Raw genomic sequence first — 115,343 nt, 5'->3', positions numbered from 1 at the left:
TTGTCAGCGCCATCCGCCAGTTGCCGGCTTGAGTGGCGGCCGTCTGCCTGGCTGATAGCGGCGCTCCCGGTGCTGGGAGTGCTGGCGGCCCTGTCGCTGCTGCTGTCGGGCTTTCCCCGCGAGGTGACCTGGTCTGGCGCCGTCCTCGCGCTCTTGTGGGGCGTTCGGGAATCACGCCGAGAGGCGGCCAAGCCGGCGCTTGAATTGGAATTGGACGGCGAAGTGGTGAAGGTCGACGGGCAGGCCGTCGCGGACTTCCGGGTGTTCTGGCGCGGGCCACTGAGTTTTGCGCGCTGGCGCGACCGGGAGCATCGTTTGCGCAGTCTGGCATGGTGGCCCGACACGCTGGATGCGGCCAGCCGGCGCGAACTGCGACTGGCATTGCCGGCACAAACTCCTGCTCGCAGACGCCGTTCGGTGGCACCATAGCGGGCTATGTTCAAACCCATTCCAGTCGCCATCGGCTTGCGCTACCTTCGCGCCAAACGCCGCAATGGTTTCATCTCGTTTATTTCCCTGGCATCCATCCTTGGCATCGCCCTGGGCGTGGCGGCGTTGATCACCACCCTGGCGGTGATGAGCGGTTTCCAGCAGGAGATCCGTGACCGCATGTTGCAGATGGCGGCGCACGCCACCGTCAGCGCTTTCGGCGAACCGCTGGACAATTGGCAGCAGGCGGTGGATCTGGCGCTGACCGATCCGCGTGTCGCCGGTGCTGCCCCGTATGTGGAAAAGGAAGCGTTGCTCAATGGTCCGCGCCAGCAGCCGGCGATGGTCCGCGGCGTCGTCCCCGCTGACGAACGCACTGTGTCGGTGCTGGGCGATAAGATGGTGGCCGGTACGTTGGAGTCGCTGGTGCCGGGCGAATTCAACATCGTGCTGGGACGCGAGCTGGCCGCATGGCTCGGCGTCGGGGTCGGCGACAAGGTGGTCATGACGATCGCCGAGTTCAACAGCACGCCCGTCGGTGCGATGCCGCGGGTCAAACGATTCAACGTCAGCGGCATCTTCGAGGTCGGCTACAACGAATACGACCGGAGCATGGCGTTCACCAGCATGTCGGACATGCAACGGCTGATGCGGCTGGGTGATGGCGTCACCGGGGTACGCCTGCGGCTGGTCGACATGAACCAGGCCTGGGACGTCGCCCGCGACCTGGCCACCAAGCTGGGTGGTCTGCAGGTCAGCGACTGGACCACCGACAACGCGAACATGTTCCGCGCGTTGAAGATGGAGAAGACACTGATGGCGATCCTGCTATCGCTGATCATCGCCATGGGCGCCTTCAACCTTGTCTCGTCGCAAGTGATGCTGGTGACCGACAAGCAGGCGGATATCGCGATCATGCGCACCTTCGGGCTCTCCCCCAAAGGGGTGATGCAGGTGTTCATGGTGCAGGGCAGCCTGATCGGTGTGATCGGAACCGTCCTCGGTGTGGTCGGCGGGATCGTGCTGACCCTCAACCTGGAGAACATCCTGTTTGCCATCGAGCGGGTGTTTGGAGTCAGCCTGTTGCCGGAGGACGTCTACTACATCACCGGCCTGCCCACCGACCTCAAGCCCGAGGACGTGCTTTCCATTACCGCCGTGGCGCTGGTGATGGCGTTCCTGGCTACGATCTACCCGGCATGGCGTGCCGCGCGTACGCCTCCGGCGGAGGCGCTGCGCTATGAATGAGCCTGTCTGGCAACCCGGGGACGACGTGGTACTCGGGTGCACCGGCCTGGGCATGGTCTATGCCGAGGGCAAGATGCGCACGCCCGTATTCGATGGTCTGGAGCTGGAAGTCCGCAAGGGCGAGACCGTCGCCATCGTCGGTGCGTCCGGCGCAGGCAAGAGCACCCTGTTGCACCTGCTTGGCGGGCTGGACACGCCGACCGCCGGCGATGTCTACGTTGACGGGCACTGGATGAGCGCGCTGTCGGATACGGCGCGTGGGCAATTGCGCAACCGGGCGCTCGGGTTTGTCTACCAGTTCCATCACCTGCTGCCGGAGTTCACCGCGCTGGAAAACGTGATGTTGCCGGTGCTGCTGGGCGGCGACAAAGTGGCCACGGCGCGTGACCGGGCGCGTGAGCTGCTGGAATCGGTTGGGCTGGGGCATCGCCTGGAGCACAAGCCGGGCGAGCTTTCCGGTGGTGAGCGCCAGCGCGCGGCGGTCGCGCGCGCACTGGTCAATCGGCCCGCGTGCGTCCTGGGTGATGAGCCGACCGGCAACCTGGACGAGAAAACCGCGGCACATGTCTTCGACCAGATGCTTGAGCTCAACCGCGAGCACCGCACGAGCCTTGTCCTGGTGACCCATGACCGGCGTTTGGCAAGCCGGCTGGACCGCGTGCTGGAACTGCACGAGGGCCGGCTGCGCGAACTCGCGGTAAGCGACATGTAGGCACTCCGGGCCGGCGCGTCTAAGTGCCGCCCCAGCGACAATCCCACGACATGGAAGTAGGCCATGAGCAATGCGGCAAGGACGCCGCCGTCCATCCCCAAGATCGACCGTGCCCCTCGCGTGGCTATTGGCGCCCATGCGGATGGACGCGCTTGCGTGGCCACGCCGCCAGTCGGGTCGCGCCCCCTCGGTGTTCCGGTGGCGGGAGGTCTGCTGACCGGTGTCTCCTTGGCCCTGTGGCTACCTGGGTTGGCACCGCTCTGGCTGCTGCTCTCGAGCTTGGCGATTGGAGCGCCTGCGTGGTGGCGAGCGTGGCGGGGACGCTGGACGGGTGCATGCCTGGTCGGTTTCGCGCTTGCAGGCCTGCACGCCACACACGCGCTGTCCGTCCAGCTTCCGGCAGACTGGGAAAAACGCGACGTCGAGGTTCGTGGGCGGATTGTCGAGTTGCCGCTGCATCAACCGCGGCGCACCGCCTTTGCACTCAGGGTGGATCGCGCGAGCGACCAGCCCGAGGCTTTGCGCGGCCGGTTGCTGCGGGTGTCGTGGTACGACGAGCGCGACGGTACAGGGACGGGCCGTGAGCAGGTCCAGGCAGGTCAGCGCTGGCAGATGACGTTACGGTTGCGAGCGCCGCGAGGGCTGCGCAATCCCGGCGGATTCGACAGTGAAAAGCATGCGTTTGCCGGTCGTGTGAGCGCCATCGGTTATGTCCGCGAGCCCGGGAAGGCGCATCTTGAGCGGTCGGGCAGCGGCATAAACGCCTGGCGCGGCGCAATGTCGCAACGCATAGCGGACTCCGTCGCCCCCGAATCCGCGCGCTTCCTCTCCGCCTTTGCGCTGGGCGATACGCGCGGTCTGGAGGATGACGACTGGCACGTCCTGCGTTCCAACGGTCTCAGTCATCTGGTGGCCATTTCCGGAATGCACGTGGGGATCGTTGCGGGATTCTTTGCGCTGGCAGTCGCTGGGTTCTGGTGGCTGATTCCCGGTCTGGGGCGACGCGTGCCGCGTCCCATCGCAGCGGCCATGGGTGGTTTGGTCGGAGCGATGCTGTACGCCGCCGTGGCCGGTTTCGCGCTGCCGACGGTGCGGACTGTCCTGATGGTGGCGGTGGTGGCAGGGATGCGCATCCAGCGGCGGCGATCGACCACGCTGGAAGTGCTCGCTCTGGCGATGATCGCGGTGCTGGTCGTGGACCCGTTGTCGGCGCTGACCGCGGGATTCTGGTTGAGTTTCTTCGGCGTCGCCTGGCTGGTCTGGTGCCTGCCCGAGGTGGGCCGCCGACCGCTCCACGATCTGGTCTCCGCCCAGGGCGTGGCCACCATAGGCCTGTTGCCGCTCACGGCCGTCCTGTTCGATCAGGCCTCGCTCGCGGGGCCGTTGGCAAACCTGGTGGCCGTGCCGTGGTGGACACTCGTGGTCGTGCCGCTGTCGCTCATGGGTACCGCACTGGAGTTGATGCATGCGGGATGGGGGCTGTGGGCATGGAATGCGGCGGCGTGGTGCTTCCAGCTCAGCTGGCCGCTGTTCGAGGCGATGGCGGGGAGCGATCTGGCGCTTTGGTGGCTCAGGGAGTCGCGCTGGTACGCCTTGCCACTGGCGCCTTCTGGCTGCTGCTGCCGCGCGGCCTGCCCGGACGTCCGCTCGCGTTGTTGCTGTGGCTGCCCCTTTTGTGGCCGGCGCGCGACCTGCCGGCGCCCGGCGAGGTGGATGTCCAGGTACTCGATGTGGGGCAGGGGTCGTCGGTTCTGGTCCTAACGGCAGCGCACACCCTGTTGTACGACATGGGGCCTTCCACACCCGACGGCTTCGACAGTGGCGAGCGTGTGGTGATTCCCGCCCTGCGGGCGCTCGGGGTGGCGCGGCTGGACCGCGCGGTCGTCAGCCATGCCGACAACGACCACAGCGGAGGATTCGCGGCGGTTCGCAGCCGAACCGTTATCGATTCCGCCAACGCGCCGGAGGACTCGGGCATCGCCGATACGCTGCCCTGTGTCGCGGGCGAGCAGTGGGAGTGGGACGGGGTCACCTTCCGCTTCATGCACCCACCGCCGTACTTCCCGTATCTCGGCAACGACGCCAGTTGCGTTCTGCGCGTCGCGGGAAAATACGGAGCCGCGCTCCTGCTGGGCGATGTGGGCAAGGTCATCGAGCGCGATCTGGTCCGCCGCAGTCGGTTGGGAGCGGCGTCGGCGATCAACGCCGAGGTTGTGCTGGTGTCCCACCACGGCGCCGCCAACGCATCCGATCCGGCGCTGGTCGAGGCGACCGGAGCGCGACTGGCGATCATGTCCACCGGGCATGGCAACCGGTTTGGCCATCCGCGTGTCGATGTGACCCGGCGTTGGCAGGACGCCGGCGCCGCGACGCCGGACACGGCGCGGGATGGGGCGATCCGGGTACGCATCGGGGAAGCCGGGATCACCGTGGAAACGCGACGCGCCGCACGTCCACGGCTGTGGGATGCGGCCCGGCGCGAGAATAAGCCCTTGGTGGACGCTGCGGCTGGGCTATCCTATCGACCGGATTGAATCGGCCCCAGGCCGGAGGTTGGCGCGTGCTGGAACTGGTCAAGGCGGGTGGGTGGCCGATGATTCCTATCCTGATGCTGTCGGCGCTGGCCGTGGCGCTGATCGTGGAGCGTGCCTGGACGCTGCGACGCGCCCATGTGCTGCCGCCGGGACTGGGCAACGAGGTCCGTACCTGGGCCAGCGGCGGGGCCCTCGACCCGGCCCATATCGACTCGCTGCGGGCGACTTCGCCCCTGGGCGAGTTGCTGGCTGCGGCGCTGGACGTGCGTGATCGCCCGCGCGAGCAGATCCGCGAGCGCATCGAGGATGTCGGCCGCCATCTGGTGCACAAGATGGAGCGCTACCTGAACACACTGGGCTCGGTAGCTTCCGCCGGACCCCTGCTTGGGCTGTTCGGCACTGTGGTGGGCATGATCCAGCTCTTCCTGGGGATACTGGACCATGGCATCGGCGACGTGAACCAGCTGGCCGGCGGCATCGGCAAGGCGCTGGTCTGCACCGCGGCCGGGATGGTGGTCGCCATTCCCGCGCTGATGGCACATCGCTGGTACCGCGGCCGCATCGCCGGATACATCGTCGAGATGGAACACGAGGCGATCCAGCTTCTGGACACCCTGGAAAAGACGCGCCCGGCCGCGCCGGTGGTGAAAGCGCAGATGCGCACTCCCGCCCTGGTGGACTGACCGCCCATGCGCATCCGCGACCATCGGGCCGACGACGAACCGGAGATCAGCCTCGTTCCGTTGATCGACGTGATCCTGGTGATGATCATCTTTTTCGTGGTCACCGCCACGTTCGACGCGCGCTCGGTAATCCAGCTGGAACTGCCGCGTGCGACCGGCGAGCAGGTCGAGGCGACCCGACCGCTCGTGGTGCTGGTGAACGCGGACGGGCGCTACTTCGTCGATGACCGCGAGGTGCTGCGCAACGATGTCGATTCCTTGAAAGCGACGATTGCGGAAGTCGCCGGTATGGAGCGGGAACGCCCGGTGATGCTGCGGGCCGATGCGCGCACTCCCTACCAGGCTGTGGTGACGGTGTACGACGCGCTGGGCCAGCTGGGCTTCCGCCGGATCATGACCGCCACTGCATCGCCGGAAGCCAATGCCGCGGGCGAGGACGTTCGTCGGTGACAGAAACCACCTCACCCGGACAGATCTACCGGCGGCTGCTGAGCCTGTCCAAGCCGTACCGCGCCCTGCTCGTGGTCGGTCTGGTGGGAATGGTGATCGAGGCGCTGGCGGGGGGCGGTTTCACCTGGCTGATGCGTCCGATCATCAACCAGACCTTTATCGCCAAGGATGTGGCGGCCAGTCTGCTGCTGCCTCTGGCGATCGTGGGCCTGTTCGTGGCCCGCGGCGTGGCCGGCTACCTGACCGACGTCAGCATGGCCCGGGCGGGTCGCAGCATCGCCCGCGACCTGCGCGTGCAGGTACTGGGCAAATACCTGCGGCTGCCCGGCCAGCGCTTCGATGCCGAGCCGGTCCCCTCGATGCTGATCAAGCTCAGTTCCGACAGTGACCAGGTGGCGCAGGCGGCCATCGATGCGATGAAGGTCATGCTGCAGCAGTCCCTGCAGGCCATCGTGATGGTCGGGGTGATGCTGTGGACCAGTTGGCAGGTCACGATTCTGATCCTGATCCTTGCGCCGCCGCTGGGGTGGGTGATGGACAAGGTGGGCCGGCGCTACCGCCGGGTCAGCCACCGCATCCAGGAAAGCGGCGCGCAGCTGCTCCAGTCTGCCGACCAGGCGCTGGCGAACCAGCAGGAGGTCAAGGTCTATGGCGCGCAGGGAGTCGAGCTGGACCGTTACACCGAGCAGGCCAACCACCATCTGAAGCTCAGCATGAAGGTCGAGTCCACCCGCAGTATCTCGTCGGCGCTGGTACAGCTGATGGGTGCCGTGGGCCTGGCGATGCTGCTGTTCTTTGCCGGCCGCGAAGCGCAGGCGGGCCGGATGGATGCGGGCAGCTTCGTGGTCCTGATGACCTCGATGATGGCGATCATCCCGGCCCTGAAGCAGCTCACCAACGTGCAGGGCATGCTCCAGCGCGGGGTGGCATCTGCGCAGCGCCTGTTTGATGTCATCGACGCCGACGATGAGCCCGACACCGGCACTCAGCCCCTCCAGCGCGCCCGCGGCAAAATCGAATTCCGCGACGTCTGTGCGCGCTATCCCGGGCAACCCAGCAACGCACTTACCGATGTCAGTTTCGTCGCCACGCCTGGCACCGTCACGGCGATCGTCGGCCGGTCCGGCAGTGGCAAATCGACCCTGATCAAGCTGATCCCGCGCTTCTATGAAGTCGAGTCGGGCCAGATTCTGGTGGATGATCTGCCTCTGGATGCCTACCGGCTCGCGGACCTGCGACGGCAGATCGCACTGGTCGGCCAGCATGTGATGCTGTTTGACGGGACCATCGCGGCGAATGTGGCCTACGGCGAACTCGAGCAGCCGCCTGCGGATCGTCTGGAAGCCGCGATACGCGGTGCGAATGCGGCGGAGTTCGTCGAGCGCCTTCCCGACGGTGTCGACAGTCCCATTGGTGCCAAGGGCAGCAGCCTATCGGGTGGCCAGCGGCAGCGGCTGGCGATCGCCAGGGCGATGCTCAAGGACGCGCCGATCCTGATTCTTGACGAGGCAACCGCGGCCCTGGATACCGAGTCGGAACGACTGGTCCAGGACGCCTTGGAGCGACTGATGCCCGATCGCACAACACTGGTGATCGCCCACCGCCTGTCGACCATCGAGCACGCCGACCAGGTGCTGGTGCTCGATGAAGGCCGGATTGTCGAACGCGGCACCCACAACGAGCTGCTGGCGCGCGACGGACTGTATGCCCATCTGCACCGCATGCAGTTCCGGGAGCCGCAATGAGTACCGGCCCCGCACGTCGGCGCGAACATCAGCCGGCGTACTGGTACAGCGACCTGCCGGTGCCCCTGTTCGCGCAGGCCCTCGCGTGGCTGTATGGAATCCTGACCGGCCTGCGGCGCTGGTTCTACCGCGTCGGCCTGTTGCGGCGTCGCCATCCGGGCGTACCGGTGCTGGTGGTGGGCAACATCACCGCCGGTGGCGCCGGCAAGACCCCGTTGACCATCGCGTTGGCACAGCGGCTGCAGCAGGAGGGGTGGACGCCGGGTATCGCCAGCCGCGGCTACGGCCGCACCGACGCCGGCTCACCGGTGTGGGTGGAGGCGACCACCGCGCCGACCGTCGGCGGCGACGAGCCGGTTCTGATGGCGCGCCGCACCGGCGTCAAGTTGCGCGCCGACCGGGACCGCGCCGCCGCCGCCGCCGCGCTGGCAAAAGCCGGCTGCGACATCATCCTGTGTGATGACGGCCTGCAGCACTACCGGCTCGAGCGTGATATCGAGATCGAGGTGGTCGACGGGGCGCGCCGTTATGGCAATGGCCGCCTTCTTCCCGCCGGACCGCTGCGCGAGTTGCCGCCACGCGGCGATGCCTGCGACTTCCGCGTCATCAACGTCGCCAACGCACCTGCCAGCGATGTCAACGGCACGGGCTTTGGCGAGTGGCCGATGCGCCTGGTCAGCCACGACGCCGTGCCCGTGCTGGGAGGCAGGGCGCGTCCGCTGGCGGCGTTTGCCGGACACCGCGTGCACGCTGTCGCCGGGATCGGCAACCCCGAGCGCTTCTTCGCGATGCTACGGGCGCTGGACATCGCCGTGGTGCCGCATGCGTTTGCCGACCACCACCGCTATCGCGCCGAGGACTTCCAGTTCGGCAGTCCGCTGCCGGTGCTGATGACCGAGAAGGATGCGGTCAAGTGCGCCGGATTCGCAACCGAGGCGTTCTTCAGCGTGCCGGTCAGCGCCGAGCTGCCCGAAGGGTTCTGGGTGTCGCTGCTGGACCGGATCGGGCAGGTGGGTAAAGCATGATGGCGAACACGGGCGCGGGGACGGGTGACGGACTCGACTTCGTCGTCGCGATCCCGGCGCGCCATGACGCCACCCGTCTGCCCGGCAAACCGCTGCGCTTGATCGCTGGCGAGCCGATGGTTTTGCACGTCGCCCGCCGCGCGATGGCGGCGGGAGCTCGCGAGGTCTGGGTGGCGGCCGATGATGTGCGCATCGCCGATGCCTTGCAGGGCGCAGGCGTACAGGTGGCCATGACGTCCACCGCGCATGCGTCCGGGACCGACCGCCTCGCCGAGTGCGCCCACATCGCCGGCTGGAGCGACGACACCATCGTGGTGAACCTGCAGGGCGACGAGCCTTTTGCGCCCGCTGCGGGCATTGGCGCGGTAGCCCGGCTGCTCGCCGCCAGCAGCGCGGAAATGGCGACGCTCGCGGCGCCCATCGATGACGTCGAGACGCTGCTGGATCCAAACGCGGTCAAGCTGGTGCGCGCGACAAGTGGCGACGCGCTCTACTTCAGCCGTGCGCCGGTACCGTGGCCGCGACAGGCCTTTGCCGCCGATCGCACGCGGATGCCCGATGGCGGCCCGTGGCTGCGGCACATCGGTATTTACGCGTACCGGGCCGGGTTCCTGCAGCGATTTGCGGCCATGCGGCCGGGTCGCCTGGAGCAGATCGAACTGCTGGAGCAGTTGCGGGTACTCGAGGCTGGTCACCGCATTGCGGTGGCGTTGACGCCCGAGCCATTTCCGCCCGGTGTGGATACTGCCGCAGACCTTGCCCGGGTGGAAGCACTAATGCGCGGTCAGCGCGCGATCTAGCTCAGGGCGCGGCACGTTGCGCCCGGCGGAGCCTCCGGGGCTGACAGTCCAGCAGCCATCCGCCGGGGTCGCACCAACGCATGCGAAGCCGGATCAATCCGGACTCACCCGGTTGGCCCGGCATCCTCGTCCTTGCGCTGGAATACGTGCTTCATCACGAAGTCGGGGGTCACTTCCTCGCCGCTCAACAGCATCGCGGTCAGTTCGCCGCCCAGCACCTGCGGAGAGATCACCACGTCGGGCTGGGCCAGCTTGACCCGGCTCAGGTGCTTGGCATCGTTGACGGCGGCCACGGTGCGCGCGTTGCCTCCCAGCTCCTTCACCGCAAGGATCACGAAGGCGTTTTCCGAGTCGTCCACCAGCATCGCCAGCACCGCCTCGGCGCGGTCCGCGCCCGCCTCGCGCAGCACCTCGGTGCTGCTGGGATCACCCACCACGATGTCCATCTCGCGGCTGTCGCTGTCCTCGGGTGCCGTGCGCAGCAGGCGGGTGACCTTGTTGCCCCGGCGTGCGAGTTCCCGCGCGGTATTGATCGCCAGCGAGCCGCTGCCAATGACGACGAAATGATCTTCCCGCTTCATGCGTGTCCCCTTTTGCGTAACGATGCGTTTCAGGCTGTTGCTGACCATTGGCGCGATGACGGCGGTCAGGGAGGTCGCGAATACTGCAACGCCCAGAACGATTACCGAAATGGTGAACAGTTTGGTTTCCGACGTCTGCGGCGTGATGTCGCCGAATCCGACGGTGCTCATGGTGACCATGGCGTAGTAGAGCGCGCTGACCAGGTCGGTGATCGGCGGATCGAAATCCCCGCCCAGGTAGTAGGCGCCAAAGGTCGCGTACATCAGCAGCATCACCACTGAGGTGACGGCGAACAGGGTGCTGGCAGCGACGCTGCTGCGGTCGAATTGGCGCCAGGCGAGGAACAACGCCAGCAGCATCACCACGAAGTAGACCAGCAGCAGGTGCGACTGGACCTGGCCGAGCAACAGGCTGGTGACGCCGGTGAGCGCGAACAGCAGCGCCATGCTCCAGGCAAGCCGGGAGCGCGACAGCAGGCCTCCGGCCATGATCAGCATGCCGCCGCCGATCAACAGTCCCGGCAGCCGCTGCGGTCGGACCGCGAAGTGGCCGTCCAGCATCCCGTACAGATAGGTTCGCCAGTCGTTGCCAAAGTCCAACCGCAGCAGCAACACACCGCCGATGGCGAGGGCGAGGGCCAGCGGAACGTGTGGAAACCAGCTCTCGCCGTGCAGCACCGAGTACCAGCGGCGCATCACGGCCCGGATCCGGGCAATAGGTCGCACCGCGATCTTGCTGGTGGATTCACCCGTGATCATGCGAGCCACTCGATCAAGCGCACCGTTGCGTACAGCAGACCGCCGATCAGCGCGCCGATCGCGGTGCCGTTGTAGCGGATGTACTGCAGGTCACTGCCGACGCTCAATTCAAGTTCGCGGACCAGCTCGCGGGTATCCCAGCGCTCCACGCGCTCGACAATGAAATCCCGGATATTCCCGCGGTACTTGTCGATCAGCGGCCCCAGCGTGTCCAGTACCCACTGGTTCAACCAACCCTGTACCGCGGGATCGCTGGCCAGCTTGTCGCCGATTGCGCGTGAGGCGTCCGCCACCTTGCCGGCAATGGCGGAGTCGTTACGCTGCAGGTCATCGCGCACCCAGTCCAGCACGCGCGTCCATGACTGGCGCAGGTAGCGCGCCAGCGCCGGATCGTCGAGGACGCGGTCGCGAAGGGCCGAGACCTTCTGCTGTAGCGACGGATCGGTACGCAGGCGATCAATGAACGCATCCACGTAGTCGTCAAAGCGCAGGCGCAGCTCGTGGGAAGGATCTTCAGCCATGTCGCTGATCAGGTCGCTGACGCCGGCGATGATCTTGGCCGCGAGTTTCTCTGCCACCGCGTCGTCCAGACGGGTCAGGCGCAGGACCGACCACAACTGGGGCGAGATCTTGCCCGCGATCATGTGCTGGGTGTCTTCGTTGGCGAGCACATCGCCCAGGTCGCGCAGCACACTGTCCAGCAGCGCCTGGTGGCGGCGGTCCTGGGTCATGACCTCCAGCAGCTGGCTGCCCAGGTCGGCGACATCGGCGCGCTGCAACTGCTCGCGCACCAGCCCCAGCAGGAAGCGATGCAGGCGCTCGCTGTCCATCAGCTGCAGCAGGTGGGGGGCGACACTGACCACGAACGCGCCAATCCGGTCGGCGTGGACAGGATTGGCCAATGCGCCCGCCAACCGCTGGCCAGGGTTGAACTCCTCCACCCGCCGCAGCACCTCGCCACTTTCCAGGAAGTGATCGCTGATGAAGTTCGCCAGTGCACGGCCCAGGGCCACCTTCTTGTTGGGGATGATCGCCGTGTGCGGGATCCAGCCCTGGCCCATCGGGTGCCGGAACAGGGCGACCACCGCGAACCAGTCCGCCAGGCCGCCGACCATGGCCGCCTCGGCCATCGCCACCATCAGGTCGAATCCCCAGTGCGGGTGGGTGATCCGCAGCCATGTGCCGATCGCGAACACCGCGGCAGCGACAGCCAACATGCTGACGGCGATGCGTTTACGACGCGCCAGCGCCGCGGCGCGCACATCACCGGCAAGGCTGGTGGGTGGCGCGGCAGGCGATCGGGGCGCGGTCGGGGGCAGGTCGGTTTCTGCTGTCATCGGTTGGCAGGTTGTCCTGGTATCGGCTCGTGGAGGGTCTGCTGAGGCTTGCCCTGACGCATAATCTGCCCCATCCATGGAGTGCATGCTTACCCTTTCATCCTTGTCCGAACGTCATGACCAGTGCGGGCTGCTGGTGCGCGGTCACGCGTGGACGTCGACCGGATCGGGATCTGCCGGAACGGGCCCGGGTGCATGAATCAGTCAGCTCCCCCATTCGATGGCAAGGCGTTTGCAAGGACATTGAGCACTGCACCGGGTGTGTACCGGATGATCAGTGCCGATGACAAGGCGCTGTACGTCGGCAAGGCCAGCGCCCTGCGCAACCGCGTATCGAGCTACTTCAACGCGACCCCGAAGTCGGCGCGGATCATGTCCATGCTCGCGCAGACCGCGCGGATGGAAGTCACCGTCACCCGTACCGAGACGGAGGCCTTGATCCTCGAGAACGAGCTGATCAAGTCGTTGAAGCCGCGTTACAACGTGCTCCTGCGCGACGACAAAAGCTACCCCTACGTGCTGCTGACGAGCGAGGAGTGGCCACGTATCACGATGCACCGCGGGCCGCGCTCGGTGCCCGGTCGCTACTTTGGTCCGTACGCCAGCGTCGGCGCGGTGCGCGACACGCTCAACCTGATCCACAAGCTCTTCAAGCTGCGCAGCTGCGACGCCAGCGTATTCGCCAACCGCACCCGTCCATGCCTGCAATACCAGATCGGCCGCTGCAGTGGTCCGTGTGTCGGGCTGGTCGACGCGGAGGTCTACGCCGAAAGCGTGCGCCGCGCGGTGCTGATGCTGGAAGGCCGCAGCGACGAGCTGACCGACGAGATCGGCCGCGCGATGGAGGCCGCCAGTGAGCGGCTGGCCTTCGAGGAGGCGGCGCGGCTGCGCGACCTGCTGGGCTCGATCCGCACCCTGCAGGCACGCCAATACGTTGACGGGCGCGCGGCCGACCTGGACGCGCTCGCGGTTGCGATGGAAGGCAGCGCGGCTTGCGTGATGCTGCTGGCGTTCCGCGACGGCCGCAACCTGGGCACACGCTCGTTCTTTCCGCGCACCAACGGCAGTGAGAGCGCCGAGGAAGTGCTGGCGGCATTCGTCTCCCAGTACTACGGCGAGCACATGCCGCCGGGCGAAATCGTTCTGGACCGGGACATTCCCGATCGGCAGCTGATCGAGGATGCATTGTCGAGCACGGGTGGCCGAAGGGTGCAGTTGCGCTGGAACGTGCGCGGTGACCGCGCGGGCTATCTGGACTTGGCGCGACGCAACGCCCAAATCACGCTGGCCAGCGAGCGCACCAGCCACGCCGCCCAACTGGCGCGCGCCCGGGACCTGCAGAAGATGCTGGGGATGGACGACTTGCCCGAACGCATCGAATGTTTCGACATCAGCCACACCATGGGCGAGGCGACCGTGGCATCGTGCGTGGTGTTCGATGCGGAAGGCCCGGTGCGCGGCCAGTACCGTCGCTTCAATATCGCCGGCATCGAGCCGGGTGATGATTACGCCGCCATGCACCAGGCGCTGAGCCGGCGGTTCAAGCGCGCAATCGCCGCCCCGGGCAAGCCTGCGGGGGTGTTGCCCGACATACTGTTGATTGATGGTGGAGCGGGGCAGGTGGGCCAGGCCCGCGCGGTCCTCGAGGAGCTCGACATCCGCAGCGTCGTGCTGGTGGGCGTGGCCAAGGGTCCCGCCCGACGTCCGGGCGATGAAGACCTGCTGCTGCCTGACGGGCGTACGCTGCATCCCGGTGCCGACTCGCCGGCATTGCAACTGGTCCAGCAGGTGCGCGACGAGGCCCACCGCTTCGCGATCACCGGTCACCGCGGTCGCCGCCAGAAAGCACGCAATTCGAGCCGGCTGGAGGATATTCCCGGTATTGGCCCGCGTCGACGCGGTAACCTGTTGCGACACTTCGGCGGCCTGGGTGGACTCAAGGGGGCCGGGGTGGAAGAAATCTCACGGGTCGAGGGCATCAATGCCGCTTTGGCCGAACGCATCTACGCGACCTTGCACGGACTGGAAGATGCGGGCGGCGGGCCGGATGACGGCACACGGAGTAACGGATGAAGTTGACGGTACCCACCATGCTGACCCTGCTGCGGATCGCGCTGATCCCGGTGCTGGTGGTCGTGTTCTACCTGCCGTTCAAGTGGACGAGCCTGGCGGCCGCCTCCATTTTCGCGTTTGCATCGTTCACCGACTGGGCCGATGGCTGGATTGCGCGCCGCTACAACCAGTTCTCCGCGTTTGGCGCCTTCCTGGATCCGGTCGCCGACAAGTTGATGGTCGCGGTGGCGCTGATGCTGACGGTGCAGAAGCACCCGACGGTCTGGATGACCCTGTGGGCGGCGGTGATCATCGGGCGCGAGATCGCGGTCTCCGCGCTGCGCGAGTGGATGGCCGAGCTGGGACAGCGCGCCAAGGTGCAGGTCGCCACCCTGGGCAAGATCAAGACGGTCGTGCAGATGCTGGCTTTGGTGTTCCTGCTCTACCAGAAGCCGCTGTTCGGACTGCCCATTTTCACCATCGGTGAATGGTTGCTCGCAGCCGCGGCATTGCTTACTCTCTGGTCCGGCTTTGCGTATCTGCGGGCCGCGTGGCCGTCGATGAAAGAAGATTCACGAGGCAGTTGACAGTTCTGTCTGCATGCCTACAATAGTCGGCTCAGTCAGCGGGAATAGCTCAGTTGGTAGAGCACGACCTTGCCAAGGTCGGGGTCGCGAGTTCGAGTCTCGTTTCCCGCTCCAGACATGGCACCACGGTTCGCCGGGGTGGCACCGAACAAGGCCCCGGTTTCGGGGTTTTGTTTTTTCAGGAGATTGCCCAGTGCAACTCCAGCCGCAAGGGTTATCCTTGTGGCGCACGTCATCCGGCCGGGTGGCAGAGTGGTCATGCAGCGGACTGCAAATCCGCGTACGCCGGTTCGATTCCGACCTCGGCCTCCATATATATCAAAGGGTTACGTGCAAACGTAGCCCTTTTTTATTGCTTTTTTGGAGTGGTTTCGGAGTGGTAAATGGCGTGGCTTCGGTAGTTTGCCTTGTTCATCTATGCCATTCACGCATCTGAGACTAGCTGTTGAAGGAAGATAAAGGTAACAAAAGCAAATACTTAGAGTGCTTCGTGTGATGGTTTTCGCTAGTCTCTACGAACCGACGTACACGGAGTTCTTAGTCGTGTACGTGAGTTTCATGGCTAGGCAGGTTGACGCGAGCTACGCCCCTTGCCGTGAGGTGATCCACCGCGACGCGCCCCGCTGGGGATGGCGGTGCTGCTGGTTCACTCAGGCAGCACAGCCCGGCACTATTCTTTCGGCATGTGCGGAAGAGACTCCCAGTTCTACACGTGGCGCGAGGTGCATGCCTTCTCCGGCGGGCTGCCTCTGGTTACGCCTGATGCCGACCCGGTGCCCAACTACAACCGTGCCCCCACGCAGGAAGGGTGGGCGATAGTTGCAGCTGACCAAGATGGTGGTGCCGCGTTGCCAATGCGTTGGGGTCTGCTGCCGGCATGGGCAAAGGACACGCGGCTGGCGTACAAGACCATCAATGCCCGCTTGGAAACCGTGGCCGAAAAGCCGGCATTCAGGAGTGCGTGGGTTCGTCGTCGGTGTCTGATCCCGAGCTCGGGCTATTACGAGTGGATCCAGCTCGACCCGAAAACGAAGCAGCCATATTTCATCCACCTGGCCGATGCGCCGGTCATGTTCTATGCGGGGCTGTGGGATGCGCGGACGGGTGCCGATGGCGGCGAACTGCTGACCTACAGCGTGATCACCCGAGACGCCGACCAGACCGTGGCCACCATCCACGATCGCATGCCATTGATCCTGCCCACGGATGTGTTCCCCGCTTGGCTTCATGGCACCAGCGACGACGCGATGTCGATCGCGCTGAGCGTCCCGTCCGCGAATCTGGTGTATCACCCGGTGAGCCGGGCCGTCGGCAATGTGCGCAATACGGGTCCGCAGTTAGTGGAGCCGCTGGTGGGCTCATCGCACTAAAATCCCGTGGCCTGTTCTGGCATCGTCACGACTCGGTCGCCACTACCCGCTGGCTGCATATGCGTGGCTGAAGTTGGTCAACGGTTGGATGTTGCCTCGCGTTGCACAATCAATCGGCGTCCTGAGCCCTCGCACTCCAGTCGAGACATGAGAAAGACGCTTCCTTAGATAGGCGGCGGCTGTCTGCGCCGGCGCCCTCCGTTGCGACGCTGGGGTTCATCCACCTCGTGAACTGTGTCTGTGGGATCGTTTGCAGCACACCTTACATGGCGATCCTTCCGTTCCCGTTGCTGACGCTTTGCGGCTTCACGGACGAAGTTGATTACATCGTCGCGAAGGATCACTAGATGTTTCCGGTTGAGTGATAGAGCAGGAAGTTCACCGGTTGTGATGAGGTCGCGCGTCGCGTCTACGCCCATCCTCAAGAGTTCTGCTGTTTCACTGAGGCTAAGGCACTCGGAGGCACACCCGGGCGTTCCGTTGATCGTTCCCACATCACGGGCAGTTCGATCCACAACAATGTCTCCCTTACCTAAGAAGCTACGTTAAACGTAGCTTACATCTTTCAAAAAGCAAGGCATGGTCGCTACTCGTTCAAGTAGTGATGCTCGACTTGCCCCAGTTCCCTGCCAGATCCATTTTCGCCGCCCGTCTCAAAGAAGCGCGGACGGCAGCCGGTCTGACGCAGAAGGAATTAGGCAGGCTTGCGGGCATTGCCGAAGACGTCGCAAGCACGAGGATCAATCGCTATGAGCGCGGCGTGCATGACTGCGACTCGCAGACTGCGCAAAGGTTGGCCTCAGCTCTCGGCATTCCGCTCGCAAGTCTCTACGCAGAGGACGAGTCTGTTGCAGACGCCATCCACAGTTTTTCACGACTATCACTCGTCGATCGACTCGACGTACTAGCCCATATGAGACAACGCCTAGCGGTTCGAGATGAATAGAGCCCTGCGCATTCCTTCCGGCAGTCATCCTCTTGACGGGGACACTGGCCGCATTTGGAAGAGAAGCAATTACGGCAGCTGGATCGAAGAAGACGTGGATGCTCTGGGAAGGAAAAGGACCGAACTTCTGACTCAGGGATTTTCGCTCAGCCGAGTCGACAGCCAGGTCCATCCGTTAGGCTATGGCCGCTCCGGCGAGGAGCTCGACCGTCCCAGAGAGAGGAATTGCTTAGGATCTCCGTTTGGGCCCACATAAAAGGAGGTGAGAATGGACGGCTTGGACGTCGCGTTTGTCGAAGGGAATGTCTACTCCAGATCTAAGGAAATCACCGGCCGATTCGGGGGAAGCCCACAGGGGGGCATTGCCCATTCGCGCCAAACGCCGGCGGTATTCATCTTCACTGGAGAGGGGGGCGAAAAGTTCGGGTACGTCGATAAGTGGGATGATGCGGAACAGGTCTTTACCTACACCGGTGAAGGGCAAGTCGGTGATATGACCTTTGTCCGAGGAAACGCGGCCGTTCGAGACCATGGCGTTGAAGGCCGTGCCCTTCATCTTTTTAAGAAGGTCAGTCGCAATGGCCGCTACCGCTACATGGGCGAAATGCAGTGCGCCAGCACAAGCATGGTTCGCGGGCCTGACAAGTACGGAGATGAGCGAGAAATCATCCAGTTCCAGTTGGTGCGGGTTCGCGCGATTCCTGAAGTAATGCCTGCCACGGATGTCAATGACCTGCCCGCCGGTAGTCAGTTTCCTTCGCCGCCGACCTCGTTGGCCAGCCTGCGTGCAGCAGCCTATAAGGCGGTCAAGCCGCCCGGGACCAAGATCACGACCAATACGCCCCGTTCTATCTACCAACGGTCACGATCAGTGGTCGAATACGTGTTTGCGCGGGCCCAAGGTTCCTGCGAATGCTGTGACTCGATTGCGCCGTTTCGGCGACCAGACGGAACCTTCTATCTTGAGGCGCACCACACAGAGCGCCTTTCTGACAACGGCTTAGATTCGCCGGTCTTTGTTGCGGCCATTTGCCCAACCTGCCATCGGCGAATTCACCACGGCTCCGACGGGAAGGCGACAAACGCGGCGCTCCGGCGGGCGATCGCTGCGAAGGAATCGTTGGTCATATGAGTCGTTGCGAAACCCCGACGACCCTCTGGTACTGGTCGCAGGTCGGAGGCTTGCTGATAGAGGAGTCCAGGATTGCCACCAAGACCTCCCTAAGAGGTGATCGTGCTCGGCGGCCCACAGAGCGGGTGCGTACAGCGGCTAAGCCCGATCTCCAGGGCAAGGATTTGATCGTCATCCAGACTAAGAACAAGAGGCTGGGTATGGACCTCATGGGGCAGACCCTGCTTTCCGGCCAGTTGGTGCAGCAGCTCGGACCGCTCAGCGTACAGTCGATCGCCTTGTGCAGCGCGACGGATGAGACCCTACAACCGATGCAGGAAGCTTACGAAGGGTACAAGGTCGTCGTGTGCCCGGCGGAGGTCTGCGTGCTGCGCGGCGAGGCTGTTGATTTCCGACACCCCCATAGCCCGAAAATCGACAGCGACTACTTTGAGGAAGGGACAAAGTGAGCCGGACGCTCGACTGCATCGCTGGTCATGGCCACACGCTCATCGTCGCCACCATCGCCTTTCTCGCCGGCATGGCCATCATGCTGCCCACGGGCGTGACGCTCCCCGACAGCGCGGCGGCACTCATCGGTGCGGTGATTGGCGCGGTCGCCACAATCGGTGGCGCCCTCCTGCTGTGGCGAGTGCAAGAGGCTCAACGAACGCGGCATCTCGCCAAGTCCATCGCCATGCAATTTGGCGAAGTCTTCCACGCATCGTTCGAGCTCATAAGTCAATTGGCCGTAGCCGACCACGCGGCCGGGACTCTGGACGTCCACTATCATGGCGCGGTGGAAGAACAGGTCGATGCGCTGGAAAGGCTTGCCGCCGACTTGCTGCTCGACATCGATCGAACGCGGAAGAAGCTGGATCGGTTCAGTCAGGCGCTTCACTTGCTTACGTCCGATCAGGTTGGCGAATTGATGCTTGCTGAGGCAGCACTAGACGCCATCCAGCCCATTGCCGAGCGGGTTTCCAACTGGTTTGTCCCGGGAGTGCCGTCGGCCACCATGTACCTACCAACCGCGATGGCCGAGGCGAAAGCCGATCTGCGGGGCAGCTACGACTATCTCGGCGAGACTCTCGAACGCTTCGCTCCTGAGTGGAGCAAGGAACTGTAGTTCCCTACCGGCTTTCGTCTTCGCGACCATGCCCACGGCCCAGCCCTCTGCGTCGGCGGTGTGGTCGTCGCGTTGCTCGCCCCGCTGGACAACGGCGTTTGGCACGAGGAGCTGGGCTGTCATGGCAAAACTGCCACCCGAGTTTGGGCTTGCGCGGGTTGAGCATCAACGCCGGGAGGAGACTCGTGTACGGCGCGCGTGGCGCGTAAGGGATTGTCGAGAGCGTCTTCCGACGCTGTGTCGTTCGCGCGTCGAATCTTAAAAGTCAAAGCCTGCAATTCCTTCGCGCCCAGGAGATGCGCCCGACGCGTCGCCCGAGGTACTTGGAAAGCTGGTAGACACGACGTAAACACGTCGCTCTGTTGGATGGGCGGCTGACTCTTCGGCTTCGATATGAAGCGAGGGACCGCGTCGCGTCGCATCGGAAAAGTACGTCTTGGGATGCGTTGGCTGTGCCGTCGTTCTACTGACTATGTTCCGTCGCGAGTTATGAAAGGGCGCGGACGATCGTACAATTGAGTCTGCGTTGGATGGTTTTGGAGTGGTATTCATAGTGGTAAATTCGGTAAGTCGTTGATTTTGCAGGCAGTGATACGGGCTGCAAATCCGCGTACGCCGGTTCGATTCCGACCTCGGCCTCCATTTGAAACCCCTGACTCGTCAGGGGTTTTTTATTGGCGGCAGGAAGCGCTCGCTCAGGCCTTCTTCGCGCCCAGCCGCAGCGCGTTGGCAACGACCGACACCGAGCTCAGACTCATCGCCAGCGCGGCGATCATCGGACTCAGCAGCAGGCCCGTGAACGGGTACAGCACGCCCGCCGCGATCGGCACGCCCATGGCGTTGTAGAGGAACGCAAAGCCCAGGTTCTGCTTCATGTTGGCAACGGTGTCCCTGGAGATCGCGAGCGCACGGGTGATGCCGCGAAGGTCGCCTTTCACCAGGGTGACCTGCGCGCTGGACATCGCCACGTCCGTTCCGGTGCCCATTGCGATGCCGACATCCGCGCCGGCGAGGGCAGGGGCATCGTTGATGCCGTCACCGGCCATCGCCACCTTGCGGCCTTCGGCTTGCAGCTTCTGCACCAGTTCGATCTTGTCCTGCGGGCGGACCTCGCCGTGTACCTCGTCGATGCCGAGCGTCTCCGCCACCGCCTTGGCCGTGGTGACGCCATCTCCGGTAGCCATCACGATTTTCAGGCCCGCCTCGTGCAGCGATTTGATCGCATCGGCAGTGGTCGCCTTGATCGGGTCGGATACCGCCAGCAGGCCGGCCAGGACGCCGTCGACCGCCAGGTACATGACGCTGGCGCCCTCCCGGCGTAATTCTTCGGCCGGTTCGGCGAGAACCGACGCATCCACGCCGACCTCCTCCATCAACGCGGTATTGCCGATCGCCAACGTGGCGCCACCGACCTTGCCGCGCACGCCGATACCGGTGGATGACTCGAACTCCTCCGGCGTTTCCAGCGTCATGTCGCGCCGGCGTGCCTCGGCGACGATGGCATCCGCCAGAGGATGCTCGCTGCCCTGGTCGAGGCTGGCGGCAAGATGCAGCACCTCGTCCCCGGTGAAGCCTTCCGCGGCCAATGTGGAGTGGAACGCCGGGCGCCCCTCGGTCAGGGTTCCGGTCTTGTCGACGATGAGGACATCGATCTTGCGCAGGTTCTCGATGGCTTCCGCATCGCGGAACAGGACGCCTTCGCCGGCCGCGCGGCCGGTCGCCACCATGATCGACATCGGTGTCGCCAGCCCGAGCGCGCAGGGGCAGGCGATGATCAATACCGAAATCGAGTTCACGATCGCAAACGTCCACGACGGTTCGGGACCGAAAAACCCCCAGACAATGAACGTGGCAATGGCCACAGCAATGACGGCCAGCACGAACCAGAACGACACCTTGTCGGCCATGCGCTGCATCGGCGCGCGCGAGCGCTGCGCCTGCGAGACCAGTTGCACGATCTGCGAAAGGACCGTGGCCGAGCCCACTTTTTCTGCCCGGATCACCAGGGCACCGCTGCCGTTGAGCGTGGCGCCGATGACGTTGGAACCGGGGCTCTTCTCGATCGGGATGGGCTCGCCGGTGAGCATCGACTCGTCGATGTTGGAGCTGCCTTCGATAACCTCGCCGTCCACCGGCACCTTCTCGCCCGGGCGAACCCGCAGCCGATCCCCTACATGCACATGGCTGAGCTCGACATCCTCCTCGCTGCCGTCATCATTCAACCGGCGCGCGGTCTTGGGTGCCAGACCCAGCAGTGCCTTCAGCGCAGTGGAGGTCTTGGACCGGGCGCGCAGCTCTAGCATCTGGCCAAGCAGGGTCAGCGAGATGATCATCGATGCGGCTTCGAAATAGACCCCGACCCGGCCGTGCTCATGGAACGATTCCGGGAACAGGTCGGGTGCAAGCGTGGCAACCACGCTGTAGCCGAACGCCGCGCCGACGCCCATGCTGATCAGCGTCCACATGTTGGGGCTGCGGTTGCGGACCGACTGCACGCCGCGCACGAAGAACGGCGCGCCCGCCCACAGCACCACCGGCAGGGTCAATGCGAATTCGATCCAGGTGCGCGTATCCACCGACAGGGCGGGGAAGCGGTGGCCGAACATCGCCAGCAGCATCACGACAACCGAAAGCGGCAGCGTCCACCAGAAGCGTCGGCTGAAATCACGCAGCTCCGGATTTTCCTCATCGTCCAGACCCGGCATCTCCGGCTCCAGCGCCATGCCGCAGATCGGGCAAGTGCCCGGTCCTTCCTGACGGATCTCGGGATGCATGGGGCAGGTGTAGATCGCCCCTTTGGGAGCGGCCGGGGCAACGTCTTCGGCTTGCGGGTCAAGATATCGGGCAGGATCCGCGACGAAGCGCTCGCGGCAGCAGGCTGAGCAGAAGTGGTGGGTCGTTCCTTCGTGCTCGGCGTGGTGCTCGGTCGCCTCCGGGTCGACCTGCATGCCACAAACCGGATCGGTGACGGCGCTCCCTTCCGCAGAGTCCTTGTGGTGATGGGGGTTGTTCATGGGTCCCTCCCGAGGGCTGCAATGGCGATGGCGGGGTGTGTGCGAGTGGCTCACTCGCCGTGACGGGCAAACTCCGACGTAGTGCCGTCGTTGGCGACAAGCTCGACGATGTAGGGCTGCACACGTCCGTCGGGAAGCTCCATGCCGGGCGATCCGGCCGGCATCCCGGGTACTACCAGCCCCTTGGCATCGGGCCGCTCGGCGAGAAGGCGTTTGATGTCAGCAGCGGGCACGTGGCCCTCGACAAAGTAGCCGCCCACTTCTGCGGTGTGGCAAGAGCCCTTGCCGTACGGCACGCCCACGCGCTGCTTGATGGGATCCAATTCTTCGGTATTCACGACTTCGACCTTGAAGCCCGCGCTCTGCATATGTTCCACCCACAGGTGGCAGCAGCCGCAGCTTGCGCTCTTGCTTACCACCATCAGCGGCAGTGCGGACTCGCCCGGCACCGGCGTGTGCACGGGTGTTTGTGGTTGGGCTGCGGGTGTCGCGGCCGTAGTCATGGCCGGATCGTCGTCCGGAGCCGCCGCACACGCCGTGAGGGCATGCGCCGACGCAAGGGCGAGGGTCAGTAAAACGAGGCGATTGCGTTTCATAGGTGGTACTCCGTTCTAGAACCAGATGCGTACGCCCGCCACGAGGCGGGTGTCACGGGTGTCCTCGCCATCGGCGCGGCGGAGGTCGGCGGTGGTGCCCAAAAAGCGTTCGTGGACAACGCCCACATACGGCGCGAACCTACGGTTGATCTCGTAGCGAAGGCGCGCGCCGGCCTCCACTGAACTGAATCCGGAGCCGACGCGGCGTTGCGGATCATCCTTGCCGAACACAGTGATCCCCACCAGCGGCTGCAGGATCAGCCGGTTGGTCAGCAGCAGCTCGTATTCGGCCTCCAGGTTGGCTGCGGTCTGCCCGGAATCACCGACGTAGGCGGTGGCCGAGACGTCAAATTTCATTGGGGCCAGACCCTGCACGCCGAACGCTGCCCAAGTCTGTGAACCACCCGGCTGGAAGTCGTGTTTGATACCGGCCAGGAGATCCCACCACGGGGAGACGCTGCGTCCGTAAAAGACCTCCAGGTCCGCCGCTTCAGTTGTGCCGCCCGTGCGTTCGCCTTCAGTGCGCAGCCAGACACGATTGAGGTCGCTGCCGATCCAGGCATGGCCCTCCCAGGCCTGAGCGGAGCCGGGTTTGGCGGCCCAGGCCTCTAGGCGGTTGACTGCGACGTAGCTGTTGATCTGCTGCCCGTGTTGCATGCCGCGGTGGAGGACCGGGAACGCGGCCGAACGATCGGCGTCCGTGACGACAGGAATCGGCGTGATCGGCTCGCTGCTAGAAGCTGGCGCCCCATGTCCCATGGCTGAGTGATCATCGACCCTTGTCGCCGTTTTCACGGTCGCCTTTTTCGCGGGTTTGCTCGCTAGCGGCGCAGCGTGATGGGCGTGGTCGTGAGTGACAGGCGTAGGCGTCGGCGTCGATGCGGCGTGACCCCGATGGTTCTGGGCAACGGCGGTGCCATGCAGTACCAGACCCAGGGCGAATGTCAACGCGGTGACGGGACCAATCACGCGACTCATTCCTCGACCCTCACTTCGCGCATCATTCCGGCTTCCATGTGGTACAGCAGGTGGCAGTGGAAGGCCCAGCGGCCCAGTGCGTCGGCGCGGACGCGGTAGCTGCGCTTGGTGCCCGGGGGGATATCCACGGTGTGCTTGCGCAGATGGAAGCTGCCGTTCTCGTCTTCCAGATCGCTCCACATGCCATGCAGATGGATCGGGTGGCCCATCATCGTGTCGTTGACCAGCACGATGCGCAGGCGCTCGCCGTAGTTGAGTCGCAGCGGTTCGACGTCCGCGAATTTCAGGCCGTCGAACGACCAGGCGAACTTCTCCATGTGACCGGTCAGGTGCAGCTCGACCTCGCGGCCGGGCTCGCGTCCATCGGGATCGTCGAACAGGCTTTTCATGGCGCCATACGTCAGCACCTTGCGACCGTTGTTGCGCAGGCCCATGCCGGGATCGTCCAACTTGGGCGCGAGTGACATCGCCTGCATATCTACCAGCGGATTGCCGGTCTCGCTCGCCGGGTGCTGCTGCATGCCGTCGGCCGAGTCAGCCATGCCGGCTATCGCGCTCATGTCATGGCCGAAATGATCCATACCGGCGTGGCCGCCATCGGCAGGGCTGGCAGTTCCGTGTCCCATGCTGCTGTGGTCCATTGTCCCGTGATCCATACCACCGTGGCCCATGTCGTCCATGGTCAGCAGGGGGCGGGGATCCAGCGGTGGAACCGGTGGCTGCAGCCCCTCGCGAATCGCCAGCGTGCCGCGTGCGTACCCGGTGCGACCCATGTCCTGGGCGAAGATCGCAAACGCGTCCGCGCCGGCTGGTTCGACCAGCACGTCGAACGTCTCGGCCACGGCAATGCGGAACTCGTCGACGGAAACCGGGTGGATGTACTGGCCGTCGGCGGCGACCACGGTCATCTTCAGGCCGGGGATGCGCACGTCGAAATAGGTCATCGCCGAGCCGTTGATGAAGCGCAGCAAGACCTTCTCGCCCGGTTTGAACAGGCCGGTCCAGTTGCCCGACGGCGCGGTGCCGTTCATCAGGAAAGTGTAGGTGTGGCCGTTGATGTCGGAGATGTCGGACGGCGTCATCCGCATCTGGCCCCACATCCTGCGGTCCTGCAGGGTCGCCGACAGGCCGTCTTCGCGCACGTCGCGGACGAAGTCGCCCACGGTGCGCTGATAGTAGTTGTCGTGGCTGGCGTTCTTTTTCATCCGCCGGAACAGCGCGTTCGGGTCCATGTCGGTCCAGTCCGACAGCAGCACCACGTGCTCGCGATCGTAGTGGTATGGCGCCGGGGATCGTGGTTCCACGATGATCGGTCCGTACAGACCCGCCTGCTCCTGGAACATCGAGTGGCTGTGATACCAGTACGTGCCGGACTGCTGCAGCTGGAACCGGTAGGTGTAGGTCTCGCCGGGGGCGATCCCGTCGAAACTCAGGCCGGGAACGCCGTCCATGTTGGCTGGCAACAGGATGCCGTGCCAGTGGATGGATGAGTGCGCGTTGCGCAGGCGGTTGGCCACGCGCACCGTCACCGTGTCGCCTTCGCGCCAGCGCAGCAGGGGCGCAGGCAGCGTGCCGTTGACGGTGATCGCGGGGCGTGATCGGCCGGTGAAGTTGACCATTGAGCTGCCGATTGATAGGTCGAAGTCGGTGCCGCTCAGGGTTTGATGGGATGAAGGCTTCCCGGTGGCAGCGAGGGCCGGCACCCGCCAGAGACCAGCTCCAGCGGCAAGGCCGCCAGCGACCAGACCCGTGACAAATCGCCGCCGGGAGGGGACCGCCGGAGAGCGGCCTGAAGAATCGGTGGACATGCATCGCTCCGTGAACTCGGATCAAGTCGTCGTCCGCGCGAAGGCGGAATCGCTCAACGTTTGCCGGCGCGGCGTAGCAAGCGCGCCTATTGGCCAGCAAATCGCAACGGTCGCCCTGAGCGGGCGGACCGGACTCAACCGATCGGAGGTCGGTATCGACTCTGCAGCAGGGGTGCCGGATGGTCGGAGAACGTCTGATGCGGCGTCAGGACCTGCGGCGTGATGGACCACCCCTGCGATGGCACCGTCACGGCCCACAGCATTCCTGCCGGGCAGGCCGGATCACACGACGAGCCTTCACAGCACTCTGCCGCCGCGGAATGGGTGTTGCAGGGCGCGGAGGCCGGGTCGGGCGTTGTTGTCCGGGCGTGCTCTAGGCAGCCCATGTGGTCATCCGGAGTGGAGACCGGCACTTCCATCCCCGCGTGCTGCCCATGCATCTGGGTCGTGGCCACGGCGAGGCCCGATCCATTGAGGACCAGCGCCAGGCAGAGCAGGACACGCAGTAGCAGGTGTGGGATGGGCATCGATGACTACTGTAAAGCAAGAAACCACACCCGCGCTGCAGCGTAATCAGGCTGCAACGGCGACGGTTTGGCAGTGCCGCAATGAAGCACCCGACGCGCGGAGTTACGCGGATCACGACCGCGTCCGTACAATGGCCGCGCCGAAGTGCGAATCCTCAGCCCGGATGGCGGAACTGGTAGACGCAACGGACTTAAAATCCGTCAGCCGCAAGGCTATCCGGGTTCGATTCCCGGTCCGGGCACCAACAAGGTCAGTGGGGTCGAGCAATAGTGTTCAATGTTTTCGGTCTAGGGGGCAAGATCCCAGTACCAACAGGAGTGTGTGCCGACTTTCAAAAAGCACGTACTCGGGACCGAAGGAACAAGGTTCGGCGGCTTGGGCGTCGCTGCGAGGCCGATTTACTTGGCTCCTCAATCATGGTGGAGATGCGCGCATGAAGCCTTAGATGCGTGAGAACATCCATGAGCGGCGTGTAGCCTGCCGCACGTAGTTGTCGCCACATAGTCTCGGGAACGCTCGATATTCTGGGTTAGTCACGTCAACTACAAGCGTACTGTTTGATTGCTTCCGGGCGGCGTGTAATAGCATTCGACCTCGGCGGTAATCAGCCAAGAGGGCAGTTACTCTCCCGCTCCACGCTGGAGTCGTACTGGATCGATCACTTTTTCAATTCAGATTATTCACCAAGCGAGAGGGGTTTAATGAGTAAGATTTTCGTTTTTTTGTTTGTTCTATGCGTAGCAACTGGTTGCGGACAAATTTCGGATGTGAAGGCGGAAGCGCGGGCAAAAGAGTTAATTCTTGATGTGTTGAGGGACCCCGATAGCGCAAAGTTTGACGAAACGTTTTTTGTTGGTGGTGAGGATGGAGAGCTGGTGTGTGGAAGGGTCAATGCGAAGACAGGTTTTGGCGGATACTCGGGTATGACCGCGTTCATGGTTTGGCAAGGTAAGCCGTACATCGCGGATCCCATGCACTCAGGGGAAGTTTCAGATTGTTGTCTAATCGTGAACCGCGCAATCGCAGAGCAGAAGGCTGCTTGGGATGTCGACGGCTTTAGCAAAACCTGCAGCGTGGCGTCTACGTCTTCCGCGATGCCATTCAACTTCAGCATCCCGTAGCTGCTAGAGGAGCGGGCCGCCGGTACTGTGTGGGCCGATGTCGGCGCACACCGGATTCTGCGAACTGAACCCTGAGTCTTTATTATCGATAGCTTTCATCGCCCGTCCTTGATCGAGGCTTTGAACTCAAACCCGGTTAACCGCGAAATTATCCGAGCTCGACCCCCGGTCCGGGCACCCCGTGGTGAGTGCCGCTTTCCCTTGCTGAACGGATGCCGGCGCTGTTCCTGCCAGTCGGTGCGACCATGGGCGCCGTCCCCCGACTTTCGCGGTGTTGCCCATGTCAAATTCCCGGCTTCTTCCCTGTGTCCTGGCGGCACTGGGCGCAATCGCGCTTCCGCTGCAGTGCTTTGCCGCGCCGGGCGATGAGTCCTATGGCGCCGCCGCGTTCGATCGCTGCCTTGCCGGTGTGCGCACGCAGGCGCTCGGGGCCGGGATAAGCGCTGCGGTATTCGACCAGCACGTGGGCACCGTGACGCCGGATGTGTCGGTGCTGCCGCTGCTGGACAGCCAGCCCGAGTTCAAAACTCCGATCTGGGACTATCTGGCGGGACTGGTCGATACCGAGCGCGTCGAGGACGGGCAGGCGATGCTGCGCGAGCACGCCGCCACGCTGAAGCGTGTGGAGAGCCAGTACGGTGTGGACCCGGCGACGGTGGTGGCCGTCTGGGGGGTGGAAAGTGACTTCGGCAAGACCTTCGGCAAGCGGCCGTTGCTGACATCCCTGACAACGCTTTCGTGCATGGGCCGCCGGCAGCCGTTCTTCCGCGGTGAGCTGATTGCGACGCTGCAGATTGTCCAGGCCGGCGACGTGGCGGCGGACAAATTGGTCGGCTCCTGGGCGGGCGCCTTTGGCCATACCCAGTTCATGCCGTCCACCTACCGGCGTATCGCAGTGGACTTCGATGGCGACGGCCGCCGCGACCTCGTAGGCAGCGTCCCCGATGCGCTGGCTTCCACGGCCAACTACCTGAAGCGCTCGGGCTGGCGCACCGGTGAGCCCTGGGGTTACGAAGTGCGGCTGCCAGCCAATTTCGATGCGTCGGTTTCCGGTCGCACGTCGCGCAGGCCGCTGTCGTTCTGGACCGGTCGTGGCATCACCCGCGTGGATGGAGCGCCGCTCGCCGGCTCGGACAAGCCCACGGCGCTCATGTTGCCCGTGGGCAAGTCAGGGCCCGCGTTCCTGGTGTTCAAGAATTTCGATGCGATCTACTCCTACAACGCGGCGGAGAGCTATGCGTTCGCGATCGCGCTGCTGGCGGACCGCCTGCGAGGGCAGGGCGGACTGGTCACTGCATGGCCGACCGATGATCCCGGACTCTCGCGCCGCGAACGCCGTGAGCTGCAGATGTTGTTACTGCAGCGCGGTCACGAGATCGGCGAGGTTGACGGCATGATCGGCAGCGCCAGCCGCGCAGCCATCAAGCGCGAGCAAGAGCGGCTGGGGATGAGCGCCGACGGACGGGCGGGGCAGGCGATCCTGCGCGCGCTGCAACACGCTACGCGCGAAGCGGGAGCGGGAACCTCCGGCTAATGGCGCGACAACACGCAGATCAGTTCCACGGGCGGTTATCCTCGTGGCCTGACCTGATCCGGATCCCCACGTATGCTGCGTTACCTGCCGTATTTCCTGAGCATCCTGCTGACCGTGCTGACCGGCCTGCTTGCCTTGCTGGTGGCACCCGGCTGGGGATGGGCGGCTCTGGTGTTTGGCTGCATCGCTGCGTTGGGGACGGCTGACGTACTGCAGCGGACCAGCGCGTTGCGGCAGAACTATCCGGTGATCGCGCACTTCCGCTACGGACTTGAGTCCATCGGCCCGGAGATGCGCCAGTACTTCATCCAGGCCGATACCGCCGAGGTGCCGTTCTCACGCCTGCAGCGTGCGCTGGTGTACCAGCGTGCGAAGTCGGTCAATGACACCCGCCCGTTCGGCACCATGCAGGACGTCTACGCCAACGACTACGAGTGGATCAACCACTCGATGGCGCCGGTGCCCCACGGTGATCCCAACTTCCGCGTGCTGATCGGCCCCAATACCGCGCAACCGTACTCGGCCAGCGTGTTCAACATCTCGGCGATGAGCTTTGGCTCGCTTTCGGCAAACGCCATCCGCGCCCTCAACAAGGGCGCAATGATGGGCGGCTTCTACCATGACACCGGGGAGGGCTCGATATCGCCCTACCATCGCGAACACGGCGGCGATCTGGTCTGGGAAATCGGTTCTGGTTACTTCGGCTGCCGCAATCCCGACGGCACCTTCAATGCCGAGCGCTTTGCCGCCAATGCCACCGAGCCGCAGGTCAAGATGATCGAGATCAAGCTGTCGCAGGGCGCCAAGCCCGGCCACGGCGGGGTGCTGCCGGCGGCGAAGGTTTCTCCGGAGATCGCGGTGACGCGCGGCGTCGAGGTGGGCGTGGAGTGCGTGTCACCCGCGCGCCACAGCGCGTTCTCGACCCCGGTGGAGCTGCTGCAGTTCGTGGCGAAGCTGCGCGACCTGTCTGGCGGCAAGCCGACCGGATTCAAGCTCGCCATCGGCCACCCCTGGGAGTGGTTCGCGATCGCCAAGGCCATGCACGAGACCGGATTGCTGCCCGACTTCATCGTCGTGGATGGTGCGGAGGGCGGCACCGGGGCTGCGCCGGCGGAGTTCATGAACCACGTCGGCGTGCCCATGCACGAGGCGTTGATGCTGGTCCACAACACCCTGGTCGGGCTGAACCTGCGCGATGACATCCGCCTCGGTGGCGCGGGACGGATCATCAGCGCGTTCGACATCGTGCGGACGCTGGCGATGGGCGCGGACTGGTGCAACTCCGGACGGGGTTTCATGTTTGCAGTTGGCTGCATCCAGGCCCAGAGCTGTCACACCGATCGCTGCCCGACCGGCGTGGCGACCCAGGATCCGGCTCGCTGGAAAGGCCTGGACGTGACCAGCAAGGCCATTCGCGTGCAGGGATTCCACCGCAATACCCTCAATGCCCTGCGTGACCTGTTGTGCGCGGCCGGCCTGAGTGATCCCAGCGAGGTCGGCCCTGAACATATCCTGCGGCGGGTCTCGCCAACGGAGGTGCGGTCGCTGGCGGCGCTGTACAACTTCCTTGAGCCGGGCCAGCTGCTATCGGGCATCCCAGACCACGCCGTGTTCCAGTCGTACTGGGCGAGCGCAAGGAGCGATTCGTTCGACGCGCCCGATCAGGTGAAGTCGATGCGCGATAGCAAGTCGCGCTGAGTGCAGTCAGAGAATTTGCAGCACGTTCTCCGGCGGACGTCCGATCACGGCGCGCCCGTTGTGGACGAATATCGGACGCTCGATCAAGCGCGGATGGGTTGCCATGGCCTCGACGATCTGGTCATCGGTCCTGGCCGGATCCGCCAGGCCAAGCTCGGCGTATTCACTCTCGCCGGTGCGAAGTAGCGCGCGTGGCCGCATATCCAGCAACTCCAACAGTGAGCGAAGCTCATCGGCATTGGGCGGGTTATCCAGATAGAGGATGACCTCGGGCTGGATGTCTTTTTCCTGCAGCAAATCGAGGGTGCCGCGCGACTTTGAGCAGCGTGGGTTGTGGTAAAGCCGGGTCTCGGTCATGGCATGGCTCCTGAAAAGGCTCGGCGATCATCCTAGCGTCGCAGAGGGCGGCTCGCGTCTCGGGGGCATTCAGTCCCGATTTTCGCAGGGTGAGGTTTCGGGTCTGCTGTGCGTCACTTCGCCGCACGAAAAAGGCCACCCCGAAAGGTGGCCTAAGTCGTTGATTTATATGGTGGGCGGTAGTGGGATCGAACCACTGACCCTTGCCGTGTGAAGGCAATGCTCTACCGCTGAGCTAACCGCCCGCAATCCGTTGTCCGGATCATCCGGCCGATTATACGGCAGCTCCGAATCTGCGCAACCGTTGCGTTGTTTTTCCCGCGATGCATCCCGCGCACGCGCGCTGCGCCGCCACACGGTGCCGGCAGGAGCGACCGTGACGCGCTCTTGCAAACCGCCCGGCGAACATGGGCCCCCCAGAGTGGAGCGGTCGATGAGTGATGTCCGTGCGCCAACGCCAACATCGTCCGTTCGCATCGGCTGCGCAGGCTGGTCGATCCCCACGCGCGCGGCGCGACTGTTCGGTGCAGGGGAAAGTCATCTCGAGCGTTACGCGACCCGCTTCGACGTGGTCGAGATCAACTCATCATTTTACCGTCCACATCAAGCGAAGACGTATCGCCGGTGGGCGGACACGGTGCCGCCGGGGTTCCGGTTCTCGGTGAAACTGCCGCGACAGATCACCCACGAGGCGCGATTGGCTGACGCCGACAGGTTGCTGGGGGAGTTTCTTGATCAGGTCTCCGGCCTGGGCCCGAAGTTGGGCGGGATCCTGGTACAACTGCCGCCGAGTCTTGTATTCGACGCTCGCGTGGCGGAGGGATTCTTCGGCATGATGCGTCGCAGTGTCGACACCCCGATCGCTTGCGAGCCACGCCATTCGAGCTGGTTCGGCAGCAAGGCCGCGGAGGTGTGGGACGCGTTTTCGATCACCCGCGTCGCCGCAGACCCCGCACGCTTGCCCGAGGCGGGGACGCCTGCTGGTCCGAAGTCAGCGCGCTGGAGTTACTGGCGCCTGCACGGCTCTCCGCGCATGTACTACAGCAGCTATGAGGATGCGGTGCTTCAAAAGTTGGCAACGCAGCTCTTGCAACGGGGCAGGGCGAGATCGCCGGCGTGGTGCATTTTTGACAACACCGCCGGCGGCCACGCGGTGGAGGACGCGGCGCGGCTGCAGGCGCTTGTTGCACGAGACACCAGCCCCTGACAGGCTAAGCAGACGCTTCTGCGGCTACGAATCCACTCCGGCATGCGCGCCGGTCATCCTCGTGGGGCGTACGCGATCAGGGCAATGGCCACGATCGCCAGCGCGATCGCCAAGCGGTTCCAGCGGCTTGTCTTCTCTTGGAAGACCGCCACGCCAACCAGAGTCCCCAGCACCACCACCCCGATGTTCATCGCCGCGAAAACCACGGCCGGGCTCTCGGGCAATGCCTGGTGCGCGCGCACGTAGAAGACGATGTTGCCGAAGTTGAGCAGCCCCAGCAGCAGCCCGGCGGCGAAGCTGGACCCGTCCAGACGCGCCTTTCCGCGGATATGACGGAAGGCCTGCCAGCTTGCCATGAGCACGAACGCCAGTACGAAGGCGACCTGCAGCGAGGCCATCGACGGCGTGCCCGACTGAGCGACGAGTTTCAGCAGCACGTCCACGCACGCGAACCCCACCCACACAGTGAGCAGCGGCATCCACGCAGCCCGCTCGTTGGCGGTTGCAACGGGGCGGGCAGCGATGCCTGCGACGGCGAGCAGTCCCAGCGCGAGACCCACCAGCTTGACGACGCTGGCGGTCTCCCCGAATACGGTGAACGCCGCCACCAGCGAAAGCAGCAGCGAAAGGCGCTGGGCCACGTCGGTCCGCACGATCCCCGCCTGACGCACGGCATTGGCAAGGACCAGGAACAGCGACGGCAACAAAACGCCCAGTCCCAGCAATACCCACCAGTGGCCGCCGGCGCTGCGCAGGCTGCCCAGGTCGGGGCGCAGCAGCAGCGCGCACAGCACGGCGGCGACCAGGTAGTTCCAGGTCACCATCTGGGCCACATCCAGGCGTTTGCGCGGAGCGAGTTTCAGCAGCACGGACACCAGCACGCTACAAAGGATGCTGAGCCCGATCAGGTGCATGCGCGCCGCCGGTCGAGGCGAGGGACAGGAGATTTCATCGCTGACATTGTCCAGTCGAACCGTGTTTTCCGCCACCCGTGGTTCGAGAAGAGCGACGTCCGTCCCATCGCCATCCCGTCGTGTCGCCACTGTGATCCGCGCATCGCGCGACGGCTGCTATTCGCGCCAACCTGCGCGACAATATGCGCTCGAGCCGATGCACGTTGTCCGCGTGCGAACTCGCCATACAGTTTTACCCCGCGCGCCGCGCTGCGGCCGTCAAACCCCCTTCCTCAACAGGAGCTGGACATGTTCAGCCATTTGCCGCTTTACGCGGGCGACCCGATCCTTTCACTTCAGCAGGCGTACCTGGCCGAGACGCGGGCAGACAAGGTCAACCTCGGCATTGGCGCCTACCAGGACGCAAATGGTGCGATCCCGACGCTGCGCTCGGTCGCCGCTGTTCGCCCGCAGATTGCGGCTGACACGGGTCCGTCCCCGTACCTCCCGATTGCTGGCGCCAAGGCCTACCGCGACGCAGTGACCGAATTGGTGCTCGGCGGTGATCGCTACGACAAAGTGGGCGACCGCGCGGTGGCCATCCAGTCGCTGGGTGGCTCGGGTGCTTTGAGGGTCGGTTGCGACATGCTCAAGCGCTACTTTCCCGACTCGGAAGTCTTCATCAGCGCACCGTCGTGGCCGAACCATCAGGCCATCTTCGAGACGGGCGGGTTCAAGGTGGGCACCTACCGCTATTTCGACACGGCGACCAATGGGGTGGATTTCGACGGTATGCTGGCCGATCTGCAGCAGATGCCGGCGCGGAGCATCGTCATCCTGCATCCGGCCTGCCACAACCCGACCGGCGCGGACCTGACCCGTGCGCAGTGGGATGCGGTGGTCAAGGTGGTTGCCGAGCGCGGCTTGCTGCCGTTCCTCGACATGGCTTACCAGGGTTTTGCCGAAGGTATCGACGCCGACGCCTATGCCGTGCACGCGATGGTCGATGCCGGGATTTCGCTGCTGCTGAGCGTTTCCTTCTCCAAGACGTTCTCGCTGTACGGCGAGCGGGTCGGCGCACTGGTGGCGGTGTGTGATGACGCCGACGTGGCACGTCGGGTGCTGAGCCAGATGGAAATGTCCATCCGCGCGAATTACTCCAGCCCGCCGACGTTCGGTGGCCGGATCGTCACCAGCGTGCTGACCGACCCCGCGCTACGCAAGGACTGGAGGAATGAGGTCGAGGAGATGCGCACCCGCATGCTGCAGATGCGCGAGCGGCTGCATGCCGGCATGAAGGCGCGCGCGCCGTCGCTGGACGTTGACTATCTGGTGACCCAGCGCGGCATGTTCAGCTACACCGGCCTCAACCCGGCGCAGGTCGAGCGACTGCGCACCGAGCACGGCATCTACGCGGTTGGCTCCGGGCGAATCTGTGTCGCTGGTCTGCGCGACGGCAACGTCGATCGGGTCGCCGATGCGTTCGCCCAGGTGATGGACGACCCAGGGTCGAGCTGATGGGCAAGCCACGCGGACAACTCAAACTCGACGGGTTCAACCACCTCACCAAGTCGCTGAGCTTCAACATCTACGACATCTCCTATGCGGTGTCGGAGACCCAGCGCCAGCGCTACATCGAATACATCGATGAGGAGTACGACTCCGACCGCCTGACCGAGATCCTGCTCAAGGTCGCCGAGATCATCGGCGGCACGGTGCTGGACGTCGCGCGCCAGGACTACGACCCGCAGGGCGCGTCGGTGACGATCCTGATGTCGGACCGTCCCGCGGCCGTGCCGCCGCCCGCGCGCGGCAGCACGGTGGGACACATGGACAAGAGCCACATCACCGTCCACACGTACCCGGAGATGCACCCGGATAACGGCATCGCGACGTTCCGGGTCGATATCGACGTGGCCACCTGCGGCCTGACCTCGCCGCTGGAGGCGCTGGATTACCTGATCAAGCAGTTCGATTCGGATGTGGTGATCTGCGACTACCGGGTGCGCGGCTTCACCCGCAACGCCAAGGGCAAGAAGCACTTCATCGACCACAAGATCAACTCGATCCAGGAATCGATCCACAAGCGCCTGCTCGACAAGTACGAGTGCCGCGACGTAAACGTCTACCAGGAGAACATCTTCCACACCAAGATGCATCTGAAGAACTTCAACCTGGATGACTACCTTTTCAGCGAGATGGCGCAGCAGTTGTCGTTCCGCGAGCGCATGCGCATCGAACACCTGCTGCGCAAGGAGATCATCGAGCTCTACCAGAGCTCCCCGGTCGACTAGGTGCGGCCGCATACGCAGGCGTAACCGGGCAGCCGGCATCCTGAGCGGGTAATCCCTCCAGAGTCCCGTTGACCATGGACCTTGATGCGCTGCTGCTGTCGCGGATCCAGTTCGGCTTCACGATCTCGTTCCACATCATCTTCCCGGCCATCACCATCGGCCTGGCGAGTTACCTGACGGTCCTGGAAGGCGCTTGGCTGTACACCAAGCGCCGCGTCTATCTGGACCTCTACCAGTTCTGGATCAAGGTGTTCGCTGTCGCCTTCGGCATGGGCGTGGTGTCCGGGGTGGTGATGGCCTACCAGTTCGGCACCAACTGGAGCGAGTTCTCGCGCTTTGCCGGTGGAATCACCGGCCCGCTGCTGGCCTACGAGGTGCTGACCGCGTTCTTCCTGGAGGCGGGTTTCCTGGGCGTGATGCTGTTCGGGATGAAGCGCGTCGGTCCCGGCCTGCACATGTTCTCCACTGCCGCCGTGGCGGTGGGCACGCTGATCTCCTCAACCTGGATCATCGCCTCCAACAGCTGGATGCACACGCCCAAGGGCCACGAAATCATTGACGGTATCGCGGTGCCGGTGGACTGGCTGGCGGTGATCCTCAATCCGTCATTTCCCTACCGCCTGACCCACATGGTGACCGCGGCTTTCCTGGCCACCGCGCTATTCGTCGGTGCCAGTGCGGCCTGGCAGATGCTGCGCAAGCGCGACAATCCGGCCGTGCGCACGATGTGGTCGATGGCCTTGTGGATGGTGCTGGTGACGGCGCCGCTGCAGGCGATCATCGGCGACTTCCACGGTCTGAATACGCTCAAGCACCAGCCGGCGAAAATCGCGGCGATGGAAGGGCATTGGGAGAACACACCCGGCGAAGGCGTGCCGCTGACCCTGTTCGCCATCCCGGACATGGAGCAGGAGCGCAACCTCTACGCGGTGGAGTTACCGAACCTGGGCAGCCTCATCCTCACCCACAGTTGGGACGGGCAGTTTGCCGGGCTCAAGGAATTCGCCCGCGAGGATCGGCCCAACTCGACCGTCGTGTTCTGGACCTTCCGGACCATGGTGGGCTTGGGCCTGCTGATGATCGCGTTGGGCCTGTGGGGCGCATGGGCCCGCGCTCGCGGCAAGCTGCACACTTCGCGCGGCCTGATGCGTTTTGCGCTGGTAATGGGCCCGGCGGGACTGGCCGCCATCCTTGCCGGGTGGTTCACCACCGAGATCGGGCGCCAGCCGTGGATCGTCCAAGGCCTGATGCGCACATCCGATGCGGTTTCGGCGCACGGCGCCGGCCAGGTCGGTCTCTCGCTGGCGATCTTCGTGGTGGTGTACTTCCTCCTGTTCGGGGCAGGCACGGTCTACATTTTGCGCATCATCGCGCGGGGCCCCGAGCCGGGTGACGGTGATGCTCCGCCCGACGGCGGTCCCGGCCGCAGGAACCAGCCTGGCCGGCCGATGTCCGCTGCCGACGGACGCGAGTCGGGGACGTCGGACGACTACGCCGGCGCGACCACCTACGCCAAACCTGCCGGTGCAGGCAACCTGGGAGGGCCTTTGTGATGGGTATCGACCTGCCGCTCGTCTGGGGCGTGATCATCATCTTCTCGATCATGATGTACGTGGTCATGGATGGCTTCGACCTGGGTATCGGCATGCTGTTTCCGTTCTTCCCGGAAAAGGGTGACCGCGACGTCATGATGAATACCGTCGCGCCGGTCTGGGACGGCAACGAGACTTGGCTGGTCATGGGCGGCGCCGGACTTCTGGCGGCGTTTCCGCTGGCGTACGCGGTCGTACTGAGCGCGCTCTACCTGCCGTTGATCTTCATGCTGGTCGCGCTGATCTTTCGCGGGGTGGCGTTCGAGTTCCGGTTCAAGGTCGAGGAGGGCGGGGAGCGCCCGTGGGACTGGGCGTTCATCGCCGGATCGTATGGGGCGACGTTCTTCCAGGGCGTGGTGTTGGGTGCATTCATCAACGGCTTCGCGATGCAGGGTGACCAGTTCGTGGGCGGGGCGTTCGACTGGTTCACCCCGTTCTCGATGTTCACCGGTGTCGGCCTGGTCGTCGCCTACATGTTGCTGGGCAGCACCTGGCTGCTGATCAAGACAGAGGGCGAACTGCACGATGACCTTCGCCTGCGCACGCGTCATTGGGTGTGGGCGCTTCTGGGTGCCATCGTGGTGGTCAGCATCTGGACCGCGATGTCCCAGCCGGCGATTGCGGAGCGCTGGTTCAGCATGCCCAACCTCCTGTTCTTCGCCCCGGTGCCACTGCTGGTCGCGGCCGTCATGTTCTGGCTGCTGCGGTCGTTGCGCGGCGAGTCCCACACCTCGCCGTTCCTGCTGACCCTGGCGCTGGTGTTCTTGGGTTACAGCGGGCTGGGCATCAGCATCTGGCCGAACATCCTGCCGCCCGACATCAGCTTCTGGGAAGCTGCCGGACCGCCGCAGAGCCTTGGCTTCACCCTGGTGGGCGCACTGCTGATCATTCCGATGATCCTGGGTTACACGGGGCTGGCGTACTGGGTCTTCCGCGGCAAGGTGCGTGCGGGAGAGGGTTACCACTGATGCCAGGCCGTAACCCAGTCCACGCGTCACGGCGGCCCCACTGGGGCAAGCGGCTGGCGTGGCTGGCAGTGATCTGGTTGGCGAGCGTCGCCACCTTGGCGCTGGTGGCGCTGGCGATCAAAGTGATCATGCGAGCGGTCGGCATGACCACCTGAGGCGGTCAGTCGGAGATGAGGCTGGAACTCAGCTCCAGTTGCATTGCAGGAACCGCACCGGGGTTTCGCTGCCTGGCGGTGGCTGCAGCTGGACGCGCGAGTATCGCAGGTCCTCGTAGGGCGCCAGTACTTTGCATATGCCATCGATCTGCTGCTCGCTGGCGTCTGCGTTCACCAAGGCGACCAGCGTAGAGCGTGTAGCCCATGAGGCACGCGAGATCCCCGGCAAGCGACCGACGGCGGCAACGATGTCACGTCGTTGCTCGTCCTCGCTTCCGGAAATCGGCGGAGCCTGGATTTGTGCGTCGGATTCGGCTTGGCTTGGACCGTCGGCGCGCTCCGCCGAGGCCGCAGCCGTATCGGCGCTATCGCGCGTCGGATCCACCACGGCGTCGGGGATCAGGAGCGACGCCAAAAATCCCGCCAGCAGCGCGACCACCCAGACGATGCCCGTGGCGCGGACGGTCAGCCGACGCGCGCGGGCCATGATGTCGTTGTGCAGGCTGGGCGGGAGCAACGGGCTGATCAGCGGCCACAACGTGGCGCCGTCGATCAACTCGATTTCCTGCGGATGTTTACGCAGCTCGCCCTGGATGGTGCCCAGGGTCGCGATGATGCCGCCGCTGGCATTGCTGTCGCGCACGGCTGCGGACATCTGGCTGACCATGCCGGGATCGATCCGGTAATCCACGCCCTGCTTGAAGGTCAGCAGCCAGGTCTGCTCGCCCCGGTTGAGCAGCAGGTCGGCGTTCTGGCCGCGGGTGGGGTCGGGTGACAGGCGACTGGCGGAAAAGCCCTGGGCCTCAAGCGCCTCGATGACGAATCGCGACGATTCGCGCCAGCGCATGGCCGCGAGTGCACGCAGGCCCAACGCGACCACCGTGGCCCGGTTGTGAACCAGCCAGAGCCACGCGCTGCCGGCAGTCCCCAGGATCAGCGCAATCAAGAACGCGGTGGTCATTGGTGAAGCAGTGAGCATGGCGGATATCGGGCGGCAGGCGCCTGAGCAGATCGACCGCTCAATATACGCCGCGAGACTTGTTCTCAGCTGAATCGCTTATCCAGAACGCGCCGCAGCTCGGACTCGATTGGACCCTTCATGGCCACAAACAGGAACCCCAACCTGGCGGTGACGTGCAGGCGGGACGGTGCCACTTCGATTTTCCCTTCGATTCCGCTCCGGTCAAAGTGGAGCGTGTCACCTTCCCAGCGGGACACGACCCCGAAACGATCGGTCAGCTTGTCGGCAATTTCCTGAACCGCCGTGCGTGCCTGCTGCGGTTCCATGGTGTGGGGGTGTTGGATATCGATATCGGACATGCGGATCTCCGTGGGCGAACGCCAGTGTTGGGGGCGGAAGTGAAAGGCTCAAGTCGATCCGCATGCCGGTGCCCGCGCGAGTGGCGTGCGTGGTAGATTTCGCCCCAGTGAATAACCTAAGACTGCGATTCGCCGATGGTGCGCGGGACGACCTTGTACTTGGCGTCGGCGTGCATGCCGTGGGCCAGGACAGCGACGGCAACCCGTGTCTGGTCGATGGCTCCCACGACGCGCGCCTGCAGATATCCATCGACCGCCGCGGTATCTGGCTGCAGTTGCGCGAGCAGTCGCAGGTGATGCATGTCAACGGCCGACCGGTGCGGCGGATGGCGATGCTGCGAGCTGGGGACGTGCTGCACCTGGACGGGGTCGACCTGACCCTGGTGGGTGCCCGCCCCGGCCCGGCTCCCGCGGCAGCCGCGAACGATCCACCCAGGGCGCGCGTGGTCCTGCGCGCCGTCGGTGGTCCCCACCACGGCCGCTGTTTCGATCTGGATCATCCGTGCACGGTTGGAAGCCAGCCCGACGCCGAGCTGTGCATTGCCGAAGCCGGCATTTCCGATCAACACGCCCGGCTGGAGCCGCACAGCGACGGCGTGAGGTTCCGTGCGCTTGGCGCATCGGGGGGAGTCGAGGTCAATGGACATCGGCTGGACGAAGGGCTGCTGATGGCCGGCGACCAGGTGGTGTTCAACGCCAGCCATCGATTCGTAGTGGAAGCGCCTCGGGTTCTGGCACCGCCCGAGCCGCCGGTTGCGGATCCCGCCCCTGACTTGCCTGCAGCCGAAGTGGGTCCCCAGCGCTCACCGCTGATGGCCTCCCTGCGGCGGATTCCGTGGTTGTTGCTGGCGGCACTGCTGATGGCCGGCGCGCTGGCGTTGCTGCTGCTTTACGGCGCGCGCTGAGCAACTGTCGGGAGGCGGTCTTTACATCTTGCTGCAGTGCGGCATACCTTGGGGGTCACGCCCCACTGGAACGCCTCCATGTCACGTCCGTACAACTTCAGCGCTGGCCCTGCGGCCCTTCCCGAAGCAGTCCTTGAGCAAGCAGGCGAGGAGTTGCTGGACTGGAACGGCGCCGGCGCCTCGGTCCTGGAGCTGAGCCATCGCGGCCCCGAGTTCATGCGGGCCGCAGAAAAGGCCGAAGCGGACCTGCGCACGCTGCTGTCGGTACCCGATGACTACGCGGTCCTGTTCCTGCAGGGCGGGGCAACCACCCAGCAGGCGTTGATACCCCTGAATTTCGCCGCGCCGCGCCAAGCCGCCGACTACATCCTTACCGGTCACTGGGGCGCCACTGCCATCAAGCAGGCGCAGCCCTACGTCGACGCCCGGGTAGCGGCCGACACGGCGGATGGTGGTTATCGGGACCTGCCGGCGCGCGCGGACTGGGCGTTGTCGGAAGGTGCGGCCTATGTGCACTACACCGCCAACGAGACCATCCACGGCGTCGAGTTCGACGGGATTCCCGATGTCGGAGACGTGCCGCTGATCGGCGATTTCAGTTCCAGCATTGCCTCCGGTCCCCTGGATATCTCCCGCTTCGGGGTGATCTACGCGGGCGCCCAGAAAAACCTCGGGCCGGTCGGTCTGACGGTGGTGATCGTCCGTCGTGACCTGCTGGCGCGCACCGGCCAGGCGCGCGCGCCGATCCTGGATTATTCCGCCCATGAGCGCGCCGGCTCCATGCTCAACACGCCGCCCACCTTCAACTGGTACCTGGCCGGGCTGATGTTCCAGTGGATGCTGGATGAAGGCGGGGTGGAGGAATTTGCCCGACGCAGCGCCGTCAAGTCGCAGTTGCTGTACGCGGCCATCGACGGGTCGGACGGCTTCTATCGCAACACGGTGGAGCGCAGCGCGCGTTCGCGTATGAACGTCGTGTTCTCGCTCCACGATGAGAAGTTGGATGCACGTTTTCTCGAACAGGCCCGCGCGGCGGGGCTGATCTCGCTGAAGGGCCATCGCGTGCTGGGCGGAATGCGCGCATCGATCTACAACGCGATGCCGGTCTCCGGCGCGCAGGCATTGGCCGACTTCATGGCTGACTTCCAGAAGAGGAACGGCTGATGACTGCCAAGGGCAAGCCGCCTGCAAAGGCTTCGCGCCGGGATGTGGTGCCCAAGAAGCCGGCCGCGCCGAAACTGGCCGAACTGCGCGAGCGCGTCGACGGCATCGATCGGAGCATCCAGGAGCTGATCGCCGAACGGGCGCGGTTCGCCAGCCAGATCGGCCAGGCCAAGGGACCGCTCGCGGCGGCAATCGACTATTACCGCCCCGAACGCGAGGCCCAGGTCCTGCGCCGGGTGGTCGATCGCAACGAAGGCCCGCTGGAAAGCGAGGTTCTGGTGCGGGTGTTCCGGGAGATCATGTCGGCCTGCCTGGCCCAGCAGGAGCCGCTCAAGATCGGCTTCCTGGGACCGGAGGGCACGCATTCGGAGCAGGCGGCGTACAAACACTTCGGCCACTCCATCCTCGGCCTGCCGCTGGGCAGCATCGAGGAGGTGTTCGGCGAAGTGGAGTCGGGAGCGGCGGACTTCGGTGTGGTGCCGGTGGAGAATTCCACCCAGGGCACGATCCAGTCGACGTTGGACACGTTCCTGGGCACCGATGTGAAGATCTGCGGCGAGGTGGAACTGCGCGTGCACCAGCACCTGCTCTCGCGCAGCGGTCGCTTGGAGGACATCGAGCGGGTGTACTCGCATCCGCAGTCCTTCGCCCAGTGCAAGGCCTGGTTGCGCCAGCACCTGCCCGACGCCGAGAAGATCCCATTGGCGAGCAATGCCGAAGCTGCACGCCGTGCCCGCAACGCCGATGACGCGGCAGCGATCGCCGGACTCAGTGCCGCGAGCGTTTACGGACTGAAGTCAGTGGCCGGCCCGATCGAGGACCGCCCCGACAACACCACGCGTTTCCTGGTGCTCGGGCGCGAACTGTTCCCGGCCTCCGGCAATGACCGCACCTCCCTGCTGATCTTCATCAAGGACCAGCCGGGTGCACTTTTCCAGGTGCTGGCGCCGTTCGCGCGCCACGGCTTGAGCATGAACCGGATCGAGTCCAGGCCCGGCCATGGCGGGCGCTGGCAATATGCGTTCTTCGTTGACGTCGGCGGGCACATCGAGCAGGAAGCGATGCGGCTGGCGCTGGCGGAGGTCGATGAATTCGCCGAGCAGGTGCGCGTGCTGGGTTCCTACCCGGTGGCGATCGTATGAGCGAGGTGGTACGGCAGGACTGGCGGGCTGGCAGGGGAACCGCGCTACGCGGCAGCCTGCTCGTCCCCGGGGACAAGTCTATTTCCCATCGCGCGGTGATGCTGGGCGCGTTGGCGGAAGGCACCACCGAGATCCATGGTTTTCTGGAGGGCGAGGACACCCGCGCCACGGCACGGATCTTCACCCAGCTTGGCGTTCGGATCGAGACCCCGGCGCCGACGGTCTGCTTGGTGCACGGTGTCGGCCTGCATGGCCTGCGCGGCGCCGACGAGGTGCTCGACTGTGGCAACTCGGGGACCGGCATGCGACTGCTCGCGGGCGTCTTGGCCGGGCAGGCCTTCGACAGCGTCCTGGTCGGCGACGCCTCGCTGACGAAGCGGCCAATGCGCCGCGTCACCGATCCGCTCACGGCGATGGGCGCGCGGATCGACACCGGTGATGGCGGCACACCGCCGCTGCGCCTGCATGCCAGCGCGGGATTGCGCGGCATCGACTACGCGTTGCCGGTGGCGAGTGCGCAGGTGAAGTCGGCGCTACTGCTGGCGGGTCTGTACGCCGACGGCGAGACCGTCGTGCGCGAGCCACACCCGACCCGCGATTACACCGAACGGATGCTGGCCACCTTCGGTTGGCCGGTGGAGAGTGCGCCCGGCGTCGTCCGCCTCAGCGGTGGGCACCGTCTGCACGCAGCCCGCATCGACGTTCCCGCGGATTTTTCCTCGGCGGCCTTCTTCATCGTCGCCGCAACGATCATTCCGGGATCCGAGCTCCGCCTGCAGGCGGTCGGGATCAATCCGCGCCGGACCGGACTGCTGCAGGCATTGCGTCTGATGGGCGCGGACATCCGTGAGGAAAATCCCCGCGATGACGGCGGTGAGCCGGTTGCCGAGCTGCTGGTCCGCTACGCGCCGCTGCACGGCATCGAGGTCCCGCCCGCGCTGGTAGCGGACATGATCGATGAGTTCCCGGTGCTGTTCGTCGCCGCCGCGTGCGCCACCGGCCGCACGGTGGTCCGCGACGCTGCTGAGTTGCGGGTCAAGGAGTCGGACCGCATTGCGACCATGGCGGCGGGTCTGCGCACGCTCGGCATCAGCATCGAGGAGACGCCCGACGGCGCCGTCATCGAGGGCGGAGCGCTCGGCGGCGGCAGCATCGATACCCACGATGACCACCGCATCGCGATGAGCTTCGCGGTCGCCGCGCAACGGGCTTCGGGCGAGGTCCGGATCAAGGACATCGCGACCGTCGCTACCTCTTTCCCCGGATTCGTCGAACTGGCACGGGGCGTGGGAATGTCCATCGACGGGATTACCGGGTCGTCCCGGCAGTAAGGACAACCCGGTCCTGCCCGATCCGGCGACCGCCGGATCTGTGCCGTTGAGCAGGTCCGCAGAATCCGTGCCGCGCGCTATGCTCCGGCGATGCTGAGCTTCACTCCGGTCGCCCTCGCCAGCCTTGCCTGGCTTGGGCTGATGTTCGGTGCCGCGCTGTATGCCGAGCGCCGGCCGGCGCTGTTTGCCGGTCACTGGCGCCACGTCTATGCGCTGTCGCTGGCGGTGCACTGCACCTCGTGGACCTTCTACGGCACGGTCACCCAGGCCGCGCGCTATGGCTGGCCGCTGCCGCCCACCTTCCTGGGCGCGATCCTGCTGTACGTGCTCGCGGTCGGCTTCATGATCAAGCTGGTGCGCCTGGCCCGCGAGACCAATGCGACCTCCATTGCCGACCTGATCGCCACGCGCCTGGGCAAGGATGCGTGGCTGGCCGCCACCGTCACCTTGGTCGCCGCGCTCGGACTGATTCCCTACATCGCGCTGCAGCTGAAAGCGGTGGCGATGAGTTTCGCCATGCTGACCACCCGCGATGCCGGACTGGCTACGCCGCCGTGGCAGGACAGCGCTCTCTACGTAGCATTGGCCATGGCCGTTTTTGCGATGCTGTTCGGCACGCGGCGCGCGAGCGCCACCGAGCACAACCGCGGACTGGTGCTCGCCATGGCATTCGAGTCGGTGTTCAAGCTTGGCGCGATGCTCGCCATCGGTGCGTTTGTCTGGCTCGGGCTGGACACCGGCGCCGGAGCCTCGGTGCCGGTCCCGATCCAGTCGATACCGACGATGCCCGCGGCGCCCGCAGCCGGCTTCCTGCCACTGGTCCTGCTGGGTGCGCTGGCGATGTTCATCATGCCGCACCAGTTCCACATCGGCGTGGTCGAGTGTCGCGACGAGCGCGACGTGCGCACCGCACGCTGGCAGTTTCCGCTGTACCTGATCCTGATCGCCTTGCCGGTCCTGCCGCTGGCGACCGCCGGTGCGGCGTTGCTCGGCGACTCGGTGCCATCCGACATGTACGTGCTGGCGCTGCCGTTGTCGCAGGGCCATGAGGGCCTGGCGCTGTTTGCGTTCCTCGGCGGACTGAGCGCCGCTACCGGCATGGTGGTGGTCAGCACGCTGACGCTGGGTCTGATGATCGGCAACCACTGGTTCGCGCCGGGACTGCTGCGCGGCGCATGGTCGCGCAACGATGGCAGCGACCTGCGCGGCAGCGTGTTGATGCTGCGGCGGATCGGCATCGTCGCGATCATGCTGCTGGCCTGGGCCTATAGCCGGCTGGTGGGCGGCAACGAGGCGCTGGCGGACGTGGGGGCGGTGTCGTTCTCGGCGTTGGCGACGCTCGCGCCAGCGCTGGGCTTCGCGGTGTGGCGGCCGCAAACGCCGCCGCGCGCGGCCGTGATCGGCGTGGTCGTGGGATTCGCGGCCTGGGCCTGGGTGCTGTTGCTGCCGATGGTGTTCGAGGTGGTCGGGCAACGGCCCGCGTGGCTGGATTCGGGCCCGCTGGGCTTGCACATGCTGTCGCCGGACGGTCTGTTTGGGCTGACCGGCTGGAGCCGTCTGGGACGCGCCGTAGGTGTCAGTCTATTCCTTGGCACGCTGGCCACGGTGCTCGGCTGGACCTGGAGCTGGCGTCGCGATACGCCGCGACGCAGCTACCGGGGCATGGATGCGCAGAGTCTGCGTGACGCCGGCATGCGCTTCCTGCCACGCCACCGCGTCCAGCAACTCTTGCAGAAGGCCCCACCCAGCGGCCCCGTGTCAGCGGCGGTGGAGGCGGGGATCGAGCGCGAGCTCGCGGCCGTCCTCGGCTCCGCCTCGGCGCGCGTTCTGCTGGATGCGGCGCGTAGCGAAAGCGCGCGGGGGCTGGACACGGTGGCCGCGATCGTTGGTGAGGCGTCCGCGGACCTGCGCTTCAACCAGCGCGTGCTGGAAGCCGCGCTGCACAACATGAGCCAGGGCATCAGCGTGGTGGATGCACAGCTCCGACTGGTCGCCTGGAACCGGCGCTACGCCGAATTATTCCAATATCCCGCCGAGCTGCTGCAGGTGGGCCGACCCATCGCCGACCTGTCGCGCTGGGCGATGCTGCAGGGCACGCCACCGGCCGGCGGCTTGGAGCGGGCGCTGGAGCGGCGACTGGCGTTCATGCGCGCTGGATCCCCGCACCTCACCGAACGGATCCTCGCCGACGGCAGCATCATCGAGATCCGCGGCAACCCCATGCCCGGAGGCGGCTTCGTCGCGACGTTCACCGACGTCACTGATTTCCGCCGCGCCGAGGCGGCGTTGCTGGAGTCCAACGAAACTCTGGAGCAGCGCGTCATCGAACGGACCGCCGATCTGCAGATCGCCACCCGCGAGGCCGAGCGCGCCAATGACGCGAAGAGCCGGTTCCTGGCCGCGATCGGCCATGACCTGATGCAGCCGCTGCATGCGGCGCAGCTGTTCACCGATGCGATGTCCGTGCAGGCGGGCAATGACGCGCAGCGCGCGATGCTGGCCCAGATCGCTGGCGCGCTGGATTCCACCGGCGACCTGCTGACCGGATTGCTGGAGATGTCGCGCCTGGAGGCGGGCGGCCTTGTGCCGGAACCACGGGCCTTCGCACTGGCCGAAGTGCTCGAGCCACTGGCATCGGAGTTCAGCGCGATCGCCGCCGCGCGCGGCCTCGGATTCCGCTTCGTGCCGACCCGGGCCTGGGTGTACAGCGATCCGCAGCTGCTGCGGCGCGCACTGCAAAACTTCCTTGCCAACGCGGTGCGCTACACCGCCAGCGGTCGCGTGCTGCTGGGCGTACGTCGTTGCGATGAGTTCATGCGGATCGAGGTGCATGACACCGGTCCGGGCATCGAAGCCGGTATGCAGCAGGCGATTTTCGAGGAGTTCCGGCGCGGCATCGATGCGCCCGGACAGGGGCTGGGCCTTGGGCTGTCGATTGCCGACCGCATCGCCCAGCTGCTCGATGCACCCCTCACGCTGCACAGTGTTCCGGGCCAAGGCACGGTGTTCGCGATGCAGGTTGCGCGCGTCGAGTCGCGCATGCCGGTTGTCGCCAGCGCGCCGCGGGGGCTTTCCGGCCTGCGTGTGTTGCTGGTCGACAACGACGCGCAGGCGCTGGCGGCCCTGTCGGCGATCCTTCGTGCGTGGGGCTGCGAGGTGTTGACTGCGGCGGACCGCGATGGCGCGCGCCGGCATCTCGCTCGCGAACCCGCCGCGCTTTGGCTGTTTGATTACCACCTCGACAACGGCGACACCGGAGTGGCGCTGGCCGAATCCCTGGCCGCCGAACACGGTGCCCGTCCAACCCTGATCCTCAGCGCCGACACCGGCCACGTGGTCCGGCGCGCGGTGCTCGATGCGGGCCAGTCGTTGCTGTCCAAACCGCTCAAGCCGCTCGCGCTGAAATCCGTGCTGGACCGGATGCTGGCTGCAAGTGCGCTGAGTGGTGAGCGCGTGGCTGTTGAGGAAGACTGAACGCGTTGCCCTCAGTCAGCGACCAGGCGGGCCGGGTCGACGAGTTCCAGACTCCTCAGGATCACCCCCGCCTGGGTGCGGTTGCGCACGCCAAGGCGCTCGAAGATTGCCGACAGGTGCGCCTTGACCGTGCGTTCCTGGACGCCGAGCCGATCGGCGATCTGCTTGTTCAACAGCCCTTCGGCAACAAAACTGAGGACCCGGAACTGCTGCGGGGACAAGCTGGCAAGGCGCGCCGCCAGCTCGGCATCATTGGGCGAGCTGCGCGTGTGCGAAACCGATGCACGAAGGGCCGGCGGCAGCCATTGTTCGCACGCCAGTACGGCGCGGATCGCGTCGCGAAGCTCGTCCAATCCGGAGCTCTTGGGCAGATAGCCCGCAGCACCGTGGTCCAGCGCGCGGCGGATCACGCGTGGGTCGTCGTTGGCCGACACGACCACCACCGCGACTCCCGGGTACTGCGCACGGATCGCCGCCAGACCGGCGAGGCCGTGGTTGCCCGGCATGTGCAGGTCCAGCAGGATCAGGTCGATGTCCGGCTCCTCTTCCAGCACCGTAAGAACGGCAGGCAGCGAGTCCGCTTCGTGGACGGTCAGGTCGGCCACCGCGTCGGCCGCCGCGCCACGCAATGCGGCCCGGAACAGCGGATGGTCGTCGGCGATCAGGAGGGAAGGCATCCGCGCCAGATTAGCAACTGCGCAGGCCAGGAGCGTGGTACGAAAGTACGATGAGCCGCTGGCTCGGGTCTTGCTACTGTCGGCGCATGAAAAACTCCCTGCTCGCCGTCGCCCTGTCCGCCGCACTGTCCGTCGCCGTCGGCTGCGCCACCACATCGAATCCAGGAAATGCCGCCATGGAAGCGTCCAGTTTCGGCGCGGTGAGTGTCACCGAACACCGCGGCAACGATGATCTGCTCACCGCGGGCCTGGGTCTGGATGGCTTGCGCGCCATGACCGCACCGGCGTTCGCCGATCCGGAAAACCCGACGGCAGCCGAAGTGCGTCGACGCGCGATCTGGAGCAACTGGCGCGGCATTGCCGATCTCGCGCCGGGCGGCGGCTATGCGGACCTTTACGGCAGCGTCGCGCCATCGCCGGGCCGGGAATTCCAGACGCTGGCCTGGCTGCCGGGCGCGAAGCAACCGCACCGCGTGCTGGTCCAGGTGCCGGACAACTTCGACCAGCAAGCGCGCTGCGTTGTGCTTGCGCCGGCCTCGGGGTCGCGCGGCGTGCTCGGCGCAATTGCGGTCGCCGGCCCGTGGGCGCTGCCGAAAGGCTGCGCGATTGCATATACCGACAAGGGCGCGGGCAGTGACTATTACGACCTCGATGCCGCGTTTGGGGTGCAACTGGACGGCACCATCGGTGGTCCGGATGCCACTCTGGCATTCCAGCCGGAGCGGGGGTCAGCCACGGGCATCGCGTTCAAACATGCGCACTCCGGCGACAACCCGGAAGCGCACTGGGGTGAGCATGTCAGGCAGTCAGCGGAATTCGCGTTGAAGATCCTCAGCGAAGCGTTCCCCGCTGCCGCGCCTTTCCAGTTCGACAACACGCGCGTGATTGCAGTGGGCATCTCCAACGGCGGCGGCGCCGTATTGCAGGCGGCCCAGTCGGCGTCGGCCGGCGACTGGCTGGACGCGGTCGTCGCGGCCGAACCCAACGTGACTGTCGCCGGCGCACGCCCCATCTACGACTATACGACCGAGGCGGCGCTGCTGATGCCGTGTGCGTTGCCTGCGCTGGGAATTCCAGCGATGCCCACCGCGGACGCGCAGTGTGCGGCGCTGGCAACGGCCGGTCTGATCCAGGGCGAGACCCTGGGCGAGCAGCAGCAGTCCGCCTATCAGACACTGCGCGCCAATGGCTGGACCGACGAGGCACTTCGCGCCGGTTCGATCAGCGTCGCCTTCGACCTGTGGCGCTCGGTCGCGGTGACCTACGCCTCAGCCTACGGCCGCTTTCCCGCCGGAGGGCATCCTTGCGGCTATTCCTTCTCGGTGGTGACCGCTGAGGGAGCGCCGCGCCCGGCTTCCGCGATCGAGCGCGCGGCATGGTCATCGGAGGCCGCCGGCATACCGCCGGGCGCCGGCGTCGGGATCGTTGCGCCACCGATCGATCCGGCAAATCCCTTCGCGGATCTGCAGTGTCTGCGCGCACTCTGGGACGGGCCGGGAGCGAACGCCGATCGCGTGCGTCGGGGCATCAGCGAATTGCAGGGCGCCGCGCCGGCGGCCGGACTGCCGGTGATGGTCATCCATGGGCTGGATGATGGTTTGATTCCCCCCGCATTCACCAGCGCGCCGTATGTGGCGGCCGCACGCAGCGCCGGGGCGGATGTGCACCACTGGCAGGTCAGGAACGCGCAGCACTTCGACGCCTTCCTTGGCGTCCCGGTGTACGCAGGGATGTACGTGCCGCTGCTGCCCTATGTGTACGAGGCGCTCGACCGCACGTGGGCGCACCTGGAGAGCGGTGTGCCCATGCCCGGCGACGCGGTCATCGCCACGACGCCTCGCGGTGCGGGCAATCCCTTGCAGGCAGACCACCTGGCGATGCCGCGCTGAGCACCGGGTGAGTCAATTGAGCAACTGCAGGCCAACGATGGTCGCAAGCACCGCGGCGATGATCGCGTAGTTGCCGTCATTGCGGCGGTAGCCGTAGTCATAGCGGTCGCCATAGCCATCCTGGTACCCACGCTGGAAGCCCTGACGGAAGTAGTACTGGTATTCGGCGGGTGAGATGTAACGACCGTTGTAGCCGTATCCCGCGTCCTGATAGGCGTAGTTGTCCCGGTAGTCGCCGCGCCAGCCATCGTAACGGTCAGCCTGGCCGGCTCTCATGCCCTCCTGATAGCCGTGATCCACGGCCTGCTGCATCAGGTTGGCGCCATAGCGGTTGGTGGAGTGCCATTGGCCGCCAAACTGATACCGGTAGCTCGCAGGCGTCGAATAGAACGGGTCGTTGTAGTAGTTGTAGCGGCCCGAGTTCCAGCTGACGTACTGCTGACGCAATCGTTGGTTGTACTGGTCCTGGTAGCGGTACTGATTCGTACGGCGCTGCTGTTGCAGCTGGCGAGCGCGCTGCATGGCGATTTCCCGCTGACGTGCCTGGGCAGCGTAGTAACGGTTGGCCCGTTGCTGGTCATCGTGGATTCGCTGTGTGTGGCGGCGGTCGAGATGACGTGTGTCGCTCGACTGCGGCCGTTGGGGCACACCTGCGCTCGTCGCCTGTCGGGCAGGGCGCGTCGGGCGGGCCGCGTGACGCTGGACCTGGGTCCGAGAGTCGGGCTGGACACGCGATTGCTGGGCGCGGGCAATGGATTCCCTGGCAGCACTCTGGCGCGCCCGGGCGGGCTCCGCAGCCTGCTGCCGCACCGGGGGGCGGGCGTCGCGGCGGACTCGCTGAGGTGCTGCATTGGTGTTGTTTCGTACTTGGGCACGTTTGCCGGAATCCTGACTGCCACTTGCGCTCGCCCTTGGTCGCGGCGCAGCCGGTGCTGTTTCGTTTCGCTCGGCTTTGCGGCGCAGGCGCTCGGTGTTCCCCGCATGCTGCCTGTGCTCGAGTTGCCTGGATTCTCGCCTGCTGTCCTGACCATAGGCGTTGCCCGGCATGGCCAATGCAGAAGCCAACAGAGGGACGGCTATCAATGCCCAGTTGATCCGGCGGGATAGGAGATTCATGTTGGACCCTCGCTGGTAGACCAACACCCCTGTTGGCGCCTTCACCATTGACTCGCATCAGTGAACAGATGCTGAGGTCGGTCGGCGCCATTCAGATTCAGCGACTCGACGCAATCGGATCCGGGAGGCATTTGCCGGGGCGATGTCCGGTTTGCTGCTACGACCTCGTATCAGGGTGCAACGGGTGCGTATTTCATCGCACGCCTGCCGGTTGGAGCGGTCCTCCGATGGCGGGATTCAATGACAACTCGGGCGGGAAGCCCGACGGGGGAGTGCCATGGGTGCGATGCGTTTACTGATGATTATCCTGCTGGCCGGGTTTCACGCCGGTTGCGCAACGATGAGCCAAGGCGACTGCCTGAGCGGGAACTGGTCGCGGATCGGCTATGAGGATGGCGTTGCCGGGTATCCGTCATCCCGCCTCGGCAACCACGAGCAGGCGTGTGCTGCGTACGGCGTCGGCGTGGATGCCCGCGCCTACCTGGAGGCCAGGGAGCGTGGCCTGGAGGTCTATTGCACGCCGTATCGTGGCTTCACGGCAGCCGCCAACGGCCGCAACTACGCCGGCGTGTGCCCGGGCCACCTCGAACCCGGCTTCCTTGCCGGCTTTGGTGACGGCCGTTTCGTGTACGACGCCAAGCAGCATTTCGATGACGTCAGCTCGGACGTTAGTTCCATCGAACACCGGATCCGCAAAGCCGACAAGGACATCGACAAGGCCCAAAAGCGTCTTGGCCACGCCGAGAGTGAGGATGAGCGGAAACGCCTGCGCCGGGAGATCAGCGACCTGCGCGCTGATCTCCGGCGTGCCGAGGAGGACCTGATGCACGCCCGGCGCCGCGAAGACATGGCCCGGCGCGACCTGGACCACGTCAGTCGGCGCTTCGCACCCCTTTATGGGCATTGGTAAGTCATCACGATGACATCGTGATTGGCGGTGCGTTCCGCGCGTTGCCATCGAGCGACCCGCATCCGCAAGAACAGGGAAATGACTATGCTTCGACCTTTGGCAATGGGGCTTCTGCTCGGGCTGACAGGCTTGAGCGTGCCCGCACTCGCCCAGGACACGTCTGCAGCTGGCGACACGATTCTGGTTTTCCACGCGACCGGATCCATGTGGGCCCAGATCGATGGTGTGCCCAAGATCACTGCGGCGCCCAGCGGTAAAACCGGAGCGGCCCAGGCTGCGCCAGCCAAGCAAGAGCCCGTGCCAGAGCCGGCGACCCAGCCACGAGCGGTTGCAACGGGCATGGCCACGCTGGAAGCTACCGACCAGCGCGGCGGTCCCGTGATCAAGAACGATCTCGTGTGGACGGTTCGCCACGGCGCCAGCGGCGATGTGCTGCATGAATCCGACGCCGGCGGCCGCATCGTGGTCGAGCTTCCACGGGGTGTGCACGATGTTTCGGTACGGCGCGTGTCCGACGGTGCCACGGCGGAAGGGGAGATCAAGCTTGACGGCGACAGGGGCACGCTGAGCCTGCCGATCGTGGTTGAGCTCAATGCCAGTCTCACCGTGCCGGAGTCCGCCGCGGCGGGATCCAAGGTCCGGATCGTCTGGACGGGGCCCGATGAGACCGACGACTACATTTCTGTCGGTCCTGCCAATGCTGCGGGCAACGGCCACGCAAACTACACCCGGACGCGGGATGGCAACCCGCTGCAACTGCTGATGCCGGCCGAGGCGGGCACCTACGAGGTGCGCTATGTCAGCCGGAAGACCCACGACGTACTGGCTCGAAAAAGCATTGCAGTGGGTGAAATCACGGCTGGTCTGGAGGTGCCGGTGAAGGCGCCGGCAGGTTCGACGATCAGCGTGGCGTGGACGGGGCCGGATTACCACGACGACTACATCTCGGTGGCCAAGCTGGATGCCGCCGGCAACAAGTACATCAACTACACACGCACGTCCTCCGGCAATCCCTTGAAGCTGTTGATCCCAGCCGAGCCGGGCAGCTACGAGGTTCGCTATGTGCAGCGCCAGTCCCACAAGATCCTCGCGAGTGAGAAAATCGATGCAACCGCAGTGGCCGCATCCTTGAAGCTGCCGGCCAGCGCCGCGGTAGGCTCGAAGATCGCGGTGGAGTGGACCGGTCCCGACTACCGCGATGACTACATCTCGATAGCGAAAATCGACTCGCCAGGAGGAAGCAGTCTTGATTACAAGCGAACCCGCGATGGTTCGCCGGCGGAGATCAAGCTGCCCGATGAGATTGGCACCTATGAGGTCCGCTACGTCCAGCGTCAGGATCACCGCATCCTGGCCAGCAAGAAAGTCAGTGTGACGGACTGACCCTGAGAGCCCTTGCCTGCGTGTGGCTAGGGTCGAGACGCGAAAGAAAAAAGGCACCCTTGCGGGTGCCTTTTTATTGCCTCCTACGGATCAGGCGCCGCTGCGTGACCCGCCACGCCCGCTGCCCGGACGCCCACCGCCGCGGGGGCCGCCCGGTCGCGGGCCGCCGGGGCCCGCGCGCCGACCGGCTGGTTTGCCGGCGCCAGGCTTGCCGGCCGGACGGTTGCCGCCGGGTCCGCGCGGCTTGTCACCGTAAGGATTGAAGCCGCCCGGGTTGGCGTGATCAGACGGAAAGCTGGGTGCGCCATCGGGGTGCCCGTACGGAGGGCGCGGTCCGCGCGCCTGACCGCCTGCGGGTGCACGGCCCTTGTAGCCGCCTGCGGGTTTGTTCCCGTAGGGCTTTTTCGGGCCACGGCTGTCCGCGTTTCGATGGCCGCTGGGGCCGGTGTTGACCCCATCGGGCACGTACCAGGTGCGGAACGCCGCCGGGTTGCCGTCTGGCAGTGGCTGCTGGCCCTTGGGCGCGCGCTGTTTGTAGGGCCGCTGCGACTGCTTGGCGGCGGCCTCGCCGCTCACTGTCAGCCCGCCATGCCGCTTGGGCGCGCCGCGACCGCGGCCGCGATCCTCGCGCACGTTGTCGAAGCGGCGCAGTTCCCGGCCTTCGTCGGCGCTGGTAACGTGGCCACCTACATAGCCCGGGCTCTGCGGCCGGCCCGTCAGATTGATGGTGGAGCGGGCTGCCTTGCGCTGGCCGATCACCGGCAGCAGGGTCAGCGCCGACGGCGTGCCGTCTTCCAGTCCCAGCTCCTTGCGCAGGCTGTCCACCCGCTCAGTGCTCATTTCGATCGATTGGCCACGGAGCAGTTCGCGCGGCAGGTCGACCGAGCCATACTTGATGCGCTTCAGACGACTGACCTGGCAGCCCTGCGACTCCCACAAGCGGCGCACTTCGCGGTTGCGTCCTTCCTTTACCACCACCCGGAACCAGTCGTGCGAGTCCGCGCCGCCGATACGCTCGATGTCGTCGAACTTGGCCGGGCCGTCCTCCAGCGAAACACCACGCTTGAGCCGCTCCACGACTGCGTCCTCAACCCGGTCCTCGCCTTCGGGTGCGCGCACCCGGCACACGTACTCACGCGACACTTCGTGCGAGGGGTGCATCAGCGTGTTGGCCAACTCACCGTCGGTAGTCAACATCAGCAATCCAGTGGTGTTGATGTCCAGACGGCCAACAGCGATCCAGCGCGCGCCTTTGAGCGCGGGCAGGGCGTCGAAAATGGTCGGGCGACCTTCGGGGTCTTCGCGGGTGGTGACCTCGCCTTCGGGCTTGTTGTACAACAGCACGCGGGACGGCTCGGTCAGGGCGCTGGCGACAAACTGCCGTCCATCCAGCTCGACCTTGTCGCCGCTGCCGATGGATACACCGACCTGGGCTACCTCGCCGTTGACCTTGACCAGGCCGTCGGCGATGCGCTGCTCCAGCGCCCGGCGCGAGCCCAGTCCGGCCTGGGCCAGGACCTTGTGCAGGCGTTCCTGCAGGCGCGGTGTCGCGGTGCCGGCGTCGTCCTTGCCGTGTTTGAGTGAAAGCTTGCTGCGTGTTTCTTCAGTCATTTGCGTAACTCCGACGAGGCTTCTTCGGCATCGTCATCTTCGAGTGATCCGTGGCGTTCCATCGTCTCGATGGCGTCGTCCGCGGTGTTGGAATCGTCAGCCGGCTGTTCCCGTGCGGGAATAGCGACGGCCTCGGCATCGTTCTGGTCCAGCGCCGGCTCGGTGGCAATGCCACCGGCAGCGACGGATCCGGGTGTTTCCGGGGTGGCACGCGGCTCGAACTGCAATTGCGGTTCCAGCTCGCCGATGTCCCCCAGCTCCGCCAGTGGCGGCAGTTCATCAAGGCGTTTCAGCCCGAAATAGTCGAGGAACGTCCGGGTCGTGCCCAAAAGCGCGGGCTTGCCGGGCACATCGCGGTGACCGACCACGCGGATCCATTCGCGTTCCTCCAGCGAGCGGATGATGTTGCTGCTGACCGACACCCCGCGGACCTGCTCGATCTCGCCGCGGGTAATGGGCTGGCGGTAGGCGATCAACGCCAGCGTTTCCAGGGTGGCACGGGTGTAGCGGGTCTGGCGCTCAGTCCACAAGCGGGCGACCCAGGGATGCACGTCGGCGCGGACCTGGTAGCGAAACCCCGAAGCCAGCTCCACCAGCTCGACGCCGCGTCCTTCGCAATCATCCTGCAGCGCCTGCAACGCCTGCGCAACGTCGCTGGCAGCCATCGGCTGCTCGTCGTCCCCGGCGAGCAGCTCGCCCAGCTGGGCAATGCTCACCGGCTGGTGGGCGGCCAGCAGGACGGCTTCGATGATTCGTTTTATCTGGGTCTGTTCCATGCAGCGTGTCGTTGTGTGTATTGGTGCGGTGCGCTCAAGGCGCTTCGTCGTTGGCGGGGTCATCGAACTCACTGCTGAGCTGGATCTCTTCCGGTGCCGTGCCGATGGCCAATGACTTGATGTAGATCTGAGCGAGGGGCGCTTCCTGCACGATGTCCACCAGCTGCTCCTTGGCCAGGGTGAGGATGCCCAGGAAGCTCACCACCACCCCCATCCTTCCTTCGTTGGCCTCGAACAGGGATTCGAAGCGGTGGAATTCGCCGTCATCGAGCCGGGCCAGGAGTTCGCCCATCCGCTGGCGGACACTGAGTGCATCGCGCTTGATCGCGTGTTGCGTGTACAGCTCGGCGCGCTTGAAGACGTCGTGCAGCGCCAGCAGCATCTCGCGCAGATCAACTTCGGGCGGCAAACGCACCGCGGCACGATCCGGGACGAACGCCTGCGCGGGAACGGTATCGCGATCCTGCCGGGGCAGGGCGTCGATGTCCTGGGCGGCCTTCTTGAAGCGTTCGTACTCCTGCAATCGACGAACCAGTTCCGCCCGTGGATCTTCTTCGTCGTCTTCGTCCGACACCGCACGCGGCAACAGCATCCGCGACTTTATCTCGGCCAGGATCGCCGCCATCACCAGATATTCGGCTGCCAGTTCGAAGCGCAGTTGGTGCATCGCCTGGATGTAATCGACGTACTGGCGGGTGATCTCCGCAACCGGGATGTCAAGGATTTCCAGGTTCTGGCGGCGAATCAGGTAGAGCAGCAGGTCCAGCGGGCCCTCGAATGCGTCCAGGATCACTTCCAGCGCATCGGGCGGAATGTAGAGGTCCTGCGGAATCTGCAGCACCGGTTGCCCGTGCACCATCGCCAGTGGCATTTCCTGCTGTCGCGGCGACACCCGGGCCGGGATCTCCCCGTCCGGTACCGGTGTTTCCTGGTTGTCATCGGTCGCGGCGGGCGCGGAAACGTTTGTCATGCGGTGCCGGCCCCTCCGGGCCGTGGCGCTGCGTTGTAGCGGTTGCGTCGGAACATCACAACTCGATCCTTGGCGCGCTGCACATGAAAGGCGTGAGCGGCCGGGACAGGATCGGAATACTGCAGGTCGGCGGCAGGAATACGGTCCAGCCATCGTCGGGCTGCGACGATGATCATGCGATGTTTGGACATGCAGCAGTAAAACCCGATCTGCTGACAGTTGAATCGATCTGGGATGAACACCGCTGTGGCAGGCGCGGCCATGGCATCGCGAAGATCGTTACGGCGGCAGGGCCGTAGCCGTAAGGGACGCGACGTCTTTATCCAACTCAGGTTCCGGACAGGTTACGGGCTGCGTGGAGCGCTGTCCAGCGTTGCCCCGCCGGGCTTGGCCTACAATCAGCGCTGGTCGGATTGTCGGGTGGAAATGAAACGATGCTTTACGTGATTGAGGGATATGACGGCGAGGAGGTGCTGGCCCTGCGCGGCAAAGCCCGGCCCGCACATCTGGCCAGGCTGGAGGCACTGCGTGACGCCGGCCGACTGCTCCTGGCCGGACCATGCCCTGCGATTGACGCGGAGGACCCGGGTCCGGCGGGGTTCAGTGGCAGCCTGGTGGTGGCCGAATTCGAGTCCCTCGAAGCCGCGCGCGAGTGGGCGGACGCCGATCCTTATGTGGACGCCGGGGTGTACGAGCGCACCGAAGTCCGGCCGTTCCGGCAGGTGCTGCCGTGACCGGCGGTCTGCCGCGCGAGCAGCGCGTGCCGGCGATCCGCGCGGCCATCGAATCCGCCCTGGCTCCGGTTTCCCTGTCGGTCGAGGATGACAGCGCGCGCCATGCCGGCCATGCGGGTGCGCGCGACGGTCGTGGCCACTTCAATGTGGAGGTCGTCAGCGACGCGTTCCGTGGGCTGGCTCCCCTGGCGCGGCATCGGCGGGTGTACGACGCCGTCGGCGCAATGATGGAAACCGACATCCACGCGCTGTCGATCATCGCTCGCACCCCGGAAGAAGCGGACTAGCCCGGCGCCGCCCTGCGGGCACCGCCCAGCGACCGCTATACTCGCGGGCGGCCGCTGGTTTGCCGGCTTCCTGACATCCACCGCAGCGCCGCATGCGGCGCGCAATGAGGCTCCCGCGACGCATGCGTCTGTCAACGATCAAGCTGTCGGGCTTCAAGTCCTTCGTCGATCCCACCACTCTGCACCTGCCGACCAACATGACCGGCGTGGTCGGGCCGAACGGCTGTGGCAAGTCGAACATCATCGACGCCGTGCGATGGGTGATGGGAGAGAGTTCGGCCAGCCGCCTGCGCGGAGACTCGCTGACCGACGTGATCTTTGCCGGATCGTCTTCGCGCAAGCCCGTCTCCCAGGCCACCGTGGAGTTGGTGTTCGACAATTCCGACCACACCATCACCGGCGAGTACGGCGCATTCGACGAGATTTCGGTCAAGCGCCTGGTCAGTCGCGACGGCGCCAGCCAGTACTACCTCAACGGCTCCAAATGCCGTCGCCGGGACATCACCGACCTGTTTCTGGGTACCGGCCTTGGGCCGCGCAGCTACTCGATCATCGAGCAGGGGATGATCAGCCAGATCATCGAAGCCCGGCCCGAGGACCTTCGGGTCTATCTGGAAGAGGCGGCCGGCATCTCCAAGTACAAGGAGCGCCGCAAGGAGACCGAGACCCGCATCCGCCATACCCGCGAAAACCTCGACCGGCTGAGCGATCTGCGAGAAGAGGTGGGCAAACAGCTGGGACACCTGAACCGCCAGGCACGGCAGGCCGAGCAGTATCAGGCGCTGCAGGAGGACCGCAGGGTCCGCGACGCGGAATGGAAGGCACTGGAGCACCGGGCACTGGATCGCAAGCTGGCCGGGCAGCGGGAGAAGCTTGCGCAGCAGGAGACCCGCCTGCAGCAATTGATCGCCGAGCAGCGTGAGGCCGAGCGCGAGATCGAGACCGGCCGCGTGCGCCGCGAGGAAGCCGCCGAGGCGCTCAACAAGGCGCAGGCGGAAAGTTACGAAGTCGGCGGGGCGTTGGCCCGCATTGAGCAGCAGATCCAGCACCAGCGCGAGATGTCCGAGCGCCTGCTGAAGGCACGCGACGAGGCCCGCCACCAGTTGGCCGAGGTCGCCGAGCACATCGGCAACGACCAGTCGCGGCTGGATGTCCTGAGCGCGGCGCTGGAAGTCGACGAGCCGCGCCTGGAGGAGTTACGCGAGCAGGACCTTGACCGTCAGGAAGCACTTCGCGCGGCCGAGGCGGCCTTGTCGTCGTGGCAGCAGCGCTGGGACGAGCACAGTCGCGCGCAATCGGAGGCGACCCGTTCGGCGGAAGTCGAGCGCACCCGGATCGAGCATCTCGAGCGCCAGTCGATGGATGCCGAGCGCCGCCGGCAGGCCCTGCAGTCCGAGCGCGAAGGTCTGGACCTGACGACGCTCGCCGACGCGTTCGCCGAGCTCGAAGAGCAACACGAGACCCACAAGGTCTCCCTGGACAGCCTTGGCGACGTACTGGAGTTGCGCAAGGGCAGTGTCGACACCCTGCAACAGCAGCAGCGCGAAGCACAGTCGGCCTTGGCCGACGTGCGCAAGCAGGCGCAGACCGCACGTGGGCGGTTGTCCTCGCTGGAGACGCTGCAGAACGCGGCGCTGGGACAGGAGGACGGCGCCGCGCTGGAATGGTTGAAGGCGCACGGCCTGGACTCCGCGGTCCGGGTCGGCGAGGCGCTGGTGGTGGATGAGGGATGGGAAGACGCGGTTGAAGCCGCACTTGGCCAGATCATCGAAGGCGCGCTGGTGGATGCGCCCGAGGCGCTGGTGGAGGCGATCGGTGAGTTGGATCACGGCCGTCTGGCGCTGGTCGCATCGGCCGACGCGCCGGTCAGCTGCGCGCCCACATCGCTGGCCAGCAAGGTGCAGGGGCCTGCGGCGGTTCGGCGCCTGCTGGTGCCGCTGCACGCCGCCGCTGACCTGTCCGCCGCGCGCGCACTGCTGCCCAACCTTGCCGATGGCGAGTCGGTGATCACCCGCAGTGGCGAGCGTCTGGGCAACGGCTGGGTACGCGTGCTGCGCTCCGGCGCGGTAAAGCAGGGTGCGCTGCTGCGGGAGAAAGAGATCCAGTCGCTGCGCAGTCAGATCGAGACGCTGCAGGAGCGGGAGCACGAGCTGGAATCCAGCCTGACCCGCCTGCGCGAACAGGCCCTGGCCGCCGAGCAGCAGCGCGAGGAAGCCCAGCGCGCGCTCCATGTCGCCCATCGCAGCGTCGCGGAGTTGGCCGGCCGACTGCACAGCCAGCAGGGACGCCTGGACTCGGCGCGAAGCCGGATCGAGCGGATCGATGCCGAGGTCGCGCAGCTGACCGAATCGTCGCAGCTGCTCGCCGAGCAGGCGCGCGAGGCCCGCACCCGCCAGGAAGAGGCGGTGATGCGGATGACCGAACTGGAAGACGCCCGCCTGGCGCTGGACAGTGAACGCCGCAGCCTCGGCGAGGCGCGCGATCAGGCCCGCAACATGGCCCGCGAATCCCGCGACGCCGCGCATGCGCTGGCCTTGACGCTGGAATCGCACCGTGCCCAGATCGCCTCGCTCACCCAGGCCCTGCAGCGGATGAGCGGTCAACGCGGTCAGCTGGACACGCGTCTGGTCGAGCTATCCAGCCAGCTGACCGACGGCGCCAGTCCGGTGGATGAGCTGGAGCAGCAGCGTCAGGTTGCGCTGGAGCGACGGGTGCAGGCGGGCGAGGTGCTCAGCGCCGCCCGCAGCGCGCTGGACGGCATCGACCAGGAACTTCGCCGCTTCGAGCAGGTTCGCCAGCAGCGCGACGAGCAGGCGCTCGCCCAGCGGGAAGGCATCGGCCAGCGCCGGCTCGAGCAGCAGGCCCTTGTGCTGAAGGCCGAATCGCTGGTGGAGGGCATCACCGAAGCCGGCTTCGTGCTGGACGACGTGGTCAACACCCTGACCGACGACATGGAACCCGCGGTGTGGGAACGCACCGTCCAGGAACTGGACGCCAAGCTGCGCCGGCTGGAGCCGGTCAACCTCGCGGCCATCGCCGAGCACGCCGAGGCCAGCCAGCGCAAGGAATACCTCGACGCCCAGGACGCCGACCTGTGCACAGCGCTGGAAACGCTGGAAGATGCGATCCGCAAGATCGACCGCGAAACGCGCGGACGATTCAAGGAAACCTTCGACCGCGTCAACGCCGGCGTCCAGGCCCTGTATCCGCGCCTGTTTGGCGGCGGCCACGCTTATCTGGAGCTCACCGGCGACGATCTGCTGGACACCGGCGTGGCGATCATGGCCCGTCCACCGGGCAAGCGCGTATCCAACATCTCGCTGCTGTCCGGCGGCGAGAAGGCGATGACCGCGGTCGCGCTCGTGTTCGCGATATTCCAGCTCAATCCGGCGCCGTTCTGCCTACTCGACGAGGTCGATGCACCGCTGGATGAAGCCAACGTCGGTCGGCTCGCGGCGATGGTCAGCGAGATGAGTGAACAGGTACAGTTCCTGTTTGTGAGCCACAACAAGGCGACGATGGAAGCCGCTCAGCAACTGGCCGGCGTCACGATGCGCGAGCCCGGCGTCAGCCGACTGGTAAGCGTTGACCTCACCGAAGCCACCCGTCTGGTGGGCGCCGCCTGATCGCGGGCGTCGGATCGTCGTGACACCACGGCGTTTCTGGCGTCCATCCATGCAATAAACCGGAGTAGCAAAGCTGATGTCAGACGAAACCCTGTTGCGAATCGGAATCCTGATCGCCGGGCTGTTTGTGGTCGGCGCGATCCTGTTCTTTGGCCGTCCGCGCAAGCCCGGCCAAGGTCGCCGCGTTGCGCGTGCCGCGGACAGCAGCGGGTCCAGGCGTGAGCCGACCCTGGGCGAGCAGCTGGAGGACGAGGCGGCGGCCGATTCGGCCGGTGCCGCTGGCGAGGATCCGACCGCGCAGGCCGAGCTGGACCTGTTCGAACGCAGTCTTGATGGCGCCGCAGGCACCGAACTCGGCAAGCGGGTCAGTGACGAGTTCGACAAGATCGTCACGGTATATCTGGCGGCCCGCGCCGGCCAGAAGCTGCACGGGCCGGATATCGTCGTGGCAGCGGAAAAGGCGGGTCTGGTCTACGGCCACATGGGCGTCTACCACCGGCTGATCGAGCAGCAGCCCGAGCGCGGACCGGTGTTCAGCGTGGCCAACATCGTCAAACCGGGCAACTTCGAGATGGGCACCATCCAGGAGTTGGAAACCCCGGCGATTGCCTTCTTCCTGACCTTGCCCGCGCCAGTCGCCGCGCTGGATGCGTGGGAGGCCATGCTGCCGACCGCGGAGCGGATGGCGGAATTGCTCGATGGCCTGCTGCTGGACGAGCAGCGCAACAACCTGGGTCGCCAGCGGATCGGCCACATTCGTGATGAACTGCGCGCCTACGATCGCGAGCGCGAGGCACCACCGCTGAGCAAGCCCAGCCGCTGGTAAGCAGCCGCAGATGCCCGCGTCCGATCCCGCCGCCCGCGTGGCCGAGCTGCGCCGTCAGCTCGACGACGCCAGCTACCGTTATTACGTCCTCGACGATGCGGCCATTCCGGACTCCGAGTACGACCGCCTGCTGCGCGAGCTGGAGGGGCTGGAATCGGCGCACCCGGAACTTGCCAGCGCGGATTCACCGACCCAGCGCGTCGGTGCGCCACCGTCCGGGGCCTTCGCCAGTGTCACCCACGCCATTCCGATGTTGTCGCTGGGCAATGCGTTCAGCGAGGACGAGGTGGCCGATTTCGTCCGGCGCATCGAGCAACGGCTAGAGCGCAGCGAGCCGGTTTTTTCGGTGGAACCCAAGCTGGACGGCCTCGCCATCAGCCTGCGCTACGAGAATGGCCAATTCGTCCAGGGCGCGACCCGCGGTGACGGTGCCACGGGCGAGGACGTCACTGCCAACCTTCGCACCGTCAAGGCTGTCCCGTTGGCGCTGCGCGGGACGGGTTGGCCGACGGTGCTGGAAGTCCGTGGCGAGGTCTACATGCCGCTGGCGGGGTTCCACCGCTACAACGAGCGCCTGCTCGCCGAAGGCGGTAAACCGTTGGCCAACCCACGCAACGGTGCCGCAGGGTCGCTGCGTCAGCTGGACCCGCGCATCACCGCGCGCCGCCCGCTGGCGTTCTACGCCTACGCCGTGGGGCTGGTGGAAGGCGGCGAGCTGCCGCAAACGCATTCGGAGACACTGCGGCAATTGCGTGATTGGGGATTTCCGGTCAGCGCGGAAAGCCGCGTCGCGACCGGCTTGGACGGTCTTCTCGCGTATTACCGCGATATCGGCGAGCGCCGCGACCGCCTGGCCTTCGATATCGACGGGGTGGTGTACAAGCTGGACGACTACGCCGGGCAGCTGGAATTGGGCTTTGTCTCGCGTGCGCCGCGTTGGGCGCTGGCGCACAAGTTCCCGGCCCAGGAGCAGTCCACGGTGCTGGAGGCCATTGAGGTCAATATCGGTCGCACCGGGGCGGCGACACCGCTGGCCCTGCTTACGCCGGTGCAGGTTGGGGGCGTCGAGGTCAGCAGGGCGACCTTGCACAACGCCGACCAGATTGCCCGCCTGGATGTCCGCGTGGGCGACACGGTGATCGTGCGTCGTGCCGGCGACGTGATTCCGGAGATCGTGCGCGTGGTGCCCGGCATGCGCGCGCCGGACGCGCAGCCCTGGGTGATGCCGACGGTGTGCCCCGTGTGCGGTTCCGATCTTGTGCGCGAGGAGGGCGGGGTTGTCTGGCGCTGCTCGGGTGAGCTGATCTGCCCCGCCCAGCGAAAGGAGGCGATCGAGCATTTCGCCTCGCGCCGGGCCATGGACATTGAAGGACTCGGCGAGCGTTACGTCGAGGACCTGGTCGATTTCGGGTATGTCAGTTCTGTGGCCGATCTGTACACCCTGACCTTGGACGATCTGCTGGAGATGAAGCGCCGCGGCGACGAGCGCGATGGCACGACGCCGGAGACGGTCAAGGCGGGCAAGGTGGCGACCCGCTGGGCGGAGAACCTGATTGAGGCCATCGAGAGCAGCCGCAGGACGACCCTGGCGCGTTGCCTTTTCGGCCTGGGCATCCAGCACGTGGGCGAGAGCACCGCCAAGGCGCTGGCGGAGTGGTTTGGCGACCTGGCGGTGATCCGGACCCTGCCGTGGCCGCTGTTCAAGCGGGTCCCTGACATCGGTTCGGAGGTCGCCAGGTCGATCGGCCGCTTCTTCGACCAGCCGGGAAACCAGAAGGTGATCGACGATCTGCTGGCCGGCGGCGTGGAGATCGTCGATGCCCGGCTTCCGTCCGCGCAACTGCGGGGCCAACTCGGATTGGCTGACCTGCTGGTGGACATGGAAATCCCGAAAATCACCCGGATCCGCGCCGAGCAACTCGCCGGCGTTTTTGCCGATACGACTGCGCTGTTGGATGCGCCAGTCCATCGATTCATTACCGCCGGCCTGCCCAACGACACCGCATCGGCGCTGGTGGCCTGGCTGGAGAATGAGGAGAACGCCCTCCTGCTGACCCGCTCCGGGGAGGCGATTGCGGCGCTCGAGAAGCGGATTCCCGACGTCGACGACAGCAGCGCCGGTCCACTCGAAGGACGCACGGTCGTGCTGACCGGAACGTTGTCTGCGATGACCCGCGACGAGGCGAAAGCGCGGCTGGAAGCGCTGGGCGCAAAGTCGGCCGGCAGCGTGTCGAAGAAGACCGGATTCGTGGTCGCCGGTGAGGCCGCCGGTTCCAAGCTGGCCAAGGCCGAGGAACTGGGCATCGAGATCTGGGACGAGGCGAAGCTGCTGGCGTTCCTCGGCAAACACGAGTGACCGAGCCGCATTCCTCTGGCGATCGGCCGACGGACTGGAGGCCGGAAGCGCAATTCTCCGCGTTGAAGTTGCGGGCGGCGCTCAACGCGCGCATCCGCGGATTCTTCGCTGAGCGCGGAGTGGTGGAGGTGGAAACACCGGTGATGTCGGTGGCTGGAAATACCGAGCCGAACATTGCCTCGTTCACAACCGAATTCAGTGGCCGCAGCGACGGCGCATCCCGCACCCGCTGGCTTCGCACCTCGCCGGAATACCCGCTCAAGCGTTTGCTCGCCGCCGGTTTTGGTGACTGCTACGAGCTGGGGCGGGTGTTCCGCAACGGCGAAGCCGGCGCCCGCCACAATCCCGAGTTCACGATGCTGGAATGGTATCGGGTGGGCTGGGACCATCTCCGGCTGGCACAGGAAACCGCCGAGATCATCAATCTCGGGCTTGACCTGATCGGTCGCCGGGTGCCGCTGGTGCAGGTGCGTTACAGCGACCTCTACCACGTCCGGCTTGGCCTTGATCCGCTGACCGCCAGCGAGGAAGAGTTGCGCAACGCACTGGGCGACGTGATCCTTGACCCTCGGGGTCTGGTTCGGGATGACTGGCTCGATCTGCTGATGACCCATCGGCTGCAACCGGGCTTCAGCGACGAGCACATGCTGGCCGTGCACGATTACCCCGCCACGCAATGCGCGCTGGCGCGCGTGCGCGATGATGGCGACGGGTCGCCCCCGGTTGCGGAACGGTTCGAGCTCTACCTGGGCCCACTGGAGCTGGCCAACGGCTATCACGAGTTGACGGATGCGTCGGAGCAGGCCGCCCGCTTCCAGCGCGACGGCCGCATCCGGCGTACCCGCGCCGACCCGGTGCCTCCCACCGACCAGCGTTTACTGGCGGCCATGGAGGCCGGTTTGCCTGACTGCGCAGGCGTTGCCCTTGGCATGGATCGCCTGATGATGGCCATGCTGCGCACCGACCGCATCGCTGATGTGATCGCCTTCGATTTCTTCCGCGCGTGATGCCATTACGCGCACCCTGTGGACCCACGCCGCCATGAACGACACCTTCGATTTTGACCGATACGACCGTATTCGCCCGATCCGCTGGACCGGCGAATCGTTGGAACTGCTCGACCAGCGCCGCTTGCCTTTCCACGTCGAGTACGTCCGCTGCGACACGGGCGAGGACGTCTTCGAGGCGATTCGCGCCCTGACCGTGCGCGGTGCGCCGGCGATTGGCATCGCCGCCGCCTGGGGTCTGGTGCTGGCCGCTCGCGAGATCAAAGCGGATGACGGTGCGGCCGCGGCACTCGCGCTGGATCCGGCGATCGCGCGTCTCAACGATGCCCGCCCGACCGCAGTCAACCTGGCCTGGGCCCTGGCGCGCATGCGGCGCGTGCTCGCATCCGCTGGCAGCGATTGGCACCACGTGCTGGAACGCGAAGCGCGTGCCATTGCCGAGGAGGACCTGGCGGCCAACCGCCACATGGGCAGCCTCGGGGCGGCGTTGATCAGCCCGGGCAGCGGCGTCCTGACCCATTGCAACACCGGCTCGCTGGCGACGGCGGGGTTCGGTACGGCGCTGGGCGTGATTCGCGCCGGGGTCGCCCAGCAGCGCATCTCGCGGGTGTTCGCCGGGGAAACGCGGCCATGGCTGCAGGGCGCGCGGTTGACCGCCTGGGAACTGCAACAGGACGGAATCTCCCCCGTGCTGGTGGCCGATTCGGCTGCGGCACACCTGATGAAAACCGGCCAGGTGCAGTGGGTGATCGTAGGCGCCGACCGCATCTGTGCCAATGGCGACACCGCCAACAAGATCGGCACCTACCAGTTGGCAATCGCCGCCCGCCACCACGGCGTCAAGTTCATGGTGGCCGCGCCTTCTTCGACCGTGGACATGGCGATGCCGGACGGCGACGGGATCGATATCGAAGAGCGCGATGCGGCCGAGCTGTTCCATCTCGGCGGCGTCGCCACAGCGGCGAGCGGAATCGCTGCCTGGAACCCCGTGTTCGACATCACTCCGCACGGATTGATCGACGCGATCGTGACCGAGCGGGGCGTGATCATGCAGCCGGATGCGGCCGCGATGAGGGCTGCTTTTAGCGCCTAAGTCGTTGTTTCTCTGGAAAAACAGCCGGGCATGAGGCGGCCTTTCGTGCTATAATTCGCTGTCTTTTTCGTCGGTATTGCCGCGGATCGGATTCTCCCTTGTGCCGGCCAGTTTCCAGTGTGTCCGCCGGCGCATGTTCGCCCGCACCGCGGTAAACCACCTCAGCTCAAATACGGAAACCTGATGGCCGATCTTGCCAAGGAAATCATCCCGGTAAACCTCGAAGACGAGATGCGTCGCAGCTACCTCGATTACGCGATGAGCGTAATCGTCGGCCGCGCGCTTCCCGATGTCCGCGACGGGCTCAAGCCTGTGCACCGGCGCGTGCTGTACGCCATGAGCGTGTTGGGAGCCCATGCCAACAAGCCGTACTTCAAGTCGGCGCGAATTGTCGGTGACGTGATCGGTAAATACCATCCGCACGGCGACCAGTCGGTGTACGACACGCTGGTGCGCATGGCGCAGCCGTTCTCGCTGCGCTACATGCTGGTGGACGGGCAGGGCAACTTCGGCTCGGTCGACGGCGACTCCGCCGCGGCCATGCGTTACACCGAAGCGCGCATGGCGAAGATCACCCATGAGTTGATGGCGGACATCGAGAAGGAGACCGTCGACTTCCAGCCCAACTACGACGAGAAGGAGTTCGAGCCCACGGTGATGCCCACGCGCATCCCGAACCTCCTGATCAACGGCTCGGCCGGTATCGCGGTTGGCATGGCAACCAATATCCCGCCGCACAACCTGGGCGAGATCATCGACGCGACGATTGCGTTGATCGACGACCCGGAGATCGACGTGGACGGGCTGATGGTGCACGTGCCGGGGCCGGACTTTCCGACGGCCGGCATCATCAATGGCACCTCGGGCATCATCAACGCGTATCACACCGGCCGCGGCCGGGTGCGCATGCGCGCGCGGGCGGAGATCGAGGTGGCCGACAACGGCCGCGAGGCGATCGCCGTCACCGAGATTCCCTACCAGGTCAACAAGGCGAAGCTGATCGAGAAGATCGCCGAGCTGGTCAAGGAAAAGAAACTCGAAGGCATCAGCGAGCTGCGCGACGAGTCCGACAAGGACGGCATGCGCATCTATATCGAGGTCAAGCGCGGCGACTCGGCCGACGTTGTGCTGAACAACCTGTATCAGCAGACCCAGATGGAGTCGTCCTTCAGCTTCAACATGGTGGCGCTGGTCGATGGCCGCCCGCAGTTGCTGAACCTCAAGCAGATCCTGCAGGCCTTCGTGCGTCACCGCCGTGAGGTGGTCACCCGCCGCACCATCTTCGACCTGCGCAAGGCCCGCGCCCGCGCCCATGTGCTCGAAGGCCTGACCGTCGCGCTGGCCAACATCGACGAGATGATCGAGCTGATCAAGACCTCGGCGAATCCCAACGAAGCGCGCGAGCGCATGCTGGCCAAGACCTGGGAGCCGGGATTGGTAGGCGCGTTGCTGTCGGCGGCCGGCGCAGAGGCGTCGCAGCCGGAAGACCTGCCGCGTGGCGTGGGCCTGGTCACCGGCGCCAATGACAGCAAGTTCTACCAGCTGACCGAGATCCAGGCCCAGCAGATCCTGGAAATGCGCCTGCACCGCCTGACCGGGTTGGAGCAGGAGAAGCTGACCGAGGAATACAAGCTGCTGCTGGACACGATCCGCGGCCTGATCGAGATCCTCGAGGATCCGAACGTGCTGCTGAGCGTGATCCGCGAGGAGCTGGAGAACGTCAAGCTCGAGTTCGGCGACGAGCGCCGCAGCGAGATCCGCGAGAGCGAAGAAGACCTCGACATCCTCGACCTGATTGCCCCCGAAGACGTGGTGGTGACCCTGTCGCATTCCGGTTACGCCAAGCGCCAGCCGGTCAGCAGCTACCGGGCCCAGAAACGCGGCGGTCGCGGCCGCAATGCGGCGACCACCAAGGACGAGGACTTCATCGACAGCCTGTGGCTGGTCAATACCCACGACACTTTGCTGACCTTCACCAGCGCCGGTCGGGTGTTCTGGCTGCCGGTGTACCAGCTGCCCGATGCTGGCCCGAACGCGCGCGGTAGACCGATCATCAACTGGATTCCGCTGGAAGCCGACGAGCAGGTCCAGGCGGTGGTGCCGGTCCGTGACTACGACGGCGACCGCCACGTCTTCTTCGCGACCCGCAACGGCGTGGTCAAGAAGACGCCGCTGAGCGAGTACGCCTACCGTCTGCAGCGCGGCAAGATCGCGATCAACCTGGATGAAGGCGATGCGCTGATCGGCGTCGAACTCTCCGACGGCCATTCCGACATCATGCTGTTCTCCAACGAGGGCAAGGCGGTCCGGTTCTCCGGCGAGACCGTGCGCTCCATGGGCCGTACCGCCCGCGGCGTGCGCGGCATGCGCCTGGGCGAAGGCGGCAAGGTGGTCAGCCTGATCGTGGTCGATGGTGACGGTGACATCCTCACCGCCAGCGAGCGTGGTTTCGGCAAGCGTACGCCGCTGGACGAGTACCCCTGCAAGGGACGCGGGACGCAGGGCGTGATCGCGCTGAAGACCACCGACCGCAACGGCCAGCTGGTCGGCGCGGTCCAGCTCAGCGACAGCCACGAGGTCCTGCTGATTTCCGACGGTGGCACGCTGGTGCGCACCCGCGCGTCGGAGATCTCCCAGGTCAGCCGCAACACCCAGGGCGTGACCCTGATGCGCCTGGCGGACAATGAGACCTTGCAGGCGGTGGAGCGCCTGGATGCGTCGCTGGATGACGAGCTGGAAGAGGATACGGAGCTGGCGGCGATCGGATCGGATCCGACCGTGTCGGATACCGTTCTTACGCATCCCGTCGACGAAGCAGGGGCCGATGAGCCTTCGGGCGATTCACCGGCCTGATCGTCCCCGCCGCCGGGATTCCGATAAGCAGAACGCCGCCCCATGGGGCGGCGTTTCTGCGTCCTGCTGACCGACCCGCGCTGTCGCGGGGGCTGCTGGTCTGATGATCAGCTGCCGGTCCAGCCGTCCAGCATGTCCGACAGTTCGTCGGCATGCTCTTCTTCCTGGGCCAGGATCGACTCCAGGATGCGCTTGGTGGTGGTGTCCTTGTCGCCGATGTAGTTGATGATCTGGCGATAGCTGTCGATTGCAATGCGCTCGGCCACCAGGTCTTCCTTCACCATGTCGCGCAGATCGGTGCCTTCGACGTACTCGGCATGCGCACGTTTGCTGAGGATGTCGGGGTTGAAGTCCGGCTCACCGCCCAGCTGGACGATGCGTTCGGCCAGCATGTCGCCATGCTCTTCTTCCTCGCGGGCATGCTCGAGAAACTCTGCCTTGATCGAGTCGGCCATCAGGCCGCTGGCCATGAAGTAGTGGCGCTTGTAGCGCAGCACGCACACCAGCTCGGTCGCCAGGGCCTCGTTCAACAGGCGGATCACCACTTCGCGGTCAGCGGTATAGCTGTCGGTGATCGCCCCCTTCTCGATGTGCTGGCGGGCGCGCTCGCGGATCGTGGCCAGGTCGGTGGCAAACGGGGAGGCGCCCGTGTCGGAACCGTGGTTGGAGTCGTCTTGCTTGCTCATGTCGTTCTCCGGACGGTGGGGAGGGGATCAGGCAATCTGGGACAGGACGTGCTCGGCGGAGGACACCCGGAACTCGCCCGGTGCTTCCACGTTGAGCTGCTTCACCACGCCCTGCTCGGCGTAGATGGCGAACCGCTTTGCCCGCACGCCCATGCCGTAGGCACTCGCATCCAGCTCAAGGCCCAGCGCACGGGCGAAGTCGGCGTTGCCGTCCGCCAGCATCATCAAACCTTCGGGGACGTTCTGGCTCTGGCCCCACGCCTGCATCACGAAGGGGTCGTTCACGGCCACGCACGCCACCTCGATGCCCTTGTCGTGGAACTGCTGGAAGTGCTCGATGTAGCCGGGTAGGTGGCGCTCCGAGCAGGTCGGAGTGAAGGCCCCCGGGACGGCGAAGATCACCACTTTGGTGTCACCGAACAAGGTCTTGGTGTCTACGCTCTCGACGCCGTCGCCGATGCGCTGCAATACCACTTCGGGAAGGCGGTCGCCTACCTGGATGCTCATACGGTTCTCCTTAATGAAAGGATCAGTCTAGGCGCCTCCTTCTAAAAATCACATCAAGGGCGTCCATGGTGCTGTGCTCGTGCCGCACCGGGAAAAGTCCAGGCTGCGGCGCTTGAACCGGGCACTTATCGGAACCATATCCACCGCAGGGCATGACCGGGCGCAGCGCAGCGAATATCCTGTGTGGCATCCCGCCGTGCTGGCCATGACCCGCCAACCATTCCTGCATTGCACCGTCCTGGTGCAGGCACTGGAGCAATAAATGCATTTCAAGGATTACTACCAGACCCTCGGCGTTGAGCCCACGGCCGGCGAGGCGGAGATCAAGACCGCCTACCGGCGCATGGCGCGCAAGTACCATCCGGACGTGAGCAAGGAATCGGACGCCGAAGAGAAGTTCAAGGCCGTCAACGAGGCCTATGAAGCCTTGCGTGACCCGCAGAAGCGGGCGGCATATGACCAGCTCCGCTCACGCGGCTATCGTCCGGGCGATGAGGTCAGGGCTCCGCCAGGCGGCTTCGATTTCAACGGTGGCCGCGGCGGCCCGGATTTCGAAGAGGTGTTTGCCGGGGGTGGCGCGGGTGGCGGCTTCAGCGATTTCTTCGAGACGCTGTTCAGGCGCGGCCAGGGCGGTCATGGCGATCCGTTCTCCCAAGCACAACGCGGGCGGCCCGGCGCCGGGCCACAGCGTAGCCCCGATACGCGGGCGAAACTGTCCGTGTCCCTGGAAACCGTGTACGCCGGCGATACCGTTCGGGTCAGCGTGCATGGCAAGACCCTGGACGTGAAGATTCCGAAGGGCATCGGGCCGGGGCAGGTGATCCGCCTCGCCGGCCAGGGAGGCAACGGCGGCGCCTTGTTGCTGGAAATCGAGTACTCCGCCCATCCCAGGTTCGAGGTGGATGGACGCAATGTAATCCATGTGCTCCCGATCGCCCCGTGGGAAGCCGCGCTGGGCGCGACGGTCAGCGTACCGACGCTGGGCGGATCGGTGGAGTTGAAGATTCCGAAACAATCCGAAGCCGGGGCGAAGCTGCGTTTGCGCGGTCGCGGCATTCCCGCACCCGCAGGCACCGGTGATCAAATCGTCGAGTTGGAAGTTCTTGCGCCCAAACCGGAGACCAAGGAGCAGGAGGCGGCCTACGTGGCGATGCGCGATGCTTTTGGAAAGGACTGGCGCCGGGAGTAACCGGCGCCGCTGCACTCAGGCCGGCAGCAACTGATCAAGCACCTCGCCCAGCTCGGCTTCGTTGAAGGGCTTGGTGATGTAGGCGCGCGCGCCTTGGCGCATTCCCCAGACGCGGTCGGTTTCCTGATCCTTGGTGGTCACCAGGACCACCGGGATATGCTTGGTCGTGGCGTCGCGACAGATCGAGCGGGTGGCCTGGAAGCCATTGAGGTTGGGCATCACCACGTCCATCAACACCAGGTCGGGCAATTCCCGGCGCGCCACTTCGACGCCTGCGGCGCCGTCTTCTGCCACCAGGGTTTCGTGCCCCAGTTTCTCGACGATGCGCTGGATACCCATCAACTGCGACGGTGAGTCGTCGACGATCAGAATGCGAGCCATGTCTTTCCCCAAAGTGACTGCCGGATTGTAGCGGCGTCCGGCTGGAGCGCCAAACGATTCAGATCCGGATCAGCGTGCGGCCCAGTGACCCACCGGCCAGCATGTTGTTGAACACTTCGGGAAGCTCCTCAAGCGTCGCTTCGCGGGTGCAGATGGTGTCAAGGTGCGCCGGCTTCCAGTCGCTGGCCAGGTGCTGCCAGACCGCTTCGCGCACATCTCTGGCGGTGCCCGCAGAGGCGACGCCGAGCAGCGAGACGCCGCGGATGATGAAGGGCATGACCGTGGCGTCCAGCTCGGCGGACGCGGCCAGACCGGCGCTGGCAACGTTGCCGTACGGCGCGCACTGGGCGAGCAGGCTGGTGAGCATCGGTCCGCCCACATTGTCCAGGCCGCCGCCGAAGCGGGCGGATTCCATCGCCCTGCCGGGCGCCAGCGCGTCGCGCCCCAGCACTTCAGTGGCACCAAGTCCCTTGAGGTAGGCGTGCTGATCCTGCTTGCCGCTGATTGCATGCACCTCGAACCCTGCGCGGCTGAAGATGTCGATCGCCAGCGATCCCACGCCGCCGCTGGCGCCGGTGACGGCCAGCGGACCCATGGCGGGCTTCTGGCGGTTTTCCACCATGCGGAACAGCGCCAGCGCGGCAGTGAAGCCGGCGGTTCCGATGATCATGCTCTCACGCAGCTCGAGCCCCGCGGGCAGGGGAATGGCCCATTTCGACTCCAGGCGGGTGAACTCGGAGTAGCCGCCATCGCGGGTCTCGCTCAGTCCGCTACCCGTGGCAAGCACCCGGTCACCCTCCTTGAACGCGGGATCAGTGGAGGCCACCACGTGGCCGGCCACATCGATGCCGCCGACCAGCGGGAAGCGCCGCAGGATCTTGCCCTTGCCGGTACCGGCAAGGGCGTCCTTGTAGTTGACCGACGAGTACGAAGCCTTGATCACGACCTCACCCGGTGCGAGATCGTCCAACGACACCGACTCGAGGCCGCTGCGGTATCCCTGGTCGTCGTTGTGGATGCGGAAGGCGTTGAAGCGCTCTGGAACGGCGTTGGACATGATTTCCTCTCGAAACTGGTGTCGGCGCGTGTTTACCGAACACGCCAGTGGCACTGGAACACAGCTCAGCGTGGGACGCTGCGACGCTTCTCCTCCAGCCACTTGTCGGCGTTCGCCGGGCGGTAGGAGTGCATCCACTCCAGCATCGTATCGATCTCCTCGCCGTGCCAGAGGTCGCGGCGCTGCTCGGCGTTGACGAAGTGCTCGGCGACCATCCGGTCCATCATGCCAATCAACGGCTCATAGAAGCCATCCACGTCGAGAAACGCACACGGCTTGTCACCGATGCCCAGCTGGCGCCAGGTCAACATCTCGAACATCTCGTCCAGGGTGCCGAAGCCGCCGGGCAGGGCGATGAATCCATCCGAGAGCTCGAACATGCGCGCCTTGCGCGCGTGCATGCTGGGGACGACTTCGAGGCGGCTCAGCCGGGGATGGGCGACCTCCCAATCGACCAGTTGCTCGGGTATCACGCCGATCACCTCGCCGCCGGCGGCGAGCGCCGCGTCGGCCATGATGCCCATCAGGCCGACGTTGCCGCCGCCATAGATGACACCAAGCCCGTTTTCCGCCAGTCGCTGGCCGAGGTCCCGGGCGTGCTCGGCATAGACCGGCCGGGAGCCGGAATGGGAGCCGCAGTAAACGCAGACCGATTGCATGGTCATGGGTCGTTGCCTTGTTATGGAAGGGATAAAACCAGAACGGCGCACCGTGGGTGCGCCGTCTGTGGGGATGCGATGTCCGGCGACGCGTGCCGCCGGTCGCCGCGGCTCAGTTCGCCTTGTGGATGGCTCGCTTGTCGACCGCCAGCGCCGCTTCGTGGACGACTTCCGACAGGGCCGGGTGGGCGAAGCAGATGCGCGCCAGATCGTCCGCGGCACCCTGGAACTCCATGGTGATCACGCCGCTGTGGACCAGCTCGGACACATTCGGGCCGCACAGGTGGACGCCCAGCACGCGATCGGTTTCCGCATGCGCGATCACCTTGACCAGGCCTGCCGGCTCGTTCATTGCCACGGCACGGCCGTTGGCCGCAAACGGGAAGCTGCCGGTCTTGTACGGGATGCCCTCTTCCTTGCACTGGGCTTCGGTCTTGCCGACCCAGGCAATTTCCGGCTCGGTGTAGATCGCCCAAGGCACGGTATCCAGGTTGACGTGGCCAGGCAGGCCGGCAATCAGCTCGGCAACGGCAACGCCTTCCTCGGACGCCTTGTGCGCAAGCATCGGACCGCGCACGCAGTCGCCGATCGCCCAGACGCCGTCCACGCCGGTGTGGCAATGCTCGTCGACCTCGACCTGGCCGCGCTCGTTGAGCTTGACCGCGACACCATCCGCCAGCAGGTTTTTGGTCGCCGCGCGGCGGCCGACGGCCACCAGCAGCTTGTCCACGACCAGGTTCTGCTCGCCCTTGGGATCGGTGTAGGTCAGGTGCACGCCATCCTTCTTGACCTCGGCCTTGCTGACCTTGGCGCCCAACTTGATGTCCAGGCCCTGCTTCTTGAACTCGCGCGCCGCCACCTTGCTGATGTCGTCATCGACGGCGGCCAGGAACGACGGCAGGGCCTCCAAAATGGTGACCTCGGCGCCCAAACGGCTCCACACGCTGCCCAGTTCCAGCCCGATCACGCCCGCGCCGATCACGCCGAGGCGCTTGGGCACCTGGTCGAAATCCAGACCGCCGACGTTGTCGACGATGCGGTCACCGTCGAACTTGGCGAACGGCAGCTCGATGGAATCCGAACCGGTCGCAATAATCACGTTGGCCGCCTTCAGCTCGACCTCGCTGCCGTCGTGCTGCTTGACCTTGACCACGTTGTCCTTGTGCAGGGTGCCGAAACCGTAGAACGGCGTCACCTTGTTGGCCTTGAACAGCATGGCGATGCCGCCGGTGAACTGGCTGACGATCTTGTCCTTGCGTCCGACCATCACGCCGACGTCCATCTTCGGCTTTTCCGCCGAGATGCCGTGGTCGGCGAAGCCGTGCAGCAGGTTGTGGAACTGGCGCGAGCTGTCCAGCAACGCCTTGGAGGGAATGCAGCCCACGCGCAGGCAGGTGCCGCCCAGGGCCGGCTTGTCGTCCTTGCCCAGTCCCGCATCTACGCACGCGACCTTCAGGCCGAGTTGCGCGGCGCGGATGGCCGCGACATAACCGCCGGGACCGCCGCCGATCACGACGACATCGAAGTTCTGTTGTTCGCTCATCTCAAAAAGATCCTTGGCTTGGTGCGGAACGCCCCGGGAGTTCGGCGTGGGGCGCCGGATGGGAGTGATCCCGGGGGATCACATGCCCAGCAGCATGCGGTGCGGGTTCTCGAGCTGGTTCTTGATGTCCACCAGGAACAACACCGCGTCCTTGCCGTCGATGATGCGGTGGTCGTAGCTCAGCGCGATGTACATCATCGGTGCGGCCACCACCTTGCCGTCCTCAACAATCGCGCGTTCCTTGATGGCATGCATGCCCAGGATGGCGCTCTGCGGCGGGTTGATGATCGGAGTGGAGAACAGCGAGCCAAACGTCCCGCCGTTGGTGATGGTGAAGGTGCCGCCCTGCAGGTCTTCCAGCTTCAGGCCACCCTCGCGCGCGGCGACCGCGTAATCGTTGATCGCCTGCTCGGCCTCGGCAAAGCTCATCGACTCGGCGTTGCGCAGGACCGGCGTGACCAGGCCCCTGTCGGTGGACACGGCAATGGAGATGTCGGAGTAGCCGTGGTAGATCACGTCCTTGTCATCGATCGAGGCGTTCACCGCCGGGTAGCGCTGCAGCGCATTGGCACAGGCCTTCACGAAGAAGCTCATGAAGCCCAGCTTGATGCCGTAGGCCTTCTGGAACGCCTCGCCCTGCGCCTTGCGCATGGCCATGACGGCCGACATGTTGACCTCGTTGGAGGAGGTCAGCATCGCGGTGGAGTTCTTGGACTCCATCAGGCGCTCGGCGATGCGCTGGCGCATGCGCGTCATCGGCACGCGCTCTTCCGGACGGTTTCCGCCGGCCTTGCCGACACCGGCATTGCGGGCGTAGTTGACCAGGTCTTCCTTGGTCACCGCGCCGCGGCGACCGGTGCCTTCGACGTTGGCCGGATTGATGCCTTCCTTCTGCGCGGTGAACCGCGCGCCCGGCGGCAACTCGGCGGATCCGCCCTTGGACGGGGCAGGGCTGCTCGCGGCAGCCTTCGGCTGCACCGGCTGGGCGACATCGCTCGCGGCGGCGTCGTTCTTGGCGTCGAGGGCCTTGTCGGATTTCTCCGGCTTGGATTCGGTCGCAGCCGCGCCTTCTTCAACGATCGCCAGCAGTTGCTCGCTGGTCACGGTGTCACCGCTTTCAAACTTGATTTCCTTGAGCACGCCATCCACCGGCGAGGGAACTTCCAAGACGACCTTGTCGGTTTCGAGGTCGACCAGGTTCTCGTCACGCTTGACGGCATCGCCGGGCTTCTTGTGCCAGGTGGCGATGGTGGCGTCGGAGACGGATTCGGGCAGAACCGGAACTTTGATCTCGGTGCTCATGGGGAAAATATCCTGGGTAACTGTGGAGTGGGTCGAATGGGGTGGACTTTCGGTTGTGCAATCGGATACCGGTTGCACGACAAGTGGATATGGATCCGGCCCGGATCAACCGGGCCGGATTGGCAGGACTCACTCGTCGGCGGGCTCGCCCTGGAGCGGGTTCACCAGTGCATCGGCGACCAGCTCGGTCTGCTCGCGGACGTGATCGGACATGTGGCCGGCCGCCGGCGACGGCGAGCTCGGACGACCGGCGTAATGCAGCGCCTGACCGGCAGCGACGCAGAAGTTGAGGTGGTGGCGGATCTGGTACCACGCTCCCTGGTTCTGCGGCTCTTCCTGGCACCACACCACGTCCTGTACCGAAGCATAGCGTTCCAGTTCGGCTCGCAGCGCCTCGCGCGGGAACGGATAGAGCTGCTCCACGCGGATCAGGGCGACATCATCGGCTTCACGCTTGATCATGTCCTCGAGCAGGTCGTAGTAGACCTTGCCGCCGCACACCACGACCCGCTTGACCTTCTTCGGGTCGGCCTTGGCGTCGGGGATCAGGGTCTGGAAGTTGCCGTTGGCGAGCTCATCAAGGGTGGACACGGCGAGCTTGTGGCGCAGCAATGACTTGGGCGTCATCACCACCAGCGGCTTGCGCGTCTGGATATGCATCTGGCGACGGATCATGTGGTATGCCTGCGCCGGGGTGGTCGGCGTGCACACCATCATGTTGTCGAGGGCGCACAACTGCAGGAAACGCTCCAGGCGCGCCGAGCTGTGCTCCGGTCCCTGGCCTTCGTAACCGTGGGGCAGGAACAGCGCCAGTCCGCACAGCCGGCCCCATTTGGCCTCACCGGAAGACAGGAACTGGTCGATCACGACCTGCGCGCCGTTGGCGAAGTCGCCAAACTGGGCCTCCCAGATGGCCAGGGTGTCCGGGTCGGCCGTTGCGTGGCCGTACTCAAACGCCATCACCGCTTCCTCACTGAGCAGGGAGTCGATGATTTCCACGTCCATCGGGCCCTTGACCAGTTCCTGCAGGGGCAGGTAGTAGTCGTCGCTGGTCTGTTCGTGGAGGATCGCGTGGCGGTGGAAGAACGTGCCGCGGCCGGAATCCTGGCCGACCAGGCGCAACTTGTAGCCCTCGGTGAGCAGCGTCGCGTAGGCGAGGTTCTCCGCGAAACCCCAGTCGCCGCTCTGCTCGCCGGCCGCCATCTTGCGGCGGTCCTCGTAGATCTTCTGCACGCGGGCATGCAGTTTGATCGATTCAGGCACGGTGTTGATGCGCTTGGCGAGTGCCTTCAGCTCGGCGGCATTGAAGCGGGTGTCCACCTCGTCGGACAGCTTGCCCTTGAGGAACTTGTTCCAGTCCACCGTGAACTCGTCGGGCATCACCGCCACCATCTCGGTGGTGACCTCGCCCGCGTCGAGCTTGTTGCGGTAGGTGTCTACGATCGCCTTGGCCTCATCCTCGCTCAGCGTGCCTTCCGCGATCAGGCGGTTGGCGTACAGCTCGCGCGGCGTCTTGTGCTTGCGGATGGTCTGGTACATCAGCGGCTGGGTGGCGGCCGGCTCGTCGGCCTCGTTGTGGCCGTGGCGGCGGTAACAGACCAGGTCGATGACCACGTCCTTGCCGAAGGTGTTGCGGAAGTCCAGCGCGAGCTCGGCGCAGAACGCCACGGCTTCCGGATCATCACCGTTGACGTGCAGGATCGGCGCACCGACCATTTTCGCCACGTCGGTGCAGTACAGCGTGGACCGGGCGTCCTCGCGGGCGCTGGTGGTGAAGCCCACCTGGTTGTTGACCACGATGTGGACGGTGCCAGCGACGCGGAAACCGCGCGCCTGGGACATCTGGAACAGCTCCATCACCACGCCCTGGCCGGCAAATGCGGCGTCGCCGTGGATCAGGATCGGCAAAACCTGCTGACGGCTGTCATTACCGCCGCGACGGGTCTGGCGCGAGCGCACCGAGCCGGCCACCACCGGATTCACGATCTCCAGGTGCGACGGGTTGAACGCCAGCGCCAGGTGCACGGGACCGCCCGGGGTGGCCACGTCGGCACTGAAGCCCATGTGGTATTTCACGTCGCCGGCAACCGCCAGCCCGTTGTGTTCGAACTTGCCTTCAAACTCGTCAAACAGCGTGCGCGGTGACTTGCCCAGGGTGTTGACCAGTACGTTGAGACGGCCGCGGTGGGCCATGCCGATGACCACGTCCTTCGCGCCCTGCTCACCGGCGCGACGGATCGTGGTGTCCATCAGCGGGATCAGCGCATCGCCACCTTCCAGAGAGAAGCGCTTCTGGCCGACGTAGCGCGTGTGCAGGTAACGCTCGAGGCCTTCGGCTGCCGTCAGGCGCTCCAGGATCCGGCGCTTGTCGTCCGTGCTGCGGCCGTACTTGCCGCCGGCCTTTTCGAGACGCTCGTAGAGCCAGCGACGCTGCGGGGCGTCGGCGATGTGCATGAACTCTGCACCGATGGAGCCGGTGTAGGTGGCCTTGAGCAGGTCGAAAAGCTTGCCCAGGTTCATCCGGTCCATCCCGGCGACACCGCCGGTGCTGAACTCGTCGCCGAGGTCGGCCTTGGACAGGCCGTGGAATTCCAGTTCCAGATCCGGCGCCTCTGGGGCCTCCAGGAAGCCCAGCGGGTCGATGTCCGCGCCCAAATGGCCGCGCGAGCGGTAGGCGGTGATCAACTTGCCGACGAAGCGCTCACGCTCATCGGCGGTGCCGTGTGCGGATTTGCCCGCGTGGCGCGCCGCTTCAATGATGGTGTCGATGACAGCCGAGTGCGGTACATCGCCCGCCTCCCGACCGTGGAAACCGTCAAAGTAGGTTTTCCATTCGACCCCAACACTATCGGGGGAGACCAGGTACTGCTCGTACAGGTCTTCGATGTAGGCGCCGCTGGAACCCAGCTGCGATGACTGCGAGAACTGCTTCAGGAGATTGGCCACGGTGGCGTCGCTAAACTCGAATAGGGGGAGTGGGTGTGCCGGCGCGGCGGAAATGCCGGTTCGGGCACGCGAGTGTTTGAATTATAGCCTCTCGGGACGCCCCGGGCGGGTGCCGAACCGGCTCGATGGACAATTTCGCGAAGACCTCGCAGCCCGGGGTTCATCCCTGTTCAGGTTCGCTGCACGACCTAAATCCCGAGCGCGCGGTACTCGCTACACGGGCGAGCGCGTTCCCAGACAGGGCTGAAGAGGTTGAGCAGATGGCGTGCGCGGGAACGATCGTCCAGGCGGGTATCGCCTTCAAGGCGCGACGCCATGGGACGAAAGTAGTAGCCGCCGACGTCATTGCAGGTATAGGCCGACGCGTAGGAGCGATCGAACGGCTCCTCCACGGCGCGGAAGGCGATCTTGCTGGGCAGCCGCTGGTGCAGGACGATGAGCGGACTCTGGTCGCGTTGGGGTGCAGCCGGGTCATGCAAAAGGATCTGGATCTCGCCCTTGTTGATCGCAAAGTCGCGCAGGGCGGTCACCACCTCCGGTGCATCCAGGACACCTGCGTCCAGTTCGGGGCTGTAGATCAGCACGCGCCTGCGCGCCGTGGCGATGACGCCCAGGGTGGCGGCGATCGCGCCCGTCCAGTCGCCGACCGCATTGGAGGCGCCAAGGTGCAGCGACATCAACTGGTGATCGATGCCGGCCTCGTCAAATCGCGGGCCGGTTGGCAGGAAGCCGTGGCGTGCATAAAAGGGAATGGCATGTACCTGTGCGTGCAGCGAGAGCCGGCTCCAACCCAGCTCGGCGGCGCGCGCGAGCAGCGTGCGCAGCATGGCGCCACCGACGCCGCGGCCGCGCCATGGGGAAAGCACCGCCATTCGCCCAATGTGCCGTTCCGGAGTCAGGCGTGCCGTACCGATCGGCGTGCCGGCGGAGTCGCGGGCGATCACGTGATGGGAGGCGGGATCCAGCTCGTCCCATTCCAGTTCAAGCGGTACCCCCTGCTCCTGGACGAATACCGCTTCGCGGACGGCACGCAACGCGGGCAGGCCGGACTCGTAATCGATCCTCTCAACATGGAAACCGGATGCGGTCTCGCTCATTCGTCATCTTCCTCCGTCACCAGGTGATAGTGGCCGGCTTCCATCAGTTCGATCAGGCAATCGCGGCCCGCATCGCCGAGGGCTGCATAGTCGCTGCCGTCGATAACGTCGGCATTGGCCAGCAGCGTCGCGTCATGGATCGGCAACGGGTGACTTTCACCGTTGGCGTGCAGCACCGCCGCGGAGTCCGTGCGTCGCCATGCCATCCGGGAGTAGGGGTGCCGCTGCAGGCGCCCGCCGTGCTGGAGATCCCACTCGACCTCAATGCGCGAGCGCGGCTGTTCGCCTTCTTCGAGCTGCGGTGGGATCACCTCGACCGCGTTGCGGTAGCGGGTGATGAAGTTGCCGAACCATTCGGCCAGTTGTTCCGGCCGGTCACCGCGGAGGGCATCCAGGGCGCGGACGACACGCGCCATCGCCGCGGCATCGATCTCGCCGGGGTCGGCGGCAGGCACCAGGTCGGGATCGTGGTAGCGCAGCGCGTCGTCTGCTTCCGCGGTCAGGGTATCGACCAGATCGCCCAGTAATTCGGCCGAGGAGGGCGCGCGCATGCCAAAGGAGAAGGTCAGGCAGGCATCTTCTGCGACGCCGTGATGGGGCACGCCGGGCGGCAGGTAGAGCATGTCACCGGGGCCCAGCACCCAGTCGTGGCTGGGCTCGAACTCACGCAGCAGGCGTAGCTCGACATCCTCGCGGTAGACAAGCGGCGGGTTGTCGCGCGCGTCGATCTGCCAACGGCGATGGCCAACCGCCTGCAGCAGGAACACGTCGTACTGGTCAACGTGGGCACCGACCGAGCCGCCGGGCGCGGCGAAGGACACCATGACGTCATCGATGCGCCAGCGCGGCAGGAACGCGAAATGACCGATCATCGCCGCGACGTCCACATCCCACTTGTCCACGTCCTGCACCAGCAGCGTCCAGTCCGCCCCCGGCAGGGACGGGAACATCTCCTCGGGAAACGGCCCGTGACTGACGCTCCAGCTGTCGTCGGTGCGGTCGTGGCGGATCAGCCGCGACAGCGCGCCCTCCTCGCAGGCCAGACCGGCGAGGTCGTCGGGGTCCATTGGCGATTGCAGGTCGGGGAAGGCGTTGCGGATCAGCACTGGGTGCTTCTGCCAGTAGTCGCGGAGGAAATCCGCCGGTGGCATTCCCAGCGGCGGCAGTGCACTTCCGTCGACTTCGATCGGTGGCGGGAGAGTCAGCGGTCCACTCCCGCGCTTGCTGCCCGGGGTGCGGATGGATCCAGACGCCGTGGGCTTGGGGTTGTGCATTGCGCGTCCTGCTGTTGGGCCGCAAACGCCGGCCACTGGTGATGTTGCCGCCGGCGAGCCGGCGGACCGGGCCGACGGACCGCTAGATGTCGCGCGCGAGCTTTTCCGCGTGGCCGACGTAACTTCCCGGAGTCATTTCGAGCAGACGCTGGCGCGCCTCATTGGGCAGGTCCAGCCCGCCGATGAACTCACGCATCGATGTCTCGTTGATGCCGTGGCCACGCGTCAGCGCCTTGAGCTGCTCGTAAGGATTGGGCAGGCCATGGCGGCGCATCACGGTCTGCACGGCTTCGGCGAGCACTTCCCAGGACGCGTCCAGGTCGGCGGCGAGGCGCTCTTCGTTGGCCGAGAGCTTGCCCAGGCCGCGCATCAACGCGTCCAGACCGATCAGTGCATGGCCAAACGCGGTGCCCAGCGCGCGCAGCACGGTGGAATCGGTCAGGTCGCGCTGCCAGCGGCTGATCGGAAGCTTGATGGCGAAGTGCTCAAACAAGGCGTTGGCGATGCCGAAATTGCCCTCGGCGTTCTCGAAGTCGATCGGGTTGACCTTGTGCGGCATGGTCGAACTGCCAACCTCGCCGGCCTTCACCGATTGCTTGAAGTAGCCCAGCGAGATGTAGCCCCAGATGTCGCGGCACAGATCGATGGCGATGGTGTCGATGCGCTTCTGCGCGTCGCACAGCTCGGCAATGCCGTCGTGCGGCTCGATCTGGGTGGTGTAGGGCTGCCAGGCCAGGCCGAGCGACGTCACGAACTTCTCCGAGAACGCCGGCCAATCGATGTCCGGGTAGGCGGCCAGATGGGCGTTGTAGTTGCCGACCGCACCGTTGATCTTGCCCGGTGTGGGGGCCTCGACCAGGGTCTGGCGCTGGCGCTGCAGACGGGCGACCACGTTTGCTATTTCCTTGCCGACCGTGGTGGGCGAGGCGGTCTGTCCGTGGGTGCGCGAGAGCATCGGCAGCGCGGCGAATTGATGCGCCATAGCCCGAAGTTGCTCGATCAGTTCGTCCAGTCGCGGCACCATCACGGTGTTGCGCGCCTCGTTGAGCATCAGCGAATAGCTCAGGTTGTTGATGTCCTCGGACGTGCATGCGAAGTGGACAAACTCCAGCGCCGGGCCGAGTTCGGCGTCGTCCTTCAGGCGTTCCTTGATCAGGTACTCCACCGCCTTGACGTCGTGGTTGGTGGTGCGCTCGATCTCCTTTACCCGCACCGCATCCTCCACTGACAGCTGGTCGGCCAGCTTGCGCAGGCGGTCGGTGGCGTCAGGCGAGAACGGCGCAAGCTCGGTGATCTGCGGCTCGTTGGCCAGCGCCAGCAGCCATTCGACTTCGACCTTCACCCGCGCCTTGATCAGGCCGAACTCGGAGAAAATCGGTCGCAGCGCGTCGACCTTGCCGGCGTAGCGGCCATCGAGTGGAGACAGGGCGAGCAACCGGGAGTCGTTGTTGGCGGGCATGGCAGGCAAGGTTGGCAGGGGGCTGGGCATTCTAGCGCGAGCCTCGCCGCGCCGGCGGGAGGCGCGGCGTATCCTCAGGCGATAGCGACCAATACGCAGGAGCAGGCCATGGCCAAGCAGGAATTCCGCACCGAGCACGACAGCATGGGCGAATTGCAGGTGCCCGCCGATGCGCTCTGGGGCGCGCAGACCCAACGCGCTGTCGACAACTTTCCGGTTTCGGGTCGCGCGATGCCGCGTGGCTTCATCCGCGCGCTGGGCCTGGTCAAGGCCGCTGCCGCGACCGTCAATGCCGACCTCGGACTGCTGCCCAAGGGCCGCGCCGCCGCGATCCGGAAGGCCGCCATCGCCGTGGCCGATGGCACGCACGATGCGCACTTTCCCGTCGACATCTTCCAGACCGGCTCCGGCACCTCCAGCAACATGAATGCCAACGAGGTGATTGCCACGCTGGCGTCGCGCGCGGCCCGCGGAAAGGCCGTGCATCCCAACGACGATGTCAACCTGGGCCAGAGCTCCAACGACGTGGTGCCGACCGCACTGCGCGTGTCCGCCCAGCTGGCGACGGTGGACACCCTGCTGCCGGCGATCAAGCACCTGCGCCGGGTCATCGACCGCCGCGCCAAGTCACTGGACAAGGTGACCAAGACCGGCCGCACCCACCTGATGGATGCGATGCCGCTGACCTTTGGGCAGGAATTCGGCGCGTGGTCGGCCCAGCTCGCCTCCGCGCAGGCGCGTATCGAGGATTGCCTGAAGCGACTGCGCCGGCTACCCATTGGCGGCACTGCCATCGGCACCGGCATCAACGCCGACCCGCGCTTCGACAAGGCGATGGCAAAAGCGCTGTCATCGCTGGCGGGTTCCAGGTTCGAGGCGGCCGACAACAAGTTTGAGGGGCTGGCCTCGCAGGACGACGCGGTGGAGCTGTCAGGCCAGCTGAACGTGCTTGCGGTGGCGCTGATGAAGATCGCCAACGACCTGCGCTGGATGAATTCCGGGCCGCTGGCGGGTCTGGGCGAGGTGGAGCTGCCGTCCTTGCAGCCGGGCAGTTCGATCATGCCCGGCAAGGTCAACCCGGTGCTCCCCGAGGCGGTCGCGATGGTGTGCGCGCAGGTCATGGGCCACAACGTGGCCATCACGGTCGCCGGTCAGAGCGGCAACTTCCAGCTCAACGTTATGCTTCCGCTGATCGCGTCGAACCTGCTGGATTCGATCAACCTGCTGGCCAACTCAATGCGCCTGCTGGCGGACAAGGTCATCGCCGGCCTCAAGGTCCGACAGGACGTGGTCGCCGGGGCTTTACAGCGCAATCCGATTCTGGTGACCGCGTTGAACCCGGTGATTGGTTACGAGAAGGCGGCGGCGATCGCCAAGCGCGCCTACAAGGAACAGCGCCCGGTGCTGGAGGTCGCGCTGGAAGATACCGAACTGCCGGAGTCGGAGCTGAAGCTGCTGCTTGATCCGATGACGTTGACGAAAGGCGGCAACCCTTCAAAAAAGGGCGGAAAGTAATGGCCGCTGACCAGGCCCGAGCGCGGCCACGCTGGAATTCCGCGGCCGCTACTCTTTCGCTCCGCGACTGACCAAGTAGGACCTTATGGCCGTGTCGCTCGCCTGGTTGAGCGGCGTACGAACCTGGGTAGCGTTGGCGGTTACTGCCAGGTTGAGGTCGGCGCGTGTTCCACAAGAAACTCGACGATGTCCAGATGTCCTGCGCGCGCGGCGTTGATCAGCGGAGTTTCGTCGCCGGGTACTACGGCGTTCGGATCGGCGCCCGCTTCCGTCAGCCGTCTGACCACATTGGTATGTCCTGCCTTGGCCGCCTTGATGAGCGGATTGCCGTCGCCGGGCGACGCAACGTCAACCCCTGCACCGGCTCGCAGAAGTTGATCGACGATCGCGAGTTTTCCCTGGCGTGACGCCTGGATAAGCGCAGTGCCGTCGCCGCGCACGCTCGCATCAAGCTTGGCCCCCCGCTCGATGAGTTGGTGAACGACGGCGGGGTCTCCGCTGTCAACAGCCGCGATCATCTCGGCAGTGGAAGGAGTGGATGCTGTCGCTGACGCCGGAACTTCCTTTGGCTGGCAGCCTCCAGCGGCGATCAGAAGAAAAACGCAACCCATAGTGCGAATCGTGGACATGGCGGTTCCTTGGTCGGAATGTGAGGATGCTTTTCAGTTCCCGCGCGGTAACTCGATGCGACCGCTGACGCCGCGGTGTTCGATGTCCCCACTGCCTTTGGCGCGCACGATAAGGTCGCCGCGCGCGCCGTCGACCTCGACATCGCCCGAACCGATCGAGCCGATGGCGATGCTCCCGCCGATGTCAGTCAGGGTGATATCGCCTGAGCCGCCGCTGCCGATGTCGACCGCTCCGCTGGTCTGCCTGATCTCGATGTCGCCGGACCCGAAGCTGCCGATCCGGGCGGGACCGCGAACCTGACGGATGCTGACATCGCCCGAGCCGATGGAGCGCAGGTCCAGCGCGCCCACGTCGGTGCCCTGCATATCGCCCGATCCGGTGCTGCCGCTGAAGGAGCCACGGATGCCGGAAACGCTCACGTCGCCTGAGCCAACCGTTGCATCGAGCGAGTGCACGCCAGCGACCTTCGCGTCGCCTGAGCCAGTTTTCAGGTCAACCGCGAGGTCGTCGGGAACCGTGGCCCGCAGCGTGAGATCGGCGTATCGACGATGCGTCACCCCGAACAGGTCGAGGTTGAAGCGCAGGCCTACGTCGTCCTCGCCGTTGCGCCTGGCGCGTACGGTCAGCCGATCGCCTTGCTTGTCCTGGGTCAGGGTGATCCGAGTCAGCAGTTTCGGGTCGGAAGCACATGCGCGGCCGTTGACCGTGCCGAGCTTCTCGCTGGAGGCACGCAGGTCCAGGTCACTGGCGCCCACATCAAAGACGACCGTCTTTACTCCAGCCAGATCCAGTTGCAGGTTGAGGTCCTTCGAATGCTCGCACCGCGTCGCGTCAGTGGCGGAGGCGGCGAGAGGAAGCAAAAGCAGTGACGCAAGCATCAGCGATTTCATTGCGGGCTCCGGAGTGATGGCAGGGCGGCTTGCCTGGGTTTACTGCGGCGGCGATGTCACGCTCGCGCCCTCGGTGTCGGAACGGCAATCCGCGACGTCACCCATGTCGGCGTTGGCGTAAGGCGCGAACTCGGGAAGTGCAGCGGCCAGCTTGTCCTGTGTAGCGATGAACCCGGGCAGCCGATCACACAGCTTGCTGGCTTCCTGCTTGAGTCCACTGGCCTGGGCTTCAATGGAACGCTCGATGTCCGCTTCGCTGGCACCGCTGAACGCGCCCTTCAGCGCTTCGCCGACCGCGGTCATGGCCACGCCCGCGCCCTTGAGCCCGATATCGGCACCGGCTTCGGCAATCTCTTCGATCTGCCGGCGATAGTCGCGCAGCAGCGCGTCCTGGGTCGGGTTGGTCCGCACTTTCTTACCGTCGATCACCAGCGCGCCCTGCGGAGTGATCACCGCCTTGGGCGCGTCCGTCTCGTCGCTGGAGAGGTCGATATCGCCGGTGCGGATTTCCTCGCGCACTTTGTCGGAGGCATCGCGGATCTTGCTTGCCACAGAATTCAGGCCGGTAGCCAGCGTTCCGTCCGATGAGTCGGTCGGGCCAGAGCACGCAGCCAGCGGGAGCAGGCACAGGGTCAGCAGCACCGCGCGGGAGAAATGTTGGGCGTTCATCGTCTACTCCGAAAATGAAGGGGCGTTTAAGCGGGCCGCTGAAACCAGGTCGCGCAAGGCCGGTCACTGCGCGCGGGGCCGGCGTGAGCCCCGCGGCCGATGCTCAGCCTTCGTCGCGCCAGCGGCGCAGCCGGATCGCAAGAAAGATCATCAACGCACCGGCCACTACACCGATCCACAGTGAGGGCATGGCCAGGCTGGAGAGGACATTGCTGGCAGACATGTGGGCCAGCAGATCCTTCACTCCGTCGCTGCCCTGCGCCGCGCTCTGGCGATAGGGCAGTTCGCTGCCGGGCACCGTGCCCAGCAACATCCGGCCGACAACGTTGGACCAGAACCAAGACGCGTCGAGGTTGAACATCTTCATCAACTGGAACCAGCTGACGATGATTCCGGCGAACAGCGGCACCATCAGGGCCCACAGGAAAGGCTTGGTCCGTGCCCATGCCGAGCACAGCATCAGCCAGCCCACGGTCGGTAGCGACCACAAGGCGAACACCGGGATTGCCGCCAGCAGACTCGCGGCCAGGGCCATCGGGTTGGCCGGTCCCCACAACAGCTCAATCGGATTGCCACCGTGTGCCATGACCATAGCGCTGAGCAGCAGCATGAACCCGACCATCGTCGCCAGCGCCATTGCTACGGCCAGAGTCGGCGCGATCAACGTGGCGCTGACGACCTTGGACAGTACGGTCTGAGCGTCGGAGATCGGCAGCGACTTCCAGAACAGCACGCTACGGTCCTTGCGGTCGTCGTACAGCGAGCCCAGGCAGTAGAAGAACACCACGAAGCCGAGGACCACGAACGGCCACAGCGCCGCCATCAGCAGCGACAGGTCGATCCCCTGCGCCAGCTGTTGCATCTGCCCGGCGTCCAGTTTGCCGGTGAGTGCGCCCAGGTCGAGCCCATTGACCATGACTTCGCCATCGATCTTCAGCTCGCCACCGCTGATGGCGCGGCGGGCGGCCACCTCGGCGACGATAAACGCCATCAGGGTCAACAGCAGGGAGATGGCACCGGCGATGAGGGGAGCCCACAGGAAGCCGCCCTTGTGCTCCCAGAACTCGCGCTTGAGCAGCATTTTGAAGGTGTGGGTGGGATGGATAGGCGCAAACGTCCGCGCACTGGTGGGCAGTGAGGTGTCGGTGGCGTTCATTCGTAGGTCCCTTGCATCGTCGCGACAAACAGGTCAGCCAGGCCAGGCGTGCCGATCTCGCCCAGCGGGGCGAGCTGCTCTCGAGGCGTGCCGTCGAACAGCATCACGGTTTGGCCGAACGGCAACGCCCGCTCATTCACCGGCACCAGACGCCGGGCGGTGTCCGCATGGTCGGGGGTGACCAGCAACTCGGTGAAGCGCGCACCGACCTCGTCCATCGCGCTTTCCAGAACGATCTTGCCATCGCTGATGAACATCACATCGGTGAGGATGTGCTCGATCTCCTCCACCTGGTGAGTGGTGATCAGGATCGTTTTCTCCTCGTCGAAGTAGTCCTCCAGCAGGCGCTGGTAGAACTGCTTGCGATAGAGGATGTCCAGGCCCAGGGTGGGCTCGTCCAGCACCAGCAGCTTGGCGTCGATCGCCATGACCAAGGCGAGGTGGAGCTGCACGATCATGCCCTTGGACAGCTCGCGCACGCGCATCTTCGGCGTCAGCTTGGTGCCCTTCAGGAAGCGATCACAGCGCTCGCGGTCAAAGCGTGGGTGCACGCCGGCGACAAAGTCGATCGCCTCGCCCACGCGGATCCAGCGCGGCAGCACCGCCACATCGGCGATGAAACACACATCGCGCATCAGCTCGTCGCGGGCGCTGCGCGGGTCGCGGCCCAGTACGGTCATCTCGCCTTCGAACTGGATCAGGCCGAGCATCGCCTTGAGCGCGGTTGTCTTACCGGCACCGTTCGGGCCGATCAGGCCGACGATCCGTCCTGCCAGAATCTCGAAGCTCGCGCCGTCCAGGGCCGGCTTGCCCTTTTTGTAGACCTTGCGCAGGTTGCGGGCACTGACAACATTCACGGGGGTGGTATCGAGGGGGGCGTTCATCGGGCACCTGCCTTGGTTGGATCCACGGCTACCAGCTGTTCCAGGCTCAGGCCCAGACGGGTGATGCGTTCAAGCACCAGTGGCCACTCCTCGGTCAGGAACCGTTCGCGTTCGCTCGCCAGGAGTTTCTCTGCTGCTCCTTCAGTCATATACATTCCCAAACCCCTGCGTTTCTCGACGAGTGCCTCGTCCACCAGCTCCTGGTAGGCGCGCGATACGGTGATCGGATTGAGTTGATAGTCGGCGGCGACCTGGCGGACCGAAGGCAGGGCATCACCCGGCTTGAGCTCGCCATCGAGCATCATTGCCACGACGCGCTCCTTCAGTTGCCGATAGATCGGAGCGCCGTCGCTCCATTGGACTGCGGTCATTGGGTCATCCCCGTGGAACAAATGAGAAGTAGGGCATCAGAAGCGTCTGCCTGAGCTGGGCGTCGCCGCCCGCGGCCCTGCGGGGCTGTGCCGTTGGGGCTCCGCCGCTGGTCGCCGGTGCTGATCGATTGCCATCGACCGCGGCTACGGCCGGTTGTGTGGACCGCTCGACAGCCAGCGGACTCAGGCCGAACACGACGGTGGTCACCAGCACGGCGCCGGTGATGGCCAGGGCGGACAACGAGTTGTTGAGCTTCCGGTTCATGAGGCTTCCCCGCAATGGGTCAGTCGGTGTTGTATGCGACTATAACACCGAAACACATGCCGTCAATACTTTTGTATTGTCATTGCCCCGCGGCACCGCGACCGCGACAATAGGCGTTTTTCGCCGCCACCCCGGCGACCGACAGGAGCAATCCGGATGAAGGCTTTCGTGCGCGGCAGTGCCGTGTTGTTCACCACCGTTTCGCTGCTGGGTGCCACGGTGGCGTTTCCCGTTGCTGCCGCTGCGCAGAACGCTCCAGCCCAGGAGAAGAATTTGCTCACCACCGATCGTGCCAAGGTCAGCTATATGGTTGGCCATGACATCGCGCGTTCCATCACGCCCGCCGCGGCGGACATCGACCTGTCCGCTTTCGAGCGCGCCATCAGCAACGCATTCAATGGCCAGCCGCCATTGATCGCCGAGGGCGAGGTGCAGGAGGTTGGCCAGGCGCTGATGATGCGTATCGCCTCGCGTGCCGGAAAGGCGCCCGCCGATGCCAAGATCCCCGACGTCGACAAGCAGAAGGTCGCCTACCTGGTGGGCGCCGACGTCGGCCGCAACCTGGCTCCCATCAAGGGCGAGCTGGACCTGCCGGAGTTGCTGCAGGGCGTGCGCGCCACCTTCGCTGGCGCCAAGCTCGCGCTGAGCGATGACCAGCTGAACGCGGTCCGCGACACCTTCTCCAAGAAAATGCAGGGCGAGGCGGAGAAGCAGCAGGGCCAGATGGCGGCCCAGGCCAAGGCGCAGGGTGAGGCCAATCGCAGCGAAGGCGAGAAGTTCCTCGCCGAGAACAAGCAAAAGAAGGGTGTGTTCTCCACCGCTTCGGGCTTGCAGTACATGGTGCTGCGCCAGGGTTCGGGCGAGCGCCCGCTGCCTTCCGACCAGGTACGGGTCCACTACGAAGGCAGGCTGCTGGACGGCACCGTGTTCGACAGCTCTTACAAGCGTGGCGAGCCGACCGAATTCGGCCTCAACCAGGTCATCGCGGGCTGGACGGAGGGGCTCGGCCTGATGCCGGTGGGCGCCAAGTACCGCTTCTGGATTCCGGGCGAGCTCGCCTACGGCAGCAAGGGCACTCCGGGCGGTCCGATCGGGCCCAACGCAACGCTCGAATTCGACGTCGAACTGCAGGCAATCATCAAGTAGGACGTATCCTTCACCCCATTGCCAACGCCCCGTCCCTGTACCGGGGCGTCTTGCCCCAAGGAGTCCAGATTCCATGATCCATTTCCCCCGCACCGCGCTGCTTGCAGCATCCTTGGTCCTCTCGTTGGCGGCCTGCCAGTCCGATGACAAGGCCCCGCCAAAAACCGACGCCGCCGAGCCCGCCACTGCCCAGGGCCAGCCGCTGAAGATCAAGGGCCTGGCGACCGAGAAGGAGCAGGTCAGCTACATGATCGGCCTGGACCTGGCCAAGGCGCTGGAGCAGGTCAAAGACGAAGTCGACGTGGACACGCTGGCCAAGGCGATCAAGACCGAGCTGGACGGTGGCGAGTCGCTGATGACCGACGAACAGGCCGCGCAGGTGGCGGAGGCGTTCGGCCAGAAGCTGCAGGCCAAGCGCGCCGCCGAGGCCGCCGCCATCGGGGCCGCGAACAAGACTGAGGCAGAGGCATTCCTGGCCGAGAACGCGAAAAAGCCGGGTGTCGTGGTGACCGATTCGGGCCTGCAGTATCAGGTGCTGGAGGAGGGCAAGGGCCCCAAGCCGACCGTGGATGACGTGGTCAGCGTGCACTACAAGGGCACGCTGCTCGACGGTGAGACCTTCGATAGTTCCTATGATCGCGGCGAGCCGACCGACCTTCCACTGCAGCAGGTCGTTCCCGGCTGGCAGGAAGGCATCGTGCTGATGCCGGTGGGCAGCAAGTACCGCTTCTGGATTCCCTCCGAGCTGGGTTACGGGGAAATCGGTACGCCGGGCGGCGCGATCGGTCCCAACGCGGCACTGGTGTTTGAAGTCGAGTTGCTGGATATCGTCAAGGACAACGCGGGCGAATAACCGCTCCGCACCCCACCTTCGGGTCGATCTTCCCGCGGTCGGGACAGGAGAAACACAATGCGCGTCAGTATTTTCGGCACCGGCTATGTCGGTCTGGTCACCGGCACCTGTTTGGCGGAAGTCGGCCATGAGGTGATCTGCGTGGACATCGACCAGGCCAAGGTCGATGGACTCAAGCGGGGTGAGGTATCGATCTTCGAGCCCGGCCTGGCGCCGATGGTGCGCGCCAACCACGATGCGCGGCGCCTGCACTTCACCAGCGATCCAGTGCAGGCCATTGCCCACGCGGAAGTGATATTCATCGCCGTGGGTACGCCTCCCGATGAGGACGGCAGCGCCGACCTGCAATACGTGCTCGCGGTGGCCAGGACGATTGGCCAGCACCTCGACCAGCCGGCGCTTGTGGTCGACAAGTCTACGGTGCCGGTCGGTACGGCCGACAAGGTGCGCGCGACCATCGCCGGTGAGCTTGCGCAGCGCGGCGTGGAGATCGACTTCACGGTCGTATCCAATCCCGAGTTTCTCAAGGAAGGCGATGCGGTCAACGACTTCATGCGACCGGACCGGATCATCATCGGCACCGACGACGTGGAGGCTTCTGAGAAGATGCGCCGGCTCTACGCACCTTTCGTGCGTAGCCGCGAGCGTTTCGTGGTGATGGACGTGCGCTCGGCCGAACTGACCAAGTACGCAGCGAACGCGATGCTGGCGACCAAGATCAGCTTCATGAACGAGATCGCCACGATTGCCGAGCGTGTCGGCGCAGACGTGGAAATGGTGCGCCAGGGCATCGGCTCGGATCCGCGAATCGGCTGGCAGTTCATCTACCCCGGCGCGGGCTATGGCGGTTCGTGCTTCCCCAAGGACGTCCAGGCGCTTGCCCGCACCGCCCATCAGCACGGTCTGCAGCCGCAATTGCTGGACGCGGTGGAGGCGGTCAACGAGCGCCAGAAGGAACACCTGTTTGAATTGGTCCAGCGCCACTACGGCGATTCCCTCGCCGGCAAGACCTTTGCCCTGTGGGGGCTGGCCTTCAAGCCCAACACCGACGACATGCGCGCGGCCCCCAGCCGGCGCCTTCTCGAGCAGCTGTGGGCCACCGGTGCACGGGTCCGTGCGTTTGATCCGGAGGCGTCCAGCGAAGCCCAGCGCATCTTTGGCGAGCGCAGCGATCTGGTGTTGTGCGATTCGGAGTACGACGCGCTGGAAGGTGCCGACGCGCTGATCGTGATCACCGAGTGGAAGCAGTTCCGCAGCCCCGATTTTGGCCGCATCGGCGCTGCGTTGGCCGATGCGGTGATCTTCGACGGACGCAATCTCTACGATCCCGAAGAACTGGAAGAGGCCGGCATCGCTTACTACGGGATCGGCCGCGGTCGTTCGTTGATGCGCACCGGGCCACAAGGTGCGGTCCCATGAGCGGTTCTGGTTCTGACGATTCGATCGAGCAACGTCTGGTCGATCTGGAAACCCGGCTCTCGTTCCAGGAGCATCACCTGGGCGAACTGAGCGATGCGCTGGCCGCCGCCCGTGACGAGGAAGCGCGCAACGCCCTGTTGCTGCACCGCGCCCTGGAAGACCTGCGCCAGTTGCGCTTGTCGGTCGCGGCAAACCCGCACTCCGCCGATCCTGCCGGCGAGCCGCCACCGCCGCATTATTGAGCGCGCGACACACCCGTCGTCCCTTGCCTGTTGAAGAACACCATGAATGACACCCTGCGCAACCAGTTGATGGGGCTGGGCTTCAAGCCCGCGCCCGAACCAGAACGCCGTCCTGCCAAAAAACGCGATGGCAGTCAGGATCGCAAGGGTGGCAACGCCGGCTCGGGCCGCGGCACCGAGAAGCGGGGGAATCCATCGACTCCCGGTCGGTCCGCCAGTGGACCAGGCACACGGCCGGGACAGCATGCGACGGGCCAAGCCCGCCCACCTCGCGGCGCACCGCGCTCGCGCGAGGACATCGACCTGGCGAAGGCCTATGCAATCCGCGCCCAGCGCGAGAAGGACGAACGCATCGCCGCGGAAAAGGCGAAGCAGGATGCCGCGCGCGAGCGGCGCGAGGCACGGGCAAAGCTTTCCCAGCTCGTGCAGGGCAAGGCGCTGAACGCCGCCGACGCCGACATTGCCAGGCACTTTGAGTACGGCGGCAAGATCAAGCGCGTCCACGTCACCGCAGAGCAGCTCAAGGCGCTCAATGCCGGCGAGCTGGGCGTGCTGCAGACCGATGGCCGTTACCTGCTGGTCGATGCCGCCCTGTTGGCGGAGGCCGAGCAGGTGTTTGCACCGGCGGTCGCGCTGAAGGTCGACCCCAATGCGCCCGCGGCGGACGATCCCTATGCCGACCCCCAGTACCAGGTACCCGACGACCTGATCTGGTGACCTCAGTGCTGCGGATCCCGGAATTCGACAACCCGGCCGATACCCGCGCTCTCCACCGCCTCGCACAGTGTCGGCATCGGTACCGGTAGTGCATCGATGCCGATCCGGAAGTGGAGTTCGCCTTCCGGCGTGCGCGACGAGTGTATGGACGCCAGGTTGACGCCCAGCTGGTCGAAGATTTCCAGCAGGCTGCGCAGCGAGCCTGGGCGGTCTTCGGGCAGGAACACGCTCAGATACCGACCCTCGTCCAGATCAGCCAACAGGTAGCCGAGGCGTTCAAACCCGTGGCTGTGCGATGCCAGCGCCTGCGCACTGAACATGGTCGCCGGCTGCTCCAGGAAGGCCGAGCGCATGTTGCGCCGTGCGATATCGCTGCCGTCGAGCACGTGGTCGCGCAGCTGGGCAGTGGCCTCGGCGAGGTTGCGCAGTACCGGCAGGACGTGTGGGTTGCCGAACTGGATCTCTTCGTAGATCGAGGGATTGCCCGACAGGATGCGCCCGGTGACGGTCAGGTCGAGTTCGTAGCCGACCGTGCGCAGCGCATGCAGCAGCGCCATCCCACCCGCGTCCTCGGCCAGCGCGGCCAATACCCGCGCCTGGGTCATGTGTGAGGCGTGCGACAGGCCTTGGACCAGCGCCATGGCCCGGTCGTGGGCGGCCGGCTCGACTTCCACGCAATGGGCCTGAAGGGTCTGCAGCAGCTGCTCCAGCCAGTCGTGCCACCGGCCGATCCGCGACGGGCAGACCGCCAACACCCGGCCTTTCAGGCTGACCGTCTTTGGCGGCGCGGTCATCGGATGCAGGCCGACAACATCAGCGCGCGACCGGAGCATCGCCTCGACCGGGGCCTGTTTGATCGAGGTCAGGTCCAGCCAGAGCCGACCGTCCTCGTCGCCAGCGGCGAGGTCCACGTATTGGTCGATCACCGCCGCTGCGTGCCGGATCGGGGTACTGAAGACCAGCACGTCTGCCTGGAGGATCAGCTCGCGGGGCAAGAGGCGGGTATCACCTGCCGGATCCCGGCCGATGACCTGCAGCCCCATTTGATCCTGCAGGAACCGCGACAGCCAGCGCCCGTAGGCACCGGCGTTGCCGACGATGCCGACCACCGGCGGACGTCCGTCGGGACCGTTGCGCGGCATCATTCCGGGTCGTAATCAAGGTTGGAGGCCAGCAGTCGTTCGACCTCGGCGAGGGTCAGACCCTTGCGCTGGGCGTAGTCCAGCGCCTGCTCGCGGGTGACACGACCGACCACGAAGTACTGGCTGCGCGGATGACTGAAGTAGTAGCCCGACACCGCTGCAGCGGGCGTCATGGCGAAGTTCTCGGTCAATTGCATGCCGGCGTTCCTGGCAGGGTCGAGGAGGCGGAAGATCGTCGCCTTCTCACTGTGTTCCGGGCAGGCCGGATAGCCCGGGGCAGGGCGGATGCCGCGGTACTTCTCGTCGATGAGCGCGTCCACATCCAGTGATTCGTCGGCCGCGTAGCCCCAGAATTCGGTGCGCACGCGCTGGTGGAGCCGCTCGGCCAGTGTCTCAGCCAGACGATCGGCCAGGGCCTTCAGCAGGATTGCGTTGTAGTCGTCGTGGTCGGCCTCGTACCGCTGCACATGCGGTTCAATGCCCAGGCCCGCGGTGACGGCGAACGCGCCTATCCAATCCTGGCGGCCGCTGTCACGGGGCGCGATGAAATCGGCGAGGCACAGGTTGGGCCGCTCCGGCGGTTTGTCCGCCTGCTGGCGCAGGAAGTGGATGGGCTCGTCGCGGCCATCGACCCGGGCGATGACGTCATCGCCATCGCTGTTGGCCGGCCACAGCGCGAACACCGCCTTGGCGGTCAGCCATTTCTCGTCGACGATCCGCTTCAGCATCGCCTGCGCATCGCGGAACAGGTCGCTGGCCGATTCCCCGACCACCTCGTCGGTCAGGATCGCCGGGTAACGGCCGGCCAATTCCCACGCCTGGAAAAACGGTGTCCAGTCGATCAACCCGACCAGCTCGTCCAGGGGATAGTCGTCGAATACGTGCAGGCCGGGCTGCAGCGGTGTTGGCGGCACGTAGTCCTGCCATCCGCCGTCAAAGCGGTTGCCGCGGGCGTGTTCCAGCGACACCAGTCGCTTGCCGCTGCCGCGGGTGCGGTGGCGCTCGCGGATCTGTGCGTAGTCGGCGGCATTGGCGGCCACGAACGCATCGCGCAGTTCGACGCTGAGCAGGCTCTGGGCGACGCCGACCGCGCGCGAGGCATCCTTCACCCAGACCGTGGCCGGCTTGTAGAACGGATCGATCTTCAGCGCGGTGTGCGCACGCGAGGTCGTCGCTCCGCCGATCAGCAGGGGCATCGTGAAGCCCTGCCGCTGCATCTCGCGGGCGACGTGCCCCATTTCCTCCAGCGACGGCGTGATCAGCCCAGACAGACCGATCATGTCGGCGTTCTCGGCGATCGCGCGGTCCAGGATCACCTGCGAGGGCACCATCACGCCCAGGTCGATGACGTCGAAGTTGTTGCAGGCCAGCACCACGCCGACGATGTTCTTGCCGATGTCGTGGACATCGCCCTTGACCGTGGCCATGACGATCTTGCCGTTGGTCTTGCCGGTATCGCCGGTGCGCAGCTTTTCCGCCTCGATGTACGGCAGCAGGTGGGCCACGGCCTTCTTCATTACCCGCGCCGATTTGACCACCTGCGGCAGGAACATCTTGCCGGCACCGAACAGGTCGCCGACGACGTTCATGCCGTCCATCAGCGCACCTTCGATCACGTCCAGCGGGCGCGCCGCGTCCAGCCGGGCCTGCTCGGTGTCCTCGATGATCCACTGGTCGATGCCGTGCACCAGGGAATGGCTGAGGCGGGCACTGACCGGCTGCTCGCGCCAGCGCAGGTCCTCAACCTTCTTCTCACCTTTGCGGCCGCGATAGCGCTCCGCCAGCTCAAGCAGGGTCTCGGTCGCCTCGGGGTTGCGATTGAGCACCACGTCCTCGACCGCCTCGCGCAGCTCGGGATCCAGGGTGTCGTACAGCGGCAGCGCGCCGGCGTTGACGATGCCCATGTCCATCCCCGCCTTGATCGCGTGGTACAGGAACACCACGTGGATGGCCTGGCGGACGAGTTCATTGCCGCGGAACGAGAAGCTGACGTTGGAGACCCCGCCGGAGATGTGGCAGTGCGGGAACCGGCGGCGGATCTCGGCGGTGGCCTTGATGAAGGCGACCGCGTAGTCGTTGTGTTCCTCGATGCCGGTCGCGATGGCGAACACGTTGGGATCGAAGATGATGTCCTCGGGCGGAAATCCGATCTCCTCGGTCAGCAGCTTGTAGGCGCGCGAGCAGATCTCGACCTTGCGCTCGACGGTGTCGGCCTGACCTTCCTCGTCGAAGGCCATGACCACGACCGCGGCCCCGTAGCGGCGGACCAGCCGGGCCTGGCGCAGGAATTCCTCCTCGCCTTCCTTCATCGAGATCGAGTTGACGATGCCCTTGCCCTGCAGGCATTTCAGCCCGGCTTCGATCACGCTCCATTTGGAGCTGTCGACCATCACCGGGATGCGCGCGATGTCCGGCTCGGCGGCAATCAGGTTGAGATAGGTCACCATCGCCTGCTCGGAATCCAGCAGGCCCTCGTCCATGTTGACGTCCAGCACCTGGGCGCCGTTCTCGACCTGTTGCCGGGCGACGGCGACGGCCTCGTCGTAGCGATCGTCCTTGATCAGTTTTTTGAACTGGGCGCTGCCGGTTACGTTGGTGCGCTCACCGACGTTGATGAAGTTGGTTTCCGGGCTGATTACCAGCGGCTCGAGGCCGCTGAGGCGGGTGTAGCGGGGGAGGGTGCTCATCGGTTCGACCTCAGGCCACGTCGGCGATGCGGGGCGGCTGCCGCGGTGGCAGGCCGCGCACGGCCTCGGCGATCGCTGCGATGTGCTCCGGCGTGGTGCCACAACAGCCGCCGACGAAATTCACCAGGCCGGACTCGGCGAACTCGCGCAACATGCCGGCTGTTTCCTCGGGAGTCTCGTCGTAGCCGCCGAACGCATTCGGCAGCCCGGCGTTGGGATGCGCGCTGACGGCGACCTCGGCAATCCGCGACAGCGTGTCCACGTGCGGCCGCAACTCCTTTGCGCCGAGCGCGCAGTTGAGCCCGATCGACAGCGGCCGCGAATGCCGCAGCGAGTACCAGAATGCTTCGGCTGTCTGCCCCGACAGGGTGCGGCCGGAGGCATCGGTGATCGTCCCCGAGACCATCACCGGGAGCCGGGCGCCGCGGCCTTCAAACACCTCGGCGATGGCGAACAGCGCCGCCTTGGCATTCAGGGTGTCGAACACGGTTTCCACCATCAGCACATCCGCGCCGCCATCAATCAGGCCTTCGGCGGCCTCGCGGTAGGCAAGGCGCAGGTCGTCGAACGTGGTCGCGCGAAAGCCGGGCCGGTTGACGTCGGGACTCAAGGACGCGGTGCGGCTGGTTGGGCCGAGCACGCCGATGACGAAGCGTGGACGGCCCGGTGACTGCTGTTCGGCGGCATCGCAGGCGGCGCGTGCAAGCCGCGCTCCCGCCGCGTTCAACTCGCGCGCCAGATGCTGCAGCCCGTAATCGGCCAGCGAGGTCCGGGTGGAGTTGAACGTGTTGCTTTCCACCATGTCGGCGCCGGCGGCCAGGTAGGCTGCATGGATGTCGAGGATCAGGTCTGGGCGGGTCAGGCTGAGTAGATCGTTGTTGCCGCGCTGGTCACGCGCGCAGCCGCAGTCGGCGCCGTGCACGTGGTCGGGGATGTCGTGCTCGCGGTCGTAACCGTCGGCAAACCTCTCGCCGCGGTAGTCGGCCTCCTCCAGCCCGTGACGCTGGATCATCGTGCCCATCGCGCCGTCGATCACCAGGATGCGCTCACCGAGTTGCGATTGCAGGGCCTCGGCGCGGGCGGGATTCAGCCAGGGTAGTTCGGTATTCATGATTTCGACTCGGTCTTGCGGCGCGTGTCGCGCGCTTTCTGTTGCGCTCCGGCGGGGGGTTTGCGGGCGAGCAGCGCGATTACCTCGAAATGCGGCGGGCGCCGTTCCCGGGTGACGATCTCGCAACTCTCCACGCCCAGCCCGGTCTTTTCGACCATGCCGGTCAGCTCGGTGGGCGCAAACCCGAGATTGACGTGGCCGTACGCTTCCACCACCGAGCGGTGGCCGTGGTTGGCCAGGCTGGTCAGCAACATGCGACCGCCCGGCCGCAGCACCCGCGCCGCCTCCATCACGGCCTCGGCCGGATGGTCGGCGTAGGACAGGGCGTGCATCAACACCACCAGGTCGAAGCTGGCGTCAGCAAAGGGCAGCTCGTGCATGTCGCCTTCCTGCACCTCGACGTTCTCCAGTCGGCGCAGGCGCTCGGAGGCGGCGAGCACCATCTTGGTGCTGGAGTCCAGGCAGACGTATCGGTGGGAATGCGGCGCCAGCAGCTCGGCCAGCACGCCGTCGCCCGACGCCACGTCCAGCACGTCGCCTGTCTCCAGCAGCGGCAACGCGGAGCGCGCCATGGCTTCCCACGTGCGGCCGGGGGAGTAGTGGCGTTCCATGTCGCCGGCCACGGAGTCCGCCCAGTTCTGGTCGGCGGCGCGCATCGCCAGAACCTGGCGCACCTGCTCGGCGTCCTGGCGCAACAGGGGGTCGTCGCTGCCTTCGCGCAGGGTATTCCACAGCGCGCTTTGGGCCGGGTCCAGCGCCGCCTCGTCGAAGCGGTAGTAGGCGGACACGCCGGCGCGGCGGTCACGCACCAGCCCGGCGTCCTTCAAACGCGCCAGATGCGTGGACACCCGCGGTTGGGCCAGTCGTGTGATGGCCGAAAGCTCCGCGACAGTGAGCTCTTCACGTTCCAGCAATGCGAGAAGCCGCACCCGTGTGGCGTCGGCAAACACCTTGAGACGTGACGACCAGCCTTCCAGATCCATATTCATCCACCTATCGCGATGCAGCGATAAGTGTGGGGACGCCCGCTGTGCAGGTCAAGCGCGGATGCCGGCGGCGGTTCGGTTTAATCGTCGCGCAGGGCTACAATTGCCGCATCGTTTAACAGCCAGAGGTGCGGACGTGGATTTCGGATTCAGCGAAGAGCAGTTGATGATCCAGGACGTGGCGCGTCGTATCGCGCAGGAAAAAATTGCTCCCAGCGCGGAGCATCACGATCGCACCGGGGAGTTCCCGCTGGAGAACATCCGCACCTTGGGCGAGAACGGCCTGATGGGCATCGAGGTGCCGACCGAATACGGCGGCGCTGGTATGGACCCGATCGCCTACGTGCTGGCAATGATCGAGATCGCTGCCGCCGATGCCGCCCATTCCACGATCGTGTCGGTCAACAACTCCCTGTTCTGCAACGGCATCCTGACCTTCGGCAACGAGGAGCAGAAGCAGCTCTACGTGCGCGCGATCGCTGAAGGCCGGGAGATCGGTGCCTTCGCACTGACCGAGCCGCAGTCGGGTTCCGACGCCACCGCCATGCGCTGCAAGGCCATCTTGCAGGACGACGGCACCTATCTTGTCAACGGCAAGAAGAGCTGGATCACCTCCGGCCCCGTCGCCAAGTACATCGTTCTGTTTGCCATGACCGATGTGGAGAAGGGCGCGCGCGGCATCACGGCATTCATGGTCGACACCGAGCGCGAGGGTTTCCACCGCGGCAAGACCGAGCCGAAGATGGGCATCCGCGCGTCGGCCACCTGCGAGATCGAGTTCACCGATTACGTGATCAAGCCCGAAGAGGTGCTCGGCGCCGAAGGCGAGGGCTTCAAGATCGCCATGAGCGTGCTGGACGCCGGGCGGATCGGCATTGCCAGCCAGGCCATCGGCATCGCCCGTGCGGCCTATGAAGCCACCCTGGAGTACGCCCGCGATCGCAAGGCGTTCGGCCAGCCGATCGGTGCCTTCCAGATGACCCAGGCCAAGATCGCCGACATGAAGTGCAAGCTCGATGCCGCGCTGTTGCTGACGCTGCGCGCAGCCTGGAAGAAGGGTGAGGTCGAGAAACACGGCGGACGCTTCAGCACCGAGGCCGCGGTGGCCAAGCTCACCGCATCCGAGGCGGCAATGTGGATCACCCACCAGGCACTCCAGATCCACGGGGGCATGGGGTATTCCAAGGAACTGCCGATCGAGCGTTACTTCCGGGACGCCAAGATCACCGAGATATACGAGGGTACCAGCGAGATCCAGCGCCTGGTGATCGCCCGCAACGAGACCGGCCTGCGCTGAAAATGCACGTCCACACCCATCTGGTGTACTGACTCCTGAGCCTTGGCCCGTGTGAAAACGCGGGCCTCACTCCATTGGAAACGACATTCGAATGAGCACTGAACGCAAAACTCCCGCCCGCCGCATCGCCAAGACATCCTCTGCCGCTGCGAAGGGCGTGGCCGGCACAGCGATCGCAACCACTGCGGACAAAGCGTCCGGTGCCGCGGACGTGTCGCTGGATTCGATCCTGACCGAGATCCGCAAGCAAACGGCCAAGAAGGATCACGCCCAGGCCGAGGCGTTTGCCAAGGCGTTCTACGAGCGCATGGGCGACGACGAATGGGGCCAGCATTCCGCTCAGGGCTGGGCCGCGCTTGCGGTCGACATGCTCGGCTTCGCCAGTCAGCGCAAGCCGGGTACGGCGAAGATCCGCCTGTTCAATCCGACTCTGGACAGCCACGGCTGGGAGTCACCGCACACCGTGCTGCAGGTCATCAACGATGACATGCCGTTTCTGGTCGACTCGGTTTCCATGGCGTTGGCCGAGGCGGACATCGGCGTGCACGTGCTGGGCCATCCCGTGGTGCCGGTTACGCGCGACAAGGCCGGCAAGCTGTCGGCGATTGGCGAAGGGCAACCCGAATCGGTGATGCACCTTGAGATCGACCGCCAGTCCAGGCAGTCGATGGCCGGCATCGAGAAGAAGCTGGGGACGGTGTTGGACGACGTGCGTGCGATCGTCGCCGACTGGAGCGAGATGCGCGGCAAGATGCTGGAAGTGGCAGACGACTTCGCCAACCGCACCTTGCCGGTGGATGAGGCCGGTCGCAATGAGGGCCGTGAGTTCCTGCACTGGGTCGCCGACAACCACTTCACCTTCCTGGGCTACCGCGAGTACGACGTGGTCGAGGAGGGCGGTGAAGACGTACTGCGCGCGGTCAAGGGCAGCGGCCTGGGCCTGCTGCGCGGCAAGGACAGCCACAAGCCGCGTTCACTGTCCTCGCTGGCGGCGACGCGCATGCCCGACTCGGGCTCCGTGGATGCGCTGATCCTGACCAAGACCAACGCGCGTGCCACCGTGCACCGCCGCGGTTACATGGACTACATCGGCGTGCTGAGCTTTGACGACAACGGCAAGCCGTTGCGCGAGGAGCGCTTTCTGGGCCTGTACACCTCCAGCGCCTACACACGCCGTCCGTGGGACATTCCGCTGGTCCGTGAGCGCCACGACTACGTGATGCGCCACTCGGGCTTCCCCGATGACAGCCACAGCGGCAAGGCGCTGCGCCACATCCTGGAATCACTGCCGCGCGACGAGCTGTTCCAGTCCAGCGGCGAGGAGCTGTTGAAGACCGCCACCGGCATCCTCGGCCTGCAAGAGCGCGTGCGCAGCAAGTTGTTCCTGCGCCGCGACCGCTTCGGCCGTTTCTTCTCCGGCCTGGTGTACATCCCGCGCGAGCGTTTCAACACCGACGTGCGCCTGCGCATCGAGGCCATGCTCAAGCGCGAGCTGCATGGCGAGCACATCGACACCACCGTGATGCTGAGCGATTCGCCACTGGCGCAGCTGCACGTGCTGGTCCGTCCGCAGCCGGGCGCATTGGGCGTGGAAGGCATGCCGCAGGTCGACAACGCCGTCATCGAGGCGGAGCTGGCGGAAATCGTGCGTGACTGGCGGGAAGACCTGGCCCACGTGCTCGCCGAGCGTCATGGTGAGGAGCGCGGGCTCGAAATGGCCGCCACCTTCGGCAATGCGCTGCCGGCCGGCTACATCGAGACCGTGTCCCTTCCCGTGGCCGCCGCCGACGTGGAGCACCTTGCTGCTCTGAAGGGCCCCGAGGACCTGCGCCTGCGCCTGTACCGCAGCCGTCCGGGTGCCGGCGGCCTGCGCTTCAAGTTCTACCGCCAGCACGACGACATTTCCCTGTCCGACGCGCTGCCGGTGATGGAGAACATGGGGTTGCGCGTAATTGCCGAGCATCCCTACCGCCTGCATGCCGACGGCGAGGTGGTGTACATCCAGGACTTCGAGGTCGAGACCGCTACGCCGGACGTCGATGTCGACGGTATCAGCGACAATTTCGAGGATGCGTTTTCCCGGACTTGGCGCGGCGAGGCGGAGAACGACGGCTTCAACCGCCTGATCCTCGCCGCGGGGCTGACCTGGCGTCAGGTTGCGATGTTGCGCGCCTACGCCAAGTTCCTGCTCCAGGTCGGCGTGCCGTTCTCGCAGAGCTACGTCGAGGAGACGTTTGCGCGTTACCCGGTCCTGGCCCGGCTGCTGGTGGAGCTGTTCGAAGCGCGCTTCGATCCCAGTACCGGCAACGAGGACAAAGCGGACATCAAGGCCGGCATGGAGCTGCTGCAGCAGCAGCTCGAGCGCTTGAGCGGCGGTGATGAAACAGTGCTGGCGGCGCTGGCGCCGGTGGTCGCAGCCCGTGGCGGGAAGCGCGAGGCCCAGACCGAAGCAGCGTCGACCGCGTTGAAGACCCTGTTGGACCGCGTCTCCAGCCTCGACGAGGACCGCATCCTGCGCAGCTTCATGGAGGTCATCGAGGCGACCCTGCGCACCAGCTACTACCAGTGTGGCGTGGGCGGAGCAGAATGCGGCTACGTCGCCTACAAGTTCGATTCCGCCTTGGTGCCAGACCTGCCCAAGCCGCGTCCGTACCGGGAGATCTTCGTCTACGGGCCGCGCGTGGAAGGCATCCACCTGCGCTTCGGGCCAGTGGCCCGCGGCGGCCTGCGCTGGTCGGACCGGCGCGAGGATTTCCGCACCGAGGTGCTCGGCCTGGTCAAGGCGCAAATGGTCAAGAACACGATCATCGTGCCGGTCGGCGCCAAGGGTGGCTTCATCGTCAAGCGTCCGCCGTCTGATCGCGCCGCGCTGCAGGCCGAGGGCGTCGCCTGCTACCAGATGTTCATCAACGGTCTGCTCGATATCACCGACAACTTGGTGGACGGCAAGGTCGTGCACCCCGACAACGTTGTTCGCCACGACGGCGATGACGCCTACATGGTGGTCGCTGCCGACAAGGGCACCGCGCGCTTCTCCGACATCGCCAACGCGATCTCCGCCGACCACAACTTCTGGATGGGCGATGCGTTCGCGTCCGGCGGTTCGGTCGGTTACGACCACAAGGGCATGGGCATCACCGCGCGCGGCGCGTGGGAGTCGGTCAAGCGCCACTTCCGCGCCCTGGGCGTGAACACCCAGAAGGAAGACTTCACCGCGGTCGGAATCGGCGACATGTCCGGCGACGTGTTCGGCAACGGCATGTTGCTGTCCAAGCACATCCGCCTGGTCGCCGCGTTCGACCACCGCGATATCTTCCTGGATCCGGCGCCCGTGGCGGCAACGTCCTTCAAGGAGCGCCAGCGTCTGTTCAAGCTGGCCGGTTCCAGCTGGCAGGACTACAAGCCGGAGCTGATCAGCAAGGGCGGCGGTGTGTTCCCGCGCAGCGCCAAGTCCATCGAACTGACGCCGCAGGTCAAGGCCGTGCTCGGCATCGACGAGTCGATCGACGCGATGAGCCCCAATGAGCTGATGAGCGCGATCCTGAAGGCGCCGGTCGACCTGCTCTGGAACGGTGGCATCGGCACCTACATCAAGGCCAGCTCCGAGAGTCATGCCGACGTGGGCGACCGCGGCAACAACGGTCTGCGTATCGACGGCCGTGACGTGCGTTGCAAGGTAATCGGCGAGGGCGGCAACCTGGGCATGACCCAGCTGGGCCGGATCGAGGCCGCCCAGGCAGGTGCGTTGCTTAATGCCGACTTCATCGACAACTCCGCCGGTGTGGGCACCTCCGACCGCGAGGTCAACATCAAGATCCTGCTCAACGAGCAGGTCAAGCTGAAGAAGCTCACCCTGCCGGCGCGCAACAAGCTGCTGGCCGAGATGACCGACGAGCTGGCCGGACTGGTGCTGGTGGACAACTACCGGCAGAACCAGGCGATCAGCCTGATGGAGCGCATGAGCGCGCCGCGTCTGGGCTCCAAGCAGCACTTTATCCAGACCCTGGAGTCGCAGGGCCTGCTGGATCGCCAGATCGAGTACCTGCCCTCGGATGCGGAGTTCGCCGAGCGCAAGGCTCGCGGTCTGGGCCTGACCCGGCCGGAGCTGGCGGTGCTGCTGTCCTACAGCAAGCTGGTGCTGTTCCAGCAGCTGGTGGATTCGGACGTGCCGGAGGACCCGTACCTGTCCAAGGAGCTGGTGCGCTACTTCCCCAAACCGCTGCAGGCCAAGTACGCCAAGGCGATGGAAGGCCACCGCCTGAAGCGCGAGATCATCGCCACCGCCATCACCAACTCGATGGTCAATCGGATGGGGGCCACGTTCACCCTGCGGATGCAGGAGGACACCGGCCGCAGCCCGGGCGAGATCGCCGAGGCCTACACCATCGCCCGCGAGGCGCTCGATGCACGCGCGCTGTGGGCGCAGATCGACGCGCTCGACGGCAAGGTGCTGGAGTCGGTGCAGATCGACGCGTTGCAGACAATCTGGGCCCTGCTGCGTTCGGTCACCCGCTGGCTGTTGTCGCGCCCGGGCCCGATGCCGGAGATCACCAAGGGCATGGCGCGCTTCGGCGACGGCTTCAAGGCAGTCCACGCGGCTCTGCCGGAGACGATGTCGCAGGTTCGCCGCGACAAGTTCAACGCCCAGCTGGCCGAGTGGAAAGCCAAGGGCGTGCCGTCCGCGCTGGCGGCCCATCTGGCTGCGCTGCCGGTGCTGGAATTCGCCTGCGACATCATCGAGATCGCCAACGCCCGTAAGGTGTCGGCGCTCGAGGCATCGCGCGCGTACTTCGAGCTTGGCGCCGCGTTCCAGCTGCCGTGGTTGCACGAGCAGATCAACGCCCTGCCGGTGGAAGGACGCTGGCAGGCGCTGGCCCGTGGCGCGATGCGCGACGAACTCGCGACCCAGCAGCGGGCGCTGGTCGGGCAGATCCTCGCAGGCGGCGGCAAAAAGCCGGCGGCGGGGAAGGTGGCAGCCTGGCTGGCACGCGATGACCAGGGCCTGCGTTTCACCCTGTCAATGCTCGCCGAGCTGGTGAGCCAGAAGAGCCTGGATTACCCGACCGTGTCGGTCGCGGTGCGTCGCCTGGCGCAGTTGGCAGAATCGGCCGCCTGATTTCTGCGGCCACGAAAGCCGGCGGGGGTCCTCGGGCTCCCGCCGGTTTTTTTTGCGCATCTCAGCCACGCTATCCTGCGGGCAATGAATCCGGAGCCGCCAATGACCTCATCCCTGCGTTTCGCTTTTCTCGCCAGCATTGCCGAAGAAGCGCAGGCAGCGCGCAGCGAGCTGGTGGCGTTGCATGGCGATCACTCGCCTGCGGAGGCCGACATACTGGTCCCGCTGGGTGGCGACGGCTTCATGCTGCAGACGCTGCACCGCTTCGGCGAACTGGGCAAGCCGGTGTACGGCATGCGCCAGGGCACTGTTGGCTTTTTGATGAACCACTACAGCACGGATCAACTGATCGAGCGCGTTCAGGCGGCCAAGCCATCGGTGCTGCGGCCCCTGGAGATGATGGCCGAGACCGACTCCGGTGCACGGGTTCGGTCGCTGGCCTACAACGAGGTGTCGCTGCTGCGGCAGACCCGCCAGGCGGCACACCTGTCGATCGAGCTGCATGGCCAGCGACGCCTGGACGAGCTGATCTGCGATGGCGTGCTGGTCGCCACCCCCGCTGGCAGCACCGCCTACAACTTCTCCGCCGGCGGTCCGATCCTGCCGCTGGACACGCACGTGGTCGCGCTGACGCCGATCGCGGCATTCCGTCCCCGGCGCTGGCGCGGCGCCGTGCTCAAGGCGGACACGGAGGTGCGCTTGCGCGTGCTCGATCCCTACAAGCGCCCGGTGAGCGCGACCGCCGACTCACACGAGGTCCGCGACGTGGTCCAGGTGACCATTCGCGAGTCCAGCGAGCACACCGTCACCCTGTTGTTCGATCCGGAGCACAGCCTGGAAGAGCGCATGCTGACCGAGCAGTTTGTCGGCGGCTGACGGCGCGCCGCGCAGCAAACCCAGCCCGCAGCGCGACCGCCAGATTCGCCGGAGCGGCGCCGGATCCGACTGTGATCGCCAGCGACCCGGGTGGGCGTTCGCAGCCCCTGCGACGACGATCGCGCACAATACCCGCATGCCCGATAACCAAGCTGACCCGTTGATCGTCGCGATCTCCTCGCGCACCCTGTTCGACCTCGAAGACAGCCATTCGCTGTTTACCAGCGAGGGTTTGGATGCCTACGCGGCCTACCAGCTCAGCCGCGAGGATGAGATTCTTGAGCCCGGCGTGGCGTTTCCGCTGGTGCGCAAACTGCTTGCGCTCAACGAGGACTCACCGCCGCAGGCGCCCCGGGTCGAGGTCATCCTGATCTCGCGCAACTCCGCCGACACCGGGCTGCGCATCTTCAATTCGATCGCCCATCACGGCCTGTCGATCCGCCGCGCGGCGTTCAGCAACGGCGCGCCGCCGTTTCCCTACATCCGGCCGTTTGGCGCCGACCTGTTCCTCTCCACCCATGCGCAGGACGTGCGCAACGCGTTGGCTGCCGGTGTTGCCGCGGCGACGCTGCTGCCTGCCAAGGCATTGCCGGAGCGCCAGCACCAGCTCCGGATCGCTTTTGATGGCGATGCGGTGATCTTCGGCGACGAGAGCGAGCGCGTCTCGCGTGAGGGCGGCCTGGAGGCGTTTTCCCAGCACGAGCTCGATCGTGCGGGTGAGCCACTGTCAGGCGGACCTTTCCGGGGATTCCTGGATGCGCTGCACCGTCTTCAGGAGGCATTTCCGATGGGTCAGGAAGCCCCGATCCGCACGGCCCTGGTCACGGCACGTTCCGTTCCGGCGCACGAGCGGGTGATCCGGACCCTGCGCGATTGGGATATACGTCTGGACGAGGCGCTGTTTCTCGGTGGCCGCGCCAAGGGTCCGTTTCTGGAGGCTTTTGGCGCGGACATCTTTTTTGATGATTCCGAGCACAACATCGAATCTGCGCGCGGTCTGGTCACCGCAGGCCACGTTCCCCACGGTGTTGCCAATCCCGATTGATCCGGGACGATGGCACGAGGTCCGCACTGCATAGCACGGACCAGCTCCATGGGTGAGTGTTCTGACCCCAGGAATGGCATGGGTGTTGCACTTGTGTTAACATAGGCCGTTGGTGTAAGGCACCAATTCTCACCGCGTTTCATGCGGTTCTGCGGTTTCTGCGCCGCAATGACGGGAAGGAGATCCCGTCTTTTTCGCCTCGCGGGCGATCCGGGTCTCAGGCATGAAGCCGATCGGCTGCGGACGCGGCGCACCTGCGTTGGCTGTTTCGGGCTGAGCGTCCAGGTCAGAGTTTTTGACCGGAGAGGGCCACTACGGACTTTCGGTTCGTCTTTCGACGAATCCATGTGTTTCGTGTGCGCCGCCGCCTGAATCATGCGCCCCATCGCGGTTGTTCCCCGCCGCCAGACAACAGGAGTTTCCCTTGACTAAACAACGTATTGCGATCCTTGGCGCCGGCCCCAGTGGCCTCGCACAGTTGCGCGCCTTCGAGGCAGCCGCCAACGCGGGCGCCGAGATCCCCGAAATTGTCTGCTACGAAAAGCAGGGTGATGTGGGCGGCATGTGGAACTACACATGGCGTACCGGCGTTGGCGCCTACGGCGAGCCCGTCCACGGCAGCATGTACCGCTACCTGTGGTCCAACGGACCCAAGGAGTGCCTGGAGTTTGCCGATTACAGCTTCGAGGAGCACTTCGGCAAGCCGATCGCGTCCTATCCGCCGCGCGCGGTGTTGCGCGACTACATCATGGGCCGGGTCGAGAAGATCGATCTGCGCCGGAGCATCCGCTTCCACAGCGAAGTGCAGTGGGTGGAGTACTCCGAGGAGACCGGCAAGTTCTCCGTCACCGTGCGCGACCTGAAGGCCGATGAGCTCTCCACCGAGGAATTTGATTACGTGATCGTGGCGACCGGCCACTTCTCGACCCCGAATGCGCCGTATTTCGAGGGTCTGGAGCAGTTCCCGGGCCGTGTCCTGCATGCCCATGATTTCCGCGATGCCTGCGAGTTCGCCGACAAGGACCTGTTGCTGGTCGGCAGCAGCTATTCGGCAGAAGACATCGGTACGCAGTGCCACAAGTACGGTGCCAAGTCGGTGTCCTTCAGCTACCGCACCTCGCCGATGGGTTACGATTGGCCGCCCCAGTTCCGCGAGTACCCGCTGCTGACCCGTGTGGAAGGGTCTACCGCGCATTTTGTCGATGGCAGCACACGCGACGTCGACGCGATCATCCTGTGCACGGGTTACCAGCATTACTTCCCGTTCCTGCCGGACGATCTGACCCTTCGCACCTACAACCGGCTGTATCCGGAGGACCTCTACAAGGGCATCTTCTGGATCGACAATCCCAAGTTGATCTACCTGGGCATGCAGGACCAGTACTACACGTTCAACATGTTCGACGCGCAGGCCTGGTACGCCCGCGACGTGATCCTCGGCAAGCTCGCACTTCCCTCCAGGGACGAGATGCTCGCCGACTCGCGGAAGTGGGTCGAGAAGGAGGAGGCCGTGCAGGATGCGTTCGGCGATATCGACTTCCAGGCCGAGTACATCCGCGACCTGGTTGGCCCGACCGACTACCCGGAGTTCGACATCGAGGGCATGGGGGTATTGTTCAAGGAATGGATCCGTGACAAGCAGAAGGACATCCTCGGCTATCGCAACAAGAGCTACCGCTCGACGATGACCGGAACGCTCGCGCCGCCGCACCACACACCGTGGATGGAGGCGATGGACGACTCGCTGGAGGCTTTCCTGGCCGAGGATCGCGACAGTGCGGAAGCGGTGAGCAAGGACAATCTGACGCGCGCTGATGTCGCAGGCGTCGCCGACGCCGAGCCGGCGGTCGACGAGCGTCGCAAGAGCGCTTAGCGCCTGCTGTTATCGGGGCAGGGCGTGTGCAGATGCGCCCTGCCCGCGACAGTGCAATCAGGGACGCCGTACCAGCGCGTCCCGGGCCGGATCGGACAGCCGGATATCACTGAGTTTCCATCGCAGGCCCTGACGGCTCAGCACCAGCGTGATCTTCTCGCCGTCCTCACCGGGAACGGTGGCGCTGAAGCGCGACGGCGATTCAAACCGGTAGCTGGGATCGCGCAACGGGTTGACGGGCGGAGCCGGCCGATAGGGATCCGATCCGGTGTCTCCCGCGACACGGTGCACCACCGCACGTCCCTCCAGGATGGCCGCCAGCCCTACCGGGGTAATCATCGTGTCCACCGCTGCGCCGGCCACACCGCTCGCCACCCGGACCGCAAAAACCCCAAACAGGCTGGACTGCATCTCCGGGCCCGCGCGACGCACCATGTAGTCGTCCAGCTGCAGTTTCAGGTTGGTCCGCAACTGCGGGAAATCGACCTGTCGCGACAGCTTGGCGGTGTCCTTGGATTCCACCGCATCGCGGATCGCGGTGTAGGTGATGTAGGGGCCGGCGGCGACGTACCCGCCCAGAGCCAGCACGATCAGGATTGCCGCCAGCAGCCACTTCTTCATCGCCCATCCTCCTCATGTGCTGGGCAAAGCCTGCCGCAAAACCGTCACGTGTGGGTGAACCGCAGCCGTTGCCGCGTGGGCGACACCGTCGCATTCGGTGAGATGCGCTCGCGTTGAAATGGCCGTCGGGATGGCCGGCAGGGCACACTGGCCGGTCTTCGCCACAGTAAGGACGCGCCCACGCGTCCGTGTCTTTCCGGGACCCGTTACGCATGCGCCTGCTGCACACCTCCGACCTCCATCTTGGCCAGAATTTCCTCGGCCAGTCGCGCGAAGCCGAGCATGCGGCGTTCCTCGACTGGTTGGTCGCGCAGGTGCAGGAGCACCAAATCGATGCGGTGCTGGTGGCCGGTGACGTGTTCGACACCGGCATGCCGCCCAGCTATGCGCGCGAGCAGTACAACCGCTTCATCGTCGGCATCCGTGACGCGGGCGCGCGGCTGATCGTGTTGGGCGGCAACCACGATTCGCCGGCGATGCTGTCCGAGTCGCGCGACCTGCTGGCGCGGCTGGACACGCTGGTGGTGCCCACGCTGATGCAGTCGCCGGCAGAGCACGTGTACCGGATCCCCGGTCGTGACGGCGGACCCGGGATGATCCTGTGCGCGGTGCCGTTTATCCGCTCGCGCGATGTATCACGCAGCGAGGCCGGGCAGAGCGCCGAGGACAAGCGCGGCGCAATGATGGCGGGTATCGCCTCGCACTATGCACGCATCCACGATGCCGCCGTCGCCATGCGCGAGGCTGCCGGGGAGGCGCTGCCGATCGTCGCCAGCGGCCACCTCACCACTGTGGGCGCCAGTACCAGCGATTCGGTGCGCGAGATCTATGTCGGGTCGCTCAATGCCTTCCCCACCAGCGCGTTTCCGCCGGCCGCCTACATCGCGCTGGGGCATATCCACCAGCCGCAGAAGGTCGGCGGGCTGGATCACATCCGCTACAGCGGCTCGCCGATTCCACTGAGTTTCGACGAGGTCGGCCAGAACAAGCAGGTGCTGCTGGTTGAACTGCAGGGCGAGCAGCTGCACGCGGTGACGCCGCTGCCGGTGCCGCGCTTCCGCGTGCTGGGACGGGTGTCCGGAACGCTGGCCAGCCTGCCGCGGCAACTGGCGGCCGTGGCCGCTGAAGTGCCGGAAGGCGGGCTGGGCTGGGTCGAGGTCATGGTGGAAACCGACGACTACCTGCCGGACCTGCAGAGCCGGGTCGCCGCGCTGGTGGAAGGGCTGCCGCTGGAGGTGCTGCGCATCCGCCGCAAGCGCAGCGCGGTCAATGCGGTGATCGATGCCGCGGACGGCCAGCATCTCGACGAGCTGCAACCGCGCGAGGTGTTCGCCCAGCGGCTGGCCCAGGAACCCGATTTGCCCGACACGCGCGTTGAGCGGCTGCACGCCTGCTTCGACCAGGTGCTGGCCGACATCGAAGGCGGGGAGCAGGCATGAAGATCCTCTCGCTGCGCCTGAAGAACCTCAATTCGCTCAAGGGCGAAACCTCGATCGATTTCACCGCGCCGGCGTTCGCCGATGGCCTGTTCGCCATCACGGGGCCGACCGGTGCTGGCAAGACCACGCTGCTGGACGCGATCTGCCTGGCGCTGTTCCACCGCACCCCGCGCATGGCCGCGATCTCGGCCTCGCAGAATCCGCTGATGACCGAACACACCGCCGACTGCCTGGCCGAGGTGGGGTTCGAGAGCCGTGGCCAGTGCTACCGCGCTTTCTGGTCGCAGCGGCGTGCGCATGGCAAGGCGGGCGGCAAGCTTCAGGCGCCGCAGGTCGAGCTGGCGCTGGCCGACGGCACCATTATCACCAGCTCGATCAAAGAAAAACTGGACGAAACCGAGGCCCGTACCGGGCTGGACTTCGAGCGTTTCACGCGATCGGTGCTGCTCGCACAGGGCGAGTTCGCGAGCTTCCTCCACAGCAAGGACAATGAGCGCGCCGAGCTGCTGGAGCAACTGACCGGCACCGATATCTACAGCGAAATCTCGCAACGGGTATACGCGCATACCGACCGGATCAAGCGCGAGGTCGAGCAGCTGCAGGCGAAGGCCGGCGGCGTGCAGCTGCTGTCGGAGGAGGCGCTCGCGGCCATGCAGGGGCAGCTTCAGGCCGTGACCGAAGAGGTGGACCGTCTGGTGGTTGCGCGGCAGCACAGCCGCGACGCGCTGGCGTGGCGGCAGGAGTTGGACAAGGTGCGGGCGCAACTGCGTGCCATCGATGACCAGAAACGCGCCGCGCTGGACGCATTGAGCGCCGCCGCCCCGGCGCGTGAGCGCCTGCGACAGGCCCAACCCGCCGAAGCGGTGTGGCCGGACTACACCCAATGGCAGAGCGCGACGCAGGGCGTTGCCGACGCAAAGGCAAATCGCGATCAGGTGAAGCAACAGCACGTCGAGCAGCTTGAGTTGGAGCGCACCGGCCTGTGGCAATGCCTGCAACTTGCCCAGCAGTGCGCGCAGGTCAGCGCGCTGGCGCTGCAGACCGACCAGCAGCGCTTTGATGAACTGCAGGCCACCCAGGCGGAGTTGAACGCCCATACGCAGCTCGGCGAGAAGTTGCCGGGCTGGCGTGCCGGGTTCGCCCAGCTGCAGAGCGCGATCCAGCGGGAGGCGCAGACGAAGCAGGCGCTGGCCGACGCGGCGACCAAACACGAGAAGTCCCGAGCGCTGCTCAAGTCGGCTGAAGAGGAAAGGGCAGGGCTGGCGACGGCCTTGGCTGAGGCCACCGCCCAGGTGGACGCGGAAACCGCGCAGTTCGCGACCACCAGCGCTGGCGCCGGTCTGGACGCACTGCGCGAGGCGCGCGACGGCTTGCGCGAGCGATACGCCGCCTTGCGCGATCTGTCGCCGCTGGCCGAACAGCGGCAAACGCTGCGCACGCAGATCCGTGACGAACAGGCGCGGATGGAAGCGTTGAAGACCGCGCTCATCAGCGACGCCCGGCAATTGGCAAAGGCGCAATCGGAACTGGATGCCGCCCAGTCGGTCTTGCAGGACCGCCAGCGCATCGTCGCGCTGGAGCGCCAGATCATGGACCTGGCCGGCCACCGCGCGGCTTTGGAAGATGGGCAGGCGTGCCCGCTGTGCGGCGCCACCGAACACCCGGCGATTGACGAGTACCGGCAGCTCGACCCCAGCCAGTCGCAGGCCGACGCCAGAGCTGCCGAACAGCAGGTCCAGCAAGCCGTCCAGCATCAGCGACGTTTCGAGGTGCAGCACGCGTCCCGGCAAGCCGACCTGACCCGTACCGAACAGCAACTGCAGGGTTTGATCGCGCAAAACGCCACGCTTGCCGATGACTGGGCGTCACGCTGCGCCGCCCTGCAGCTGTCCCTCGCCGAGGGGGACGAGTGGTCGGCATTGGACGCCGAACTGGCCGCCATCGGCGCGCAAGGCAAACAGGCGAGTGAGCAGGTCACGCGGCTCGAGCAGCTGCACGCCGCCGTGCTGGCGGCGCAGAAGCAACGTGACGAACAGCAACTAGCGTTGGAGCGTCACGACACCCAACTTCAGGGCCTGCGCGAATCGCTGGCGCTGGTCGCCGGCCATGAGCAGGAGCAAGGTGGGCGTCATGATGCGGCCGTCAGCGAAGCCGAGCGACTGCGCCATCAGTTGTCGGCTGACCTGCCGGACCGCGAACTGCCCACCGATGCCGAAGCATGGCTGGGCGAGCGCGAGAAAGAGTGGTCGCAATGGCGCCAGCGCGATGCCGAACTGCAGCGCCTGCAACAAGCGCTGGTCGAACACCGCAGCGAAGCGAAACAGGCGGCCCAGCAGGGCGAGCATTGGCAGCAGCGTTGGGACAAAAGCATTCACGCCGCAAGGCCCCGGGAGGAGCTGGCGCCGGTAGCCGAGCCCGCCGCCTCACTGCGCCAAGCCGTAGCGGAACTGGAGCAGGTGCAGCAGCAGGTGCAGCGCGCCGCTTCCGCCTTGCACGCCTCCGAGGTGCTGTTTGAGAGCCGTTCGCAGGATCTCGCCCAGACCGCAGCCCAGCTGGAGTCCGCGCTCCAGCAGCACGGCTTCGCTGACCAAGACGCACTGTT

The 115,343-nt window shown here is 65.5% G+C and carries 96 protein-coding genes, 4 tRNA genes and 1 pseudogene (2 of these 101 only partly in view); 59 read left to right on the top strand and 42 right to left on the bottom strand.

Translation table 11 applies throughout. The features are described from left to right. From KZ491_RS04690 to kdsB, 10 genes and pseudogenes are all read left to right on the top strand, one after another. Window positions 1-32 carry the final stretch of an FAD assembly factor SdhE gene (locus KZ491_RS04690; protein WP_222564644.1) on the top strand. Its footprint begins 229 nt before the window's first position, so 32 of the gene's 261 nt are visible here — the last part of the coding sequence; its start codon lies beyond the left edge, outside the window; its stop codon occupies window positions 30-32. Between the two features lie 46 nt (window positions 33-78). Then, window positions 79-429 (top strand): hypothetical protein, encoded by a 351-nt coding sequence (locus KZ491_RS04685; RefSeq protein ID WP_343225541.1) that lies wholly within the window; start codon window positions 79-81, stop codon window positions 427-429. Between the two features lie 6 nt (window positions 430-435). Further along, entirely contained in the window at window positions 436-1,677 is a 1,242-nt protein-coding gene (locus KZ491_RS04680; RefSeq protein ID WP_222564642.1) for a lipoprotein-releasing ABC transporter permease subunit, read from the top strand. Further along, the gene (gene lolD / locus KZ491_RS04675) at window positions 1,670-2,389 is read left to right on the top strand and encodes a lipoprotein-releasing ABC transporter ATP-binding protein LolD (RefSeq protein ID WP_222564641.1); all 720 of its coding nucleotides are present in this window, start codon (window positions 1,670-1,672) and stop codon (window positions 2,387-2,389) included. The genes KZ491_RS04680 and lolD overlap by 8 nt, the downstream gene beginning before the upstream one ends. A gap of 156 nt (window positions 2,390-2,545) precedes the next feature. Then, window positions 2,546-5,056, top strand: a pseudogene (locus tag KZ491_RS12925) (DNA internalization-related competence protein ComEC/Rec2); the annotation flags it as partial. Continuing rightward, the gene (locus KZ491_RS04665) at window positions 4,950-5,606 is read left to right on the top strand and encodes a MotA/TolQ/ExbB proton channel family protein (protein ID WP_222564640.1); all 657 of its coding nucleotides are present in this window, start codon (window positions 4,950-4,952) and stop codon (window positions 5,604-5,606) included. The pseudogene KZ491_RS12925 and the gene KZ491_RS04665, both read left to right, overlap by 107 nt. Before the next feature lie 6 nt (window positions 5,607-5,612). Further along, window positions 5,613-6,056, top strand: a complete 444-nt coding sequence (locus KZ491_RS04660; RefSeq protein ID WP_222564639.1) for an ExbD/TolR family protein — start codon at window positions 5,613-5,615, stop codon at window positions 6,054-6,056. Beyond that, window positions 6,053-7,801, top strand: a complete 1,749-nt coding sequence (gene msbA, locus KZ491_RS04655) for a lipid A export permease/ATP-binding protein MsbA (protein WP_343225540.1) — start codon at window positions 6,053-6,055, stop codon at window positions 7,799-7,801. The genes KZ491_RS04660 and msbA overlap by 4 nt, the downstream gene beginning before the upstream one ends. Next, window positions 7,798-8,826, top strand: a complete 1,029-nt coding sequence (gene lpxK, locus KZ491_RS04650) for a tetraacyldisaccharide 4'-kinase (protein WP_222564638.1) — start codon at window positions 7,798-7,800, stop codon at window positions 8,824-8,826. The genes msbA and lpxK overlap by 4 nt, the downstream gene beginning before the upstream one ends. After that, the gene (gene kdsB / locus KZ491_RS04645; protein ID WP_246606495.1) at window positions 8,823-9,626 is read left to right on the top strand and encodes a 3-deoxy-manno-octulosonate cytidylyltransferase; all 804 of its coding nucleotides are present in this window, start codon (window positions 8,823-8,825) and stop codon (window positions 9,624-9,626) included. The genes lpxK and kdsB overlap by 4 nt, the downstream gene beginning before the upstream one ends. A 104-nt stretch (window positions 9,627-9,730) precedes the next feature. Here kdsB and kch read toward each other — a convergent pair whose 3' ends face one another. Together kch and KZ491_RS04635 are read right to left on the bottom strand one after the other, a co-directional pair. After that, the gene (kch, locus tag KZ491_RS04640) at window positions 9,731-10,966 is read right to left on the bottom strand and encodes a voltage-gated potassium channel protein (RefSeq protein WP_246606494.1); all 1,236 of its coding nucleotides are present in this window, start codon (window positions 10,964-10,966) and stop codon (window positions 9,731-9,733) included. Continuing rightward, on the bottom strand, window positions 10,963-12,303 hold the full coding sequence (locus KZ491_RS04635; RefSeq protein ID WP_222564637.1) for a DUF445 domain-containing protein: 1,341 nt from the start codon (window positions 12,301-12,303) through the stop codon (window positions 10,963-10,965). Before KZ491_RS04635 ends, kch begins: the two co-directional genes overlap by 4 nt. Before the next feature lie 195 nt (window positions 12,304-12,498). On the opposite strand from KZ491_RS04635, the gene uvrC reads away from it, so the two are divergent. The 5 genes from uvrC to KZ491_RS04610 all read left to right on the top strand — a co-directional run bounded on the left by uvrC (window position 12,499) and on the right by KZ491_RS04610 (window position 16,312). Further along, window positions 12,499-14,376 carry an excinuclease ABC subunit UvrC gene (gene uvrC, locus KZ491_RS04630; RefSeq protein WP_222564636.1) on the top strand — a complete coding sequence of 626 codons (1,878 nt, stop codon included), beginning with the start codon at window positions 12,499-12,501 and terminating at the stop codon, window positions 14,374-14,376. Then, window positions 14,373-14,942: a CDP-diacylglycerol--glycerol-3-phosphate 3-phosphatidyltransferase gene (gene pgsA, locus KZ491_RS04625; protein WP_222564635.1), complete on the top strand. Its 570-nt coding sequence runs from the start codon at window positions 14,373-14,375 to the stop codon at window positions 14,940-14,942. The genes uvrC and pgsA overlap by 4 nt, the downstream gene beginning before the upstream one ends. Before the next feature lie 38 nt (window positions 14,943-14,980). Beyond that, window positions 14,981-15,056, top strand: a tRNA-Gly gene (locus tag KZ491_RS04620). Window positions 15,057-15,180: 124 nt separating this feature from the next. Beyond that, a tRNA-Cys gene (locus KZ491_RS04615) sits at window positions 15,181-15,254 on the top strand. A gap of 317 nt (window positions 15,255-15,571) precedes the next feature. Continuing rightward, the gene (locus KZ491_RS04610; protein WP_222564634.1) at window positions 15,572-16,312 is read left to right on the top strand and encodes an SOS response-associated peptidase; all 741 of its coding nucleotides are present in this window, start codon (window positions 15,572-15,574) and stop codon (window positions 16,310-16,312) included. Window positions 16,313-16,476: 164 nt separating this feature from the next. On the opposite strand, the gene KZ491_RS12920 is transcribed toward KZ491_RS04610, so the two are convergent. Next, complete coding sequence (locus tag KZ491_RS12920; protein WP_425493091.1) at window positions 16,477-16,806, bottom strand: helix-turn-helix domain-containing protein; 330 nt, start codon at window positions 16,804-16,806, stop codon at window positions 16,477-16,479. A gap of 110 nt (window positions 16,807-16,916) precedes the next feature. Between KZ491_RS12920 and KZ491_RS04600 the strand changes: the two genes are divergently transcribed. The 4 genes from KZ491_RS04600 (at window position 16,917) to KZ491_RS04585 (ending at window position 19,498) form a co-directional block, all read left to right on the top strand. Further along, on the top strand, window positions 16,917-17,258 hold the full coding sequence (locus tag KZ491_RS04600; protein WP_222564632.1) for a helix-turn-helix domain-containing protein: 342 nt from the start codon (window positions 16,917-16,919) through the stop codon (window positions 17,256-17,258). A 268-nt stretch (window positions 17,259-17,526) separates the two neighbouring features. After that, window positions 17,527-18,390, top strand: coding sequence for an SRA domain-containing endonuclease (locus KZ491_RS04595; protein ID WP_222564631.1), 864 nt, complete (start codon window positions 17,527-17,529; stop codon window positions 18,388-18,390). After that, entirely contained in the window at window positions 18,387-18,839 is a 453-nt protein-coding gene (locus KZ491_RS04590; protein WP_222564630.1) for a hypothetical protein, read from the top strand. Before KZ491_RS04595 ends, KZ491_RS04590 begins: the two co-directional genes overlap by 4 nt. Then, window positions 18,836-19,498 carry a hypothetical protein gene (locus tag KZ491_RS04585; protein WP_222564629.1) on the top strand — a complete coding sequence of 221 codons (663 nt, stop codon included), beginning with the start codon at window positions 18,836-18,838 and terminating at the stop codon, window positions 19,496-19,498. Before KZ491_RS04590 ends, KZ491_RS04585 begins: the two co-directional genes overlap by 4 nt. Window positions 19,499-20,193: 695 nt before the next feature. Here KZ491_RS04585 and KZ491_RS04580 read toward each other — a convergent pair. From KZ491_RS04580 to KZ491_RS04560, 5 genes are all read right to left on the bottom strand, one after another. Beyond that, window positions 20,194-22,512, bottom strand: coding sequence for a heavy metal translocating P-type ATPase (locus tag KZ491_RS04580; protein WP_222564628.1), 2,319 nt, complete (start codon window positions 22,510-22,512; stop codon window positions 20,194-20,196). A 50-nt stretch (window positions 22,513-22,562) separates the two neighbouring features. After that, window positions 22,563-23,108, bottom strand: a complete 546-nt coding sequence (locus KZ491_RS04575; protein ID WP_222564627.1) for a DUF411 domain-containing protein — start codon at window positions 23,106-23,108, stop codon at window positions 22,563-22,565. Window positions 23,109-23,123: 15 nt separating this feature from the next. Then, window positions 23,124-24,086 carry a copper resistance protein B gene (locus KZ491_RS04570; RefSeq protein WP_222564626.1) on the bottom strand — a complete coding sequence of 321 codons (963 nt, stop codon included), beginning with the start codon at window positions 24,084-24,086 and terminating at the stop codon, window positions 23,124-23,126. Beyond that, window positions 24,083-25,894 (bottom strand): copper resistance system multicopper oxidase, encoded by a 1,812-nt coding sequence (locus tag KZ491_RS04565; RefSeq protein WP_222564625.1) that lies wholly within the window; start codon window positions 25,892-25,894, stop codon window positions 24,083-24,085. Before KZ491_RS04565 ends, KZ491_RS04570 begins: the two co-directional genes overlap by 4 nt. A 134-nt stretch (window positions 25,895-26,028) precedes the next feature. After that, on the bottom strand, window positions 26,029-26,421 hold the full coding sequence (locus KZ491_RS04560; RefSeq protein WP_222564624.1) for a CopL family metal-binding regulatory protein: 393 nt from the start codon (window positions 26,419-26,421) through the stop codon (window positions 26,029-26,031). A gap of 158 nt (window positions 26,422-26,579) precedes the next feature. Between KZ491_RS04560 and KZ491_RS04555 the strand changes: the two genes are divergently transcribed. The 4 genes from KZ491_RS04555 (at window position 26,580) to KZ491_RS04540 (ending at window position 30,775) form a co-directional block, all read left to right on the top strand. After that, window positions 26,580-26,666: transfer RNA gene (locus KZ491_RS04555), tRNA-Leu, on the top strand. A gap of 457 nt (window positions 26,667-27,123) precedes the next feature. Then, entirely contained in the window at window positions 27,124-27,543 is a 420-nt protein-coding gene (locus tag KZ491_RS04550) for a hypothetical protein (protein ID WP_222564623.1), read from the top strand. Window positions 27,544-27,823: 280 nt separating this feature from the next. After that, the gene (locus KZ491_RS04545) at window positions 27,824-29,077 is read left to right on the top strand and encodes a lytic murein transglycosylase (protein ID WP_222564622.1); all 1,254 of its coding nucleotides are present in this window, start codon (window positions 27,824-27,826) and stop codon (window positions 29,075-29,077) included. Between the two features lie 72 nt (window positions 29,078-29,149). Next, window positions 29,150-30,775, top strand: coding sequence for an FMN-binding glutamate synthase family protein (locus KZ491_RS04540; RefSeq protein WP_222564621.1), 1,626 nt, complete (start codon window positions 29,150-29,152; stop codon window positions 30,773-30,775). 6 nt (window positions 30,776-30,781) lie between these two features. Here KZ491_RS04540 and arsC read toward each other — a convergent pair whose 3' ends face one another. After that, window positions 30,782-31,132, bottom strand: a complete 351-nt coding sequence (arsC, locus tag KZ491_RS04535) for an arsenate reductase (glutaredoxin) (RefSeq protein ID WP_222564620.1) — start codon at window positions 31,130-31,132, stop codon at window positions 30,782-30,784. A 170-nt stretch (window positions 31,133-31,302) separates the two neighbouring features. Next, window positions 31,303-31,377 (bottom strand) — tRNA-Val (locus tag KZ491_RS04530). Window positions 31,378-31,565: 188 nt separating this feature from the next. Here KZ491_RS04530 and KZ491_RS04525 point away from each other — a divergent pair. Continuing rightward, window positions 31,566-32,339 (top strand): DUF72 domain-containing protein, encoded by a 774-nt coding sequence (locus KZ491_RS04525; protein ID WP_222564619.1) that lies wholly within the window; start codon window positions 31,566-31,568, stop codon window positions 32,337-32,339. A 53-nt stretch (window positions 32,340-32,392) separates the two neighbouring features. Here KZ491_RS04525 and KZ491_RS04520 read toward each other — a convergent pair whose 3' ends face one another. After that, window positions 32,393-33,253 (bottom strand): EamA family transporter, encoded by an 861-nt coding sequence (locus KZ491_RS04520; RefSeq protein WP_222564618.1) that lies wholly within the window; start codon window positions 33,251-33,253, stop codon window positions 32,393-32,395. Between the two features lie 282 nt (window positions 33,254-33,535). Between KZ491_RS04520 and KZ491_RS04515 the strand changes: the two genes are divergently transcribed. The 5 genes from KZ491_RS04515 (at window position 33,536) to KZ491_RS04495 (ending at window position 38,241) form a co-directional block, all read left to right on the top strand. Then, complete coding sequence (locus tag KZ491_RS04515) at window positions 33,536-34,750, top strand: amino acid aminotransferase (protein ID WP_281421648.1); 1,215 nt, start codon at window positions 33,536-33,538, stop codon at window positions 34,748-34,750. Beyond that, window positions 34,750-35,526, top strand: coding sequence for an adenosylmethionine decarboxylase (gene speD, locus KZ491_RS04510; protein ID WP_043959274.1), 777 nt, complete (start codon window positions 34,750-34,752; stop codon window positions 35,524-35,526). The genes KZ491_RS04515 and speD overlap by 1 nt, the downstream gene beginning before the upstream one ends. Before the next feature lie 74 nt (window positions 35,527-35,600). Beyond that, window positions 35,601-37,079, top strand: coding sequence for a cytochrome ubiquinol oxidase subunit I (locus tag KZ491_RS04505; protein WP_222564750.1), 1,479 nt, complete (start codon window positions 35,601-35,603; stop codon window positions 37,077-37,079). Further along, window positions 37,079-38,086, top strand: a complete 1,008-nt coding sequence (gene cydB / locus KZ491_RS04500) for a cytochrome d ubiquinol oxidase subunit II (RefSeq protein ID WP_222564616.1) — start codon at window positions 37,079-37,081, stop codon at window positions 38,084-38,086. The genes KZ491_RS04505 and cydB overlap by 1 nt, the downstream gene beginning before the upstream one ends. Then, complete coding sequence (locus tag KZ491_RS04495; protein WP_222564615.1) at window positions 38,086-38,241, top strand: DUF2474 domain-containing protein; 156 nt, start codon at window positions 38,086-38,088, stop codon at window positions 38,239-38,241. The genes cydB and KZ491_RS04495 overlap by 1 nt, the downstream gene beginning before the upstream one ends. 28 nt (window positions 38,242-38,269) lie before the next feature. Here the strand turns inward: KZ491_RS04495 and KZ491_RS04490 are convergent, their stop codons facing one another. Both KZ491_RS04490 and KZ491_RS04485 read right to left on the bottom strand, forming a co-directional pair. Further along, a complete protein-coding gene (locus tag KZ491_RS04490; protein WP_222564614.1) occupies window positions 38,270-39,220 on the bottom strand; it encodes a restriction endonuclease in 951 nt (316 codons plus the stop codon). Window positions 39,221-39,285: 65 nt separating this feature from the next. Continuing rightward, window positions 39,286-39,561, bottom strand: coding sequence for a polyhydroxyalkanoic acid system family protein (locus KZ491_RS04485; RefSeq protein ID WP_222564613.1), 276 nt, complete (start codon window positions 39,559-39,561; stop codon window positions 39,286-39,288). A 107-nt stretch (window positions 39,562-39,668) separates the two neighbouring features. Between KZ491_RS04485 and KZ491_RS04480 the strand changes: the two genes are divergently transcribed. From KZ491_RS04480 to KZ491_RS04460, 5 genes are all read left to right on the top strand, one after another. Beyond that, a complete protein-coding gene (locus KZ491_RS04480; RefSeq protein ID WP_222564612.1) occupies window positions 39,669-40,466 on the top strand; it encodes an FHA domain-containing protein in 798 nt (265 codons plus the stop codon). Window positions 40,467-40,544: 78 nt separating this feature from the next. Further along, window positions 40,545-41,630, top strand: coding sequence for a 3-phosphoserine/phosphohydroxythreonine transaminase (serC, locus tag KZ491_RS04475; protein WP_222564611.1), 1,086 nt, complete (start codon window positions 40,545-40,547; stop codon window positions 41,628-41,630). After that, window positions 41,630-42,772, top strand: a complete 1,143-nt coding sequence (gene pheA / locus KZ491_RS04470) for a prephenate dehydratase (RefSeq protein ID WP_222564610.1) — start codon at window positions 41,630-41,632, stop codon at window positions 42,770-42,772. The genes serC and pheA overlap by 1 nt, the downstream gene beginning before the upstream one ends. Continuing rightward, a complete protein-coding gene (gene aroA, locus KZ491_RS04465; protein WP_222564609.1) occupies window positions 42,769-44,103 on the top strand; it encodes a 3-phosphoshikimate 1-carboxyvinyltransferase in 1,335 nt (444 codons plus the stop codon). The genes pheA and aroA overlap by 4 nt, the downstream gene beginning before the upstream one ends. A 90-nt stretch (window positions 44,104-44,193) precedes the next feature. After that, window positions 44,194-47,577 (top strand): PAS domain-containing hybrid sensor histidine kinase/response regulator, encoded by a 3,384-nt coding sequence (locus KZ491_RS04460; protein WP_222564608.1) that lies wholly within the window; start codon window positions 44,194-44,196, stop codon window positions 47,575-47,577. Window positions 47,578-47,588: 11 nt separating this feature from the next. On the opposite strand, the gene KZ491_RS04455 is transcribed toward KZ491_RS04460, so the two are convergent. Continuing rightward, window positions 47,589-48,254: a response regulator transcription factor gene (locus tag KZ491_RS04455; RefSeq protein WP_222564607.1), complete on the bottom strand. Its 666-nt coding sequence runs from the start codon at window positions 48,252-48,254 to the stop codon at window positions 47,589-47,591. Window positions 48,255-48,304: 50 nt separating this feature from the next. Here KZ491_RS04455 and KZ491_RS04450 point away from each other — a divergent pair, with 50 nt between their 5' ends. Further along, window positions 48,305-50,143: a 3-hydroxybutyrate oligomer hydrolase family protein gene (locus KZ491_RS04450; RefSeq protein WP_425493080.1), complete on the top strand. Its 1,839-nt coding sequence runs from the start codon at window positions 48,305-48,307 to the stop codon at window positions 50,141-50,143. A gap of 12 nt (window positions 50,144-50,155) precedes the next feature. On the opposite strand, the gene KZ491_RS04445 is transcribed toward KZ491_RS04450, so the two are convergent. Continuing rightward, window positions 50,156-50,665 (bottom strand): hypothetical protein, encoded by a 510-nt coding sequence (locus tag KZ491_RS04445; RefSeq protein ID WP_222564605.1) that lies wholly within the window; start codon window positions 50,663-50,665, stop codon window positions 50,156-50,158. A gap of 934 nt (window positions 50,666-51,599) precedes the next feature. On the opposite strand from KZ491_RS04445, the gene KZ491_RS04440 reads away from it, so the two are divergent. Together KZ491_RS04440 and KZ491_RS04435 are read left to right on the top strand one after the other, a co-directional pair. Then, window positions 51,600-52,169 carry a DUF2799 domain-containing protein gene (locus tag KZ491_RS04440; RefSeq protein ID WP_222564604.1) on the top strand — a complete coding sequence of 190 codons (570 nt, stop codon included), beginning with the start codon at window positions 51,600-51,602 and terminating at the stop codon, window positions 52,167-52,169. A gap of 78 nt (window positions 52,170-52,247) precedes the next feature. Further along, complete coding sequence (locus tag KZ491_RS04435; RefSeq protein ID WP_222564603.1) at window positions 52,248-53,552, top strand: hypothetical protein; 1,305 nt, start codon at window positions 52,248-52,250, stop codon at window positions 53,550-53,552. A gap of 90 nt (window positions 53,553-53,642) precedes the next feature. Here the strand turns inward: KZ491_RS04435 and KZ491_RS04430 are convergent, their stop codons facing one another. From KZ491_RS04430 to KZ491_RS04415, 4 genes are read right to left on the bottom strand one after another with little or no spacing between them, the layout of a single operon-like run. Next, window positions 53,643-55,163, bottom strand: coding sequence for a pseudouridine synthase (locus KZ491_RS04430; RefSeq protein ID WP_222564602.1), 1,521 nt, complete (start codon window positions 55,161-55,163; stop codon window positions 53,643-53,645). Further along, entirely contained in the window at window positions 55,160-55,939 is a 780-nt protein-coding gene (gene scpB, locus KZ491_RS04425) for an SMC-Scp complex subunit ScpB (protein WP_222564601.1), read from the bottom strand. Before scpB ends, KZ491_RS04430 begins: the two co-directional genes overlap by 4 nt. A 34-nt stretch (window positions 55,940-55,973) precedes the next feature. Next, window positions 55,974-56,909 carry a segregation and condensation protein A gene (locus tag KZ491_RS04420; protein WP_222564600.1) on the bottom strand — a complete coding sequence of 312 codons (936 nt, stop codon included), beginning with the start codon at window positions 56,907-56,909 and terminating at the stop codon, window positions 55,974-55,976. Further along, window positions 56,906-57,172: a hypothetical protein gene (locus KZ491_RS04415; protein ID WP_222564599.1), complete on the bottom strand. Its 267-nt coding sequence runs from the start codon at window positions 57,170-57,172 to the stop codon at window positions 56,906-56,908. Before KZ491_RS04415 ends, KZ491_RS04420 begins: the two co-directional genes overlap by 4 nt. Window positions 57,173-57,343: 171 nt before the next feature. Here KZ491_RS04415 and KZ491_RS04410 point away from each other — a divergent pair, with 171 nt between their 5' ends. From KZ491_RS04410 to gyrA, 8 genes are all read left to right on the top strand, one after another. After that, window positions 57,344-57,643, top strand: coding sequence for a YciI family protein (locus KZ491_RS04410; protein ID WP_222564598.1), 300 nt, complete (start codon window positions 57,344-57,346; stop codon window positions 57,641-57,643). Beyond that, window positions 57,640-57,930, top strand: coding sequence for a BolA family protein (locus KZ491_RS04405; protein WP_343225533.1), 291 nt, complete (start codon window positions 57,640-57,642; stop codon window positions 57,928-57,930). Before KZ491_RS04410 ends, KZ491_RS04405 begins: the two co-directional genes overlap by 4 nt. Before the next feature lie 122 nt (window positions 57,931-58,052). Further along, the gene (gene smc / locus KZ491_RS04400) at window positions 58,053-61,556 is read left to right on the top strand and encodes a chromosome segregation protein SMC (RefSeq protein WP_222564597.1); all 3,504 of its coding nucleotides are present in this window, start codon (window positions 58,053-58,055) and stop codon (window positions 61,554-61,556) included. Between the two features lie 76 nt (window positions 61,557-61,632). Beyond that, the gene (gene zipA / locus KZ491_RS04395) at window positions 61,633-62,382 is read left to right on the top strand and encodes a cell division protein ZipA (protein WP_222564596.1); all 750 of its coding nucleotides are present in this window, start codon (window positions 61,633-61,635) and stop codon (window positions 62,380-62,382) included. A 10-nt stretch (window positions 62,383-62,392) separates the two neighbouring features. After that, window positions 62,393-64,738, top strand: coding sequence for an NAD-dependent DNA ligase LigA (gene ligA / locus KZ491_RS04390; RefSeq protein WP_222564595.1), 2,346 nt, complete (start codon window positions 62,393-62,395; stop codon window positions 64,736-64,738). Further along, entirely contained in the window at window positions 64,735-65,745 is a 1,011-nt protein-coding gene (gene epmA / locus KZ491_RS04385) for an EF-P lysine aminoacylase EpmA (protein WP_222564594.1), read from the top strand. The genes ligA and epmA overlap by 4 nt, the downstream gene beginning before the upstream one ends. 34 nt (window positions 65,746-65,779) lie before the next feature. Further along, complete coding sequence (mtnA, locus tag KZ491_RS04380) at window positions 65,780-66,838, top strand: S-methyl-5-thioribose-1-phosphate isomerase (RefSeq protein WP_222564593.1); 1,059 nt, start codon at window positions 65,780-65,782, stop codon at window positions 66,836-66,838. A gap of 183 nt (window positions 66,839-67,021) precedes the next feature. Next, the gene (gene gyrA, locus KZ491_RS04375) at window positions 67,022-69,691 is read left to right on the top strand and encodes a DNA gyrase subunit A (protein WP_222564592.1); all 2,670 of its coding nucleotides are present in this window, start codon (window positions 67,022-67,024) and stop codon (window positions 69,689-69,691) included. A gap of 107 nt (window positions 69,692-69,798) precedes the next feature. Here the strand turns inward: gyrA and KZ491_RS04370 are convergent, their stop codons facing one another. Together KZ491_RS04370 and KZ491_RS04365 are read right to left on the bottom strand one after the other, a co-directional pair. Then, on the bottom strand, window positions 69,799-70,377 hold the full coding sequence (locus tag KZ491_RS04370) for a ferritin-like domain-containing protein (protein ID WP_222564591.1): 579 nt from the start codon (window positions 70,375-70,377) through the stop codon (window positions 69,799-69,801). 27 nt (window positions 70,378-70,404) lie between these two features. After that, window positions 70,405-70,884, bottom strand: coding sequence for a peroxiredoxin (locus KZ491_RS04365; protein ID WP_222564590.1), 480 nt, complete (start codon window positions 70,882-70,884; stop codon window positions 70,405-70,407). A 262-nt stretch (window positions 70,885-71,146) separates the two neighbouring features. Between KZ491_RS04365 and KZ491_RS04360 the strand changes: the two genes are divergently transcribed. Then, window positions 71,147-72,073: a DnaJ C-terminal domain-containing protein gene (locus KZ491_RS04360; RefSeq protein WP_222564589.1), complete on the top strand. Its 927-nt coding sequence runs from the start codon at window positions 71,147-71,149 to the stop codon at window positions 72,071-72,073. Between the two features lie 15 nt (window positions 72,074-72,088). On the opposite strand, the gene pilH is transcribed toward KZ491_RS04360, so the two are convergent. From pilH to purB, 9 genes are all read right to left on the bottom strand, one after another. Beyond that, the gene (gene pilH / locus KZ491_RS04355; protein ID WP_043959614.1) at window positions 72,089-72,454 is read right to left on the bottom strand and encodes a twitching motility response regulator PilH; all 366 of its coding nucleotides are present in this window, start codon (window positions 72,452-72,454) and stop codon (window positions 72,089-72,091) included. A gap of 58 nt (window positions 72,455-72,512) precedes the next feature. Next, entirely contained in the window at window positions 72,513-73,511 is a 999-nt protein-coding gene (locus KZ491_RS04350; RefSeq protein WP_222564588.1) for a YhdH/YhfP family quinone oxidoreductase, read from the bottom strand. A gap of 65 nt (window positions 73,512-73,576) precedes the next feature. Beyond that, window positions 73,577-74,170 (bottom strand): LOG family protein, encoded by a 594-nt coding sequence (locus KZ491_RS04345; RefSeq protein WP_222564748.1) that lies wholly within the window; start codon window positions 74,168-74,170, stop codon window positions 73,577-73,579. 112 nt (window positions 74,171-74,282) lie between these two features. After that, a complete protein-coding gene (gene lpdA / locus KZ491_RS04340) occupies window positions 74,283-75,713 on the bottom strand; it encodes a dihydrolipoyl dehydrogenase (protein WP_222564587.1) in 1,431 nt (476 codons plus the stop codon). A 78-nt stretch (window positions 75,714-75,791) separates the two neighbouring features. After that, on the bottom strand, window positions 75,792-77,015 hold the full coding sequence (sucB, locus tag KZ491_RS04335) for a dihydrolipoyllysine-residue succinyltransferase (protein WP_222564586.1): 1,224 nt from the start codon (window positions 77,013-77,015) through the stop codon (window positions 75,792-75,794). A gap of 129 nt (window positions 77,016-77,144) precedes the next feature. Continuing rightward, on the bottom strand, window positions 77,145-79,961 hold the full coding sequence (locus tag KZ491_RS04330) for a 2-oxoglutarate dehydrogenase E1 component (protein WP_222564585.1): 2,817 nt from the start codon (window positions 79,959-79,961) through the stop codon (window positions 77,145-77,147). Between the two features lie 188 nt (window positions 79,962-80,149). Beyond that, window positions 80,150-81,058, bottom strand: a complete 909-nt coding sequence (locus KZ491_RS04325; RefSeq protein WP_222564584.1) for a GNAT family N-acetyltransferase — start codon at window positions 81,056-81,058, stop codon at window positions 80,150-80,152. After that, window positions 81,055-82,332 carry a JmjC domain-containing protein gene (locus KZ491_RS04320; protein WP_222564583.1) on the bottom strand — a complete coding sequence of 426 codons (1,278 nt, stop codon included), beginning with the start codon at window positions 82,330-82,332 and terminating at the stop codon, window positions 81,055-81,057. The genes KZ491_RS04325 and KZ491_RS04320 overlap by 4 nt, the downstream gene beginning before the upstream one ends. Window positions 82,333-82,414: 82 nt before the next feature. Continuing rightward, on the bottom strand, window positions 82,415-83,791 hold the full coding sequence (purB, locus tag KZ491_RS04315) for an adenylosuccinate lyase (RefSeq protein WP_222564747.1): 1,377 nt from the start codon (window positions 83,789-83,791) through the stop codon (window positions 82,415-82,417). Window positions 83,792-83,899: 108 nt separating this feature from the next. Here purB and KZ491_RS04310 point away from each other — a divergent pair, with 108 nt between their 5' ends. Then, a complete protein-coding gene (locus KZ491_RS04310) occupies window positions 83,900-85,306 on the top strand; it encodes a class II fumarate hydratase (protein ID WP_222564582.1) in 1,407 nt (468 codons plus the stop codon). Window positions 85,307-85,446: 140 nt separating this feature from the next. Here KZ491_RS04310 and KZ491_RS04305 read toward each other — a convergent pair whose 3' ends face one another. From KZ491_RS04305 to KZ491_RS04275, 7 genes are all read right to left on the bottom strand, one after another. Continuing rightward, window positions 85,447-85,935: an ankyrin repeat domain-containing protein gene (locus KZ491_RS04305; RefSeq protein ID WP_222564581.1), complete on the bottom strand. Its 489-nt coding sequence runs from the start codon at window positions 85,933-85,935 to the stop codon at window positions 85,447-85,449. 33 nt (window positions 85,936-85,968) lie between these two features. Then, window positions 85,969-86,826: a DUF4097 family beta strand repeat-containing protein gene (locus KZ491_RS04300; protein WP_222564580.1), complete on the bottom strand. Its 858-nt coding sequence runs from the start codon at window positions 86,824-86,826 to the stop codon at window positions 85,969-85,971. Between the two features lie 39 nt (window positions 86,827-86,865). Continuing rightward, complete coding sequence (locus KZ491_RS04295; protein WP_222564579.1) at window positions 86,866-87,495, bottom strand: YggN family protein; 630 nt, start codon at window positions 87,493-87,495, stop codon at window positions 86,866-86,868. Window positions 87,496-87,598: 103 nt separating this feature from the next. Further along, window positions 87,599-88,651: a hypothetical protein gene (locus KZ491_RS04290; RefSeq protein ID WP_246606493.1), complete on the bottom strand. Its 1,053-nt coding sequence runs from the start codon at window positions 88,649-88,651 to the stop codon at window positions 87,599-87,601. Then, window positions 88,648-89,535, bottom strand: coding sequence for an ABC transporter ATP-binding protein (locus KZ491_RS04285; protein ID WP_222564578.1), 888 nt, complete (start codon window positions 89,533-89,535; stop codon window positions 88,648-88,650). Before KZ491_RS04285 ends, KZ491_RS04290 begins: the two co-directional genes overlap by 4 nt. Next, on the bottom strand, window positions 89,532-89,906 hold the full coding sequence (locus tag KZ491_RS04280) for a GntR family transcriptional regulator (protein WP_222564577.1): 375 nt from the start codon (window positions 89,904-89,906) through the stop codon (window positions 89,532-89,534). Before KZ491_RS04280 ends, KZ491_RS04285 begins: the two co-directional genes overlap by 4 nt. Window positions 89,907-89,910: 4 nt before the next feature. Further along, window positions 89,911-90,171, bottom strand: coding sequence for a hypothetical protein (locus KZ491_RS04275; RefSeq protein WP_222564576.1), 261 nt, complete (start codon window positions 90,169-90,171; stop codon window positions 89,911-89,913). Window positions 90,172-90,327: 156 nt separating this feature from the next. Between KZ491_RS04275 and KZ491_RS04270 the strand changes: the two genes are divergently transcribed. The 5 genes from KZ491_RS04270 to KZ491_RS04250 all read left to right on the top strand — a co-directional run bounded on the left by KZ491_RS04270 (window position 90,328) and on the right by KZ491_RS04250 (window position 94,548). Beyond that, on the top strand, window positions 90,328-91,317 hold the full coding sequence (locus KZ491_RS04270; protein ID WP_222564575.1) for an FKBP-type peptidyl-prolyl cis-trans isomerase N-terminal domain-containing protein: 990 nt from the start codon (window positions 90,328-90,330) through the stop codon (window positions 91,315-91,317). Between the two features lie 73 nt (window positions 91,318-91,390). Then, entirely contained in the window at window positions 91,391-92,170 is a 780-nt protein-coding gene (locus KZ491_RS04265; protein ID WP_222564574.1) for an FKBP-type peptidyl-prolyl cis-trans isomerase, read from the top strand. Between the two features lie 57 nt (window positions 92,171-92,227). Further along, window positions 92,228-93,589 (top strand): UDP-glucose dehydrogenase family protein, encoded by a 1,362-nt coding sequence (locus KZ491_RS04260; protein WP_222564573.1) that lies wholly within the window; start codon window positions 92,228-92,230, stop codon window positions 93,587-93,589. Beyond that, window positions 93,586-93,831: a SlyX family protein gene (locus KZ491_RS04255; protein ID WP_222564572.1), complete on the top strand. Its 246-nt coding sequence runs from the start codon at window positions 93,586-93,588 to the stop codon at window positions 93,829-93,831. Before KZ491_RS04260 ends, KZ491_RS04255 begins: the two co-directional genes overlap by 4 nt. Window positions 93,832-93,873: 42 nt before the next feature. Further along, window positions 93,874-94,548: a DUF2058 domain-containing protein gene (locus tag KZ491_RS04250; protein WP_222564571.1), complete on the top strand. Its 675-nt coding sequence runs from the start codon at window positions 93,874-93,876 to the stop codon at window positions 94,546-94,548. Window positions 94,549-94,550: 2 nt separating this feature from the next. Here KZ491_RS04250 and KZ491_RS04245 read toward each other — a convergent pair whose 3' ends face one another. From KZ491_RS04245 to KZ491_RS04230, 4 genes are read right to left on the bottom strand one after another with little or no spacing between them, the layout of a single operon-like run. Beyond that, complete coding sequence (locus KZ491_RS04245) at window positions 94,551-95,693, bottom strand: prephenate dehydrogenase (RefSeq protein WP_246606491.1); 1,143 nt, start codon at window positions 95,691-95,693, stop codon at window positions 94,551-94,553. Continuing rightward, entirely contained in the window at window positions 95,690-98,377 is a 2,688-nt protein-coding gene (metH, locus tag KZ491_RS04240; RefSeq protein WP_222564570.1) for a methionine synthase, read from the bottom strand. Before metH ends, KZ491_RS04245 begins: the two co-directional genes overlap by 4 nt. Before the next feature lie 10 nt (window positions 98,378-98,387). Next, complete coding sequence (locus KZ491_RS04235; RefSeq protein WP_222564569.1) at window positions 98,388-99,488, bottom strand: homocysteine S-methyltransferase family protein; 1,101 nt, start codon at window positions 99,486-99,488, stop codon at window positions 98,388-98,390. Continuing rightward, entirely contained in the window at window positions 99,485-100,471 is a 987-nt protein-coding gene (locus tag KZ491_RS04230) for an ArsR/SmtB family transcription factor (RefSeq protein ID WP_222564744.1), read from the bottom strand. Before KZ491_RS04230 ends, KZ491_RS04235 begins: the two co-directional genes overlap by 4 nt. Before the next feature lie 64 nt (window positions 100,472-100,535). On the opposite strand from KZ491_RS04230, the gene KZ491_RS04225 reads away from it, so the two are divergent. From KZ491_RS04225 to KZ491_RS04205, 5 genes are all read left to right on the top strand, one after another. Further along, window positions 100,536-101,771, top strand: a complete 1,236-nt coding sequence (locus tag KZ491_RS04225) for an acyl-CoA dehydrogenase family protein (RefSeq protein ID WP_281421632.1) — start codon at window positions 100,536-100,538, stop codon at window positions 101,769-101,771. Window positions 101,772-101,862: 91 nt separating this feature from the next. After that, window positions 101,863-106,887, top strand: a complete 5,025-nt coding sequence (locus tag KZ491_RS04220; protein ID WP_222564567.1) for an NAD-glutamate dehydrogenase — start codon at window positions 101,863-101,865, stop codon at window positions 106,885-106,887. Window positions 106,888-106,989: 102 nt separating this feature from the next. Beyond that, window positions 106,990-107,763, top strand: coding sequence for an NAD kinase (locus KZ491_RS04215; protein ID WP_222564566.1), 774 nt, complete (start codon window positions 106,990-106,992; stop codon window positions 107,761-107,763). A gap of 136 nt (window positions 107,764-107,899) precedes the next feature. Next, entirely contained in the window at window positions 107,900-108,808 is a 909-nt protein-coding gene (locus tag KZ491_RS04210; RefSeq protein WP_222564565.1) for a 5'-nucleotidase, read from the top strand. Between the two features lie 424 nt (window positions 108,809-109,232). Continuing rightward, window positions 109,233-110,681 carry an NAD(P)-binding domain-containing protein gene (locus tag KZ491_RS04205; protein WP_222564564.1) on the top strand — a complete coding sequence of 483 codons (1,449 nt, stop codon included), beginning with the start codon at window positions 109,233-109,235 and terminating at the stop codon, window positions 110,679-110,681. A gap of 57 nt (window positions 110,682-110,738) precedes the next feature. On the opposite strand, the gene KZ491_RS04200 is transcribed toward KZ491_RS04205, so the two are convergent. Next, complete coding sequence (locus KZ491_RS04200) at window positions 110,739-111,302, bottom strand: DUF2939 domain-containing protein (RefSeq protein WP_222564563.1); 564 nt, start codon at window positions 111,300-111,302, stop codon at window positions 110,739-110,741. Between the two features lie 212 nt (window positions 111,303-111,514). Here KZ491_RS04200 and sbcD point away from each other — a divergent pair, with 212 nt between their 5' ends. Together sbcD and sbcC are read left to right on the top strand one after the other, a co-directional pair. Further along, the gene (gene sbcD, locus KZ491_RS04195; protein ID WP_222564562.1) at window positions 111,515-112,741 is read left to right on the top strand and encodes an exonuclease subunit SbcD; all 1,227 of its coding nucleotides are present in this window, start codon (window positions 111,515-111,517) and stop codon (window positions 112,739-112,741) included. Further along, a protein-coding gene (gene sbcC, locus KZ491_RS04190; RefSeq protein ID WP_222564561.1) for an exonuclease subunit SbcC crosses the window boundary here: on the top strand, window positions 112,738-115,343 show its 5' portion. 811 nt of this gene lie beyond the right edge of the window; the window shows 2,606 of its 3,417 coding nt (coding positions 1-2,606); it begins with the start codon at window positions 112,738-112,740; its stop codon lies off the right edge, out of view. The genes sbcD and sbcC overlap by 4 nt, the downstream gene beginning before the upstream one ends.

The sequence above is a fragment of the Novilysobacter antarcticus genome (genome assembly GCF_019802285.1).
GTDB classification, from domain to species: Bacteria; Pseudomonadota; Gammaproteobacteria; order Xanthomonadales; family Xanthomonadaceae; genus Novilysobacter; species Novilysobacter antarcticus.
The sequence above is the reverse complement of the archived record's forward strand: the minus strand, read 5'-3'. Positions and strand labels throughout refer to the sequence as shown.

Coding starts and splice junctions, on each gene's coding strand:
- KZ491_RS04200 (WP_222564563.1), bottom strand. CDS start 111,302: ATGAAGAAGTGGCTGCTGGCGGCAATCCTGATCGTGCTGGCTCTGGGC.
- KZ491_RS04350 (WP_222564588.1), bottom strand. CDS start 73,511: ATGTCCAACGCCGTTCCAGAGCGCTTCAACGCCTTCCGCATCCACAAC.
- zipA (WP_222564596.1), top strand. CDS start 61,633: ATGTCAGACGAAACCCTGTTGCGAATCGGAATCCTGATCGCCGGGCTG.
- KZ491_RS04505 (WP_222564750.1), top strand. CDS start 35,601: ATGGACCTTGATGCGCTGCTGCTGTCGCGGATCCAGTTCGGCTTCACG.
- KZ491_RS04520 (WP_222564618.1), bottom strand. CDS start 33,253: ATGCACCTGATCGGGCTCAGCATCCTTTGTAGCGTGCTGGTGTCCGTG.
- KZ491_RS04660 (WP_222564639.1), top strand. CDS start 5,613: ATGCGCATCCGCGACCATCGGGCCGACGACGAACCGGAGATCAGCCTC.
- KZ491_RS04235 (WP_222564569.1), bottom strand. CDS start 99,488: ATGAATACCGAACTACCCTGGCTGAATCCCGCCCGCGCCGAGGCCCTG.
- KZ491_RS04565 (WP_222564625.1), bottom strand. CDS start 25,894: ATGTCCACCGATTCTTCAGGCCGCTCTCCGGCGGTCCCCTCCCGGCGG.
- pilH (WP_043959614.1), bottom strand. CDS start 72,454: ATGGCTCGCATTCTGATCGTCGACGACTCACCGTCGCAGTTGATGGGT.
- mtnA (WP_222564593.1), top strand. CDS start 65,780: ATGAACGACACCTTCGATTTTGACCGATACGACCGTATTCGCCCGATC.
- speD (WP_043959274.1), top strand. CDS start 34,750: ATGGGCAAGCCACGCGGACAACTCAAACTCGACGGGTTCAACCACCTC.
- KZ491_RS04300 (WP_222564580.1), bottom strand. CDS start 86,826: ATGAAATCGCTGATGCTTGCGTCACTGCTTTTGCTTCCTCTCGCCGCC.
- KZ491_RS04245 (WP_246606491.1), bottom strand. CDS start 95,693: ATGATGCCGCGCAACGGTCCCGACGGACGTCCGCCGGTGGTCGGCATC.
- metH (WP_222564570.1), bottom strand. CDS start 98,377: ATGAGCACCCTCCCCCGCTACACCCGCCTCAGCGGCCTCGAGCCGCTG.
- KZ491_RS04365 (WP_222564590.1), bottom strand. CDS start 70,884: ATGAGCATCCAGGTAGGCGACCGCCTTCCCGAAGTGGTATTGCAGCGC.
- KZ491_RS04445 (WP_222564605.1), bottom strand. CDS start 50,665: ATGCAGCGCGCTCGCCAGCTGCAACAGCAGCGCCGTACGAATCAGTAC.
- KZ491_RS04295 (WP_222564579.1), bottom strand. CDS start 87,495: ATGAACGCCCAACATTTCTCCCGCGCGGTGCTGCTGACCCTGTGCCTG.
- KZ491_RS04285 (WP_222564578.1), bottom strand. CDS start 89,535: ATGAACGCCCCCCTCGATACCACCCCCGTGAATGTTGTCAGTGCCCGC.
- lpxK (WP_222564638.1), top strand. CDS start 7,798: ATGAGTACCGGCCCCGCACGTCGGCGCGAACATCAGCCGGCGTACTGG.
- KZ491_RS04460 (WP_222564608.1), top strand. CDS start 44,194: ATGCTGAGCTTCACTCCGGTCGCCCTCGCCAGCCTTGCCTGGCTTGGG.
- KZ491_RS04440 (WP_222564604.1), top strand. CDS start 51,600: ATGAGCCAAGGCGACTGCCTGAGCGGGAACTGGTCGCGGATCGGCTAT.
- KZ491_RS04255 (WP_222564572.1), top strand. CDS start 93,586: ATGAGCGGTTCTGGTTCTGACGATTCGATCGAGCAACGTCTGGTCGAT.
- KZ491_RS04410 (WP_222564598.1), top strand. CDS start 57,344: ATGCTTTACGTGATTGAGGGATATGACGGCGAGGAGGTGCTGGCCCTG.
- KZ491_RS04560 (WP_222564624.1), bottom strand. CDS start 26,421: ATGCCCATCCCACACCTGCTACTGCGTGTCCTGCTCTGCCTGGCGCTG.
- KZ491_RS04325 (WP_222564584.1), bottom strand. CDS start 81,058: ATGAGCGAGACCGCATCCGGTTTCCATGTTGAGAGGATCGATTACGAG.
- KZ491_RS04635 (WP_222564637.1), bottom strand. CDS start 12,303: ATGACAGCAGAAACCGACCTGCCCCCGACCGCGCCCCGATCGCCTGCC.
- KZ491_RS04265 (WP_222564574.1), top strand. CDS start 91,391: ATGATCCATTTCCCCCGCACCGCGCTGCTTGCAGCATCCTTGGTCCTC.
- ligA (WP_222564595.1), top strand. CDS start 62,393: ATGCCCGCGTCCGATCCCGCCGCCCGCGTGGCCGAGCTGCGCCGTCAG.
- pgsA (WP_222564635.1), top strand. CDS start 14,373: ATGAAGTTGACGGTACCCACCATGCTGACCCTGCTGCGGATCGCGCTG.
- gyrA (WP_222564592.1), top strand. CDS start 67,022: ATGGCCGATCTTGCCAAGGAAATCATCCCGGTAAACCTCGAAGACGAG.
- KZ491_RS04525 (WP_222564619.1), top strand. CDS start 31,566: ATGAGTGATGTCCGTGCGCCAACGCCAACATCGTCCGTTCGCATCGGC.
- cydB (WP_222564616.1), top strand. CDS start 37,079: ATGGGTATCGACCTGCCGCTCGTCTGGGGCGTGATCATCATCTTCTCG.
- lolD (WP_222564641.1), top strand. CDS start 1,670: ATGAATGAGCCTGTCTGGCAACCCGGGGACGACGTGGTACTCGGGTGC.
- KZ491_RS04545 (WP_222564622.1), top strand. CDS start 27,824: ATGTCAAATTCCCGGCTTCTTCCCTGTGTCCTGGCGGCACTGGGCGCA.
- KZ491_RS04225 (WP_281421632.1), top strand. CDS start 100,536: ATGCCGGCGGCGGTTCGGTTTAATCGTCGCGCAGGGCTACAATTGCCG.
- pheA (WP_222564610.1), top strand. CDS start 41,630: ATGACTGCCAAGGGCAAGCCGCCTGCAAAGGCTTCGCGCCGGGATGTG.
- KZ491_RS04360 (WP_222564589.1), top strand. CDS start 71,147: ATGCATTTCAAGGATTACTACCAGACCCTCGGCGTTGAGCCCACGGCC.
- KZ491_RS04430 (WP_222564602.1), bottom strand. CDS start 55,163: ATGACTGAAGAAACACGCAGCAAGCTTTCACTCAAACACGGCAAGGAC.
- scpB (WP_222564601.1), bottom strand. CDS start 55,939: ATGGAACAGACCCAGATAAAACGAATCATCGAAGCCGTCCTGCTGGCC.
- sbcD (WP_222564562.1), top strand. CDS start 111,515: ATGCGCCTGCTGCACACCTCCGACCTCCATCTTGGCCAGAATTTCCTC.
- aroA (WP_222564609.1), top strand. CDS start 42,769: ATGAGCGAGGTGGTACGGCAGGACTGGCGGGCTGGCAGGGGAACCGCG.
- KZ491_RS04580 (WP_222564628.1), bottom strand. CDS start 22,512: ATGAACAACCCCCATCACCACAAGGACTCTGCGGAAGGGAGCGCCGTC.
- KZ491_RS04345 (WP_222564748.1), bottom strand. CDS start 74,170: ATGCAATCGGTCTGCGTTTACTGCGGCTCCCATTCCGGCTCCCGGCCG.
- KZ491_RS04415 (WP_222564599.1), bottom strand. CDS start 57,172: ATGGCCGCGCCTGCCACAGCGGTGTTCATCCCAGATCGATTCAACTGT.
- KZ491_RS04435 (WP_222564603.1), top strand. CDS start 52,248: ATGACTATGCTTCGACCTTTGGCAATGGGGCTTCTGCTCGGGCTGACA.
- KZ491_RS04540 (WP_222564621.1), top strand. CDS start 29,150: ATGCTGCGTTACCTGCCGTATTTCCTGAGCATCCTGCTGACCGTGCTG.
- serC (WP_222564611.1), top strand. CDS start 40,545: ATGTCACGTCCGTACAACTTCAGCGCTGGCCCTGCGGCCCTTCCCGAA.
- KZ491_RS04680 (WP_222564642.1), top strand. CDS start 436: ATGTTCAAACCCATTCCAGTCGCCATCGGCTTGCGCTACCTTCGCGCC.
- KZ491_RS04250 (WP_222564571.1), top strand. CDS start 93,874: ATGAATGACACCCTGCGCAACCAGTTGATGGGGCTGGGCTTCAAGCCC.
- KZ491_RS04610 (WP_222564634.1), top strand. CDS start 15,572: ATGGCGGTGCTGCTGGTTCACTCAGGCAGCACAGCCCGGCACTATTCT.
- purB (WP_222564747.1), bottom strand. CDS start 83,791: ATGCCCGCCAACAACGACTCCCGGTTGCTCGCCCTGTCTCCACTCGAT.
- KZ491_RS04490 (WP_222564614.1), bottom strand. CDS start 39,220: ATGCTCACTGCTTCACCAATGACCACCGCGTTCTTGATTGCGCTGATC.
- smc (WP_222564597.1), top strand. CDS start 58,053: ATGCGTCTGTCAACGATCAAGCTGTCGGGCTTCAAGTCCTTCGTCGAT.
- KZ491_RS04600 (WP_222564632.1), top strand. CDS start 16,917: ATGCTCGACTTGCCCCAGTTCCCTGCCAGATCCATTTTCGCCGCCCGT.
- KZ491_RS04595 (WP_222564631.1), top strand. CDS start 17,527: ATGGACGGCTTGGACGTCGCGTTTGTCGAAGGGAATGTCTACTCCAGA.
- KZ491_RS04370 (WP_222564591.1), bottom strand. CDS start 70,377: ATGAGCAAGCAAGACGACTCCAACCACGGTTCCGACACGGGCGCCTCC.
- KZ491_RS04310 (WP_222564582.1), top strand. CDS start 83,900: ATGGCCAAGCAGGAATTCCGCACCGAGCACGACAGCATGGGCGAATTG.
- sucB (WP_222564586.1), bottom strand. CDS start 77,015: ATGAGCACCGAGATCAAAGTTCCGGTTCTGCCCGAATCCGTCTCCGAC.
- KZ491_RS04575 (WP_222564627.1), bottom strand. CDS start 23,108: ATGAAACGCAATCGCCTCGTTTTACTGACCCTCGCCCTTGCGTCGGCG.
- KZ491_RS04420 (WP_222564600.1), bottom strand. CDS start 56,909: ATGACAAACGTTTCCGCGCCCGCCGCGACCGATGACAACCAGGAAACA.
- KZ491_RS04260 (WP_222564573.1), top strand. CDS start 92,228: ATGCGCGTCAGTATTTTCGGCACCGGCTATGTCGGTCTGGTCACCGGC.
- KZ491_RS04570 (WP_222564626.1), bottom strand. CDS start 24,086: ATGAGTCGCGTGATTGGTCCCGTCACCGCGTTGACATTCGCCCTGGGT.
- KZ491_RS04220 (WP_222564567.1), top strand. CDS start 101,863: ATGAGCACTGAACGCAAAACTCCCGCCCGCCGCATCGCCAAGACATCC.
- arsC (WP_222564620.1), bottom strand. CDS start 31,132: ATGACCGAGACCCGGCTTTACCACAACCCACGCTGCTCAAAGTCGCGC.
- kch (WP_246606494.1), bottom strand. CDS start 10,966: ATGATCACGGGTGAATCCACCAGCAAGATCGCGGTGCGACCTATTGCC.
- KZ491_RS04485 (WP_222564613.1), bottom strand. CDS start 39,561: ATGTCCGATATCGATATCCAACACCCCCACACCATGGAACCGCAGCAG.
- KZ491_RS04280 (WP_222564577.1), bottom strand. CDS start 89,906: ATGACCGCAGTCCAATGGAGCGACGGCGCTCCGATCTATCGGCAACTG.
- KZ491_RS04590 (WP_222564630.1), top strand. CDS start 18,387: ATGAGTCGTTGCGAAACCCCGACGACCCTCTGGTACTGGTCGCAGGTC.
- KZ491_RS04550 (WP_222564623.1), top strand. CDS start 27,124: ATGAGTAAGATTTTCGTTTTTTTGTTTGTTCTATGCGTAGCAACTGGT.
- kdsB (WP_246606495.1), top strand. CDS start 8,823: ATGATGGCGAACACGGGCGCGGGGACGGGTGACGGACTCGACTTCGTC.
- KZ491_RS04270 (WP_222564575.1), top strand. CDS start 90,328: ATGAAGGCTTTCGTGCGCGGCAGTGCCGTGTTGTTCACCACCGTTTCG.
- KZ491_RS04450 (WP_425493080.1), top strand. CDS start 48,305: ATGAGCCGCTGGCTCGGGTCTTGCTACTGTCGGCGCATGAAAAACTCC.
- uvrC (WP_222564636.1), top strand. CDS start 12,499: ATGAATCAGTCAGCTCCCCCATTCGATGGCAAGGCGTTTGCAAGGACA.
- KZ491_RS04290 (WP_246606493.1), bottom strand. CDS start 88,651: ATGAACGCCACCGACACCTCACTGCCCACCAGTGCGCGGACGTTTGCG.
- KZ491_RS04495 (WP_222564615.1), top strand. CDS start 38,086: ATGCCAGGCCGTAACCCAGTCCACGCGTCACGGCGGCCCCACTGGGGC.
- KZ491_RS04275 (WP_222564576.1), bottom strand. CDS start 90,171: ATGAACCGGAAGCTCAACAACTCGTTGTCCGCCCTGGCCATCACCGGC.
- KZ491_RS04455 (WP_222564607.1), bottom strand. CDS start 48,254: ATGCCTTCCCTCCTGATCGCCGACGACCATCCGCTGTTCCGGGCCGCA.
- KZ491_RS04320 (WP_222564583.1), bottom strand. CDS start 82,332: ATGCACAACCCCAAGCCCACGGCGTCTGGATCCATCCGCACCCCGGGC.
- KZ491_RS04215 (WP_222564566.1), top strand. CDS start 106,990: ATGACCTCATCCCTGCGTTTCGCTTTTCTCGCCAGCATTGCCGAAGAA.
- KZ491_RS04305 (WP_222564581.1), bottom strand. CDS start 85,935: ATGTCCACGATTCGCACTATGGGTTGCGTTTTTCTTCTGATCGCCGCT.
- KZ491_RS04230 (WP_222564744.1), bottom strand. CDS start 100,471: ATGGATCTGGAAGGCTGGTCGTCACGTCTCAAGGTGTTTGCCGACGCC.
- lpdA (WP_222564587.1), bottom strand. CDS start 75,713: ATGAGCGAACAACAGAACTTCGATGTCGTCGTGATCGGCGGCGGTCCC.
- KZ491_RS04210 (WP_222564565.1), top strand. CDS start 107,900: ATGCCCGATAACCAAGCTGACCCGTTGATCGTCGCGATCTCCTCGCGC.